111 protein-coding genes, 1 tRNA gene, 1 riboswitch and 3 other annotated features (2 of these 116 running past the window's edge) are annotated in these 115,343 nt (G+C 51.9%); of the genes, 87 read left to right on the forward strand and 25 right to left on the reverse strand.

What is annotated here, in order from left to right; translation table 11 throughout:
* The 7 genes from nifJ to C7E00_RS06905 all read left to right on the forward strand — a co-directional run.
* Positions 1 to 2,930, forward strand: partial view of a pyruvate:ferredoxin (flavodoxin) oxidoreductase gene (gene nifJ, locus C7E00_RS06875; protein WP_105303591.1) — the 3' portion only. 622 nt of this gene lie to the left of the window's left edge; the window shows 2,930 of its 3,552 coding nt (coding positions 623–3,552); its start codon lies off the left edge, out of view; it ends in the stop codon at positions 2,928 to 2,930.
* A 174-nt stretch (positions 2,931 to 3,104) separates the two neighbouring features.
* Positions 3,105 to 4,142: an LTA glycolipid anchor biosynthesis glycosyltransferase, IagA/BgsA family gene (locus C7E00_RS06880; RefSeq protein ID WP_105303592.1), complete on the forward strand. Its 1,038-nt coding sequence runs from the start codon at positions 3,105 to 3,107 to the stop codon at positions 4,140 to 4,142.
* A gap of 16 nt (positions 4,143 to 4,158) precedes the next feature.
* The gene (locus C7E00_RS06885) at positions 4,159 to 5,214 is read left to right on the forward strand and encodes a lysylphosphatidylglycerol synthase transmembrane domain-containing protein (RefSeq protein WP_135358183.1); all 1,056 of its coding nucleotides are present in this window, start codon (positions 4,159 to 4,161) and stop codon (positions 5,212 to 5,214) included.
* A gap of 11 nt (positions 5,215 to 5,225) precedes the next feature.
* Positions 5,226 to 7,214, forward strand: coding sequence for a glycosyltransferase (locus C7E00_RS06890; RefSeq protein WP_105303594.1), 1,989 nt, complete (start codon positions 5,226 to 5,228; stop codon positions 7,212 to 7,214).
* Between the two features lie 3 nt (positions 7,215 to 7,217).
* Positions 7,218 to 8,159 (forward strand): 3'-5' exoribonuclease YhaM family protein, encoded by a 942-nt coding sequence (locus tag C7E00_RS06895; RefSeq protein ID WP_105303595.1) that lies wholly within the window; start codon positions 7,218 to 7,220, stop codon positions 8,157 to 8,159.
* Positions 8,160 to 8,162: 3 nt separating this feature from the next.
* Positions 8,163 to 9,488 (forward strand): Mur ligase family protein, encoded by a 1,326-nt coding sequence (locus C7E00_RS06900; protein ID WP_105303596.1) that lies wholly within the window; start codon positions 8,163 to 8,165, stop codon positions 9,486 to 9,488.
* Complete coding sequence (locus tag C7E00_RS06905) at positions 9,478 to 10,224, forward strand: type 1 glutamine amidotransferase (RefSeq protein WP_105303597.1); 747 nt, start codon at positions 9,478 to 9,480, stop codon at positions 10,222 to 10,224. The genes C7E00_RS06900 and C7E00_RS06905 overlap by 11 nt, the downstream gene beginning before the upstream one ends.
* A 13-nt stretch (positions 10,225 to 10,237) precedes the next feature.
* On the opposite strand, the gene C7E00_RS06910 is transcribed toward C7E00_RS06905, so the two are convergent.
* From C7E00_RS06910 to C7E00_RS06935, 6 genes are all read right to left on the reverse strand, one after another.
* Positions 10,238 to 10,633 (reverse strand): HIT family protein, encoded by a 396-nt coding sequence (locus tag C7E00_RS06910; RefSeq protein WP_105303598.1) that lies wholly within the window; start codon positions 10,631 to 10,633, stop codon positions 10,238 to 10,240.
* Between the two features lie 287 nt (positions 10,634 to 10,920).
* Entirely contained in the window at positions 10,921 to 12,222 is a 1,302-nt protein-coding gene (locus C7E00_RS06915; protein ID WP_105302472.1) for an IS3 family transposase, read from the reverse strand.
* Positions 12,223 to 12,242: 20 nt separating this feature from the next.
* Positions 12,243 to 12,683: a hypothetical protein gene (locus tag C7E00_RS06920; protein WP_105302473.1), complete on the reverse strand. Its 441-nt coding sequence runs from the start codon at positions 12,681 to 12,683 to the stop codon at positions 12,243 to 12,245.
* A gap of 13 nt (positions 12,684 to 12,696) precedes the next feature.
* Entirely contained in the window at positions 12,697 to 14,631 is a 1,935-nt protein-coding gene (locus tag C7E00_RS06925; RefSeq protein WP_105302474.1) for an IS3 family transposase, read from the reverse strand.
* Positions 14,632 to 14,721: 90 nt separating this feature from the next.
* Complete coding sequence (locus C7E00_RS06930) at positions 14,722 to 15,699, reverse strand: peptidylprolyl isomerase (RefSeq protein ID WP_105303599.1); 978 nt, start codon at positions 15,697 to 15,699, stop codon at positions 14,722 to 14,724.
* A 15-nt stretch (positions 15,700 to 15,714) separates the two neighbouring features.
* Positions 15,715 to 16,986, reverse strand: coding sequence for a peptidylprolyl isomerase (locus C7E00_RS06935; RefSeq protein ID WP_167836507.1), 1,272 nt, complete (start codon positions 16,984 to 16,986; stop codon positions 15,715 to 15,717).
* 172 nt (positions 16,987 to 17,158) lie between these two features.
* On the opposite strand from C7E00_RS06935, the gene sufC reads away from it, so the two are divergent.
* The 10 genes from sufC (at position 17,159) to C7E00_RS16185 (ending at position 23,936) form a co-directional block, all read left to right on the forward strand.
* Positions 17,159 to 18,007: a Fe-S cluster assembly ATPase SufC gene (gene sufC / locus C7E00_RS06940; RefSeq protein ID WP_105303601.1), complete on the forward strand. Its 849-nt coding sequence runs from the start codon at positions 17,159 to 17,161 to the stop codon at positions 18,005 to 18,007.
* On the forward strand, positions 18,004 to 18,804 hold the full coding sequence (locus C7E00_RS06945) for a SufD family Fe-S cluster assembly protein (RefSeq protein ID WP_105303602.1): 801 nt from the start codon (positions 18,004 to 18,006) through the stop codon (positions 18,802 to 18,804). Before sufC ends, C7E00_RS06945 begins: the two co-directional genes overlap by 4 nt.
* Complete coding sequence (locus C7E00_RS06950; RefSeq protein WP_105303603.1) at positions 18,798 to 20,018, forward strand: aminotransferase class V-fold PLP-dependent enzyme; 1,221 nt, start codon at positions 18,798 to 18,800, stop codon at positions 20,016 to 20,018. Before C7E00_RS06945 ends, C7E00_RS06950 begins: the two co-directional genes overlap by 7 nt.
* Before the next feature lie 10 nt (positions 20,019 to 20,028).
* Positions 20,029 to 20,493, forward strand: a complete 465-nt coding sequence (sufU, locus tag C7E00_RS06955; RefSeq protein ID WP_420808596.1) for a Fe-S cluster assembly sulfur transfer protein SufU — start codon at positions 20,029 to 20,031, stop codon at positions 20,491 to 20,493.
* Positions 20,490 to 21,914 carry a Fe-S cluster assembly protein SufB gene (gene sufB, locus C7E00_RS06960; RefSeq protein WP_105303604.1) on the forward strand — a complete coding sequence of 475 codons (1,425 nt, stop codon included), beginning with the start codon at positions 20,490 to 20,492 and terminating at the stop codon, positions 21,912 to 21,914. Before sufU ends, sufB begins: the two co-directional genes overlap by 4 nt.
* Positions 21,907 to 22,443, forward strand: a complete 537-nt coding sequence (locus C7E00_RS06965; protein WP_154502001.1) for a 5-formyltetrahydrofolate cyclo-ligase — start codon at positions 21,907 to 21,909, stop codon at positions 22,441 to 22,443. Before sufB ends, C7E00_RS06965 begins: the two co-directional genes overlap by 8 nt.
* A gap of 46 nt (positions 22,444 to 22,489) precedes the next feature.
* Positions 22,490 to 22,564 (forward strand) — tRNA-Val (locus C7E00_RS06970).
* 100 nt (positions 22,565 to 22,664) lie between these two features.
* Complete coding sequence (locus C7E00_RS06975; RefSeq protein ID WP_105303606.1) at positions 22,665 to 22,913, forward strand: hypothetical protein; 249 nt, start codon at positions 22,665 to 22,667, stop codon at positions 22,911 to 22,913.
* Positions 22,910 to 23,683, forward strand: coding sequence for an HpcH/HpaI aldolase family protein (locus C7E00_RS06980; protein ID WP_239928541.1), 774 nt, complete (start codon positions 22,910 to 22,912; stop codon positions 23,681 to 23,683). The genes C7E00_RS06975 and C7E00_RS06980 overlap by 4 nt, the downstream gene beginning before the upstream one ends.
* Positions 23,684 to 23,777: 94 nt before the next feature.
* On the forward strand, positions 23,778 to 23,936 hold the full coding sequence (locus tag C7E00_RS16185; RefSeq protein ID WP_167836508.1) for a hypothetical protein: 159 nt from the start codon (positions 23,778 to 23,780) through the stop codon (positions 23,934 to 23,936).
* An 80-nt stretch (positions 23,937 to 24,016) separates the two neighbouring features.
* Here the strand turns inward: C7E00_RS16185 and asnB are convergent, their stop codons facing one another.
* Together asnB and proC are read right to left on the reverse strand one after the other, a co-directional pair.
* On the reverse strand, positions 24,017 to 25,603 hold the full coding sequence (gene asnB, locus C7E00_RS06985) for an asparagine synthase B (protein WP_105303607.1): 1,587 nt from the start codon (positions 25,601 to 25,603) through the stop codon (positions 24,017 to 24,019).
* Between the two features lie 41 nt (positions 25,604 to 25,644).
* Positions 25,645 to 25,890: a binding site (T-box leader), on the reverse strand.
* Positions 25,891 to 25,945: 55 nt separating this feature from the next.
* Positions 25,946 to 26,758, reverse strand: a complete 813-nt coding sequence (gene proC, locus C7E00_RS06990) for a pyrroline-5-carboxylate reductase (protein WP_105303608.1) — start codon at positions 26,756 to 26,758, stop codon at positions 25,946 to 25,948.
* An 84-nt stretch (positions 26,759 to 26,842) separates the two neighbouring features.
* On the opposite strand from proC, the gene priA reads away from it, so the two are divergent.
* From priA to C7E00_RS07035, 9 genes are read left to right on the forward strand one after another with little or no spacing between them, the layout of a single operon-like run.
* Positions 26,843 to 29,008 carry a replication restart helicase PriA gene (gene priA / locus C7E00_RS06995; protein ID WP_105303609.1) on the forward strand — a complete coding sequence of 722 codons (2,166 nt, stop codon included), beginning with the start codon at positions 26,843 to 26,845 and terminating at the stop codon, positions 29,006 to 29,008.
* A gap of 1 nt (position 29,009) precedes the next feature.
* Entirely contained in the window at positions 29,010 to 30,254 is a 1,245-nt protein-coding gene (gene rsmB, locus C7E00_RS07000) for a 16S rRNA (cytosine(967)-C(5))-methyltransferase RsmB (protein ID WP_105303610.1), read from the forward strand.
* A gap of 9 nt (positions 30,255 to 30,263) precedes the next feature.
* Positions 30,264 to 31,307 (forward strand): dual-specificity RNA methyltransferase RlmN, encoded by a 1,044-nt coding sequence (rlmN, locus tag C7E00_RS07005; protein ID WP_105303611.1) that lies wholly within the window; start codon positions 30,264 to 30,266, stop codon positions 31,305 to 31,307.
* The gene (locus C7E00_RS07010; RefSeq protein ID WP_105303612.1) at positions 31,304 to 32,062 is read left to right on the forward strand and encodes a Stp1/IreP family PP2C-type Ser/Thr phosphatase; all 759 of its coding nucleotides are present in this window, start codon (positions 31,304 to 31,306) and stop codon (positions 32,060 to 32,062) included. Before rlmN ends, C7E00_RS07010 begins: the two co-directional genes overlap by 4 nt.
* Positions 32,049 to 33,797 carry a Stk1 family PASTA domain-containing Ser/Thr kinase gene (gene pknB, locus C7E00_RS07015; RefSeq protein ID WP_105303613.1) on the forward strand — a complete coding sequence of 583 codons (1,749 nt, stop codon included), beginning with the start codon at positions 32,049 to 32,051 and terminating at the stop codon, positions 33,795 to 33,797. The genes C7E00_RS07010 and pknB overlap by 14 nt, the downstream gene beginning before the upstream one ends.
* A gap of 15 nt (positions 33,798 to 33,812) precedes the next feature.
* Positions 33,813 to 34,673: a ribosome small subunit-dependent GTPase A gene (gene rsgA / locus C7E00_RS07020; RefSeq protein ID WP_105303614.1), complete on the forward strand. Its 861-nt coding sequence runs from the start codon at positions 33,813 to 33,815 to the stop codon at positions 34,671 to 34,673.
* A complete protein-coding gene (gene rpe / locus C7E00_RS07025; protein ID WP_105303615.1) occupies positions 34,673 to 35,326 on the forward strand; it encodes a ribulose-phosphate 3-epimerase in 654 nt (217 codons plus the stop codon). The genes rsgA and rpe overlap by 1 nt, the downstream gene beginning before the upstream one ends.
* Positions 35,319 to 35,930 carry a thiamine diphosphokinase gene (locus C7E00_RS07030; RefSeq protein ID WP_105303616.1) on the forward strand — a complete coding sequence of 204 codons (612 nt, stop codon included), beginning with the start codon at positions 35,319 to 35,321 and terminating at the stop codon, positions 35,928 to 35,930. Before rpe ends, C7E00_RS07030 begins: the two co-directional genes overlap by 8 nt.
* Before the next feature lie 13 nt (positions 35,931 to 35,943).
* Entirely contained in the window at positions 35,944 to 36,246 is a 303-nt protein-coding gene (locus tag C7E00_RS07035) for a hypothetical protein (protein ID WP_105303617.1), read from the forward strand.
* Positions 36,247 to 36,275: 29 nt separating this feature from the next.
* On the opposite strand, the gene rpmB is transcribed toward C7E00_RS07035, so the two are convergent.
* Positions 36,276 to 36,503 (reverse strand): 50S ribosomal protein L28, encoded by a 228-nt coding sequence (gene rpmB / locus C7E00_RS07040; RefSeq protein ID WP_105303618.1) that lies wholly within the window; start codon positions 36,501 to 36,503, stop codon positions 36,276 to 36,278.
* 187 nt (positions 36,504 to 36,690) lie between these two features.
* On the opposite strand from rpmB, the gene C7E00_RS07045 reads away from it, so the two are divergent.
* Positions 36,691 to 37,953, forward strand: coding sequence for a cell division protein FtsA (locus C7E00_RS07045; RefSeq protein ID WP_105303619.1), 1,263 nt, complete (start codon positions 36,691 to 36,693; stop codon positions 37,951 to 37,953).
* A 13-nt stretch (positions 37,954 to 37,966) separates the two neighbouring features.
* Positions 37,967 to 39,070 (forward strand): cell division protein FtsZ, encoded by a 1,104-nt coding sequence (ftsZ, locus tag C7E00_RS07050; protein WP_105303620.1) that lies wholly within the window; start codon positions 37,967 to 37,969, stop codon positions 39,068 to 39,070.
* 617 nt (positions 39,071 to 39,687) lie between these two features.
* Here the strand turns inward: ftsZ and C7E00_RS07055 are convergent.
* Complete coding sequence (locus C7E00_RS07055; protein WP_135358184.1) at positions 39,688 to 41,535, reverse strand: IS1634 family transposase; 1,848 nt, start codon at positions 41,533 to 41,535, stop codon at positions 39,688 to 39,690.
* A gap of 134 nt (positions 41,536 to 41,669) precedes the next feature.
* Positions 41,670 to 41,906, forward strand: a binding site (T-box leader).
* Positions 41,907 to 41,947: 41 nt separating this feature from the next.
* Here C7E00_RS07055 and C7E00_RS07060 point away from each other — a divergent pair.
* From C7E00_RS07060 to C7E00_RS07110, 11 genes are all read left to right on the forward strand, one after another.
* Entirely contained in the window at positions 41,948 to 43,057 is a 1,110-nt protein-coding gene (locus C7E00_RS07060) for a methionine ABC transporter ATP-binding protein (RefSeq protein ID WP_105303622.1), read from the forward strand.
* A complete protein-coding gene (locus tag C7E00_RS07065) occupies positions 43,041 to 43,748 on the forward strand; it encodes a methionine ABC transporter permease (protein ID WP_105303623.1) in 708 nt (235 codons plus the stop codon). Before C7E00_RS07060 ends, C7E00_RS07065 begins: the two co-directional genes overlap by 17 nt.
* 19 nt (positions 43,749 to 43,767) lie before the next feature.
* On the forward strand, positions 43,768 to 44,754 hold the full coding sequence (locus C7E00_RS07070) for a MetQ/NlpA family ABC transporter substrate-binding protein (protein WP_105303624.1): 987 nt from the start codon (positions 43,768 to 43,770) through the stop codon (positions 44,752 to 44,754).
* 48 nt (positions 44,755 to 44,802) lie between these two features.
* Positions 44,803 to 45,999: a M20 metallopeptidase family protein gene (locus tag C7E00_RS07075; RefSeq protein ID WP_105303625.1), complete on the forward strand. Its 1,197-nt coding sequence runs from the start codon at positions 44,803 to 44,805 to the stop codon at positions 45,997 to 45,999.
* 138 nt (positions 46,000 to 46,137) lie between these two features.
* Positions 46,138 to 46,551 (forward strand): C-GCAxxG-C-C family protein, encoded by a 414-nt coding sequence (locus C7E00_RS07080; protein WP_105303626.1) that lies wholly within the window; start codon positions 46,138 to 46,140, stop codon positions 46,549 to 46,551.
* A 2-nt stretch (positions 46,552 to 46,553) separates the two neighbouring features.
* On the forward strand, positions 46,554 to 46,973 hold the full coding sequence (locus C7E00_RS07085; RefSeq protein WP_167836509.1) for a flavodoxin domain-containing protein: 420 nt from the start codon (positions 46,554 to 46,556) through the stop codon (positions 46,971 to 46,973).
* Positions 46,974 to 47,029: 56 nt separating this feature from the next.
* Positions 47,030 to 47,470 carry a bis(5'-nucleosyl)-tetraphosphatase gene (locus C7E00_RS07090; RefSeq protein ID WP_105303628.1) on the forward strand — a complete coding sequence of 147 codons (441 nt, stop codon included), beginning with the start codon at positions 47,030 to 47,032 and terminating at the stop codon, positions 47,468 to 47,470.
* A gap of 77 nt (positions 47,471 to 47,547) precedes the next feature.
* Entirely contained in the window at positions 47,548 to 48,348 is an 801-nt protein-coding gene (locus tag C7E00_RS07095) for a hypothetical protein (RefSeq protein WP_135358185.1), read from the forward strand.
* A 42-nt stretch (positions 48,349 to 48,390) separates the two neighbouring features.
* On the forward strand, positions 48,391 to 51,384 hold the full coding sequence (locus C7E00_RS07100; RefSeq protein WP_167836510.1) for a bacterial Ig-like domain-containing protein: 2,994 nt from the start codon (positions 48,391 to 48,393) through the stop codon (positions 51,382 to 51,384).
* Positions 51,381 to 51,659 carry a ParB/RepB/Spo0J family partition protein gene (locus C7E00_RS07105; protein WP_105303631.1) on the forward strand — a complete coding sequence of 93 codons (279 nt, stop codon included), beginning with the start codon at positions 51,381 to 51,383 and terminating at the stop codon, positions 51,657 to 51,659. The genes C7E00_RS07100 and C7E00_RS07105 overlap by 4 nt, the downstream gene beginning before the upstream one ends.
* A 2-nt stretch (positions 51,660 to 51,661) precedes the next feature.
* A complete protein-coding gene (locus tag C7E00_RS07110; protein WP_105303632.1) occupies positions 51,662 to 52,429 on the forward strand; it encodes a pseudouridine synthase in 768 nt (255 codons plus the stop codon).
* Here C7E00_RS07110 and C7E00_RS07115 read toward each other — a convergent pair.
* The gene (locus tag C7E00_RS07115) at positions 52,375 to 54,024 is read right to left on the reverse strand and encodes an Rqc2 family fibronectin-binding protein (protein WP_105303633.1); all 1,650 of its coding nucleotides are present in this window, start codon (positions 54,022 to 54,024) and stop codon (positions 52,375 to 52,377) included. The two genes, C7E00_RS07110 and C7E00_RS07115, sit on opposite strands and share 55 nt — an antisense overlap.
* Positions 54,025 to 54,114: 90 nt before the next feature.
* Between C7E00_RS07115 and gmk the strand changes: the two genes are divergently transcribed.
* Positions 54,115 to 54,690: a guanylate kinase gene (gene gmk, locus C7E00_RS07120; protein WP_105303634.1), complete on the forward strand. Its 576-nt coding sequence runs from the start codon at positions 54,115 to 54,117 to the stop codon at positions 54,688 to 54,690.
* 537 nt (positions 54,691 to 55,227) lie between these two features.
* Here the strand turns inward: gmk and rpsD are convergent.
* A complete protein-coding gene (rpsD, locus tag C7E00_RS07130) occupies positions 55,228 to 55,830 on the reverse strand; it encodes a 30S ribosomal protein S4 (protein WP_105303636.1) in 603 nt (200 codons plus the stop codon).
* A 263-nt stretch (positions 55,831 to 56,093) separates the two neighbouring features.
* Here rpsD and C7E00_RS07135 point away from each other — a divergent pair, with 263 nt between their 5' ends.
* From C7E00_RS07135 to C7E00_RS07150, 4 genes are read left to right on the forward strand one after another with little or no spacing between them, the layout of a single operon-like run.
* The gene (locus C7E00_RS07135; protein ID WP_105303637.1) at positions 56,094 to 57,824 is read left to right on the forward strand and encodes a septation ring formation regulator EzrA; all 1,731 of its coding nucleotides are present in this window, start codon (positions 56,094 to 56,096) and stop codon (positions 57,822 to 57,824) included.
* Positions 57,805 to 58,950, forward strand: coding sequence for a cysteine desulfurase family protein (locus C7E00_RS07140; RefSeq protein WP_105303638.1), 1,146 nt, complete (start codon positions 57,805 to 57,807; stop codon positions 58,948 to 58,950). Before C7E00_RS07135 ends, C7E00_RS07140 begins: the two co-directional genes overlap by 20 nt.
* Positions 58,937 to 60,124 carry a tRNA uracil 4-sulfurtransferase ThiI gene (gene thiI, locus C7E00_RS07145; RefSeq protein WP_105303639.1) on the forward strand — a complete coding sequence of 396 codons (1,188 nt, stop codon included), beginning with the start codon at positions 58,937 to 58,939 and terminating at the stop codon, positions 60,122 to 60,124. Before C7E00_RS07140 ends, thiI begins: the two co-directional genes overlap by 14 nt.
* 14 nt (positions 60,125 to 60,138) lie before the next feature.
* On the forward strand, positions 60,139 to 60,390 hold the full coding sequence (locus C7E00_RS07150) for a hypothetical protein (RefSeq protein ID WP_105303640.1): 252 nt from the start codon (positions 60,139 to 60,141) through the stop codon (positions 60,388 to 60,390).
* A gap of 27 nt (positions 60,391 to 60,417) precedes the next feature.
* On the opposite strand, the gene C7E00_RS07155 is transcribed toward C7E00_RS07150, so the two are convergent.
* Together C7E00_RS07155 and C7E00_RS07160 are read right to left on the reverse strand one after the other, a co-directional pair.
* Positions 60,418 to 61,005, reverse strand: coding sequence for a TetR/AcrR family transcriptional regulator (locus C7E00_RS07155; protein WP_167836511.1), 588 nt, complete (start codon positions 61,003 to 61,005; stop codon positions 60,418 to 60,420).
* A 237-nt stretch (positions 61,006 to 61,242) separates the two neighbouring features.
* Complete coding sequence (locus C7E00_RS07160) at positions 61,243 to 62,112, reverse strand: metallophosphoesterase (protein WP_105303642.1); 870 nt, start codon at positions 62,110 to 62,112, stop codon at positions 61,243 to 61,245.
* Positions 62,113 to 62,184: 72 nt separating this feature from the next.
* On the opposite strand from C7E00_RS07160, the gene C7E00_RS07165 reads away from it, so the two are divergent.
* From C7E00_RS07165 to C7E00_RS07200, 8 genes are all read left to right on the forward strand, one after another.
* Positions 62,185 to 62,943: an HAD hydrolase-like protein gene (locus tag C7E00_RS07165; RefSeq protein ID WP_135358186.1), complete on the forward strand. Its 759-nt coding sequence runs from the start codon at positions 62,185 to 62,187 to the stop codon at positions 62,941 to 62,943.
* Between the two features lie 122 nt (positions 62,944 to 63,065).
* Complete coding sequence (locus C7E00_RS07170) at positions 63,066 to 64,388, forward strand: HlyC/CorC family transporter (RefSeq protein WP_105303644.1); 1,323 nt, start codon at positions 63,066 to 63,068, stop codon at positions 64,386 to 64,388.
* 20 nt (positions 64,389 to 64,408) lie between these two features.
* Entirely contained in the window at positions 64,409 to 65,140 is a 732-nt protein-coding gene (locus C7E00_RS07175) for an RsmE family RNA methyltransferase (protein ID WP_105303645.1), read from the forward strand.
* A 19-nt stretch (positions 65,141 to 65,159) separates the two neighbouring features.
* Positions 65,160 to 66,446 (forward strand): tRNA (N(6)-L-threonylcarbamoyladenosine(37)-C(2))-methylthiotransferase MtaB, encoded by a 1,287-nt coding sequence (gene mtaB, locus C7E00_RS07180; protein ID WP_135358187.1) that lies wholly within the window; start codon positions 65,160 to 65,162, stop codon positions 66,444 to 66,446.
* Positions 66,443 to 67,897 carry a UDP-N-acetylmuramoyl-L-alanyl-D-glutamate--2,6-diaminopimelate ligase gene (locus C7E00_RS07185; protein ID WP_105303647.1) on the forward strand — a complete coding sequence of 485 codons (1,455 nt, stop codon included), beginning with the start codon at positions 66,443 to 66,445 and terminating at the stop codon, positions 67,895 to 67,897. The genes mtaB and C7E00_RS07185 overlap by 4 nt, the downstream gene beginning before the upstream one ends.
* Before the next feature lie 7 nt (positions 67,898 to 67,904).
* Positions 67,905 to 68,546 (forward strand): deoxyribose-phosphate aldolase, encoded by a 642-nt coding sequence (gene deoC / locus C7E00_RS07190; protein WP_105303648.1) that lies wholly within the window; start codon positions 67,905 to 67,907, stop codon positions 68,544 to 68,546.
* 73 nt (positions 68,547 to 68,619) lie between these two features.
* Positions 68,620 to 68,802: a 30S ribosomal protein S21 gene (gene rpsU, locus C7E00_RS07195; protein WP_105303649.1), complete on the forward strand. Its 183-nt coding sequence runs from the start codon at positions 68,620 to 68,622 to the stop codon at positions 68,800 to 68,802.
* Between the two features lie 76 nt (positions 68,803 to 68,878).
* On the forward strand, positions 68,879 to 69,847 hold the full coding sequence (locus C7E00_RS07200; RefSeq protein ID WP_328597255.1) for a PhoH family protein: 969 nt from the start codon (positions 68,879 to 68,881) through the stop codon (positions 69,845 to 69,847).
* Positions 69,848 to 69,944: 97 nt separating this feature from the next.
* Here C7E00_RS07200 and C7E00_RS07205 read toward each other — a convergent pair whose 3' ends face one another.
* A complete protein-coding gene (locus C7E00_RS07205; RefSeq protein ID WP_105303650.1) occupies positions 69,945 to 71,603 on the reverse strand; it encodes a Na/Pi cotransporter family protein in 1,659 nt (552 codons plus the stop codon).
* Between the two features lie 141 nt (positions 71,604 to 71,744).
* On the opposite strand from C7E00_RS07205, the gene ybeY reads away from it, so the two are divergent.
* The 9 genes from ybeY (at position 71,745) to C7E00_RS07250 (ending at position 79,970) form a co-directional block, all read left to right on the forward strand.
* Positions 71,745 to 72,209 carry an rRNA maturation RNase YbeY gene (ybeY, locus tag C7E00_RS07210; protein WP_105303651.1) on the forward strand — a complete coding sequence of 155 codons (465 nt, stop codon included), beginning with the start codon at positions 71,745 to 71,747 and terminating at the stop codon, positions 72,207 to 72,209.
* Positions 72,203 to 72,541, forward strand: a complete 339-nt coding sequence (locus C7E00_RS07215; protein ID WP_105303652.1) for a diacylglycerol kinase family protein — start codon at positions 72,203 to 72,205, stop codon at positions 72,539 to 72,541. The genes ybeY and C7E00_RS07215 overlap by 7 nt, the downstream gene beginning before the upstream one ends.
* Before the next feature lie 11 nt (positions 72,542 to 72,552).
* Positions 72,553 to 72,957 (forward strand): cytidine deaminase, encoded by a 405-nt coding sequence (gene cdd, locus C7E00_RS07220; RefSeq protein WP_105303653.1) that lies wholly within the window; start codon positions 72,553 to 72,555, stop codon positions 72,955 to 72,957.
* Entirely contained in the window at positions 72,954 to 73,841 is an 888-nt protein-coding gene (era, locus tag C7E00_RS07225) for a GTPase Era (protein WP_105303654.1), read from the forward strand. Before cdd ends, era begins: the two co-directional genes overlap by 4 nt.
* Positions 73,834 to 74,595, forward strand: a complete 762-nt coding sequence (recO, locus tag C7E00_RS07230) for a DNA repair protein RecO (protein ID WP_105303655.1) — start codon at positions 73,834 to 73,836, stop codon at positions 74,593 to 74,595. The genes era and recO overlap by 8 nt, the downstream gene beginning before the upstream one ends.
* Before the next feature lie 54 nt (positions 74,596 to 74,649).
* Positions 74,650 to 76,026 carry a glycine--tRNA ligase gene (locus C7E00_RS07235; RefSeq protein ID WP_105303656.1) on the forward strand — a complete coding sequence of 459 codons (1,377 nt, stop codon included), beginning with the start codon at positions 74,650 to 74,652 and terminating at the stop codon, positions 76,024 to 76,026.
* 11 nt (positions 76,027 to 76,037) lie between these two features.
* Complete coding sequence (gene dnaG / locus C7E00_RS07240; RefSeq protein WP_105303657.1) at positions 76,038 to 77,795, forward strand: DNA primase; 1,758 nt, start codon at positions 76,038 to 76,040, stop codon at positions 77,793 to 77,795.
* 370 nt (positions 77,796 to 78,165) lie between these two features.
* On the forward strand, positions 78,166 to 79,317 hold the full coding sequence (rpoD, locus tag C7E00_RS07245) for an RNA polymerase sigma factor RpoD (protein WP_105304893.1): 1,152 nt from the start codon (positions 78,166 to 78,168) through the stop codon (positions 79,315 to 79,317).
* Positions 79,314 to 79,970 (forward strand): tRNA (adenine(22)-N(1))-methyltransferase, encoded by a 657-nt coding sequence (locus C7E00_RS07250; RefSeq protein ID WP_105303658.1) that lies wholly within the window; start codon positions 79,314 to 79,316, stop codon positions 79,968 to 79,970. Before rpoD ends, C7E00_RS07250 begins: the two co-directional genes overlap by 4 nt.
* A 52-nt stretch (positions 79,971 to 80,022) precedes the next feature.
* On the opposite strand, the gene rpsT is transcribed toward C7E00_RS07250, so the two are convergent.
* Positions 80,023 to 80,289 (reverse strand): 30S ribosomal protein S20, encoded by a 267-nt coding sequence (gene rpsT / locus C7E00_RS07255; RefSeq protein WP_105303659.1) that lies wholly within the window; start codon positions 80,287 to 80,289, stop codon positions 80,023 to 80,025.
* Between the two features lie 121 nt (positions 80,290 to 80,410).
* On the opposite strand from rpsT, the gene fmt reads away from it, so the two are divergent.
* From fmt to C7E00_RS07355, 19 genes are all read left to right on the forward strand, one after another.
* Positions 80,411 to 81,349 (forward strand): methionyl-tRNA formyltransferase, encoded by a 939-nt coding sequence (gene fmt / locus C7E00_RS07260; RefSeq protein WP_105303660.1) that lies wholly within the window; start codon positions 80,411 to 80,413, stop codon positions 81,347 to 81,349.
* An 11-nt stretch (positions 81,350 to 81,360) separates the two neighbouring features.
* The gene (gene lepA, locus C7E00_RS07265; RefSeq protein WP_105304894.1) at positions 81,361 to 83,169 is read left to right on the forward strand and encodes a translation elongation factor 4; all 1,809 of its coding nucleotides are present in this window, start codon (positions 81,361 to 81,363) and stop codon (positions 83,167 to 83,169) included.
* Positions 83,156 to 84,265: a radical SAM family heme chaperone HemW gene (gene hemW / locus C7E00_RS07270; protein ID WP_105303661.1), complete on the forward strand. Its 1,110-nt coding sequence runs from the start codon at positions 83,156 to 83,158 to the stop codon at positions 84,263 to 84,265. The genes lepA and hemW overlap by 14 nt, the downstream gene beginning before the upstream one ends.
* 121 nt (positions 84,266 to 84,386) lie before the next feature.
* Complete coding sequence (rpsO, locus tag C7E00_RS07275) at positions 84,387 to 84,653, forward strand: 30S ribosomal protein S15 (RefSeq protein WP_105303662.1); 267 nt, start codon at positions 84,387 to 84,389, stop codon at positions 84,651 to 84,653.
* Between the two features lie 81 nt (positions 84,654 to 84,734).
* Positions 84,735 to 85,436 (forward strand): ABC transporter ATP-binding protein, encoded by a 702-nt coding sequence (locus tag C7E00_RS07280; protein ID WP_105303663.1) that lies wholly within the window; start codon positions 84,735 to 84,737, stop codon positions 85,434 to 85,436.
* A 2-nt stretch (positions 85,437 to 85,438) separates the two neighbouring features.
* Positions 85,439 to 89,095, forward strand: coding sequence for an FtsX-like permease family protein (locus C7E00_RS07285; RefSeq protein WP_105303664.1), 3,657 nt, complete (start codon positions 85,439 to 85,441; stop codon positions 89,093 to 89,095).
* A 58-nt stretch (positions 89,096 to 89,153) separates the two neighbouring features.
* Complete coding sequence (locus C7E00_RS07290; protein WP_105303665.1) at positions 89,154 to 89,531, forward strand: desulfoferrodoxin family protein; 378 nt, start codon at positions 89,154 to 89,156, stop codon at positions 89,529 to 89,531.
* A gap of 617 nt (positions 89,532 to 90,148) precedes the next feature.
* Positions 90,149 to 92,380, forward strand: a complete 2,232-nt coding sequence (gene pnp / locus C7E00_RS07300) for a polyribonucleotide nucleotidyltransferase (protein WP_105303667.1) — start codon at positions 90,149 to 90,151, stop codon at positions 92,378 to 92,380.
* Positions 92,381 to 92,458: 78 nt separating this feature from the next.
* Positions 92,459 to 93,118 carry a tRNA (guanosine(46)-N7)-methyltransferase TrmB gene (trmB, locus tag C7E00_RS07305; protein WP_338022634.1) on the forward strand — a complete coding sequence of 220 codons (660 nt, stop codon included), beginning with the start codon at positions 92,459 to 92,461 and terminating at the stop codon, positions 93,116 to 93,118.
* The gene (locus tag C7E00_RS07310; protein WP_105303669.1) at positions 93,111 to 93,947 is read left to right on the forward strand and encodes a hypothetical protein; all 837 of its coding nucleotides are present in this window, start codon (positions 93,111 to 93,113) and stop codon (positions 93,945 to 93,947) included. The genes trmB and C7E00_RS07310 overlap by 8 nt, the downstream gene beginning before the upstream one ends.
* A 67-nt stretch (positions 93,948 to 94,014) precedes the next feature.
* Complete coding sequence (locus tag C7E00_RS07315) at positions 94,015 to 94,914, forward strand: hypothetical protein (RefSeq protein ID WP_105303670.1); 900 nt, start codon at positions 94,015 to 94,017, stop codon at positions 94,912 to 94,914.
* Positions 94,911 to 96,224: a UDP-N-acetylmuramate--L-alanine ligase gene (murC, locus tag C7E00_RS07320; protein ID WP_105303671.1), complete on the forward strand. Its 1,314-nt coding sequence runs from the start codon at positions 94,911 to 94,913 to the stop codon at positions 96,222 to 96,224. The genes C7E00_RS07315 and murC overlap by 4 nt, the downstream gene beginning before the upstream one ends.
* A 90-nt stretch (positions 96,225 to 96,314) precedes the next feature.
* Positions 96,315 to 96,722 carry a hypothetical protein gene (locus C7E00_RS07325; RefSeq protein WP_105303672.1) on the forward strand — a complete coding sequence of 136 codons (408 nt, stop codon included), beginning with the start codon at positions 96,315 to 96,317 and terminating at the stop codon, positions 96,720 to 96,722.
* The gene (locus tag C7E00_RS07330) at positions 96,715 to 97,413 is read left to right on the forward strand and encodes a hypothetical protein (protein WP_105303673.1); all 699 of its coding nucleotides are present in this window, start codon (positions 96,715 to 96,717) and stop codon (positions 97,411 to 97,413) included. Before C7E00_RS07325 ends, C7E00_RS07330 begins: the two co-directional genes overlap by 8 nt.
* A 12-nt stretch (positions 97,414 to 97,425) precedes the next feature.
* Positions 97,426 to 98,418, forward strand: coding sequence for a LacI family DNA-binding transcriptional regulator (locus C7E00_RS07335; protein ID WP_105303674.1), 993 nt, complete (start codon positions 97,426 to 97,428; stop codon positions 98,416 to 98,418).
* A 25-nt stretch (positions 98,419 to 98,443) separates the two neighbouring features.
* Positions 98,444 to 98,651, forward strand: a binding site (T-box leader).
* A 46-nt stretch (positions 98,652 to 98,697) separates the two neighbouring features.
* On the forward strand, positions 98,698 to 99,945 hold the full coding sequence (tyrS, locus tag C7E00_RS07340; protein WP_105303675.1) for a tyrosine--tRNA ligase: 1,248 nt from the start codon (positions 98,698 to 98,700) through the stop codon (positions 99,943 to 99,945).
* Positions 99,946 to 100,038: 93 nt separating this feature from the next.
* A complete protein-coding gene (locus tag C7E00_RS07345) occupies positions 100,039 to 100,590 on the forward strand; it encodes a hypothetical protein (RefSeq protein WP_105303676.1) in 552 nt (183 codons plus the stop codon).
* A gap of 3 nt (positions 100,591 to 100,593) precedes the next feature.
* Positions 100,594 to 102,243 carry an MATE family efflux transporter gene (locus C7E00_RS07350; RefSeq protein ID WP_105303677.1) on the forward strand — a complete coding sequence of 550 codons (1,650 nt, stop codon included), beginning with the start codon at positions 100,594 to 100,596 and terminating at the stop codon, positions 102,241 to 102,243.
* Positions 102,240 to 102,968: a pseudouridine synthase gene (locus C7E00_RS07355; RefSeq protein ID WP_328597257.1), complete on the forward strand. Its 729-nt coding sequence runs from the start codon at positions 102,240 to 102,242 to the stop codon at positions 102,966 to 102,968. Before C7E00_RS07350 ends, C7E00_RS07355 begins: the two co-directional genes overlap by 4 nt.
* Here the strand turns inward: C7E00_RS07355 and ispH are convergent.
* The gene (ispH, locus tag C7E00_RS07360) at positions 102,914 to 103,822 is read right to left on the reverse strand and encodes a 4-hydroxy-3-methylbut-2-enyl diphosphate reductase (RefSeq protein ID WP_105303679.1); all 909 of its coding nucleotides are present in this window, start codon (positions 103,820 to 103,822) and stop codon (positions 102,914 to 102,916) included. The two genes, C7E00_RS07355 and ispH, sit on opposite strands and share 55 nt — an antisense overlap.
* 58 nt (positions 103,823 to 103,880) lie before the next feature.
* Here ispH and C7E00_RS07365 point away from each other — a divergent pair, with 58 nt between their 5' ends.
* Both C7E00_RS07365 and C7E00_RS07370 read left to right on the forward strand, forming a co-directional pair.
* Positions 103,881 to 105,251, forward strand: a complete 1,371-nt coding sequence (locus tag C7E00_RS07365; protein WP_105303680.1) for a DEAD/DEAH box helicase — start codon at positions 103,881 to 103,883, stop codon at positions 105,249 to 105,251.
* Positions 105,223 to 106,149 carry a deoxyribonuclease IV gene (locus tag C7E00_RS07370; RefSeq protein ID WP_408022615.1) on the forward strand — a complete coding sequence of 309 codons (927 nt, stop codon included), beginning with the start codon at positions 105,223 to 105,225 and terminating at the stop codon, positions 106,147 to 106,149. The genes C7E00_RS07365 and C7E00_RS07370 overlap by 29 nt, the downstream gene beginning before the upstream one ends.
* 273 nt (positions 106,150 to 106,422) lie before the next feature.
* Here C7E00_RS07370 and ispG read toward each other — a convergent pair whose 3' ends face one another.
* Positions 106,423 to 107,493, reverse strand: a complete 1,071-nt coding sequence (ispG, locus tag C7E00_RS07380; protein ID WP_105303682.1) for a flavodoxin-dependent (E)-4-hydroxy-3-methylbut-2-enyl-diphosphate synthase — start codon at positions 107,491 to 107,493, stop codon at positions 106,423 to 106,425.
* Between the two features lie 188 nt (positions 107,494 to 107,681).
* On the opposite strand from ispG, the gene rpmG reads away from it, so the two are divergent.
* From rpmG to C7E00_RS07400, 4 genes are all read left to right on the forward strand, one after another.
* Positions 107,682 to 107,834 (forward strand): 50S ribosomal protein L33, encoded by a 153-nt coding sequence (gene rpmG / locus C7E00_RS07385; RefSeq protein ID WP_105303683.1) that lies wholly within the window; start codon positions 107,682 to 107,684, stop codon positions 107,832 to 107,834.
* 28 nt (positions 107,835 to 107,862) lie between these two features.
* Positions 107,863 to 108,462 carry an MBL fold metallo-hydrolase gene (locus C7E00_RS07390; RefSeq protein ID WP_105303684.1) on the forward strand — a complete coding sequence of 200 codons (600 nt, stop codon included), beginning with the start codon at positions 107,863 to 107,865 and terminating at the stop codon, positions 108,460 to 108,462.
* A gap of 177 nt (positions 108,463 to 108,639) precedes the next feature.
* Positions 108,640 to 110,451, forward strand: coding sequence for an FAD-dependent oxidoreductase (locus tag C7E00_RS07395; protein ID WP_105303685.1), 1,812 nt, complete (start codon positions 108,640 to 108,642; stop codon positions 110,449 to 110,451).
* A gap of 96 nt (positions 110,452 to 110,547) precedes the next feature.
* Positions 110,548 to 110,994, forward strand: a complete 447-nt coding sequence (locus C7E00_RS07400) for a winged helix-turn-helix transcriptional regulator (protein WP_105303686.1) — start codon at positions 110,548 to 110,550, stop codon at positions 110,992 to 110,994.
* An 18-nt stretch (positions 110,995 to 111,012) separates the two neighbouring features.
* Here C7E00_RS07400 and C7E00_RS07405 read toward each other — a convergent pair whose 3' ends face one another.
* The 7 genes from C7E00_RS07405 to C7E00_RS07430 are packed head-to-tail and all read right to left on the reverse strand — an operon-like array spanning position 111,013 to position 114,527.
* Complete coding sequence (locus tag C7E00_RS07405; protein ID WP_105303687.1) at positions 111,013 to 111,381, reverse strand: hypothetical protein; 369 nt, start codon at positions 111,379 to 111,381, stop codon at positions 111,013 to 111,015.
* Positions 111,374 to 111,781, reverse strand: coding sequence for a ComGF family competence protein (locus tag C7E00_RS07410; RefSeq protein WP_105303688.1), 408 nt, complete (start codon positions 111,779 to 111,781; stop codon positions 111,374 to 111,376). Before C7E00_RS07410 ends, C7E00_RS07405 begins: the two co-directional genes overlap by 8 nt.
* Positions 111,727 to 112,008 (reverse strand): hypothetical protein, encoded by a 282-nt coding sequence (locus C7E00_RS16190; protein ID WP_167836512.1) that lies wholly within the window; start codon positions 112,006 to 112,008, stop codon positions 111,727 to 111,729. Before C7E00_RS16190 ends, C7E00_RS07410 begins: the two co-directional genes overlap by 55 nt.
* Positions 111,947 to 112,303, reverse strand: a complete 357-nt coding sequence (locus C7E00_RS07415) for a pilus assembly FimT family protein (protein ID WP_167836513.1) — start codon at positions 112,301 to 112,303, stop codon at positions 111,947 to 111,949. Before C7E00_RS07415 ends, C7E00_RS16190 begins: the two co-directional genes overlap by 62 nt.
* Positions 112,254 to 112,562 carry a competence type IV pilus major pilin ComGC gene (comGC, locus tag C7E00_RS07420; protein WP_105303690.1) on the reverse strand — a complete coding sequence of 103 codons (309 nt, stop codon included), beginning with the start codon at positions 112,560 to 112,562 and terminating at the stop codon, positions 112,254 to 112,256. The genes C7E00_RS07415 and comGC overlap by 50 nt, the downstream gene beginning before the upstream one ends.
* A 20-nt stretch (positions 112,563 to 112,582) precedes the next feature.
* A complete protein-coding gene (locus C7E00_RS07425; RefSeq protein ID WP_167836514.1) occupies positions 112,583 to 113,557 on the reverse strand; it encodes a type II secretion system F family protein in 975 nt (324 codons plus the stop codon).
* The gene (locus C7E00_RS07430) at positions 113,550 to 114,527 is read right to left on the reverse strand and encodes an ATPase, T2SS/T4P/T4SS family (protein WP_167836515.1); all 978 of its coding nucleotides are present in this window, start codon (positions 114,525 to 114,527) and stop codon (positions 113,550 to 113,552) included. The genes C7E00_RS07425 and C7E00_RS07430 overlap by 8 nt, the downstream gene beginning before the upstream one ends.
* A gap of 118 nt (positions 114,528 to 114,645) precedes the next feature.
* Between C7E00_RS07430 and efp the strand changes: the two genes are divergently transcribed.
* Positions 114,646 to 115,203: an elongation factor P gene (gene efp, locus C7E00_RS07435; RefSeq protein ID WP_105303693.1), complete on the forward strand. Its 558-nt coding sequence runs from the start codon at positions 114,646 to 114,648 to the stop codon at positions 115,201 to 115,203.
* A gap of 44 nt (positions 115,204 to 115,247) precedes the next feature.
* Positions 115,248 to 115,343: riboswitch (FMN riboswitch) on the forward strand (it continues 23 nt past the right edge of the window).

Genomic DNA, 115,343 nt, shown 5'->3' on the forward strand with positions numbered 1-115,343 from the left:
CGCATGCGATGAACCCGCATACCAACCCGATTGTCCGCGGCGGCAACGAGAACGATGACGTCTTCTTCCAGGCTCGTGAAGCTCAGAATGAGCACTATGCAGCAGTTGCTGATATCGCTGCTAAGTACATGAAGGCTGTTTCCGAGCACACTGGCCGCAACTATGCACCGTTCACCTATGTCGGTGCTCCGGATGCTGAGCGTGTCATCGTCGCTATGGGCTCCGTTACGGATACCATCACCGAGACGATCAATACGCTGACTGCAGAAGGCGAGAAGGTAGGTCTGATCAAGGTTTATCTGTATCGTCCGTTCTCCGTCAAGTATCTCGAAGCAGTTCTCCCGAAGACGGTCAAGAAGATTGCTGTTCTGGATCGTTCCAAGGAAATCGGCTCCAGAGAGCCGCTGTATCTGGATGTCTGCGATGCCCTCAAGCATCATGAAGGCCTGACCATCATCGGCGGCCGCTACGGACTGTCCTCCAAGGATACCAACCCGTCTGACATCAATGCAGTTTATGAAGAACTCAAGAAGGATAATCCGAAGGAAGAGTTCACGCTGTCCATCAACGATGATGTGACGCATCTGTCTCTGGATCCGGTTCCGCTGAAGGTGAAGTCCGATTATACTTCCTGCCTGTTCTTCGGTCTTGGTTCTGATGGAACTGTCGGCGCGAACAAGTCCACCGTCAAGATCATCGGCAACAACACGGATCTGTATTCCCAGGCTTATTTCCAGTACGACTCCAAGAAGGCCGGCGGCGTTACCCGTTCGCATCTGCGTTTCGGCAAGTCCCCGATCCATTCTCCGTACTACATCGATCAGGCAGACTTCATCTCCTGCTCGCTGGACAGCTACTGCTACAAGTTCGACATGGTCCGTCAGCTGAAGGAAGGCGGCACGTTCCTTCTGAACACAACCTTCTCTGCAGACGAGATTGCTTCCAAGATGCCGAACCGCATGCTCGCAGGTCTTGCTAAGAAGCATGCAAACTTCTACATCATCAACGCTACCCGTCTGGCGATCGAGTGCCATATGGGCCGTCATACCAATACGATCCTGCAGTCCGCATTCTTCAAGCTCAATGAGCAGATCATGCCGTACAGCAAGTCCCTCGAGCTCATGAAGGACAGTGCTAGACATACCTATGCTCGCAAGGGTGAGGATGTCGTCAATGCCAACATCTCCGCAATTGAGATGGGCGGCTCCGGACTGGTCAAGGTCGATGTGAAGCCGGAATGGGCTGATCTCGACTGCAGCGCTCCGCTGTACACGACCACAGGCGATCGCCACTATGATGATTTCGTCCAGCGCATCAACGCCCTCGAAGGCGAAGATATGCCGGTATCCGAATTCATGAAGGAAGATGTCATCGATGGATCGATTCCTGAGAACATCGCATTCCGTGAGAAGAGAGACATTGCTGCTCTGGTTCCGGCATGGGATTCTGCTAAGTGCATCGAGTGCGGCAAGTGCGGATTTGCATGCCCGCATGCTACGATCCGTTCCTTCCTGCTGACTCCGGAAGAAGAGGCTAAGGCTGCTGAGATCGCTAAGGAAAATGGTGCTGAGTGGTCCGTCAAGGATGCTTCCCCGATGTACAAGGGAGCTAAGGATGCCGGCTTGAAGTTCCGTATCCAGATCAGCCCGATGAACTGCGTAGGCTGCGGCGTCTGCATTACCGTCTGCCCGACCAAGGCACTCTCTGCTATGGATGTCAACACCCAGCGCAACGAAGAGCCGGTTGCTGATTACCTCTACAAGAAGACTTCTTACAAGTCTCAGTATGGCAACCCTGCTACCGAAGCTGGCATATCTCTGATGCGTCCGTACTTCGAAGTCTCCGGCTGCTGCCCAGGCTGCGGCGAAGCTCCGTACTATCGTCTTGCTACCCAGCTGTTCGGCAAGGACATGATGGTTGCTAACGCTACCGGATGCTCGATGATCTACTGCTCCGCAATTCCTTCTACTCCGTTTGCTACGGATGAGAATGGCGAGGGTGTCACCTGGGCAAACTCCCTGTTCGAAGACAACGCTGAATACGGCTTCGGTATGGCTGTTGCACAGACTTACAAGGAAGCTCGTATCCTGAAGATCATGGAAGAGAACCTCGATAAGGTTGAACCGGAACTTAAGGCAGACTTCCAGACTTATATCGATGCGAACGATGACCGTGAGAAGCAGAGAGCTGTCAAGGACAAGCTCGTTGCTGACCTCAAGGCAAGCTCCAACGAAGCAGTCAAGGAACTGCTCAATATGGAACGCGATCTCGTCGGCAAGTCCGTTTGGATCATCGGCGGCGATGGCTGGTCCTATGATATCGGCTACGGCGGACTCGATCACGTCATGGCTAACAACCTGAACGTCAACGTTCTCGTTCTCGATACCGAGACCTATTCCAACACTGGCGGACAGGCTTCCAAGTCCTCCCAGGCTTCTGCAATCGCGAAGTTCGCTGCTGGCGGCAAGCCGACTGCTAAGAAGGACATGGGCCAGATCTTCATGGAATATGGTACCTGCTATGTTGCTTCCGTATCCATGGGTGCAAACCAGACTCAGACCATCCGTGCATTCAAGGAAGCTGAGAGCTACAATGGTCCGTCCATCATCATCGCTTACAGCCCTTGCGCAGAGCATGGTATCAAGGGCGGCCTGATCAAGGCTCCGCTTGTCCAGAAGGCAGCAGTAGAGTGCGGCTACACGGTTCTGTACCGTTATGATCCGCGTCTCGAGAAGCCGCTGACCATCGACTCCAAGGAGCCTGACTGGACGAAGTTCAATGCCTTCCTGATGAATGAGGCTCGTTACTTCAATCTGCCGAAAGTCAGAGGCGAGGAAGTTGCAGAGAAGATGTTCGCAAAGACACTCTCCGATGCACAGGTCCGTTACAACAAGCTTGTCAGCAAGGTCAAGCTGCAGAACGAACAGTAATTCCTGAATCACGAAGAGACATCTCTCAGAAATGGGAGGTGTCTTTTTTTATGCCTGAAAAGCAGGAATTCAGCAATTCTTAAGAAAGATTACAGATTCCGGGGATGATCCTTGACTATCTTTTTGCAGATACTACGGAGTACAATAGACATGTTCACGAGGAAAGAATGTTTTATGAAAATTCTCCTGTATTTTGAAAGTGAAAGTCTGATTCAGACTTCCGGAATCGGAAGGGCTTTTGAGCATCAGAAAGAAGCTCTGACTTCGGCTGGAATCGAATATACGACAGATCCGTGGGATGAGGATTACGACATTCTTCATATCAATACCTACGGAGTCAATTCCAATGCGATCATCAGCCATGCAAGAAAGCTTGGCAAGAAGGTGATCTACCATGCGCATTCCACGGAGGAAGACTTCCGCAACAGTTTCGTGCTGTCGAATCTGATGGCACCGGTGTTTAAGAATCGTCTTGTCTCTCTGTATACGCAGGCGGATGCGATCATCACACCGACTCCGTATTCCAGAAAGCTATTGATGAACTATGGCATCAAGCTTCCCATCTATCCGGTCAGCAACGGCATTGAGCTGGATCAGTTCCAGCCGGATGAAGAGAAGGTCAAGGCTTATCGCCAGTACTTCAGCCTGAAGGAAGGGGATAAAGTGATCCTCTCGGTTGGCCTGCCATTTGAACGCAAAGGCATTCTGGACTTCGTCGAGATTGCCAAGCGGATGCCGGAATATAAGTTCATCTGGTTCGGTGAAATCAATCCGCTGGCTGTCCCTGCAAAAATCAATGAAGTCGTGGAGAATCATCCGATCAACTGCCTGTTCCCGGGCTATGTCAAAGGACCTATCATCCAGGGAGCCTATCTTGCGGCGGATTGTTTCTTCTTCCCGTCTTACGAAGAAACGGAAGGAATTGTGGTTCTAGAAGCACTTGCCAGCCGCCAGCAGGTCATCGTGCGTGATATCGGCGCATTTGATCCATGGCTCAAGAGCGGCGTGAACTGCTATAAGGGAACCTCCAACAGCGAATTCATCCATCTGATCCGCCAGTGCGTGGAACATCAGATTCCGGATACATGCGATGCCGGCTATGAAGTAGCGAAGACCCGTTCGATTGACCGCATCGGCCAGCAGCTGAAACATGTCTATGAAACCGTGCTGAGCGGTCAGTTCGATCCGGAAGATCCTGCTCTGCTTGGCTGAGCAGCGGATTCTTTCTATGAAGCGTCTCAAGAAATTATTTTCGAGCTACTGGTTCAATTCCCTCCTGATTGTGGGCCTTGCCGTCCTGGTGCTGTATCTGACCCTGCAGAACAATTCTGCAGAAGTGCTTCAGATGCTGAAGAATGCGGACCGCGGATGGCTGATTCTGGTTGCCGCAATGGTGATCGGAATCCGTCTTCTGAACGGGCTTGCCATCAAATGGGAATGCAACCTGAGCTTTCCGCAGTATACCTGGCTGCAGGGCGTGGTCAATGCCTTTACCGGAGGCTTCTTCAATGAGATCACTCCGAGTGCTACGGGCGGACAGTTTGCCCAGGTATATATCTTCCGCAAGCAGGGAATTCCGGCCAGCAGCGCTGCGGGAGTACTGTGGATGAATTTCATCCTGTACCAGAGCACGATGGTCGGATCGGTGTTTCTATTGATCCTGCTGCGGTTCCATCACTTCTATACGACTTATTCCCAGTTCTTCCTGATTGTCATTCTCGGCTTCATCGTGAATTCGGCAGTCATCGTTGGACTATGGGCTATGGGCAGATTTCCGAAGTTCTATACCTGGGTATGCACGACTGGCGTCATGATCGGCAGCAAGCTTCATCTGATCAAGGACAAGGACAAGGCAATCGACAGCCTGAACAAGCAGCTGGACCGGTTCGGCAGGGAAGTTGATATTCTGCGCCATCATAAGGAAAAGATTCCGCAGGTTGTCAGCACGCATCTGCTGCGGCTGATGCTGTACTATGCGATTCCGTATTTCTGTGCCAAAGCGCTGCACATGCCGGTGGACATCTCCGCGCTTCTCGATGTCCTGGCATTGTCTTCGTTTGTTTCGATGGTCACTTCGTTTGTGCCGCTGCCTGGGGCAAGCGGGGGAAGCGAAGCCGTATTCGTGCTGATGTTCTCAACGATTTTCGGAAGAAATCATGTCAGTGCGGTGATGCTGATCTGGCGTTTCATGACGTATTATTTTGATATGGCTCTCGGGGGCATTGTCTTCCTGATCGCCAGGAATCAGAAAGACGTTCCGACGATGCAGGAACGGATAGAGTAAAGGAGAATCAAATGAGAATCGGATTATTTTCAGACACTTTCCCGCCTGATATCAATGGTGTTGCTAACAGCACCTCCATCCTGCGCAATGAACTGAAGAAACATGGCCATGAGGTCTATGTCGTTGCGCCAAGAGCCGGAAGAGGCTGGGCAGAATGGAATGAAGACCATACGGTTCTTCGTTTAGCAGGCATTGAGCTCAAGCAGCTCTATGGCTATGTGATGACGAGTCCGTTCCATATCAATGCCCTCAATGAGATCCGCAAGCTGAATCTTGATGTGATCCATGCTCAGACCGAATTCGGAGTCGGCATCTTTGCCCGGATCTGCGCAAAGAATCTTTCGATTCCGCTGGTCAGCACGTACCATACGACGTACGAAGACTATACGCACTATGCCAACCTGTTCAATTCTGAGCGGTTTGATCAGGAAGCCAAGAAAGCGGTTGCCTATCTGTCCCGTCTTTACGGAGACAGCTCGGTCGAGGTCATTGCGCCTTCGATGAAGACGAAGGAGCTGCTGGAAAAGTATCATGTCCGTTCTGACATTCACATTGTTCCTACCGGTCTGGAACTGGATCAGTTTGCGCCAGGAAAGAATCCGGAAAAGCGGACGGAAATCCGCACGAAGTTCGGAATTCCGCTGGATGCGAAGCTGGTTGTATATGTCGGCCGCATTGCCGAAGAGAAATCGCTGGATATGGTCATCGACGGATTTGCCGAGGCAGATCAGCGCGGGGATCATATCTATTTCCTGATTGTCGGAAGCGGCCCGGATGCCGAGAAGGAAAAGCAGAAAGTCGAATCGCTCGGTCTGTCTGACCGCATCATCTTTGCCGGTGCAGTTCCTTCCTCAGAGGTTGCGGATTACTATCGGTCTGCCGATGCGTTTGTGTCCGCCTCTCTGTCCGAGACACAGGGCATGACGTTCATTGAAGCGATGGCCAGCGGTCTGCCGCTCTTTGCAAGAAAAGATGTCGTACTTGAAGAGCTGCTGCTCGATGGGAAGACCGGCTGGTATTTCAGCGATGCGCATAGTCTTGCTGATCATCTCGAGATCTTCCTCAATACCTCTGATGAGGCTCTGAAGGAGATGAGTGCAGCGGCACTGAATCAGGTGAAGCCATACAGCAGCGAAACGTTCTATGAGAAGGTGCTGCAGGTCTACCATGATGCGATTGATTCCTATGAGCATATGCTCATTGTCGAAGACGTCAGAGTCAAGGATGATATCGTTCAGCTGTTCCTTTCGGATATGCAGGGCGGCAGCGAGGATATCCGTCTTTCCATGACTCTGGATGACTATTACAATGAAGGCATCCGCAAAGGCGGAAAGCTTTCCAGCCACAAGATTGAAGAGATCCGGAACAATGAGTCGGCAGTCCTGGCCTATGAAGGCTGCCTGAAGCGGATCCTTGCCAAAGATCGCACCCGCAAGGAAATCTATGACTGGCTGACCCAGAATACGGATTGCAGCATTGAGGCAATCAACCGCATCGTCGACCGCCTGGAGCAGAAGGGCTACCTGAACGATGAGCGGTACTGCGAAGAGAACATCAGCCGCATGAAGGTAGCGCTTCTAGGCGAAGAGCGCATTCTGCGCGAACTGCGCAAGCGCGGCATACCGGCAGAGATGATTCAGCAGAAGCTTGCGGAACGACCTGCCGATGAACTGGAACATGCGAGAGAGTATGCGGAGAAGGCTTCGAATTCGATTCATGATGACAGTGTGCTGATGAAGCAGAAGAAGCTGAAGTCGAAGATGATGCAGAGGGGTTTCAGTTCAGAGATTTCAGATTCCGTGATCCGGGAGATGGATTTCACGGAGGATGAGCATAATGAGCTGGAAAATCTGCGCCGCTGTGCCCAGAAGGCCAGAAAGCGTTATGAGAAGAAGTATGACTCCACGCAGTTAAGGAATCATGTGTTCCGCTATTGTGCGGCCCAGGGTTATCAGGCGGAAGATATCTACGCAATACTGGATGAAATGGAGTGGAAATAAGAGATGACGAAAGTCAGAGAGTTTCGGGAAAAGGACCGGCTGACGCAGCCTCTTCTGATCAAGAGCTGCGTGAAGGGAGTCACGCAGAAAGGGGCTCCTTATCTGAATCTGGCCCTTCAGGACAATACCGGCATCATAGACGGAAAGCTCTGGGATGCCAAGCCGGAAGACATGCAGAATGCGGTTGCCGGCCATGTGGCAGAGCTGAGCTTTGAGGTGCTGGAGTACAATAACAACCTGCAGTTACGGGTCAACCGGATCAGGGATCTCGATCAGGATGCAGTGGATCTCAGCGAGTATGTGATGTCTTCGCGCATGAGCAGAGAAGAGCAGAAACAGAAGATCAATGGCTATATCTGCTCGATTTCCAATGCGAATCTGAAAACGCTGGTGCAGGGCATGTATGACAAGGTCGGAAAGAAGTTCTATGATTATCCGGCGGCTTCGAGAATTCATCATAACTATCTCGGGGGGCTGGCAGAGCATACACTTGGCATGGCGGCGCTGGCCGAGGATGTGGCCGGGCTGTATCCGTTTCTGAACCGGGATCTTCTGATTTCCGGAGTTCTCGTGCATGATCTTGGCAAGACGGCAGAGCTTGGCGGCGTGATTTCTTCAGAGTATACCGAAGAAGGAAGACTGATCGGACATATCTCGATCGGCCATGGCTGGCTGATGGAGGTTGCCGAGCAGAAAGGACTTGAGCACACGGAAGAAGCATTGCTGTTAAGGCATATGATCCTGAGCCATCATGGCAAGCAGGAATTCGGTTCGCCTGTGCTTCCGGAGGTTCCGGAGGCGGAGGCACTTTCGTTAATTGATAATATGGATGCCCGGATGAATACGCTGAACCAGACGCTTTCCACGGTGAAGCCCGGGCAGTGGAGCCAGCGGCTGTTTGCGCTGGAGAACCGGCAGTTCTATCGTTCGAAACTGGAGAAGTAGCGTATGGATATCCGTTTAGGCATCGTTCAGGCAATGCATGCGGTTCTCTCGAAGACAGGAAGGGGAGGATCGCTTCCCGGCTCGCTTGCGCTGAAACTGGATCCGCACTTCCTGGAAAAATTCCGCATGCCGCCGATCGTTGTCCTGGTCACGGGAACCAATGGCAAGACAACGACTTCAAATCTCATTGCGGAAAGCTTGAGGGCTTCGGGATTGAAGGTCGTGAACAACCATCGCGGCGACAATCTGAATGTCGGAATCGCCACGCTTTTAGCTAGCAGCAGCGATTCGCATTTTCATGTGCAGGCAGATGCAGCGGTCATCGAAGTTGATGAACTGACCCTGTACCGCCAGTTTGCAAACCTGCATCCGACGGCTCTTGTCGTGACGAACTTCTTCCGCGATCAGCTTGATCGGGCTGGTGAGATGGAGACCATCATACGCAAGATCATGAAAGTCACCGAGAACTTTGAGGGCGATCTGATTCTGAACGGGGATGATCCCAATGTTCTCAGGATCGGGGAGAACGCGAAGAAAGCCAGGATTCATTACTTCTCGGTCGGCGAGAATATGATCAGCCGCAATGTCAGCGATGAAGCAAGTGAGGGCAAGTTCTGCCCGCGATGCGGCAGACCGCTGATCTATGACTATTATCAGTATTCTCATATTGGACGGTTCCATTGTCCGTATGATGGCTTCGGCAATATCCGACCGGATCTTCAGGTAACAGAAGTAGATTATGATCATGGCACATTCACGGCCGATGGAACGGTTTATCATTCGTTCCTGAATACGATCTATGCCGTATATAACTGTGCTTCAGTGCTCTGTCTCATGAAGACGCTGAAGCTGGATCCTTCTGCGGCGAATCAGGTATTTGCGACCTATCAGCTCAAAGAAGGCCGCAATGAGGTATTCGAGCTCAGCCAGCCATGCACGATCAACCTGGTCAAGAATCCGACGGGGGCCAATGAAGTTATGAAATTCATCTGCGCCCAGCCTGGAGAAAAGAATCTCTGTATTTTCCTGAATGACAATGATCAGGATGGACATGACATCTCCTGGATCTGGGATGCCCATTTCGAGCGGCTCGGGGATCCGCTGATCAGAACCATCGTCTGCTCGGGATTGAGGGCCTATGATATGGCACTGAGATTGAAGTATGAGGATATTCCGATGTCGCGCATCCGCGTCATCGAGGACAGCACAGAGGCAATCCGCTGGCTGGATGAGCAGAATCTTCAGAGCTATGTGATCTCCACGTATACAGCTCTGCATCCGACCAGGGCAATCTTGAAACGGGAGGCTGCGAAACATCATGGATCTTAAGATACTGTGGATGTATCATGACCTGATGGATCTCTATGGCGACAAGGGAAATATCCAGGTCCTGAAGACTAGATGCGCCGAACGGAAGATTCCGTGTATCGTCGATACCTGCGGCATCGGCGAGGAACGGGATCCGAGGAATTATGATCTGTTCTTCTTAGGCGGAGGAGCAGACCGGGAGCAGGAGATGATCTACCAGGATCTTCTGACCCGGAAGCCTCTGATTGAAGAAGCGATGGCCCAGGGAACTGCGTTCTTACTGATCTGCGGCGGCTATCAGCTGTTCGGAAAGTATTACCGCGATCAGGATGGGAATCAGGTCCCTGGTCTGAATCTGTTTGATTATTATACGGAAGCTTCAGATCGCGATCATCGCTGCATCGGCAATATTGCGGTAGAAGCACATATGGATGGCGATACGTTTGAGGCAGTCGGCTTCGAGAACCATGGCGGCCAGACGATGAATGTCGCAACGCCATTTGCCAAAGTGCTGAGCGGTCATGGCAATACGTTTGACGGCCGCAGTGAGGGTTTTGTGAATGACCAGGTTCTGGCTACTTACATGCATGGACCGCTTCTGCCGAAGAATCCGAAGATCGCTGATCTTGTGACGAGGCGTGCATTGAAAAAGCGGTTCGGCGAAGTCACGCTGGAACCGCTTGATGATACGCTGGAAAATAAGGCAAGAGAAGTCATACTGAAACGTCTGCATGTACATGACGAAACAAAAGGCTGATTCGTTCAGCCTTTTATTTTGCCGTGACTTTTGCCAGCACTTCGTCCAGATCCTGCTTGGTCGGAGTTTCCCTGAAACCGAAGCCGTCATCTTTGCCATAGCGGGGGATGATGTGGAAGTGCAGATGATCGACACTCTGACCGGCTGCGGCGCCGCAGTTCGTGATGACGTTGACTCCTCCCGCACCGGTGTTCTTCATGATCTGACCTGCCAGCATGTGCACGACATGCATGACCTGTTCGATGGTTTCTTCGTCTGCTTCGACGAAGTTGCGGACATGTTTCTTCGGCATGACAATCGTATGGCCGTAGGTCAGCTGGGAGATATCCAGGATAGCCAGAACATTCTCATCTTCATAGACTACCTTGGATGGAATTTTGTGATCGATGATATCGCAGAATACGCACATAGATAGATTTGCCTCCTCCACTGTATTATAGAAGAAAGAAGCCCTTCCGGCCAGCCGGATAAAGTGGCCCCGTTGTCAAGGACAGTTTTCTGACAGTTCGGGTTTCTGAGGGTCACATGCATTGATCAAGACGGAAGACAGCTGAATCATAGCTGTCTTCTTTCTGTATTCAGCAGGTTTCAGAGAGATGTTTCCGGATCATCAGTGCTCGGATGATTCATTCTGCGCATGACGAAAACATCTTCTGGCCAGGGGAAGTAAGCTGCTCTATTCTTTCTGTGCCTGTATCAGTAAAGAGCGTCCATTTCTGTGACGTAGTCAAATGGCGGTGTGTTCTTCCATTCCTGCGGATTCTCAAGCTTCTTCTTCAGTTCTTCATCTGCTGTTTCGTAAGCTTTTCCTGCTGCTCTCACTCGCTCCAGAAGTGCTTCCAGTTCTCTGATTTCCTCATTGGAGTCTTCAATGAGCGTATTCAGTTTCTGAATTTCTTTCTTCAGCTTCTTCTGATCTGTCGCAATGATGTGCATCGGAAGGAGCTTCTTTTCTGCTTCCTTCTTCTTCTGAACGTTTTCTTCCCGCTTCTTCTTCAGATAGTTCAGATGATCCTCTACCAGGCTTTCAACCGGCCTCATCCGATCTCCTGCGATACCGTAGTAGTTATCTAATGGATAGACTCCTGTAGTCTTGTACTGATAGAACTCCGCAGGAGTAAGACCGGCAAGATCATACTGATAAGCTTTCTCATTGTAGTGGTGCATATAGCCTGCAATCAGATCTCTGACTGTCTGATAGTCCGGACACATCTCGATCAGCTTCAGAAGCTGGCACTTCATTCTTCCGAAGAAGGATTCCATCGGTGCGTTGTCCTGGCTGTTCCCTCGCCTGGACATGGACTGCACGAAGCCGTCATCTTCGAGCAGCTTCTGAAAGGTAACGGACAGGTACTGACTCCCCTGATCGGAATGAATCAGAGCGTCCGGATGATTCAGTTCGCTGCGATGCTGGTCCATCATACGGTGATAGGCTTCTGTAACCAGAGAGACATCCATATGCCTGCTTACTGCTGATCCCAGGATTTCCCTCGTGAATCCATCCTTGAACGCACACAGATAGCAGAGCTCGCGATTACTTCCATAGTAGAGATAGGTAATGTCTGTCAGGATCACTTTCCGCGGGCTGTCACCGAAGTCACGATCGACATAGTTCTGCTTGGCATCACATGGATGGAAATGAGTTGCCTGTCCCTTATAGGCATCTTTATGAGGGACATATGCGGTAATGCGCATTTCTTTCATCAGTCTGGTGATCCGTTTTCTGCTCACCCTGAGATCGTAATCACGCCACAGGTAAGTACGGAAGGTCCGCGCTCCGGGAATTCCGCAGTGCTTATGGATGATTGAGATCATCTTCTCCTTGATCTCCCGGTCTTCTTTCTGCGTTTTCGTTTCCACAGGATTCTCAAATCGTTTCTTCCAGCTGTAATAGCCGCTGGAACTGCAGCCGAAGATCCGGAACAGATCTGATGCCGAGAACTGATGAACATGTCCTGCTGGCTGAGTCTCCTGCTTCTGAAGAGTGTAATACACCATTCTGAACTTCTGATGGTTCTTCAGTTCGGATTCGATGATGTATTCGTCTCCGCCAATAGTTCGTGTACTTTTTTTTCCAGTTCGAGCAGTGCTTCCAGATAAGCTGTCCGTGCTTTGTAATAAGCGGCTTCTTCCTCCGGCGTCAGATCTCCCATCTCATCACGGGGAATACTCCCGTCAAATCTGGAAGGATCAACGAACGATCCGTCTTTCTCCATCTCTCTGGCACGCTTGGCAGCACTGTTTGCACGATCAGTACCCAGTTCCTTTACCGGGAAGCCGAGTGATTCATAAGCTTCCACTCCCGTCATTCCTTTGTTCATCTGCTGACACATCCTGATATAGAACTCCGTCTTGTAGATCAGATTCGTTCCGTGAATGTCCTTCACGTATTCGTTCTTCTCTGCAATTTCCTGAATGGCACTGCGTTTCTCGTAATACTTCGTTTTCTTCTTACCCATCTCTATTACCTCTCTATGATTCCGATGGTATCACAGCACCAAGATCTGCAGCGTGCTTCCGTGCCTTTTCTGCAGACCTGGCCATCATGCGGTCATACTTTGCCTGTTCCCTGGAAAGGTATTCCTGGTATTCCTGCTCAGAAAGATTGTTCAGATAGACGGCAAAGTCCATCGGTGTCTTTCTGCCGCGGTTCCATTGCGGCCGTTCAAAGTTGTAATAGTCAATGTAGTCATTGATTTTCTGCCGGATCTCAGACGTATCATGGGCATCGGAGAAGTCAGCTTCATCTTTCATATGCCCGAAGAAGGATTCCATGGATGCGTTATCCCAGCAGTTTCCACGCCGTGACATGGACTGAACGAATCCCATCTTCTTCAGCTTCTTCTGAAACGCATCGGAAAGATACAGTGCCCCCTGATCGGAATGAAATACCATTCCTGTCGAACAGACGGTATTCTGATCCTGATCTTTCATGATTCCGCTCAGCATCTCATCAGTAAGGTTCAGATCCTGTGTATCGCTTACTGCAGAAGACAGAATCAGGCCGGAAACACTGTCTTTGATCGGAGAGTAATAGGAAGTATTTCCCCGGCAGTCTTTGATATAGGTGACATCTGTCATGACCTGTTCATAAGGTTTCCCAAGACGAAATCTGCGCTTCAGCACATTCTCTTTCCGGTTCCTCTGAAGCAGTTCTCTGGCTGCCTGCCTGGATTTCTTCGGTGCTCTGACCGTACACAGCAGTCCGGCCTTTCTCATCAGCCTCTGAACTTTCTTGCGGTTCATGACCGTCTTCTGCAGCTTCGGCATCATCATGGTCACCATGCGGGTTCCTTTCGGATATCCGCGGTATTCAATCACTTTCCTGATCCGTTCAATGTCTTTCTCATCCTGACGCTGTTTTCCGTTGGAAACATAGTATCTCAGACGATAGAAGCGAGAGTGGCTGAAGCCGAGGATTCTGCACGCACCGCTGATCGAGAATCCTCTGACGTAAGGGAAGGCTTTCACCTGATCATGAATGAGATCACACACTTTCCGGAGAGTCTCAGGAGAAGTAATACGAAGGCTTTCTCTTAGCTCACTCATTTTTCTCTCTTCCATCTTCTCCATCAGCTCGCACAGTTTCTTCGCGGTGCTGAGATCCAGAGCGGCAAGATGAACCTTTCTGTTAACACGATCCGGCTTCCAGTGCAGAAGCTTATATCGAATCCGCATCAGTTCTCCCGCGCTGAGCAAGTCTGCAGGAATCTCAAATACCTGCATTACATCCAGAATCGGAAGGTCTCTGATCAGATAAGCACATTCATAGAATTCTGATCGGAGGGACAGTTTTTTCCGGGTGACTGTTCTGACCCAGGAACAGCTCTTCAGTTCAGAAATCACTTCATCGGAACGGAAAAATTTACCCGTAACAGGTAATTTTCCTTCCAGAAGGAGTTTAAGCCTATGGATTCTCTGATAACCGATCCGGTTCGGATCAATGCCGTGCTCCTTCAGAAGCGTTCTAAGGTCAGTGCCAGGATATCTCCTTATCGCTTCTTTAACGAACGCATCTGAAAAAGAGATGCCGCCACGAGCTCTGACGAATACTCCGGTGTCAATGAGCAGCTGGATTTCTTCTTCTGAAAGCTTCGGCGCAGAAACAGAAATCGAAGGCCCATTTCCATTGGTGGGGTGACCATGTTTTCTGAAATTCTCAGTCAGTTTCTTAATCACTTGGTTCCCTATCATTTTCGTGGAGATTCCATTGTTCTCCAGGAACTTGCGGATCTCGTGATGAGAGACATACCAGTCATACATCCGGCATCTGAACTCATAGGTGAATGCGATGTGATTCGTCCGGATGAATTTCACATTCGGATTAGCCTGGAGAATCTGGATTTCCTCTGGAGAGAAGAATACATAATCAGTTTTAGGATTGCGTTTTCTGGATTTTCTGCCCATAAAAATGGCCCCTGCAGGAGGACCTCAGCACTGTCAGAGTGCTGTCCTTTCTACAGGGACCACTTTAGGAAGGGCGTTTGCTGAATTAAATTAGTTAGCTTCAGCGCTTGCAGAAGCAGATGCTTCAGCAGTAGCCTCAGCGGTTGCTTCAGCAGATGCAGCTGCATTTTCAGAAGCTGCTGGGGTAGGAGTCGGATCAGCCATTGCCTGAACCAGATACTTGCTGTCAGCGGATTCAATCGCATTGTACAGATCGATGTCATAGACATGGAAGTTGTACTTGCGGAACCAGTAGGTATTCGAGTCATCCTGGACAGCAGTGATGCCAGACAGGGTGCTGATCACATCATCCTTGTAGTTTTCCGGGGTATTGGATTCAACGCGGACAACGTAGTAGGTGTCTTCACTGCTTCCCGGCAGCATCGTCCAGCCGTCATCCGGAGAAGCACTGCGCAGAACTGAGAGGACAGTGGAATCATAGGAAGTGGTGTTAATCGTGATGATTTCCGGTTTTCCGGAAGAAGAGCTGTTGTTGCTGGAAGCTGCTTCAGCAGCAGTGGAGGTGCCATCCTTCAGTTCAGACAGTGCCGCATTGGCATCATCTTCCGTAGTGAAGGAGAGGACCGTAGCCTGAATCGGATTGTAGTAATCGCAGAGGCTGTCGAAGTTCTCCTCGATGTACTTGTTCACAAGCTCATCAGCCTGCTGTGCAGGAATCAGAACATCGTTGACATAATCATCTTCCGTCATGCCGGAGCTTTCCAGGTAGGAAGTGAAGGTGGAGCCATACATTGAGGTGTAATAGGAGAGCGTGCTCTTGGCCGAGGAACGCATGTCATCCGTAATCTCGATTTCCTGTGCGGCAATGGCATTCTTGGCATCATTGATCGCAGTGGATTCAGCAGCGGAATTGAACATTGTCTCATAGATCTGACCCTTAGTGACTTTGGTATTGCCGATGGTCATGACGACATCACTGCTGTCCTTGAGCTTTGCTTTTGCATCAGAGCATCCGGTGAGCGATACCAGCATGAATCCGGACGCGAGAATTGCTGTAAGTTTCTTCATATTCGTTCCGCCTCCTCAGTTCGACTCTGCCGATGCGCTGGCAGAAGGTTCTGCGGAAGCGCTTGCCTCAGCAGAAGCAGTGGCATCTGCACCTGCAGAAGCCTCAGGTGAAGCACTCGCATCAGCCGATGCGGAAGCCTCCGGGGAAGCAGTTTCTTCAGTCGCTTCCGGAGAAGCAGAAGCTTCGGTATCCGAAGAATCAGTGCTGTCAGAGAGACCGAGGTAGGACTTCAGACGGCTTTCAGTCTCGCTGTCCGTGAAGGTCATGCCAAGCTCCTGTGCCTTAGCCCAGAGAGCTGTCGGCATCAGTTTGGTATCATAATTGGAAACCAGATCGTTATACGGAGCATCTTCATCAATCACAGCCGGTTCTGAAGATGCAGAAGCAGACGGTGTCGGAGAAGCAGTCGCTTCCGGGGAAGCAGTTGCTTCTGCGGAAGAGGTGTAGGTGGCATTCTGCTCTGCAGCATACACCGCCGCTATCGTATCAGCACTTGCGGAGTTGCACTTGATCTTGAACCAGCCGAAGTTCTCACTGTAGACCCAGTCGCTGACTTCGCCTTCATTCAGTTCGAGCGCAGCCGCCAGGAAGTCGGCATCGAGGCTCGTGACATTCTTGTCGATGACGCCGAGCACGCCGCCCTTGGAAGCAGTGGAAGAATCTTCCGAATAATCTGCAGCGACCTGAGCGAAATCCGTTCCGGATGCCAGGGAATTATCGACTGCGGTCATGCGGCTGTTCTCATCTTCAGTCGGAACCGGATTTGCTTTCGAGGAATCTTCGAACTTGATCAGGATATACGAGATGTCGCGGATCTTCAGATCATCGAAGTTGGCCTTTGCGTAGTCAGCGGTGATCTGCTGTTCCTTGAGATAGTCGATCAGGTAGTTCTGAAGATCATCATATCCGCTGTAGCCGATGTTCTTCAGCTGGCTGTCCAGCGTGCTCTGATAGCTGGAACCATACTGTGAATAGTAGTTCGAGATGATCTGTGAAGCCTGGCTCTGTGCTTCGCTCTTCATCTCATCCGTCGTATCCACGGACTTGGTGACCGCAGAAGCGAATGCGCGGTACAGGGCAGATCCGCCATTGTTCTTGTAAAGTGAATCGTAGAACTCGGAAGCGGTGATATCATCGCCATTGACTTCATAGACGACGTCTTCGCCGTCTGCAGTCTTTCCTTTCAGCTTGCCTTTGTTGGTGTCGTAGATGTAGTAGACGCTGATCACTGCGAATACGACAATCAAGAGGGAGACAAACCAGTTCTTTTTCAGAAAATTTCCCATACTTCCTCCTTGAAAAAACGCTTTCCTATTATATTCCAGGGAATACGCATTTGCAATTTGAGAAAACCGCATGAAATCTGAACTTTCTGTGAACCATGGCATGATCATCTGACAACCGCAGAAAATCATTACATGATATAATCCTCAAGGAAAAATGGAAGGTGATTAGAACATGAAGAACCTTGTAGTGGAAGATCTCCACGTTTCCGTGGAGGGAAAAGAAATACTGAAGGGACTCAACCTCACGGTAAAAGACAGAGAAGTTCATGCATTGATGGGACCGAACGGGAATGGCAAATCCACTCTGCTTGCTGCAATCATGGGACACCCGAAGTATCAGGTGACCAGCGGATCGATTACCTATGATGGCCAGAATATTCTCGAGATGAGCGTCGATGAGCGCAGCCGGGCTGGCATTTTCCTGGGCATGCAGTATCCGCAGGAAATCCCGGGCGTCACCAACAGCGACTTCTTACGGGCTGCGATGAATGTGCGCCGAGACAAACCGGTACCGTTGTTCACGTTCATCAAGGCCATGGAGAAGACGATCAATGACCTGCAGATGAAAGAAGACCTTGCTCACCGCTTCCTGAATGAAGGATTCTCCGGCGGCGAGAAGAAGCGCAATGAGATCGTGCAGATGGAAATGCTGAAGCCGACTCTCGGCATGCTGGATGAAATTGACTCCGGCCTCGATGTCGATGCTCTGCATATCGTCGCAGATGCGATCAATCACATGCATGATGAAACGGATCTTGCGCTGATTGTCGTTTCTCATTATGAACGGTTCTATCAGCTGATCCGTCCGCAGTTCACGCATGTGCTCGTCAATGGCCGCATCGTGCTGGAAGGCGGTCCGGAACTCGCGGATAAGATCGATAAGGAAGGCTATGACTGGATCTACAAGGAATACAATGTAGCACCGGCCGCAGAAGCAGAAGAGAAGAACAAGCGTCCGGTTCTCAGCAGTATCGGCACGTGTGCCGTCAAGGAAGCAGTCCAGGGTCCGAAGAACGCATGACGCCGATTCGTGTGAACCAGGATATCCAGCTGTCTGACGGATATCATGAATATGAGATCGATACGGACCGCAGCCTGGAACTGACCTTCTCTGCTTCAGGAAATGTCCAGGTATTTGTCCGGATCATCCATTGCGGACCATTGAGAATCCGCACCTTCAATGCCAGAGACTCCAAAGTTTCCTATCTGTTCTGGAATGATATGAAAGAACCGCTGAACTGCGATGAGTCGCACGAAGTCATGGGCGATGCTGAGGTGACCGTTGCCTATGGCGAATGCAATGAAGCAGCTTCGAAGCGCAAGACTTATATGACCCTCCGGGAAAACGGCGCCCATGGCAAAGTATCCAGCGCATCGCTGGTCAGAGCTGATAAGAACTACTCGATGGAAGTCGTGAACTTCGCACCGCATACGCTCGGCAATATCGAGAACTACGCAGTCGTCCTGAAGGGCGGCAAGCTGATGATCGATGCCATCGGCAAGATCGTCAAAGGCGCCAAGGCCAGCGAGTCTCATCAGACTTCCCGTGCCCTTGCCTTTGAGGAAGGACAGAATGCGGAGATCCTGCCGGAACTGCTCATCGATGAGAATGATGTGCAGGCATCTCATGCCATGTCCATGGGCAGAGTTGATGATGATCAGCTCTACTACCTGATGTCCAGAGGCCTTACCATGCAGCAGTGCACGAGTCTGATCTCCACGGGCTACCTGATGCCGATCGCAGATGTCATCGATCAGGAGGAGCTGCGGAATACGCTGCGCAAGGAACTGGAAGGGAAGATCAGCAGCCTATGCTAGATGTCGAGAAAATCCGGGCTGATTTCCCGATGTTCCGGAACAATCCGGATCTAGTCTATTTTGACAGCGCCGCGACTTCTCTGAAGCCGCAGTGCGTGATTGATGCCGTCACGGATTTCTATACGCATCATACGTCCAACGTCCATCGCGGCGACTATGCCATTGCCGCAGAAAACGACCGTCTCTATGACGGGACACGTTCCATCATCGCCAAGTTCATCAACTGCGATCCGAAGGAGGTCGTGTTCACGCATAATGTCTCTGCTTCTCTGAATCAGGTTGCCTATGGCCTGGCCAGGAATTTTCTGAAGCCGGGCGATGTGCTGCTGACAAGTGAAGCAGAACATGCCTCGAACCTGCTGCCGTTCTTCCGGCTGCAGGAAGACTACGGTATTCACATTGAGTATGTTCCTCTCGACAAGGAAGCTAATCTGACCGTTGAGAACTTCAGAAAGGCAATGCACCCGGGCGTCAAGGCAGTCGCGCTTGCCCAGGTGACGAATGTCCTCGGCTCTGTTCAGCCGATCAAAGAGATTGCCGAGATCGCCCATGAAAACGGTGCGTTAGTCGCTGTCGACGGTGCGCAGTCCATTCCGCACATGAAAGTGGATGTGAAGGAACTCGGTATCGACTTCCTCGGCTTCAGCGCGCATAAGATGTGCGGCCCGGATGGGGTCGGCGTCCTGTGGGGCAGATATGATCTTCTGCAGCAGATGGATCCGATCTTCCTGGGCGGGGATATGAATGCCCGCTTTCAGTCCTGCGGAACGATGCAGCTGAAAGAAGCTCCGACGAAGTTCGAGGCAGGCACTCCGAATATCGAAGGCGTGATCGGACTGGGTGCAGCGGCAAAGTATCTGATGTCCATCGGCATGGACAATATCCATGCATACGAGAAAGAGCTTCGTGCATATTTCCTTTCGGAAATGCAGAAGCTCGATAATGTCGAAGTCTACAACCCGGATAATGAATACGGCCCGATTGATTTCAATGTGAAGGGCGTATTCAGCCAGGATGCGGCAGGTTATCTGGCCAGCCGCAATATCGCGGTCCGTTCCGGGAATCATTGTGCCAAGATTCTGCATGATGTGATCGGCACCGATTCCACAATCCGGGCATCGCTGTACTTCTACAACACGAAAGAAGAAGTTGATCGCTGCGTCGCTGCCGTGAAGGACACGAATCTTGAGAACGCAGTCGGTATCTTCTTCTAGGAGGTTTGATATGAGCAGTGAAATGGAAACAATGCTGAATGATCCCTCGGTGCTCCGGGAGCTCATCATGGATCATTATCAGTACCCGCATAACCACGGACTGAAGAAAGATGCAGAAGGCTATCAGTCCGTGCATATGGCAAGCGATTCCTGCATCGATGACATTACGGTGCAGTCGCTCATCAAGGACGGCAAGATCGAAGACGTCCGCTTTGACGGCATTGCCTGCACGATCAGCACAGCCAGCACTTCGATGATGACCGATCTGGTCAAAGGCAAGAGCGTCGAAGATGCCAAGAAGATCATCGCCGATTACTTCGCAATGATTGATGAGAAGGAATATGATCCGGAGCTTCTGGAAGAAGCAGTGGCCATGAAGAATGTCTACAAGCAGGCAAACCGGATCAAGTGTGCGACCATCGGCTGGAAAGCCATGCAGCAGATGATCGATGAAAGTGAGAAGAAAGCATCATGAGCCAGGAAACGATCGCAAATGAGCAGAACGATGTCATCACTTCCCAGGATGATTACAAATACGGATTCCGGGAAAAGGATGTCTCTATCGTCGATACCGGAAAAGGTCTGAATGAAGATGTCGTCCGCGAAATCTCCAAGCTGAAGAATGAACCGGAATGGATGACTGAATTCCGCCTGAATGCCCTGAAGACCTTCGAGTCCATGCCGATGCCCTCCTGGGGACCGGATCTGTCTGAGATCGACTTCCAGGACTTCACGTACTTCAAGCGTGTTTCCCAGGAAGCAGAGAAGAGCTGGGATGAAGTTCCGAAGGAAGTCAAGAATACATTCGAACGTCTCGGCATTCCGGAAGCAGAACGCAAGTATCTGGCCGGCGTCACGACGCAGTATGAATCCGAAGCTGTCTATCACAACATGCTTGATGAAGTACGCCAGAAGGGCGTCGTCTTCCTTGACATCGATAGTGCATTGAAAGAATATCCGGATCTGTTCCGGAAGTACTTCGCAACGATTGTTCCGCCTTCTGATAACAAGCTCGCAGCGCTCAACAGTGCGGTGTGGTCCGGCGGCAGCTTCATCTATGTTCCGAAGGGTGTCAAGCTTGAGAAGCCGCTGCAGTCCTACTTCCGCATCAATTCGGAATCCATGGGCCAGTTCGAGCGTTCCATCATCATCGTCGATGACGGTGCGGAATGCTCTTATGTTGAAGGATGCACGGCCCCGCAGTATTCCAAAGACTCCATGCACGCAGCCGTTGTCGAAGTGTTTGTCGGCAAAGGTGCAAAGTGCCGCTACAGCTCTGTGCAGAACTGGTCCGGCAATATTCTGAACCTTGTCACCAAGCGGGCTAAGGTAGATGCGCGTGGCACGATGGAATGGGTAGACGGAAATATCGGTGCCCGGATCTCCATGAAATATCCTGCCTGCATTCTGGCAGGGGAATATGCCCATGGTCTCTGCATCTCGATTGCCGTAGGTTCCAGAGGACAGTTCCAGGATACCGGTGCCAAGATGATTCATCTGGCTCCGCATACCAGTTCTTCGATTGTCTCGAAGTCCGTTTCCAGAGGCGGCGGTGTCACGAACTTCCGCGACTGGATCCGTTTCTCGAAGAAAGCCGCTAATTCCAAGGCGAAGATCGAATGCGATACGCTGATTCTCGATGATCTCAGCCGCAGCGATACGATTCCGCTGAATATCAATGAAAGCGATACTTCGACGATCGAACATGAAGCGAAGGTCTCCAAGATCAGCGAAGAGGAACTCTTCTATCTGATGAGCAGAGGCCTCACGGAAGCCCAGGCAACGGAGATGATTGTCATGGGATTCCTGGAGCCGTTTACCAGGGAGCTGCCGATGGAGTATGCAGTGGAGCTGAACCAGCTGCTGAAACTCGACATGACCAATTCTATTGGATAAGCAGAGTGCAAGAAGCACGGGACTGAGAAACCGTGCTTCTCTTTCTATTGAGGATCGTGCAGAATTCAGCCATCAGATCTTTCTGCATGTACTGCCGGAACTTGAACAGGCAGACATCATCTCCTGCTTTGTCTCGATGCGCGATGAAGTATCAACCGCAGAGATTCTGGACTGGTGCTTCTCTCATCAGAAAACGGTGGCGGTTCCGAAAACGCTGAAACATACCCTGGAATTCCATGTCATTCACTCCAGGGACGATTTGAAGCCGGGCGTATTCGGAGTTCTCGAACCGGAAGGCGGAGAGATTCTTTCTCCGGATCAGTTCGATCTGATCCTGGTTCCGCTTTCTGCTTTTGATGCACAAGGACATCGCACCGGATACGGGAAAGGGTATTATGACAGCATTCTTTCTCATTGCCAGAAGAAGATCGGCCTGGCCTTCTCCTGTCAGTGCATGTCTTCCATCGAGCCTGATCCATGGGATGTGACCCTGGATCATGTCGTGACCGAAAAGGGAAAACTGAAGTGAAAAAGTCCTGCAAAACCATCCTGTCTATGGTAAACTATCTAGGCATGGTTGGTTAGCTCAGCGGGAGAGCATACCCTTCACAGGGGTGGGGTCATGGGTTCGAATCCCATACCGACCACCATCACGAAACCGCAGAAATGCGGTTTTTGCATATTCCGGGCATTCGATGAAGGAAAATTGTTTTCTTGTAATATAATGAATCAATCAGAAAGGAGACCATAATGAAAAAGAAAGTCAGCTTTGATCTGCGCCTGCAGATCAACATGATGTATCTCCTGAGTTCTATTCTGTTCGTGATCTTCTCGGCAGTTACCTTCCGTGATTTCCGTACGTATAATCCGCTGACTGCAAGTCAGTCCTTATCTTCAATCGTTCTGACGAATGCGGTCACCATGCTGGTGCCGGGAATTCTTCTGATGCTTTATGCAATGATGAAAAACGATGACCTGGAGGATTCTGAGAAAAAATGACTGAGATCAATCTGAAGCAGCGGATGATGGAAAAGCCGCTCGGAGGGGTTCTGATTCAGTTCTCTGACAGCCCCGCAGTGCTCTATGTCGCGAAACAGTCCGGTCTGGACTTCGTCCTGTATGATTGCGAGCATGGCATCATTCCGTATGAGAAACTGCATGATCTGATGCTCTGCGGAAATGCCCTGGATCTTCCCTCAATTGTAAGAGTCCCGGAACTGAGCAGGGCATGGGTATCCAGAATCCTGGACTTCGGGGCATCGGGCGTTATGGTGCCGATGATGGAAAGTGCAGAACAGGCAAGGAAACTGGCCGATTGGGCGAAGTATCCGCCGCTTGGAAGAAGAAGCTATTCCGGCGGTGCACATACCGGCTATGCCAGTTCCGGAAACCACTCTTTCCATATGCAGGAAGACAACCAGCGGACCATTGCAATTGCGCAGATTGAGACGGTGGAAGGGATCCGGAATGCAGAAGCTATTCTGAAAACGGAAGGAATTGATGCGGCCATCATCGGTCCGGCAGATCTTGCGATTTCATCTGGACATCCGGATGTGATTCAGAGTGAAGATGAGATTGAGGGGATCCGGAAGGTTGCGGATCTCTGCCGGAAATACGGGAAAGGATTCGGCATCATCGGCAGCACTTCACTGCTTGCACAATTTGCCGGCAGTCTGAATCTGATGGTCTCTGCAATCGAGACGCATCTCTGGCAGGAAAGCTTTGCAGGCTGCAGAAGAAGCTATGACACGATTCTTGAGAAGCATTAGCTTTGGCTGTCATGGGCAGAATTAATGAAAGCTGATCTTTTGTATGGATCAGCTTTTTTAAATGAGCAGCTGATCATTCCGCTTTTTGGCGGCTATGAAGCCTGATCTGCCTGCGGGGACGATGATCCGGATTGCCAGGCATCATTGCGTCAGAATGGGCGATCAGCTGATGACAATCGGCTTAGAATACCTGCGGAACCTTTCAGAAGCTCAGAACCTGCTGGATGAATATGAGGCATCGATCCGGAAATAGGGATTGATTTTTCAGGAACAGAATCAGAAAAAAGGCTCCGGATCATTTCTCCGGAGTCTTTTCGAGGGAAGGCGGACTGATCAGATTCCGGAAGCACCGTAGTTAGAAAGATAGCGGGCACTCGGATCGGTAACCTGGCATCCTTTCCAGGTCTGGTTCGGAAGCCAGTAAGCAGGAATCATATCATCCATGCCTGGATAGAATGATTCGAAGATATCACGGTACATCAGGGATTCCTTGGTATAAGGAGGGCACCACGAGTATTTCCGGCATCCTTCTTCAAAGGCCTGATCGCTGTATTTCTGTTCCGCGAACTCTTTGAGATCATCTGCGAGGGAATGACCGACTGCATCACTGAAGGCAGCTTTGTCGCGGAAGAGGATATCTTTCGGAAGAATCTCATCTTTTTCGAATGCATGTCTCAGCAGATACTTGCCCATATGGTAATGGTTGCGCTTCAGCTCCGGATCGATGCTCATGACATAGCGGACAAACGCCAGATCTCCGAAGGGGACACGTCCTTCCATGGAATTGCTGGAAATGCAGCGGTCTGCACGAAGCACATCATAGTAATGCAGCTCCCGGATGCGCTTTTCCGCTTCCAGCTGGAATGATTCTGCATCTGGTGCAAAATCCGTATATTTGTATCCGAAGAGCTCATCGCTGATCTCTCCGGTATAGAGCACATGCACATCCGTGGTTTCATGAATCTTCTTGCAGAGCAGGTACATGCCCATGCTGGCCCGGATCGTCGTGATATCCCAGGTTCCCAGAACCCTGATCACTTCCGGCAGGGCGTCCAGAACTTCCTGTTTCGTCATCGTGATCTCGGTATGATCGCTGCCGATGTATTCGGCGACTTCTCTTGCATACTTCAGGTCGATCGCATCAACATCCATGCCGATCGCAAAGGTTCTGATCGGCTTGCTGCAGGCTTTCTGCGCAATTGCGCAGACCAGCGAGCTGTCAAGACCGCCGGAGAGCAGGAACCCGATCGGGGCATCCGCATCCAGACGCTTCAGAACCCCATCCGTGAGCTTGTCATGAATCTTCTTGCATGCGGGCTCCAGATCATCGGAAGAAGTCTCTTCCGCATGCCAGATGGTCGTATAAGGAATGAATCTGCCATCTTCATAATACGTTCCCGGAGGGAATGCATGAATGTCATGCGCAATCGGCATCAGACTTGCCGGCGTGCTGCCGAAGCAGATCTTTCCGTTCTCGGTATAGCCGTAGAACATCGGCCGGATTCCGATCGGATCGCGACTCGCGATGAAGGAGTCCTTCTTCGCGTCATAGATGACCATGGCATATTCGCTGTCCAGATGATTGAACATGCCAGTTCCGTATTTCTCATAAAGAGGAAGAATGATCTCACAGTCGCTGTCCGAACGGAAGGCGTATCCTTCCGCTTCCAGTTCTTTCCTGACTGGTCTGAATCCGTACAGCTCGCCATTGCATACGACATACGAACCATCTTTCTCAAATGGCTGCATTCCGGTTTCATCCAGTCCCATGATGGAAAGCCGCTGGAATCCGAGAATGCCTTTTCCTTTCAGAACTATGATCCTGCCCATATCCGGGCCGCGGTCCTTCAGTTCTGCCAATCCTTTTTCAAATGCGTTCTGATCCGTTTTCGGATCGGTTGTTACCAGTATTCCGCACATATCTGACCTCCGGAAAAAACAAACAGTCCTTCATCCCTGATACTTGGGACGAAGGACTGTACTCCGCGGTGCCACCCAGATTACCGGCAATGCCGATCACTTTTTGCCTACTACCATAGCCAAGCAGTTTGCTAACGGGCTGCCTCCGTCGGGTTCTACTAGAGCATGCACTCGTTCGAGCCGAAGCTCCGAGGGGTTCTTTCACCAGGTCAGCAGGCAGGGTTCTCACTGTTCCGCTGCTCACTTTGCTGCTTCAGCTGGATACTTTTCCTCATCATTGCTGTTGCGTTTGTTATAATTATTTTTCAGAAACATGTCAAGCATTTTCTGAAAAATTTTCGCTCAGTGATTTCCAAGTTCTTCTGCCCGATGAATGCACTTCTCATCCGCTTCATGGAATACGTTCTTCAGGTTCTGGTCTTTCAGAGACTGAATTGCCTCAATCGTCGTGCCGCCTTTCGTGCATACTTCATCGATCATATCTGCCAGCGGCTTTGTTCTGTTCTCCTGCAGCAGCTTTCCGGAACCGATCATCGTCTGCACGATCAGCGCCCGGGCAGCTTCTTCATCAATGCCGCGTTCTACCGCATCTTCCATCAGACACTGCACCACATAGTAGAAATAAGCAGGGGTGCTGCCATTGAGCGCTACTGCTTCGGTCAGCTGCGATTCCTTCAGCGTGCGGGCAAGCCCCATGCTGGAAAACAGCTTGAATACGAAGTCATAATCATCTGCCGGGCAGTTCTCTGACATGCAGAGAGCGGTAGCCCCTTCCCCGATCTGCAGCGGCGTATTCGGCATTGCCCGGATCACCGGAACCTTGCCGAGCTTCTCCTGCAGATGGCCGATGGATACGCCGGTCACGATGGAAAGCAGGCACTGGATGTCTGCACCTTTCAGATGATCCAGCACTTCTTCAATATGCTGAGGAGTGACTGCCAGCAGTACGATATGGCAGCTCTCTGCCACTTCTTTCTCGCTGTTCAGCTGCGTGAAGCTTTCTTCCTGACAGAGCTTCGCCGTGCGGACAGAGGGGTCATAGACCGCAATCTCATAGCGTTCCACGTACTCTTTGGTTGCAGCTCCTCTGGCAATGGCAAGCCCCATATGTCCAAGACCGATAAACCCGATCGTGAATCTGCGTTTCTGTTCCATAAGAGAATACCTCCGATAATGCCTAAGTATAAAACGGAATGCAGGCGTGATGCAATTACGCTAGAATAGTTCCGGAGGACGCCTATGTATCTCATTTCCTGCTGGATTGAACATCCTGTCCGGCAGATCGATCAGCCATTTACATATACTTCAGACGAACCTGCAGAATGCGGTATGCGCGTTCGCGTGAACTTTGCTCACCGCGAAGTGACAGGATTTGTGGAATCGTGCGAAGAAACCGATGAAACTCTTGAGCAGGCCGAGGCCAGGCTGCACTGCCGTCTGAAACCGGTGCTGTCTGTTCTCGATCAGGAAAGCCTGATCACTCCGGAACTCCATGACCTTGCTTTATGGATGAAGAACACGACGCTTTCGACGACGATATCTTGCTTCCAGGCAATGCTGCCGGGAAAGATCAAGCCCATCACCAGCAATGCCAGGGTCGTCATGGAACACTGGGCAGTGCTTTCCGAGGGAGAGTTCAGTCTGACTCCGAAGCAGCTGGAGGCTTTTCAGTATGTGAAAAACCATCAGCCGCTTCGCTACAGCGATCTCAGAAAGCAGTATCCGAACCAGGCCAGAGCGCTGATCGAAAAGGGTGCCATTCATCTCGAGACAAAAGAAAAAGAAGCAGCAGAAACTGTTTCGGAACATCCTTCAGAGCCGCTGCCTCTGACGAAAGACCAGCAAAGTGTCTATGATGAGATCAGAACGAGTCCGGATATGGTTTTCCTGCTGCGCGGAGTTACTGGCAGCGGCAAGACCGAGGTCTATCTGCACCTGGCGGAAGACGCGCTTTCAGAAGGCAGGCAGGTGCTGATTCTCGTGCCGGAGATCAGCCTGACCCCGCAGATGATTGAACGCGTCAGCAGCCGCTTCGGGACAGAGCTTGCCATCTACCACAGCGGCCTCAACCCCCAGGAGAAATATGAGCAGTACCGCATGGTCCGCTCCGGCCGCGCCAGAGTCGTGGTCGGCACGAGATCTTCGGTATTTCTGCCATTTCAGAATCTCGGACTCATTGTGATGGACGAAGAGCAGGATACGTCTTACAAACAGGAAAATCAGCCGGCTTATCATTGCCGCGATATCGCCATTCACCGCGGTGCCTATCATCATTGCAAAGTCGTCCTCGGCTCAGCGACACCGGCTCTGGAAAGCTATGCCAGAGCCCTGAAGCATGTCTATCATCTGGTCACGCTGGATCATCGGATCAACGATACCCTGCCGGAAGTCACGATTATCCCTCTGAAAGAAGCTATGAAAAGAGGGGAGTCGTATATCCTCAGCAATGAACTGAAGCAGAAGATCCAGGAACGGCTTGCCCGCCATCAGCAGGTGATTCTCCTATTGAACCGCAGAGGCTACAGCACTTCGCTGCGCTGCTGCGCATGTCAGGAAGTTCTGATGTGCCCGCATTGCGATCTTGCATTGTCTTATCATCGTCAGGAGCATCTGCTCAAATGCCATACCTGCGGCTATCAGATGCGGGTTCCCGCTGTCTGCCCATCCTGCGGAGCCCGGGAAGGCTATTCTGCCTACGGCTTCGGCACGGAGAAACTCGAGCAGGAAGTGCAGGCTGCTTTTCCTGAAGCTTCGATTCTGCGCATGGATGCAGATACGACCGGCAGGAAGAATGCCCATGCGAAGATCCTGAATGCCTTCGGCCGGCATGAGGCAGATATTCTGCTCGGAACCCAGATGATTGCCAAAGGACTGGACTATCCGGATGTGACGCTGGTCGGCATCCTGAATGGAGACGAAGGCCTCAGCCATACGGACTATCGCAGCTGTGAGCTGACGTTTGATCTCCTGATGCAGGCATCCGGCCGCAGCGGCAGAAGCGAAGAACCGGGCGAAGTGGTCCTGCAGGTGTTCGACCCCGATCACTATGCCGTGCAGTGTGCTGCTCATCAGGACTATGACACCTTCTTTGCCAAAGAGATGCAGTTCCGCCATGCGGGCATGTATCCGCCGTATACGTATCTGATCGCAATCACGGTATCTGATGCAGATGAGGCTGCCGGAAACCGCACCGCGCTCTGGCTGAAGAATTCTCTGCACGGGACTTACAAGACGATCGGCGTGATCACGCTTCTGAAAATCCAGGATCGCTTCCGGTTCCGGATTCTTCTGAAGGGCAGAGATCTTGAAGAGATGAGAAAAGACGTACGGGCATTATTCCGTACGGAGGAATACAGAAAGGCAAAGGACATCCGGATCGATGTGAATCCGATGACCCTGGACTGATATGGAAAGTGCAAGAGCTTATGCCTGGAAGGCATTGAACCGCATCGTTCTGGAACATGGCTATGCAAGTCTGATCCTGAGAGGAATGGAAGGCTATTCCAGAGAAGACCGTTCGCTGATCAGCGAGATCGTCTACGGAACGCTGCGCAATTACACAAGACTCATCTATCAATGGGAAGACCTTGCTTCGCATGTGAAGCAGAAGACGGCAGTACTTCTGAATATGAGTGTGTACCAGCTGTTCTTTCTCGACCGCATTCCGGATTATGCTGTGATCAATGAGGCGTGTTCTCTGGTTTCAGAAAAAGAGAAGGGATTCGTCAATGCCGTACTTCATAAGGTGCAGAAGCGGGGCATGATCGCCCCGGAGTTTCATGATGAACTGGAACGGATGGCATTTGAGACTTCTCATCCGCTCTGGTTATTGAAGCTGTGGAGCGCGCATTACGGGATGGAGAATGCAGTGAAGATTGCCGAAGCAGATCAGCAGAGGCCAATTGTCTACGGCCGCCGCAATCCGCTGAAGATCAGCAGGGAAGAACTGTTCTCAGACCGGAAGGTTCATTTCCTGGAAGCAGACTGCTTTACGTATGACGGCATCCTGACGGAAACTTCGTGGTTTGATGAAGGGAAGGTGCTCATCCAGGATCGGGCCTCGCAGGCAGTCGGACGGCTGCTGGAAGCGGAACCAGGCATGTGCGTGCTGGATGCCTGTGCAGCCCCTGGCACCAAGACCCAGGAGATTGCCTCTGAGATGAAGAACCAGGGAATGATCACAGCCCTGGATCTCCATGAAGAGCGGGTGAAGCTGATTGAACAGCTTATGGTGAAGACCGGAGTCTCGATCGTTTCCTGCCGAGCAGCGGATGCCTCGAAGCCGATTATGGGAATGGAGCCGGAATCCATGGACCGGATTCTCGTCGATGCGCCATGTTCGGGGCTTGGCGATCTTTCGCATAAGCCGGAGATCCGCATGCATGTCACGCCGGAGAGCCTGGATGAGCTGACGAAGCTGCAGGCTTCGATTCTCGAGAATGCGGCTGCGTATCTGAAGAAGGGCGGCAGAATGGTGTACAGCACGTGCACGCTGAATCGCAAGGAGAATGAGAACCAGGTGAATACGTTTCTGAAACGGCATCCGGAATTCGAGAGGATCTCAGAAAAAACCTGGTTTCCGTATGAACTGGAAAGTGATGGCTTCTATGCGGCAGTCCTCACCAAAACGGGGAGTGCTATGGTAAAATAAATAACACTTATGCAGACTATCTATGATTTGACACTGGACCAGATGACGGTAATGCTGAAGGAACTGGGCCAGAAACCATATCGGGCAAAACAGCTGTATACCTGGCTTTACCGCAAGCGGGCAGAAGATTTTTCCGAGATGACGGATCTGCCGGCATCTCTGATTGAGACGCTGAAAGAGCGCTACTGCATCATGCCGGTGAAGCTGCTGGAGAAGCAGACTGCCAAGGACGGCACAGCGAAATATCTGTTTGAACTTCAGGATGGCTCGACGATCGAGACCGTCCTGATGCATTTCGTGTTCGGTGAAAGCGTATGCGTGAGCACGGAAGTCGGCTGCAGCATGGGCTGTGCATTCTGCGCATCTGGTCTTCTGAAGAAGCAGCGCAATCTGACCGCTGGCGAAATCACCGGGGAGATCATGTATATCCAGAAAGAACTGGATGCCGAAGAAAAGCGGGTTGACAATGTCGTGCTGATGGGAACCGGCGAGCCGTTTGACAACTATGACAATATCATGGATTTCTGCAGCATCATCAACAGCGACCATGGCCTTGCCATCGGCGCCAGACATATCACGATCAGCACCTGCGGCGTCGTGCCGAAGATCCGCGAATTTGCGGCTGGTCATTATCAGTACAACCTGGCGATTTCCCTGCATGCGCCGAATGATGAGCTGCGCCGGCAGCTGATGCCGATCGATCAGGCTTATCCGCTGCCTGAACTGATGGCGGCACTGAAGGAATACAGCAGCCAGAACAACCGGCGGCTGACGTTTGAATATATTCTGCTGAAGGGCGTCAATGACAGCGATGCCATGGCCATTCAGCTGGCAGATCTGATCCGGGGCATGAATGCCTATGTGAATCTGATCCCTTATAACGAAGTCGATGAGAATGGCTTCCGCACGACGGACGCGAAGACGTCTCTGCATTTCTATGACGTGCTGATGAAGCATGGCGTGAAGGCAACGCTCCGCACCCGGCATGGGGAAGACATCGATGCGGCTTGCGGACAGCTGCGTGCGAAGCATGAAGGGAAGCTTCCACAGTGAAATACTACGGGATCACTGACCGCGGCAAGCTCCGCCGTTCCAATCAGGATAGCTATGTGATCGCCACAAACCAGACCGGCGATGTTTTTGCGATGGTCTGCGATGGCATCGGCGGCGGCAAGGGCGGCGATGTGGCCAGCCGGATCGCCGTATCGTATTTCTCGATGGCATTCTCGGAAAACGAAGGCTTCAGCTCGGCAGAAGAAACCGAAGCCTGGGTGAGAGAACAGGTGGATTCCGCCAATGCCAGGATCTTCGAGACCGGCAGGAATATGCCGGAACTGCATGGCATGGGCACGACCCTCAGCGGCGTGCTGATCACGAAACATGGCCGATATGTTGTCAACATCGGTGATTCCCGGACGTACAGCTATACCTCCGCAGGATATTTCCGGCTTCTGACCGAAGACCATACGCTGGTCAACGATATGCTGAAACAAGGAGAGCTCACGCCGGAGCAGGCAGAGAAGTTTCCCCGCAAGAATGTGCTGACCAATGCGCTGGGAGTCTGGGAGAAAGTTCATGCGGACATTTTCGTGCATAACGAAGAACTCAGCGGATTTCTGATCTGCAGCGATGGGCTGCATGGCTATGTGGAAGAATCCGTGATCCGCACGATCGTGCTCGACCGTGAAACCGATCCTGCACTGCGGGTGCGCCGGCTGTATCAGGCAGCGATGGATGCCGGCGGCTATGACAATATCACTGCCATCCTGATTGACCTGGAAGGAGACGAAGCCCATGAGCAATTCTAAGAATCTGATTGCCAACCGCTATGAAGTCTTCCAGCATATCGGCCAGGGCGGCATGGCCGATGTATTTCTAGCCGTCGATACGATTCTGAATCGTCAGGTTGCGATCAAGATCCTGCGTTCGGAACTTTGCACGGATGCGGTTTCCGTGCTGCGCTTTGAACGCGAAGCCCAGGCGGCGACCGCGCTTTCGCATCCGAATATTGTCGAGATCTATGATGTCGGCGAGTATAAAGGCCACCATTACATCGTGATGGAATACGTCCCCGGAAAGACGCTGAAGAAAGTCATCCAGCAGAGGGGCGCACTGCTCAAGGAAGAAGCAGTTGACATCATGAAGCAGCTGCTCTCGGCTACTGCGGAAGCTCATCGCAGAGGGATCATCCACCGCGATATCAAGCCGCAGAACGTCATCGTGAAATCAGACGGATCCGTGAAGATCCTTGACTTCGGCATCGCGCTGGCTAAAGGATCGATACAGCTGACCCAGGCAAATAATGTCATGGGCTCGGTCCACTACCTTGCCCCGGAGCTGGCAAGAGGCGAAAGCGCAACGGCTCAGTCCGATATCTATGCCCTTGGCATCGTTCTCTTTGAGATGCTGACGGGAGATGTTCCATTCAAGGCAGACAGTGCCGTTCAGGTTGCGCTGATGCAGATGAAGAATGAAATGCCATCTGCCCGCGCCATCAATCCTTCGATTCCGCAGTCTCTGGAAAATGTGATCATCCGGGCAACTGCCAAGGATCCGGCTCAGCGCTATCGTTCCTGCAATGAGATGCTGGAAGACATCCGCACTTGTCTCAGACCGGAGCGGCTGAATGAACCGAAGCTCTATCTGCCGAAGGTGTCTCATAAAAGTCTCGAAGACCTCGAGGAAGAGAAAGAACCAGTCCGAACTCCTTCCAGAAAGAACCGTCCTGTCAGGGAAGAAACCGAAGAACCATCCCGGGTATCTCATCCTGCCGTCGGGAAGAAACCGAAGGGCAACAAGCCGCTGTTCATCATTCTGATCGTGCTGCTCTGCCTGCTTGGCGTTTCGGGAATCTATCTGGCACTGAATGCCAGCGGCATCCTGAACCCTGCCAGTAAGGAGCGGGAAGTTCCGCAGCTGATCGGATTGACTCTGGCGGATGCCAGAACGCTCTGCGAAGAACAGGATCTTGTCCTGAATACCGATAATGTCACTTATACGCTGACAGAAAATACCGAGAAGGGACAGATCATTTCCAGTTCTCCGGATGGCGGCACTACCGTCGAAGAAGGAACGGAAATCACCGTGACCGTCTCCAGCGGCATCGGCGTGACGATGAAGGACTATTCCGGCTGGAATATCAATGATGCGATGAATGACATCGCACAGAATTATCCGAGCATGCAGGTGAAAACGGAAGAAGCACAGGATGACTCGAAGACTCCCGGAACCGTGATCTCGCAGGACGGCATGGCCGCCGGAACGATGTTCAACCCGGAAGCAGCGAGCGAAGTGACGCTGGTCTATGCAAGCTATCCGACGATCACGATCCCGGATGACCTGAATGGCAAGACCATTGAGGAAGCCACCGCAGAGCTCGAGGCCCTCGGGGTCAAGGTGCTGACTTCGAACCTGGACACGTCCAGCCTGACTGAAGAAGAGATCGGCAACCTGCAGACTGGTGTTGTGATCAGTTCCGATCCGCAGGCCGGCAGCGAATTCACGCAGAAAGAAGATAACTATGTCATTCTGTATTATTATTGAGAAACAGGGGAACGAATGAGAGCAAGGATTGTCCGCATCCTTTCCAAGGACTATACGCTGCAGATGGAAGATGGCACCCGCATTCTCGCGGTTGCTATGGGCAAAGTACGGCTGCAGGATAAGCCGGTCATCGGCGATCTGGTCGACGCAGTCTGCCGGGATGGCGTCTGGGGCATTGAATCGATCGAACCTCGGAAGAACCATCTGATCCGGCCGCGCTGTGCCAACATCGATCAGGCGCTCATCGTCATGAGCGTGAAGGATCCTGATTTCTCATGCGTGCTGATTGACCGCCTCTCGTTTCTGATCGTGAATGCCGGCATTGAACCGCTGCTGTGCGTAACGAAATGCGACCTCGGAATCACGGAAGAAACCGAAGCCCGCATCCGCGAATATGAAGCTGGGCCGATGCGCGTCATCCGGACGCAGAAAGATTCGCTTGATCCGGAACTCGGATCGATTCTGAAAGACAAGGTCACCGTGCTGACCGGCCAGAGCGGTGCCGGGAAATCCACGCTGCTCAATACGCTGGATCCGACGTTTCATCTTGCAACCCAGGAAATCTCGAAAGCCCTCGGCAGAGGCAAGCACACGACCCGCCACAGCGAGCTTCATCCGGTGGCAGGGGGACTGGTTGCAGATACGCCGGGCTTCAGCTCCCTGGATTTCTCGAAGATGGATGAAACGGATCTGGCTGAGTCGGTGCTGGAATTCCGCCCGTATCTCTCGAAGTGCCGCTTCAATGACTGCGTGCATCAGAATGAGCCGGGCTGTGCCGTGAAAGAAGCAGTGGCTGCGGGGAAGATCCCGCAGGTACGATATGAAGATTATCTTGGTGTCCTGGAACTGATCCAGGATCGGAAGGAGACTTACTGATGAAACAGACGCTGATTGCACCATCTGTGCTTTCCATGGACTACAGCCGCATGGAACAAGAGACAAGGGAACTCAATGAATCCGGGGCGAAATGGCTCCACTTCGATGTCATGGACGGAAGCTTCGTGCCGAACCTGACCTTCGGACCGGATATCCTGAAAGGATTCCGCAAAGCAAGTGATCTGTTCATGGATGTTCACGTCATGATCAATGATCCGGAGTTCTTCATGGACCGCTTCTATGAAGCCGGGGCAGACAACTATACGTTCCATGAAGAAGCAGTGAAAGACAAGGCGAAGATCGTCACGATGGCAGAACATGCTCATGAACTCGGAAAGTCCGTCGGCATTTCAATCAAGCCGGCAACCCCGATTGAATATCTGAAGCCGTATCTGTCTCTGTTCGATGTATTCCTGATCATGTCGGTGGAACCTGGCTTCGGCGGCCAGAAGTTCAAGCCTGAGAGTGCCGACCGCATCCGCACGCTGCGCGGCTGGCTGGATGAAGCGGGACTCTCTTCCCATATCGAAGTCGACGGCGGCATCAATGCCGAAACCGCGAAGATCGTCAAGGAAGCCGGTGCGGATGTGCTCGTGGCTGGTTCCTATGTGTTCCGCAGCAATATCAGAGAGGCAGTGAAGTCGCTTGAATAAGGCGGCAGTCCTCGTTCTGAAAAACGGCACTTCCTATACGCCGGAAGAGCCTGCTGATTTCATCGGCGTCGATCGCGGTGCGCTGACGCTGGCTGATGCCGGCATCCGCATGAGCCTTGCGGTCGGCGACTTTGATTCGGTTCAGGAAAGCGATGTCAGCAGAATCGAAGCATATGCTGAGGAAGTGATCCGTCTCAATCCGATCAAGGATGACAGCGACAGCGAGCATGCGGTGCGCACTGCATTGGCAAGAGGCTATGAGCATCTTTACATCACTGGTGCACTGGGCGGCCGCATCGACCATGAATTAGTGAATCTGAGGCTGGCATATCTGTTTCCAGGCAAAGTGATCCTGGTATCCGGCAGAAACCGCATCCGGGCATTGCTGCCTGGCACTTATGAACTGAGCGCAAAGAACCATGGCTTCATCTCGTTCTTTGCGGTCTATCCGGCAGTGATCAGCCTGAATGGATTTGTCTGGGATCTGGATCACCGTACCATCCGGTTTGAAGATCTCTACGGATTATCGAACCGGATCTCAGAGGAAAAAGGAATTGTCACGGTTCATGAGGGCACTGTGCTCATGATCCGTTCAGAAGACTGAAAGGAGAAACAGATTGGTAATCACAGAAGAAGCACAGCAGATGCTCAGAGAAGCTCTGAGCCAGCATCCGGGCACGCTTCTGTCCATTGAGCAGACGGAAACCTGCCATGGCAGATCGATTGCGCTGATGCTGAGAGGAGAAGACGAAGAACTGAACCGGATGAAAGTGAGCGGGATGACCGTGTTCATGGACCCGGAAACCGACGCGCTTTCTCAGAACTTCCGCCTGTTTGTGACGGATGGCCAGCTGATGCTGGAGAATCCGGATGCCTGCGGGTGCTGCGGCGACTGCGGCGGAGATTGCGGCTGCGCATAAAAAAAGCTTCCTTGCGGAAGTTTTTTTAATTACTCAGCTGCTGCAGTTTCTTTCGGAGCAGATGCCTTCTTTCTGGCACCGCCCTTGAGCGTCTTCAGAGCACGAGCAGAAATGCGAACTGTCTGCGGCTTTCCATCGACTACCATATGAACCTTCTGCAGGTTAACGTTCCACTTGCGGCGTGTAGCGCGCAGAGAATGAGAACGAGCGTTTCCAGACATCGCCTTTTTTCCAGTTACAGCACAAACCTTGGACATGACCAGCACCTCCTTACTTTTCTCACAATGCTAGATAAGATTATCATGAATGAAAGTGAAATGCAACATGAAATCCAGCACCGCAATCCCGCTGGAATGCAGTGCTGATGCGATTTTTCCGTTTATAAGACCGATGAGTCATCAGCTGTGTTAAAATAACGCATATAGACGGAAGGAGTTTTCATCAGTGAGCGATAAGCAGATATTTGCGTCATTGGAAATCAGTGACCATGAAGTTCGTCTGATCGTCGGGGAGTTCTTCAACACCCGTTTTAATATTATCAAAGTAGAACGCATTCCGTGCGGAGGCATGTCGTATGATCAGGTAGCTGATCCAGGTGCAGTCATCGATGCGATTCATAAGGCTGCCGACGATGCCCGGAAGATGATCGGGGCAAAGGTGGAACGAGTCATACTCGGCATTCCTTCTTACAACATGCGCCGCTATTCTCTGAAGTCCACCGTGCAGATCGACGGCATCGACGGCGAGATCACCGTGAATGATATCCGCCGGGCAATCGATAAAGCTCAGTCGGTGGAGATCGGCAAGTCCTATGCGCTGATTCAGACCGTATGCGTCAAGTATACCGTCAACGGCATCACAAGCCGCCGGATTCCGATCGGCGAGAAGGCTTCCGAGCTGACTGTCGAGATCGATCTGCTCTGTGCAGACCGCAAGCTTGCATTTGATCTGGTCGGCTGCGTCGAACAGTCCGGTCTTCAGGTCATGGACATCTTCCTGGATGTCTATGGTGCGGCGAAGGAAGCAGCGCTGTTTGAACAGGCTGTGGATCAGAACGTGATCATTCTGAAGATGGAACGGGAAAGCACGACGCTCGGACTGCTTTCCAGAGGACGTCTGACGTCCTGCATCATCGATCCGGAAGGGGTCGGAACGATTGCCGGAGCCCTGGTGGATCAGTACGGGCTGAACAGTGCCGATGCGGCAGAGCTCGTGAAGTACAGTGCGCGTCTCGGTGAGAAGGTATATTCTGCCAATCCAGTTTATATCTGGCAGGCAGAAGGCGAAGCCCGCAAGATCACGGAGCAGCAGCTCGTCGAATGCATTCAGCCTAAGGTTGATGCATGGACTGACTCCATGTCCAAATTATGCGCTCCAATCTTGCAAGCCGGAAAAACTGCTGTTATTATTACCGGTGAAGGTGGCGAGATGCAGGGTTTAAATGACCTTCTGAAGCGCCAGCTGAAGTGCGAGGTACGCAATTATATTCCGGAAACACTTGGCGGCAGAAATGCCGGCCTGACTGCCTGCCTCGGACTGTTTTATGCATACAAGGACAAGCTCCCGATTACCGGTTATACCGATAACAGTCTTGACATGGATGCGTTTATCAAATCGGTTTCGTACCGTGAGGCTCGTGCGGCCGGCAATCCGGAAGACACGATCACCAAGAAACTGAAGGGGATTCTCTTCGATACAAAGAAATAAGAGAGGAAGAAATATGTCAGACTTAACTTACAACCAGGTTGCCAGAATCAAGGTGTTCGGCATCGGGGGAGCAGGCAGCAACGCTGTGAACCGCATGGTTCAGGAAGGCGTCCAGGGCGTTGAGTTCTATGTCGCTAATACCGACCTGCAGGCACTTGATGTCTCGCCGGTTCAGAATAAGATTCAGCTCGGAAAGGCTGGCCTCGGTGCAGGCGGAAATCCTGATAATGGCCGCAAGGCAGCAGTAGAAAGCGAAGAAGATATCCGCAAGGCAATGGAAGGAGCTGACATGGTCTTCCTTACCGCAGGTCTTGGCGGAGGTACTGGTACCGGTGCTTCTCCTCTCTTTGCAAAGATCGCCAAGGAACTCGGCTGCCTCACCGTCGGCATCGTCACAAAGCCGTTCTCTTTTGAAGGCAAGAAGCGCATGGTTCAGGCAGAACAGGGTCTGGAGCAGCTGAAAGAATACGTAGACTCCCTGATCATCATCTCCAACAACAAAGTTCTGGAAGTCATCGGGCATATCCCGTTTGAAGATGCATTCAAGGAAGCTGACAACATTCTCCGTCAGGGTGTTCAGACCATCACTGATCTGATTGCAGTCCCGGCAATGATCAACCTCGACTTCGCAGATATCAAGTCTGTCATGGAAGGCCAGGGAAGCGCCCTGATCGGAATCGGTATGGCATCTGGCGAGAACAAGGCAGAAGAAGCTGCTCAGAAAGCAATCCAGTGCCCGCTGCTTGAAGCATCCATCACCGGTGCAAAGTCGGCAATCGTCAATGTGACCGGCGGCGCAAGCATGAGTGCTTACGATGCGCAGGAAGCAGTGGATTATATCCGTTCCGCAGCCGGCAATGATATCGATATCATCTTCGGTGTTGCGATCAACGACAAGATCGGCGAATCCATCATCGTCACCGTCATCGCAACGGGCTTCGATCTTCCGAAACCGGAAGCGATCCCGAGTGCTGCTCCGGCTGCCGTGACTTCTCCCGTCAGCAATCAGAAGGGGCTGGAAGTGGAGAGCAGCAGCGGATTATCCTTCGGAACTTCCGGAGCACGTGTCGAAGAAGAGGAAGACGATACCATTCCGAACTTCTTCTCCCGCAACTGAGTGATCTGAGGCAGATTGAAATGTCTGCCTTTTTTCTGCCTTCATGACACCTGCATGCATGATTTCTTTCTCATTTTCTGCATGTTGGAAAAACAACATAAATAAGATCTCTAAAATCCTATGAATTCCTGATCTTGGATCCTGGTTCTGGGTCCGGAAGGACGGATATTTCTGAATGATTTTCTGAAGAATGGATCAGAGCCCTGCAGGCATTTGATTCCAGGCTTCTGTGCCTGCCTCTTTTTGAAAATATTTACATTTCTGAAAACGATTCTGAATCTCTGATGAAAACTTTCTGAAATTCCTGATTGACAATTGTCCGGTGGTGACTAAACTAAGGGCATACAAGCGAAGAAGGGAAGAGTAACCTGCTGGAAACCTCCATAGAGAGTTCCTGTACGCTGAAAGGGAACAGGCGGAAGGCAGGTGAACATGGTCCTGGAGCTGCATCTCCGACTGAATTAGGAGATGACGGATTTCCCCGCTCAAGTTTTATAGCAAAAGTGGACAGAATGCGATTGTTATGCGGTTCTGTCCACTTTGTCTGTTTTCCCAGTTAAGGTTTATCTGAGGAATTCCAGAAATAATTATCGATTTTCCGGGGATGGGTGATCAGGTCAGTATCTGAGGAGTCTGCGCAGCTGCTGCCTGGTTCTGTGCCTCGTCCTGAGATCAATGCCGAATAGCTTCTCAATCCGTGCAAGGACTTCATCATAATAGGTGAACTGCCAGTAGGTATTGTCTTCTTCCGTTACATTGCATTTCCGTAAAGAGTCAAGAATTCGCGATGCCGTGTATTCATTGTCCATCCGGTACATCAGAAACTTCAGCATGCACAGTGCAGCGTAGCACGTTGAGAAATGAGCCTTGATGTGTTCGGTCGTCCATACATATGCTGGTCTGGTTTCCATTTCTGATTTTGTGATCCGGAATGTATGCTCAATCCTGATCAGGCCTCGATACACATCTCTTATCTTTGCCGGAGCCATCTCCATCTCGCTTGTCACGATTGCGTAGTAGCCATCGTATTTTTCTTCTTCGGCAATCTTGTCATAATCAAGCGACAGGTTTCTTCCGGTAACCTCACCGGTATCTTTATTGAAATTGATATTCCTGATATAGGACGCAGAACCAGCTGAAGTAACCCGATCGTATTTCTTCGGATTGGCAATCAGATCTTTCGCCCGTTCGATCATCAGTTCTCTCTCAAGCCGCTGCTTTCTGGCATACTTTTCGGAATAGTACACCATCTGCCGCTGAGAAGTTTTAGGCTTCTTGATCTTCACAGACCCGTCTGGCATTTCCACATGAATATTCAGCCTCACTACTTCATTTCTGATCTTGTAGGTGAATTTTACTTTACCATTACTGCTGTCAACGTCTTCGTCATCTGAGTACAGCCTGTCCGGATCAAGATAAACCGTCTCGTATCCTTTCGGATCCAGAACCCATTCTTTGAATTGCTTATCTGCTGCTCTTACAGATTTTCCGAATACATATCCGTCCATTCTTCCAGGCTTATCGCTGTCATTTGCGCCGGACAGATGCCAGATGTTCTCACTGGTATTCAGACCGCGGTCTGCTACATTGATGATTCTTCCGATCATCTGTCCTCTCCTGGCCCGTTCAATTGCAGGAATCATGTGAACCTTTTCAGATTCATTGCCGGGGTAGAGCGTATAGGTAACCGGCAGAGCATTCTTATCCAGCAGAAGCCCCATACTGACAATCGGATCAGGCCGGTGATTCTTTTCCAGTCCTCTTTTTCTCAGCTTTTTCTCAGCGATATTTCCTTCATCATCAACTTCATCAATATCAGGATGAGAGATATCAAAGTAATAGTTGGTCCCGTCATAATAACAGACTTCGGTATCACGCTGGATGAAAGACTTGGACTGATGATAAATCCACTGCTGCATAGGCTGATCATTCGCAGCAATGAGATCCATCGCTTTGTAAATCTGTTCCAGTTCAATTCCTTCCAATGGCTCAAAGTACTGATCCTTATTGGCAAAAGTATATCTTTTTGAACCGGGATCCATCAGCCTTGAAATCACGAGCAGATAGAAAATCTTCTCCATGTCATACTCGATCTTCAATCCCCTGGTCTGTCTCCTCCAGAATTCATCAAGTCTTAACTCTTTATAGATCCGTTTGAACGCAACATAACCGATATTCCGAACTGCAGATTCTCCAAGGCCGAGCTGCTCATTCAGATTGAGCATGATCGATACCGAAGAAGAATCGCTTTTCAGAGCATCCAGCTTTTCCTGTGCTTTCTGCTTCTTCGTTTCTTCTTTATAGAACTGCCTGAAATAGGCAACAGGATCCTCATACTGAGGAAAGTCACTGACAAGGCCGAGAAACTGTGCAGGCATATTGACCCATCTGCCGTCCTTATACTGTTTACCACGAAGGAAAATAGCGACCTCTCCGTTGGCGTAGGTAGTGGTTTCTACGTTCATAATGGGACCTCCAGAGAAATTATATCATAACTGGGAATAACTGGGAACACAGAATATATAAACTGCTGACAATATAAAAGGCGATATCATCGCCAAAATCCGAATCCTATTGATTATCTGGTATTAAACTCAGGATACAAGCGAAGAAGGGAAGAGTAACCTGCTGGAAACCTCCATAGAGAGTTCCTGTACGCTGAAAGGGAACAGGCGGAAGGCAGGTGAACATGGTCCTGGAGCTGCATCTCCGAACTGAATTAGGAGATGACGGATTTCCCCGTTAACGGAATAGAGTATGTCTGTACTCGATGAGGTCTGCACAGTGATGTGCCGATGAAGCAAGGTGGTAACACGGAATGATTCCCGTCCTTGGCAGTTTATGCCAGGGACGGTTTTTTGTTAAAGGAGGAAACGCATGATTGAAATCAGAAATATCTCCAAGACATTCTATATGAAGGACAACGAGATTCATGCGGTAGATGATGTCAGTCTGAAAATCGCAGATGGAGAAATCTACGGTGTTATCGGATATTCCGGTGCCGGCAAATCCACGCTCGTGCGATGTATCAATTTCCTGGAGACTCCGGATTCCGGAGAGATCATGATCGGCGGATTCGGAACGATCAGCGCCAGGAAAGGGAAGATGTATTACATTCCGGAAGGAGCTTCCAGCAAGCCTGAGAATGCAAAGCCGGTCAGCGAAAAAGATCTGAACCGAATGCGCCGATCCATCGGCATGATCTTCCAGCACTTCAATCTGCTTGACCGCAGCACGGTGTATGAGAACGTCGCGTTTCCGCTGCGATACAGCGGAAAATCCAAGGCAGAGATCGATGCGAAGGTCAAGGAGCTGCTGAATCTCGTGGATCTCGGCGATCGGCTGAACTCCTATCCGAGCGAACTGTCCGGCGGCCAGAAACAGCGGGTCGCAATTGCCAGAGCGCTTGCGAATGATCCGAAGATCCTGCTCAGCGATGAAGCAACTTCCGCACTCGATCCGGATGTCACCGAATCAATCCTGAAGCTGCTCAAGGATCTCAATCAGAAGCTCGGCGTCACGATCGTAATGATCACCCATGAGATGGCGGTCATCAAGGAAATCTGCCAGCGGGTTGCCGTCATGGAAAACGGCAAAGTCGTGGAAGAAGGTCCGGTCTATGACATCTTCTCCCATCCGGTTGAGCCGATCACGAAACGCTTCGTCTCGAAATCCAGCGGACTTGGCAATGTGAACCGTCTGCTGAGCGAAGACAGCACATTAGTCAGAACGGACAAGGACAGCCGGCTGCTGAAGCTGCAGTTTGATGAGAACAGCGTCGGCGATGCGATGATCTCGATGGTATCCAGAAAGTTCGAAGTCGACCTGAACATCGTCATCGCAAACGTTGAGATGCTGCAGGGAAAGCCGCTTGGCGGCATGATCGTCCTCATCCGCGGCGACCGCAGCAAGATCGGTGAAGCAATCGAATTCATGAAGAGCTGTCAGGTACAGGTGGAGGCAATTGAAAATGAACGGATTTCTTGAAAACTTGTTCCCGAACCTCTTCGATTACATGAAGGAGTTCCAGAAGGCAGTTGCTGCTACCTGGCAGATGTTCTGGCTGGCCGGAATCCTGTCATTCCTGATCGGGCTATGCCTTGGCGTGATTCTCGAAGCTGCGAAACCTTCCGGCATCCGCCCGAATAAAGGCCTGTATCACATCACGGATGTGGTTGTGAACGTGTTCCGTTCGATCCCGTTCGTGATCCTGCTGATCTTCCTGATCCCGCTGACCCGCGCCATTACCGGTACGGCCATCGGCGTCAAAGGTGCCATCATCCCGCTCGTCTTCGGCTGCGTGCCATTCTATACGAGACAAGTGGAAACCGCATTGGCCAACGTCGATCCGGGCAAGATCGAAGCAGCCCGCTCGATGGGCTGCACCACGAAAGACATCATCTTCCGGGTATACCTGCATGAAGCAGTTCCGGAACTGATCCGCGTCACCACCACAACCGCCATCAGCCTGATCGGTCTGACCACGATGGCAGGCGCCGTCGGCGCAGGCGGAATCGGAAGCTTCGCAATCAACTACGGCCAGAGTCTGCACCACCAGGACATCGTCAACGTATGCGTGATTCTGCTGCTGATCCTCGTATCCCTGCTTCAGACCTTAGGAAATGCACTTGCAAAAAAGACTACGAACCGGGCACTGTTCCGGAAATATGTGAAATAGAAAATAGGAGAAAAAGAATATGAACAACATCAGAAAAGTATTTGCTTCCATTCTCGCAGTAAGCACGCTGACCGCCTGCGGCTCCAGCTCCTCCAGCACTGCTGCAGCAGCTTCTGCGGCCGCATCCGCATCTGCAACCAGCACCGCAGTCGCTGCTGCATCCGGCGATCCGATTCAGATTGCGATTCCGGATGATCCGACCAACGGCGGCCGTGCCATCAAGCTGCTTGAATCCGCAGGTCTGATCGAAGTAGATCCGGCTGCCGGCTATGCTCCGGAAACTAAGGACATCACGAAGTATCTGTACAACATCGAGATCGTTCCGCAGTCTGCTGATACGCTGCCGCAGACCCTCGATGACCTCGGCGCTGCTACGATCAACGGAACCTATGCAATTCCGGCTGGCCTGAATCCTGAAAAAGACGGCCTGATCATTGAAGACCAGGGCGAAGGCGGAGACAACCCTTATGTCAATGTCATCGTTGCCCGCACTGCTGACAAGGACAATGAAACCTACAAGACCATCGTCGCAGCATTCCAGACTCAGTATGTCGCTGACTACATCCTCGGCAAATACGAGAATGCATTCTATCCGGTCTTCGATTATGAATCTGATGAAGCAGAACAGAACAAGGCTTCTGTAGTCGAAGAAGTCGATTCCTATGAATCCTCTGAAGATGGCAAGACTGTCGTCACCGTCGGTGTCTGCGGCGCCAACAACGATCAGTGGAAAGCAGTTCAGAAAGTTCTCGATGATGAGAATGCAGGCATCTACATCGAACTTGTTTCCTTTGATTCCTATGATCTTCCGAACGATGCTCTGAACGCAGGTGACATCGATCTGAACTCCTTCCAGCACAAGGCATACCTCGCTAACGAAGTCGAAGCACAGGGGTATGAGATCGAAGCAATCGGCGACACGCTCATCGCTCCGCTGACTCTCTATTCCAAGAAGTATTCTTCTCTGGATGATCTGAAGGCAGCTGCCGGAACCGCTGCAGAATAACCAAGCAGGAACAGCCGCGAGGCTGTTCCTTTCAGGGAGGCATATCATATGAACGAACTGGAACAGAAAATCATGGATCAGACCTTTGCAGACCATGACTATGTGGTCGGTCTGCGCCGCTATTTCCACGAACACCCGGAAATCGCAAAAGAAGAATTCAACACGCAGAAGCGCATCGAGGAAGAACTCGACAAGCTCGGCATCCCGCATAAGCGCATTGCCGGAACCGGCGTCTATGCCGAAATCAGAGGCAATCTCCCCGGAAAGAGAACCATTGTTCTCAGGGCCGACATTGATGCTCTGCCGGAGCAGGAAGAACATGACTGCCCTTACAAGAGCCAGATTCCGAACCGCATGCACGCATGCGGACATGATGCCCATGACGCTGCCCTGATCGGAGCAGCCAGAATCCTGAATGCCAACAAGGATCTCTTCAGCGGAACGATCCGCTTCACCTGGCAGCCAGGCGAAGAGATCGGCTATGGCGCCAGAGTCATCGTCGATGAAGGAGACCTCGATGGCGCAGATCGCACGTTCGGCGAACATCTCGCCAGCGATGTGACGGCAGGGGATATCGCCATCACCCCGGGCCCGAACAACGCCAGCGTCGACTGGTTCCGCATCACGGTCCACGGCAAAGCAGCCCACGTCTCCGTTCCGCACAGAGGCATCGATGCACTGTATATCGCCAGCCAGATCGTCGTTGCGATCCAGGCTCTGATCACCCGCCGCACTTCGCCGATGGACAATGTCCTCGTCGGCATCGGAAAGTTCACTTCCGGCGATGCCTACAACATCGTCGCCGCAGAAGCCAAACTCGAAGGCACGATCCGGGTCTTCAAGCCAGAGATCCGCAAGCAGGTCAAAGCAGACATCGAACGCCTGTCGACGAATATCGCAGAATCCTATGGCGGAACGGTAAGCTTCGAATGGAATGACAATACGTCGCCGCTGATCAATGATGAGAAGGCAGCTGCTGAAGCGCAGAAGACTGCCATCGGTCTCTTCGGCAGCGAGCATGTCGTCACGAATCGTGCACCTGCCTTAGGCGGCGATGACTTCGCAGAGTTTATTCTGAAGGTTCCTGGCGTCTATGCCTATGTAGGCTCCGGCAACGACAGCCGTCCGGAAACGAGAGTCGCGCACCACGACACGCACTTCGATATCGATGAGGACTGCCTCAGAGTCGGGGTTGCGATGTATGCGGCTTATGCGATCGAATACCTGAACGGCACCCTGGACTGAATCATGCTGGCAGACGGAAATGAGCTTCCGCCTGTCTTTGTTCTGGTTTGTCATTTTCCGCAATCTGTATGAATCAGAAAGTCTCATGCTTTGTTCTGAACCGGAAATTCTTATAATTGGTAGAGGAAAGGGAGAACGATGGAACCAAGAAGAGAACAGGCAGTAAAACGGAGAATGTCCGGATACAATTGTGCCCAGGCAGTGCTCTGCACCTATTCGGATCAGTGCGATCTGTCTGAAAAAGAACTGTATCAGATCTCGGAAGGACTGGGCGGAGGCCTCGGATGTTCGCTCGGTACGTGCGGAGCGCTGAATGCAGCAGTGATGCTGGCCGGGCTGAAATACAGCAGCGGCGATCCTGGCAATCTGACCAGAGGAACCACGATGGCAATCGCTTCCGCGATGACGAAGAAGTTCAAGGAACAGGCAGGAGCGCTTCGCTGCCGTGATCTGAAAGGAATTGATACCGGAAAGATGCTCTGTTCGTGTCCGGACTGCGTGCGGATCGCATGCGATCTGGCCGAAGCATATCTGTACAAGGAGGAAGACTGACGATGAAACTTGCAATTGCTTACTGGACGAATACCGGCAATACCCAGGAGATGGCAGAAGCCATCGAGCAGGGAGCGAAAGAAGCTGGAGCAGAGACGGAACTCTGCATGATTGATGAACTGGAAGATCCGGAAACCTGCGATGTGATCGCCATGGGCTGCCCGGCCATGGGAAATGAGGAACTCGATGGCATCTTCCGGGGTTATTACAGCCAGCTGAAACCGGAGCTGAAGGGAAAGAAAGTGGCTCTGTTCGGTTCGTGGGGCTGGGGCAATGGCGCCTACATGGACGCATGGAAGAAGGACTGCCAGGATGCAGGCATGGTGCTGATTGCAGAACCGATGCTCTGTCAGAAGAAACCGGATGAAGCGGGGCTGAATGCGTGCAGACAGTTCGGCCGGAAGCTTGCTGAAGCGAAGTAATCCGGAAAGTCTGATTGTGATATACTGAACGATGTCAGCGTAAGGGAGGTTGCGAGATGACAGCAGAAGCGAAAGAGAAATCATGCGGAGCAATTGTCTGCAAGATCCAGGACGGAGATATCTACACCCTGGTCATCCGGCAGAATGACGGCCACTGGGGATTCCCGAAGGGACATGTTGAAGATCAGGAAACGGAACAGGAAACAGCCAGACGGGAAGTCCGAGAAGAGACTGGCGTGAAGATCCGGTTCATCGACGGGTTCCGGGAAGAAACACATTATAGTCCGAGACCTGGTGTTCAGAAGGATGTGGTCTATTTCATGGCCAACCCGGATGGAGGAAAGCTTTGTGCACAGGAAGAAGAAATCTCGGAGCTTCACTGGGTGCGCCTGGTGGATGCGGCAGCACTTCTGACTTACGATAACGATGCAAATCTTCTGAGAAAAGCAGTCCGCTTTCTGAAGGAAACCGAGTCAGAGCAGACGGAGGCGGAATGATTCACCTGGCTCTGATTCCATGTGAACAGGCTGAAGAGCTCTTTCCGCCAGAACAATGGCCAGAAGAGCTTTTTCGTTTGCAGAGAGAGATTCCTCTTCAGGCATGGCAGATCTATCGCAATGGCAGGAAACTTGCCATTGCTGATATCAGAATCCATTCCGGCGGAACTGCGATTCTGATGATTATTCCGGAAAAGGACCGGAAGAAAGAAGAATATGCCGAAGGCATCAATGTCCTGACGGAGAAGATCCTGAAGCTGTTTCATCCGCAGGAGGTTCTGACCTTCACGAAAGCGCCGGTTTTCCGTAATGCCTGCATTGTCTGCCGGTATTATCCGAAGGGCAGGCTGATGCGCTATGTGCCGGATTCATGGAGATACCGGATCCCGGATTCCTGCTTCGATGAAGAAGGATATCTCATCTACCAGGGCAGGATGAAGGACATTCCATTCGGCTTCCGGGATACTTCCGAAACGGGCTGCGGATGGATTGCCTGCTGGAATCTCATGAAGATGCTTCACCAGGATGTCTCGATGGAAGAAGCCAGCAAAGGGCTCAGCCGCCATAACCTGACCGGCGGACTGTTCGGACAGGATTTTGCCGGCATCGTCTTCTGGCTGAAGAAACATGGCGTGCATGGTTCGCTTGTGATCGGAACCCAGGAGAAAGTCGCTGCTGCAATGCAGAAAAGCAATTTCGGCATCCTGCTCTACCGGCATCAGACCGCGGCGCATTATACGGCTTTCCGCAGAAGATCTCCATTCCGCTTTCAGTTCTACAATGCGGTATACGGGCAGCGGATTGTCGAGAAGCCTGAGGAGTTTCTGAAGAAACGGTCAATCTGGCCGGTCGCGATTGCGGTGGTCGTTCAGGACTAAAAGGCAGTGAACACTTTCCTTATTTATAGTAAAATGATACGCATGAACAGAAAAAAGACGAACCGGATCCCGCATGGGAAGAAGATTCTGAGCCTGCTGTTCAGCGCATCTTTTCTTTTCGCGGCGCTGACGCCTGTGCAGGCCATAGAGCCGGGAGATACGCCATCCGATGGCCGCTACCATCTGGTGGACTTTGAAACCGGCAATTCCGTCATCGAAGCATTTGACACTTATGAAGAAGCAGCTGCCCGCTTCAGCGAGCTGGAAGGAGATTATGTCAACCTCGGCATCGTCAAGGATGCCGTGACCCTGAAAGCAGAATATGCCATGGCCTATCTGAAAACCACGGAAGCCTGCGATTACAATGTCACCTATACGAATGCCATTGACGGTGCTTCGAGGGAGATCAACGGATGCGCTGGCAAGGATGCGGCTTATCTCACGACGAACGACGACGGGACAGAAGCGGAGTTCATGATTTCCGGGGCAAAAGCCTGGGCAAGCATCGATAATGTCACGATCGTGCCGCTGCAGAATGTGACGACGCGTCTGACGATGTATCTGGTTGAGGGCGGCAAGCTCTACCATGAGATCAAGAGCCAGATGGATGATGACAACTATGCGGTCATCATCGATCAGGGAACTGCGCCTGACTTCCTGGAAGAAGGCGAGGCATATTACAGCTTCGACGGACATTATTTCTATTCCGATGACAGTCTGTATGCGATGCTGGATGATCTGCGGAACAATGTCCATGAAGCCGCCGTCAATGCCGGCAATCCATGGTATGACTACTACCAGTATGTCAGCCACCGGACACTGACTAATGCCTCGTATCAGGACATGGAATCGTATCTGACCGGAACGATGGACGTACAGGGGCAGATCGATTTCTATTCGGATAACGAGAAAGACGGCATCAATGATACGCTGACCCGCTCCCAGTACTACGGCAATATCGTGAGCTTCTGGCAGTATCAGTATGAATACGGGGCTAATGCGCTCATGATGCTTGCCATCAGCCAGGATGAATCCGGCAGCGGCCGCAGTGCGCTGAGCTATACGCGCAACAACCTGTTCTCGCATGCAGCATACGACAACGATGCAGAAGCCAATGCATCGCGGTTCACGACGCTGGCAAACAGCGTGTATTCGCATGCCCGCTATTATATTTCCGGGGCTTACTGCAGTCCGCTGAAAGATCAGTTCCATGGCAGTTTCTTCGGCAATCTTTCTTCAGGCATGAACGTCAGCTATTCCTCGGATCCGTACTTGGGCGAGAAGACGGCAGCCTACTACCGGAGACTCGATGAAGCACTCGGTGCCAATGACAAGAATACGTATACCCTCGGCATCCGGACCGAAGAAGGAGAGACGAAAGTCTACCAGTATCCGGACGGCATCGGCGTGCTGTACAGCACCGGAACCTCTCCGGACTTCGCCTTTGTCATTCTCGGTGAAATCTCCAATGACAGCGGCGACTGGTATGTCGTGCAGTCTGAAGCAACCATGGATCAGGATTCCAAGGTGGATCTTTCCTATAACTATGACTATGCCAATGATGTCGGATACATCCGCCAGGATGCGATTCAGATCATCCTGCAGGGAACCAAGGAAGGACAGGATTCCTATTCAACTGTGACCTTCAATGCGGATGGCGGAACGTTTGCCGGCAATGAGACAGAAGTCCGCTATCAGATCGCCAATGGCATGAACGCTGCCTGCGCTGCTCCGACCAAGGATCATGCACTGTTTATCGGATGGGACAGCAGCACGGATTCCATTACCGAAGACAAGACCTTCACTGCCCAGTACAAGGAAGTCTCTTCGATTGAGCTTTCCTCGATGCCGCAGACCGAATATGAGCTCAATGACCGGATCTGCCTGCAGAAGGGAACTGTCACGGTTCACTTCCAGGATGGAACGGAGGAAGTGACGCCGCTGACGACTTCGATGATCAGCGGATTTGATATGACCGCAGCTGGTGATCAGGAGGTCACTGTTACGTATGCCGGCTGCTCTATCTCCTATTCGATTTCCGTCAGTGCGGAGAAAGACGAGAAGCGGGCAGAGATCAAGCAGGAAATCCTCGATGCCATCAGCACGTATTCCAGCTATGAGATCATCACCGATGAAGATGCCGACCGGATCATCGCCCTCAAGGAAGAAATCGACCGGAACATGCAGCCATATCTGACCCAGAACGAGCTGCGGGCCTTTGATTCGATTGCGTATAAAGCATTCCAGGGTCATGTGCGCTATGTCGTCGATGCCAATGAATTCGGACTTGGTGTGTCTGGTCTCTGCATTTCGGTACCGCTCGGCGATTCCTTGACGAAGAAACGGTTCTGGAAAGATACGTACCGGGTCAGAATCAGCAAAGGCATCAGCGAAGAAGCAGAAGCCTCGATGGTCCGGGCAGCGGTATCCCTGGGAAACGATGAGAATGATTCCTTCACGATTACGCTGCTGAAGAACCTGAAGGATTATGATACCGACGGTCCGCTGATCTTCTCGATTGATAAGCCATCTGATGCGGAAGACGGCGATGTGTATACGGTGCTCTACTACAATCCTGAAGACGACGATGTCGAGGAATGCTATACCCGCCAGAGTGCCAACAAGATCACGTTCATGGCGAATGCCGATGGAGAATTCCTGCTGACTTCCCGCCGCACCAGCAACAATTATCTCAGCGAGGATGCGTCTGAAACGGTAACGCATGAGACCAGTTCCTATGACATGGAATGGACGTTGATCCGGGCAAGCCTTGCCTTCGGCGCAGCCCTGATCTTCCTGCTGATCCTCTGGAGAATTCTCAAGGCATTGAGAAAGAGTAAGCTGAAGAAGGAACAGATGCACCGCGAAGAAGAGAAGAAGAGTGAGAAGCCGCTCGAGGTAACTCAGGCCATCGAGATCCTGAACACCGAAATGATGAATCTCGAGGAAATCCGCAAAGCCGAAGAAGAGCAGAAGAAAAAAGAAGAGGAAGAAGAACAGAAGAAAAAGAGGTTCACTTCCCGGAGGCGGCTATGATCAACACGAAAGCGGATCTTTCAGAAATCTCTTGGGAACCGGAAGATCCCGGTGAAGTCCTGCTGGACTCCATCCGCAAGCGCGGCGTGGCAATTCCGGTCCATGTCAATCGCACCGAGGATGGCTATGTGTGCGTCGATGGCAGAAAGCGTCTGACTGCCTGTCAGATGCTGGCTGCTGAAGATCCTTCGTTTCAGAAGATTGAAGTCATGCTGATGAATGATTACAGCAAAGCCGGTAGTGCCTACTGGGGCAATACACTGAATCATCACTGATCATGAAAGAACGGATTTCCAAGAAGATCGCTGCCGCCGGCATTGCTAGCCGCCGCAAGGCAGAAGAGCTGATCCGGGCAGGGAAGGTATCCGTCAATGGCCATATTGCTGAACTTGGCGAGCAGGCCGATGACGATGACGTGATCACCGTGAACGGCAGACCGATCAGTTTTGAAGAGAAAGTCTATTACCTTCTGAACAAACCGGCAAAGGTGCTCTGCACGGTATCAGATGACCGCGGCAGAAAGACGATCCTTTCCTATCTTCCTGACGGGAAACGCATCTTTCCGGTCGGACGTCTTGATTTTGATACGACCGGCTTCCTGCTGGTGACCAATGACGGAGCGTTCAGCAATCTGCTGATTCATCCCCGCCATCATCTTCCGAAGACTTATCTCTGCAGAGTCGGAGGCCAGTTCACGAAGAAGCAGATCCGTCAGCTGGAACATGGCATTCTGCTCGAGGACGGCATGACGCTTCCGGCAGAGACAGAGATTGTGTCCTATACGGAACACCCGAAGGAGACGCTGATCTCGATCACGCTGCAGGAAGGCAGAAATCGGGAGATCCGCAGGATGATGAATTACTTCCATCACCCGGTTCTTTCCCTGCAGCGGATATCAATGGGTTCATTAACGCTTGGAGAACTGAAAGAAGGGGAGTACCGTCCCCTTCAGAAACATGAAATTGAATTGCTGAAACAGGAAGCCATGGCTCAGTCTGTTTCGATTCCGGCAGCTTCCAGGTCTTCACGGGAAGGATCGATGTAGATCGTCTTGTAGGAGCCAAGCTGTACCATACCCGGTTTTGCGCCGGGTATTTTCTTTAACTGCGAGATTGGGCAGTAATTCACCGGCACGCTGGAGCTGTTTCTTCCGGCAGAGAAGTACGCAGCGATCTCTGCCGCAAGCCTGAGCGTATATTCATCCGGATCGCTCTCATGAATCACGACATGGCTGCCATGATAATCCTTGGCATGAAGCCAGATCTCATTCCTGCGTGCATGGTGCCAGGTCAGCGCATCATTCTGCAGATTGTTCTTCCCGTAGGAAATCTTCACTCCGTTACCCAGCGTGATCGAAGAGATATGCGGACCTTCCTGGGCATGTTTCTTCTGCCGTTTCCTGGTCTGCTTTGCGGCAATATATCCGCCTTTGATCAGCTCCTGCTTGATCTCTTCTGCGGTATCGAAATCGGCCTGATCCAGCTGTTCGAGCAGGCCGGTGAAGTAGCTGATCTCATTCTCCGTGATCCCGATCTGCTCCTGAAGATATTTCTGGCCTTTCTTCAGCTTCGAATACTTCGCGTAGCATCTGCGGGCATTTCCTTTTCCGTCCAGCCTTGCATCAAGAGGGATCTTCACCGGTTCATTCGTCTCATAGTCATTCAGCGTAATGGAAGTCTGTCCCTTCGTATCATTGACCTGATGCATATACAGCAGCTCTCCATACCGGTTCCACCGGTCGCAGTCCATCGCTTCATCCATCTCTTTCAATAGCCGCGGCAGCTTCTGCTTCTGATGCTTGAGTTCCCGCCGGCATACTTTATAGATATCACCGGTGATTTCCCGGATCCGGTCTTTTTCTTCCTTATGGTAATACAGGATATCGAAACCTTCATACAGCGGGTAATGCCGGCATGCTCCGATGGACTTCAGCTCAATGCAGTGAAAGGCAGGCTTATTGCCATCATTGGCAATATAAAGCTGATCGGAATCCTGAATCTCCTGCATGATGGACGCAAATGACTGGCCGGATGCCATGCGGTATTCTGCTTCTGCAGAAAGCAGAGGCGAAAATCCTGAGAACTGCTTCAGGAGGGAAATGCCATCTTCCGGATGAGGATCCGCAAACGGATTGCGCTTGTTCTGTGCCGGGGCAGGCGTGAACTTCACCCCTGGCTGAATGATACGCTGCATGTTCTCAAACGGAGGAATCCGCTTCAGGGCATCGACGATGATCCCTTCGGCATTGACCAGGATCACGTTGGCATACTTGCCCATCAGTTCTGCGATCAGGCTCCACGTCTCAAGATCACCCATCTCATTGCGCTTGCGCACGGAAAGCGTGCACCAGCGGTCTAAGCCGGCCTGAGCGATCTCGGTGATCATGCCGCCTTCAAGGTACTTTCTCAGGACCATGATGAAATTGCCTGGCTCATCCGGTGTCGGATAGCTGCGTTCTGTGATCAGCAGGCGGTTGTATTCGGTATGGCAGGAGATCAGAAGCTGCTTTTTCCCGAGCGGTCCGTGAATCTGAAAAAGAATCTCCGAAGGGGAGATTTGATAGATCTTCTGGATGCGGGCAGGCAGACATTCCTGGATTCCCGGCATGATTTTATAAAGCAGAATTCCGTCTAGTGCCATAGCTGTTCTCCTGTTACCGGAGCATTATACCATCATTGACTCTGCCTGGCTGTCTGTGTAAATTATTACCAAGGGAAAAGGAGATCAAGCATGACAAAGAAGGGGCTGCTTATCGTGGTCAGCGGACCGTCAGGGGTTGGCAAAGGAACTGTTCTGAAAGAGTTCATGAATGATCCGGACCTGAAACTGTCATATTCCGTTTCCATGACTACCCGTGAGAAACGCCCGGGCGAAGTGGACGGAATCAATTACTATTTCGTAACTAAAGAAGAATTCGAGAAAGTCAGAGATGAAGGAGGACTGCTCGAGTGGACCGAATTCGTCGGCAACTACTACGGAACTCCGCTTGCCGGAGTAGAGAAGCTCCGCAATGAAGGCAGAAATGTGCTCCTCGAGATTGAAGTCAACGGCTGCCGGCAGGTCAAGGAGAAAGTGCCTGATGCACTGACAATCTTCATTGTACCGCCTTCCATGAAAGAGCTCGAAAAGCGCATCCGTGGCCGCAAGACTGAACCGGAAGAGATTGTCCAGCAGCGGCTTGCAAAAGCCGAGAAGGAGCTGGAAAGCACTGGCAATTACCGCTATGTCGTCTGCAACGATGACGTGAAACTCGCTGCCGATATCATACGGGTAATCATCCGCCATCATATGGAACGCGACTTCTGAGGACTGCAATGCAGTTCTCTTTTTTCTGCACCGATCATCAGATTCATGAATAGATAAAACAATCTGCGGAAATGAAAAGGAAGTCCGTACGAGCAGTGTATCGTTTTCGAACCGCTCTGCTTTCGGACTTCTGCATTTTCAGGATGTTCAGAAAAGCAATTAACAGAAAAAAAGAAAACAGAACTGGCGAAAATCCAGCGGGGGTTCCTGACCTGTCCGCCTCTATCACCAGTTCCAGAAAAAAAATATGATCAAGTCTGGAAAACTTCAATTTTTTGTTTATACCCCGGGGCGGTATAATTACTGCAGGCATATATGCCCTCCGCATGTTGCTCCCCGCGGACAAAACCGTGGGGGCTTTTTTATTGGCTCATGCTTGCATGTATAGAATTTCCGCCACATTTCCGCCACAAATAGGTGCTAACTCGTTTCAGATGGCATCGTTTGGCATCACTGACGAATACTAAAAAAGTGCGATAACTACGCAGCTTTCTGCAAAAAACCGCATAATCATCACACTTCTCAGATCCTTGCTTTTTACCTGTTGTAGTATTCAACGATCAGGGACTCGTTAATTTCCTGGTTCAGCTCAGAACGCTCCGGCAGGCGGACGAAGGTGCCCTTGCGAGCTTCCTTGTCAACATTGACGAAGGCAGGAGCTGTATAGTTGGAATCCAGGGATTCAGCAATCGGCTTCATGCTGCGGGACTTCTCGCGTACAGCGATGACGGAACCCGGCTTGATCTGTGCAGACGGGATATCAACTTTCTTGCCGTTGACTTCGATGTGTCCGTGGTTGACCAGCTGACGGGCAGCCTTTCTCGTACGAGCGAAACCCATGCGGTAGACAAGATTGTCCAGACGGGATTCGAGCAGGAGCAGGAAGTTCAGACCTGCCATGCCATCCATGTTGGATGCCTTGACGAAGGTGTTGTAGAACTGACGCTCGTTGATGCCGTACATGTTGCGGACTCTCTGCTTCTCACGGAGCTGAGTGCCGTAGCCGCTGAGCTTGATGCGCTTGGTTGGGCCATGCTGACCAGGAGCGTAAGTTCTCTTCTTGAGTTCTTCACCGGTTTCAAGGATGGAGAAGCTCAGACGTCTTGACTTCTTCCATACCGGTCCTGTATAACGTGCCATGTGTTAGTTCCTCCTTATGACAACTGGCGAAACAACAACAGGTGCAGATCACCGATGCGTTGTGTTGCTGTAATTCCGTTTCGCTTTTTGCAGCAAGTTACTCCGGCTGGAGAACCTCGTTCTCTCAGCAACGCGCTGCGCATGACTCTGCATGCTGCCATTATTTGACGCCCCATCATTATAGAGACGGGCAGTGGCAAAGTCAACGAAAACCGACCACATGATTGTGTTAGAATAAACGGGTAATCTAGAGGTGCTTGAGAATGGATACTGTCTTGAAATATCTATCAGATATCCGTATCGTCATTGCCATTGCGGCAGTGGTGGTACTGATTATTATATGGTTCATCGTCCAGAAGATCCGCAGCAACAAGTTCCGTCATCAGCTGGAGGAGCTGGAAGTCCGCTACAACACGATCAAATCCGTTCCGCTTTCGTTCAAGCTCAATAAGGCAGTGGCCATCAGCCGGGTAGAACCGGATACGATGCAGAAAGTCACGCAGACCAAGGATGACTTCGACAAAGCAGAAGCGAATCTGAAGCAGATTTCCCAGCAGCTTGCTGATACGGAAGATGAGATTCTTGCCGGAAAGCTCAAGAAGGTGAAGCCGGATCTGGCAGATCTCGAAGCTTCGATCTCGCTCGGAGAGCAGCAGGTTAGTTCGCTCGACAAGTTCCTGGACTCCATTCTGGAAAAGGAAACTGCCCAGCGCCAGGAAGTCACGGAGCTCAAGAATCATTTCCGCGATCTGCGCAATACGGCTGCCGAGAACCAGAGCCAGCTTTCCTATATCTGGCCGACGATCGAGCAGAATATCTCCGATACCGAGAAGATGTTCTCGGCATTTGAAGAATGGATGTACGCATCCGACTTCGAGAAGGCAAATGCGGAGCTGGACAATATCAGAGAGTCGATCTCCCGCCTGGAAAGCATGATCCAGTCTCTGCCGGATCTGCTCAGCGATGCCAGAGGCGTCGTTCCGAAGATGGCAGAAGTGCTGCATCAGGACTATACGACCGCCAGAGATGGTGGCGTCTATCTGGATCATCTGCAGATCGATAAGAACCTCAAGGTCATCATGGCCGGTCTCAAGGAAGACCTTGCCGGCATCAAGGATGGCAATCTGAACGGGGTCCGCGAACATCTTGATGACTACAAAGTCCGTCTCACGCAGATGGATCAGGCCGTCAAGAAGGAATCCGAATCGTTCATGGAACTCAAGAAGTTTGCCGGCGAAACCGAAACGCTGTTCCATGAGACGGAGCGCAATGCCAAGTATATCGATGATCTGTATGCACGTCTGAAGCCGCGGCTCGGACTTTCTGATATGGAAGAGCGGATCGGCAGACAGAAAGACCGTCTGGCGACCGTCTCTGCGAAGATGCCGAAAGTGTTTCAGATGTATCAGGAGAACCAGTCTCCGGCCAGCTCCGTGATGGCATCGATGAAGGAGCTGAATCAGGAAATCACCGTCTGCAACTCCGGGTTCAAGGAACTGCGGGCAGAGATCGACAATACTGCCGGAGGCGAGGATCGGGCTCGCAAGCAGCTGGTCAAGCTGCAGGTCATCATGAACCAGATGCAGGTCAAGATCCGCAAGTACAAGCTGCCTTCCATCTCGCAGCAGTATGAAGAGGATATGGCCAAGGCGAATGAGTACATTCATTCGATCGACCGTCTGATCAATGCGCCGACGCTGAACGTACAGCTGCTCAGCAGCACGCTCAAGGAAGCCATCGACTTCATCTACAAGCTTTACAACAACGTGAATAACGTCGTCGCCACAGTGATCATGGTCGAGAATACGATCGTATTCGGCAACCGCTACCGCTCTACCTATGCAGATATCGATTCCGAGCTGACCCGTTCCGAACTCTGCTTCCGGAATGGCGAATATACGCAGGCGCTGTCGATTGCCATTGCGACGATCGAGAAGATTCATCCGGGGAACTATGAGAATATGATCAAGGAGAATGCCAAGAGTGCCGCGTAGAGTTTATCTGGACAGCGGCAGCACGACTGCTGTCCATCCGGATGTTCTGAAAACTTATAAGGATCTGCTGGACCGGTACTTCGTCAACAGCGAAAGCCTGTATGACGAAGGCAGTGAAGTCCATCGCATGATGGAGAAAGCCCGCAGCGCTGCTGCCGGGCTTTTAGGCGTAAAGGCAGATGAGATCCTGTTTACTTCCGGAAGCAGCGAGTCCAACAGCCTGGCCATCAAAGGCAGCGCACTTGCCGATCCTTCCCGGAAACACCTGATCACCACGAGCATTGAGCATAGTTCTGTCATGAACTCCATGAGGCAGCTCCAGCGTCTGTTCGGCTATGAAGTCACGTATCTTCCCGTCAGTGAACAGGGTACCGTCACTGCTGACCAGGTCCGGAAAGCCCTGCGTCCGGATACGGTATTAGTCAGCATCATGCAGGCAAACAACGAGACCGGGGCAATCAATCCGATCTCTGATATTGCGGAAGTCGTGCAGAAAGAAAGCCATGCATTATTCCATGTCGATATGACGCAGGCCATCGGCAAGATCCCTTGTCCCATGGATGGCATCGATCTGGCCAGCATCAGCGCGCATAAGATTGAAGGCCTCAAAGGCAGCGGCATTCTGATGCGTCGGGAATATGTGAAGCTTGAGCCGATCATTTCCGGCGGCGAGCAGGAATTCGGTCTGCGCGGAGGAACTGCCAATGCGCCAGCGGACATCGTCTTTGCCAAGACGCTGAGACTTGCCCTTGAAAATGAGACGAAGTACGAAACCGAAGTCAGAGCGCTGCAGCAGCGGCTGATCCGCGGACTGAAAGAAATCCCCGGCATCGAGCTCAACAGCCCGGAGCACAATCTGCCATGTACCGTCAATTTCTCTTATGAGAAGATTCCGAGCGAAGTCATGCAGAATGCGCTCAACCGGCAAGGCTTCCTGGTCAGCGCCCGCTCTACCTGCGAAAGCAATTCCAATAACCCAAGCTATGTGCTGACGGCCATGGGATACAGCGACCGCAGAGCTTCCTGCTCGATCAGAATCGTACTTTCCTATCACAATACCGAAGAAGACGTTGATCGTTTTCTCTCAGCCCTGAAGGAGATTATCAGACATTATGGTGAACTATGATACTGTGCTGATCCGCTATGGAGAACTCAGCACGAAAGGAAAAAACCGGAAAGACTTCATCCGCAAGCTGGATCAGAATATCCGGCATATGCTGAAGGACTTTCCAGCCCTGACCTACCAGCGGACTTTTGACCGCATCTACATCCGTCTGAATGGCGAAGATCCTGAGAAGATCCGGGAACTGCTCTCCAAGGTTTCAGGCATCAGCTCATTCTCTTTCACGGAGAAGGTTCCATCCGATCTCAATGCGATTGAAGAAGCCTGCCTGCGCATTGCGTCCGAATCCGGCAAGCATACGTTCAAGATCATCACGAAGCGCCATGACAAGACCTTTCCGCTGAATTCCGATGGCATCAACCGAGCCGTGGCAGGGGAGATCCTGAAAGCGACCGATCTGAAAGTCGATGTCCATGAACCCGAACTGGAAATCCGGATTGAAGTCCATTCTGATTTCACGTATCTGACCAGTGAGAAGATTCCGGGAGCCGGCGGATATCCGGCCGGGATCAACGGCAAAGTGCTGCTGATGCTGTCGGGAGGAATCGATTCGCCAGTCGCTGCCTATGAACTCATGAAGCGGGGCCTGGATGTCGAAGCCGTTCACTTTGCATCTCCGCCGTATACGAGTGAGAATGCCCGTCAGAAAGTTCTTGATCTTGCGGGCATGGTATCGGTTTACAACCAGCTTCGCATGCGGGTTCATATCGTGGAATTCACCGACCTGCAGCTCGAAATCTACAAAGCCGCCGGTGATCCGTATGCAGTCACGCTGATGCGCCGCATGATGTTCCGCATCGCGGAGCAGATCGCCAGGGAAGAAGGATGCCTTGCCTTAGCAACCGGCGAGAGCGTCGGCCAGGTTGCTTCGCAGACGCTGGAATCCATTGCCTGCATCAATGAAGTGATCTCGATGCCGGTTCTGCGACCGCTCATCTGCGTGGATAAGGTAGACATTATCGACCTGGCAAGGAAGATCGGAACGTATGAGACATCGATTCTTCCGTATGAAGACTGCTGCACGATCTTCGATCCGAAGAATCCGGTGACGAAGCCCACTTCGAAGAAAGCATCATTCTATGAATCCCGCTTTGACTATGCATCCATGGTGGAGGAATGCGTGAAGAACCGCACGGAGATCACCGTTCATCCTGCCGAAGCAGAAGATTATCTCTGAACCAGGAGGTCCGTATGGGATTGTTTCATAAAGCACATAAAAACGGAATTGCCGAAGCATTTGACAAAGTATATGCGCATGGCGCCCATGAGACGGAAAGCCAGTTTCTGGACAGCCTGAACCTGATCGTCAAAGCCGTGGAACTGGATCAGACCTATTCCACCGACGAGAAACTGAAAATCTATGAACTTCTTTCGCAGCTCTCGAACTGCGGTCCCGATCAGCGCGACCGCTATGCAAAGAAGCTGCGGAAAGTCCTGAAATAAAAAAACTCCATATGGAGTTTTTTTATTTCAGAATGCTTTCCGGATCATCTCTTCGAGGATCGGCTTCATCTCATCCATCGTGCCGGGAATCTGATAGAGAATCGCAAAGTAGGCGGTATCTGCTACCATTGAGAAAGTCACGCACAGCTTCTTCAGGAACTCATCCTGATCAACGCCATTCAGAGCGGGATCTTCATCCAGAAATTTCTTGGCTTTCAGAAAATCAGGATTTTCTCCCGTCCCTTCTTTAGGATGCAGAGAAAAATCCCAGGTGAATCCTCTGCGCAGCACTTTCAGAAGATCATTGTCTGCTTCAAACCGGTCAATCAGATAATCCATCAGACCGACGACATTCTCGGACACTGATTCGGTATGATGCTCAATCGCGTATTCCAGTCCATCGGAATACAGAAAGTGGGAGATCCTGGAATTCAGATTCTGCTCCAGGTCCTGCTTATCTTCAAAATAAAGGTAGAATGTTCCTTTGGCAATCCCGCTCTTCTCACAGATCTCAGCAATGCTTGTACTTGCTGCACCTTTTTCCGCAAAAAGAGAGTACGCACTTTCCAGAAGTCTTCTTCGTTTATCAGCTTTTTTCTGTTCAATCAATCCCATATCTTCAACCTCGTGTTTTTCCATCATAACGCAAAAGACATGCACTTTGAATAAAAAACAGTAAAAAATATTTTGAAAAATCATGGATAAATGTAATTTTTCTGAAAACTATTAACCTTAAGAAGCCCTAATATATGTGATTCATAGGACCATATATGAAAAAAATCAGCAGAAACCCTACGAATCTGCTGAAAGGAGAAAAAAACAGAAAATCTCTGACATTCTCAGAAAAGAATCTCACTGGGCGGAATCGGTTACGGCTTTATGCTTCAGCTCATATCTCACGACTTCGGCATTCGCCAGGAATCTGACATCCTGAATCGTGGTGCCGACTCCGTTCGTGATGTCGAGGGTGAAACCAGAGACCGTATGCTTGCCCCGGAAGTATTCCTGGGCATACTCTGGCATATACAGGGCACCGAATCCCCAGTACGCCTGACCGCCATGGCTGTGGCCGGCCAGGAAGTAATCCGTCAGCTCCGAAGAAACCAGGGCAGCCGTATCCGGCGTATGGCAGAGGGCGATCGTATAGGCCGTCCGCGAGACACTCGAATAGGCTGCTGTGAGATCCTGATGATCGGAAGACTGTGGCTCGATGCCGACCAGTGTGATCGAGTCGCTGCCTCCTCTTCGCAGGAGCACGCTCTGATTCTGGAGCACCTCAAAATCAGCATCATACAGAATCTGCTTCACATACGACTCCATGCTGTCATCGGTTTCATCGAAATCACCGAGCACGGTGAATTTGCCCAGCGGAGCATCCAGCTCTTTCAGAAGCTCCGTGAGCCTTGCACCGACGGTATCATCGATATAGTCCGGATCCTGATCAAATAGATCGCCGCCGAACAGGATGATATCCGGAGAAAGACTGTTGATCGTATTGACGAGCTTGGTCATCCGTTCCTCGTCCATGAAATGGTTGTAGTCCAGATCCGAGAAGAACACAATCGAGACGCCATCCATGCTCGCAGGAATGAAGACGGACTCCAGCGTTTCATAACGCACCTGGAAGCGGGAAGGAGCCGTATGGAATGCATCATAATACATCGCTCCTCCAAGACAAATCAGAAGAGAAAGAATCACTGCGATTTTCTGTCCGACCTTCATGCACACCTCCGGATGAAGACTATCATAGCACCGAATGTAATATAATGACCCTGCATCAGGAGGATAGCGAACGTGGAAAACTGGCTGATTTCAGAAAGATGTCTGAGCGATGGAAAGCATGCACTGCCTGGTGCAGTCCGCTTTCTGAAGGAGAAGAAAGCAGAAGGAGCACTCATCTGCGTCCTGTCAGATCGCTCCGTGAGGACCAACCAGCAGATGGCCGAAGCATTTCAGAAACAGAAGCTTCCGATTGAGGAAGCAGATCTCTATACCACGGTCATGGCTGCGATCGATGAGATTGCCAGGACCGATGGATCAAAGCGCCAGGCCAGCATGATCGGCGGCCGGGGCATGCGGGATCTATTGGAAAGGGGAGGCTTCTTTCTGGACCATGATCCATGTGACTGGATCTTTCTCGGGAGTGATCATAATGCGGCATATTCTGATTACTGCTATGCGGCAAAGCTATTGAAGCAGGGAGCACGGCTGATTCTGACGGAAGAACAGTTCCGGGAGCCTTCCCAGGATGACAGTTTTCTGATCGGTCCGGCGGCGGTAGCGAAGATGCTGGAGGCAGCTTCCGGAACTGAAGCACTTCATGCGGACTTTCCGAGTCCGATGCTGCTGTATCATGCGATGCGCTATCTTAATGCGACGGCTGAGATTACAGTCTTTGCGGCTGCCGATGCACACCGCGAAATCCCGGCTGCGGAAGCCGCCGGCATCCGCTCGGTGCTCGTGACCTCGGCTGGTGATGAGAACACCGATCTGTTTGATCTGTCCAGCAAGCCGGATTATGTCGTTGAGACGCTGGCGGGACTGCTGCGCTGAATTTGCGCAGAATCATGCGGAATGATACAATGTTTGCTGTTTATAAAACAGGAAAGGATGAGATACAGGAACCGTGGATCCTATACCCGATCGAAAACGCATCACCCTGATGAGGAGCATTTATGAGTAACCAGTCGACTGAAAGCTTAGTGATCAGCCTGGTGATTCTCGTGATCTTCTCAGGCATATTCTCTGCAACTGAAACGGCGTACTCCGTTGCCAGCAAGATCAAGCTCAAGAGCATGGATAATGATGGCAAGCCGGGTGCCAAGGGAGCTCTGGACATTCTGGATCATTACGATAAGTTTCTTTCTACCGTGCTGATCGGAAACAACATCGTCAATATTCTTTCTGCTACCCTGGCGACCATTCTGTTCACCCGCATTTACGGGGAAGGGGGCGCCACCATCTCGACCATCGTCATGACGCTGCTCGTGCTGATGTTCGGCGAGATCGCTCCAAAAAGCATTGCCAAGCAGGCACCGGAAGCCTTTGCCTGCCGGCTGGTCGGTCTCGTGAAGTTCTTCATGACCATTCTGACGCCGCTGAGCCTCGTGTTCCGGGGCTGGCAGAATCTCGTGCAGCATTTGATTCATGTCGAGAATGATGACAGCGATATCCAGGATGAGCTGATCACGATGGTAGATGAAGCAGAGCGGGAAGGAGATCTGGAAGAACATGAATCCGATCTCATCTCTGCAGCCATTGAATTCAATGATCTTGATGTCCGCGATGTCCTGACTCCGAGAGTCGATGTCGTCGCCGTGGAAATCGGCACGCCGGTGGAAGAGATCGAACGCACGTTCCGCATGAACAGCTTCTCGCGTCTGCCGGTGTATGAGCGCTCGATTGATAATATCGTCGGCCTGATTCATGAGAAGGACTTCTATAACCTGCTGTATCAGGACAAAGAGAAAGCCATCATCCGCAAGATCATCAAGCCGGTCGTCTACACAAGCGAGAACGTCAAGATCTCGACGCTGCTCAAGCAGCTGCAGAAAGCGAAGGTTCACTTAGCAGTCGTGCTGGATGAATACGGCGGAACTGCCGGCATCATCACGATGGAAGACATCATCGAAGAGCTCGTCGGAGAAATCTGGGACGAGCATGATACGGTCAAGGAATATTATCAGAAGATCGATGATCAGACGTATCTCGTCCAGTGCGACGCGGATATCGATGATATGCTCGACCGATTCGGCGAGAAGCCGGAAGAAGATGAATATGACTTCATCACCGTCTCCGGCTGGGTCATCCATGAACTGGATCACATTCCGCAGGTAGGCGAAGAGTTTGATTTCGGCCATCTGCATATCACGATCACGAAGGCAGATCAGCGCAAGGTCATCCAGATCCGCGTTGAGATCCGCCCGAAGAAAGAAGAAAAGGAGAATCGCCGCGATCATCGCAGCGACAAGAAGGAGGAAGAGGAAGACGACCGCTGAGGCCGTCTTTCTGATCATGCATGCAGCAGTATTTCACGGAAGTGCCGCTGGAACCCGGCATGGAATATGTGTTTCCGAAAGCCCAGGCGCATCATGCAGGTACCGTGCTGAGGATGAATCATGAGACGATCCGGCTGGTCCATGATGGCATCGGCTATTTTGCCGATGCTTATCCGAAAGGAAAGGAATTCGCTGCGAGAGTTCTTTCCATCGATCCGAGAATCAATGAACTGCCATTCCAGGTCACGCTTGCCCAGGCTCTGATCCGCCGGGAGAAGATGGAACTCATTCTGCAGAAGGCAGCAGAACTCGGGGTTACCCGCATCGTCCCGTTTGAATCCAGCCGCTGCGTCGTCCATGCCAGAAGCGAGAAAGCAGACCGCCAGAAAGAGCGCTGGAACAGCATCCTGCAGGAAGCATCAGAACAATGCAAGCGCAACCGCATTCCTGAACTGGAGAACATCTGTTCCTTCGGACAGCTTTCCGGATACTCTTCAGAGCTCAATCTGGCTGCTTATGAGAATGCCTACGGGACCTCTCCGTTTCTATTGGAGGTTCTGAAGCCTGCTTCGATCACGATCGTGATCGGACCGGAAGGAGGCTTCTCCGAAGAAGAAAACGCTGCTCTGAATCAGATGGGCTTTTCTTCAATCAGCCTCGGTCCCAGAATTCTGAGGGCAGAGACTGCGGCCATTTCGGCATGTGCTCTGATCAGCGGATATCTGGAAACGGCAGAAAAAGATTGTGAATGAGGAGGACAGCAGCAGGAGAATGAAATTTTCAGTCAAGAACCTTGGCTGCAAAGTCAATGACTATGAAGCAGAAAGCATTGCCAGACAGCTGGAAGAACGCGGATATGAGCGCGTTCCTTTTGAAGAGCCTGCTGATGCTTCGCTGATCTTCACGTGTGCGGTCACGAATACCGCTGCTGCCAAAAGCAGGCAGATGGCCCATCGGGCAAGGAAGCTGAACCCGGACTGCGTGATCGTAGCAGCCGGCTGCTATGCGCAGATTGCTGGGGACAAGCTGCCGGATGCAGAACTTGTGATCGGCAGTGCCCATAAGAAAGAAATCCCGGATGCCCTGGATGAGTATTTCCGCGATGGCATGCGCATCGTGCGCGTGGATAATCTGGAACATGCATCTTTCGATGAGATGCCGATTGACCGTTTCGAACACCAGACCAGAGCGTATCTGAAGGTCCAGGATGGCTGCAATCAGTTCTGCAGCTACTGCGTGATTCCGTATGCCCGAGGCAGAGAACGCTCCATGGATCCGGATCGCGTGATCCTTGAAGCAAAGCGCATCGCAAAGAGCCATCACGAAATCGTGCTGGCTGGCATCCATACCGGCAGATACGGCAGAGAGTATCACATGACGCTTGCGGATCTGATCCGGAGGATTCTCAGGGAAGTGCCGGAACTGTCCAGATTGCGTATTTCCTCGATCGAAGTGACGGAACTTGATGATCCGTTCCTGGATCTTCTGGAAGAGAATCCGCGCATTGCCCGCCATCTCCATATCCCGCTGCAGTCTGGTTCAGACACGGTGCTGAAGCGCATGAACCGCCCGTATGATACGGCATTCTATTATGCTAAAATAGAAGAGATCCGCAGAAGGATTCCGGATATCTCGATTTCATGCGACCTGATGACGGGGTTTCCTGGCGAAACGGATGAAGAAGCAGAAGAAACCATGCAGTTTCTGAAGAAGTGCCGCTTTTCATTTCTGCATGTATTCCCGTTCTCAGCAAGAGAAGGAACGAAAGCTGCCGCAATGAAGGACCAGGTTCCGATGGAAGTCCGCAGAAAGAGAGCTGCCGCATGCATTGCGCTGTCCGAGCAGCTGTATGACTCGTATAAAGCATCCTGGATCGGAAAGGATGCAGAAATCCTGTTCGAGGAACATACGGAAACAGAAACCCAGGGCCACACAAGCGAATATCTGCCGGTGAGTGTCGAAGGGCTGCATCCGCGCGGCGAACTTTGCACCATCACGATTGCTGAGCTTCGGGATCATCAGCTCTGCGGAGTGCTGAAAGGCAGAGAAATAAGATGAAACTGAGTGAATTATTTGAAAACGTACCGGATATTGAAATCCGCAGTCTGATGGTGGACAGCCGCAAGAAGCGGCCGGATTCCATCTTCTTCTGCGAGAAGGGCATGATGTTTGACGGCCACCGCTTCGTGGAGCAGGCAATCCAGAATGGTGCCAAGGTCATCGTGCATTCCGAGCCTCTGGAAAACAAGCATCCGGATATCACCTATATCAAAGTCAAAGACGTCAATGCAGTGCTGAACAAGGTTGCAGATGCTTTCTACGGCTATCCGAGCCACAATCTCCTGATGTTCGGCGTCACCGGTACCAACGGCAAATCCAGCATCGCCTGCATCATCCGCGATGTCATGAACCAGTTCATGCCGACCGGCTATATCGGCACGATTGCGATTGAATACGGCAATGTCAAGCTGCCGCCGCTGCTGACGACACCGGACATTGATGACCTGCATGGCATCCTTGCGGATATGGTCTCGGCCGGCATCCGCTGCTGTGCACTGGAAGCTTCCAGCATCGGCATCGAGCAAGGCAGAGTCGATGCGATTGATTTCGATGCGGCAATCTTCACGAATCTGACGCATGATCATCTGGACTATCACGGCACGATGGAGAATTACTTCCAGGCCAAGAAGAAGCTGTTTGATCATCTGAAGGAATCCTGCGTGGCAATCACGAATGTGGATGATCCGTATGGCATGAAAATCGTGGCCGACTGCAAGTGCCCGGTCGTCACGTACGGCATCGATCATCCTGCAGATTACCAGGTCACCCGCTATCAGCTGCTGAAAGACCGCACGATTTTCACGCTTCGCTGCAATAACATGGAATACGAGCTTGAGACGAATCTCGTTGCCCGCTTCAATATCTACAACCTCGTCGCTGCGATCGCGGCGATGAACCAGAAGGGCGTCTCGATCACGCAGATGCTGCCGCTGCTCAAGCATATTCCGCAGATTGCCGGCCGCATGGAGCGGATTGATGAAGGTCAGCCGTTCAATATCCTCGTCGATTTCGCGCATACGCCGGACGGCATTGAGAAGCTATGCCAGTATGCCAGTGCGATCACGCCGAAAGGAAACCGCATCATCGCGATCACCGGCTCTGCCGGCAAGCGTGATACGGCCAAGCGTCCGATCTTCGGCCAGCTGCTTGATAAGTATGCCGACATGATCATCCTGACGGAAGATGATCCGCGCAATGAGAAACCTCTCGATATCTGCAAGGAGATCGCTTCCGGCATTCATGAGAAGCCATATGTCATCATCGAAGACCGCTATGATGCGATACGCCAGGCCGTCGAGATCGCTGATAAAGGCGATACGATCATCATCATGGGCAAAGGCGATGAGAAGTTCATCTACCGCGAATTCGGCAGAGAACCGTATGAAGGCGATGATGCGATCGCCCGGGAAGCGGTCCGCAAATACTATTTCGGAAACAGGGAGGACTAATTGTTTCATGAAACCATCCAAGTATATCGATCACACTCTGCTCAAGCCGGAAGCACAGAAGGCTGCCATTGAAAAACTCTGCCGGGAAGCGAAGGAATATGACTTCGCAAGCGTGTGCGTCAATCCATGCTGGATTGATGTCGCAAAGAAAGAACTGGCCGGCTCTGATGTCAATGTCTGCGTTGTCATCGGTTTCCCGCTTGGCGCCATGACCACGGAAGCCAAGGTGTTCGAAGCATCAGATGCTGTGAAGAAAGGCGCTGATGAAGTCGACATGGTTCTGAACGTCGGCAAGCTCAAAGACGGGGATGATGCCTATGTGACAGATGAGATCAGGAAGATCAAGGAAGCTGTCGGAACGCATGTGCTGAAAGTCATCATTGAAGCATGCCTGCTTACAGATGAAGAGAAAGTCCGGGCATGCCGTGATGCGATGGCTGCCGGAGCAGATTTCGTCAAGACTTCGACTGGCTTCTCAGCTGGCGGAGCTACTGTTCATGATGTGAAGCTCATGAAAGAAACCGTCGGAGACAAGCTGAAGGTCAAGGCTGCCGGCGGCGTCAGGACTCCGGAAGAATTCCAGGCGATGATTGATGCAGGTGCAGAGCGCATCGGCACCAGCCATGGCTGCGAACTTGTTTCAAAGTGAAAAATCCATTGATTTCAGAGCCATGCTCTGGTATGATATCCGTGCTGTCTAAACCAGGAAGGGGGGATACAGAATGCCGAGAGTTGTAGTGAAAGAGAACGAAAGTCTTGATGATGCACTGCGCCGTTTCAAGCGTCAGGTATCTCGCAACGGAACCCTTGCTGAGGCTCGTAAGAGAGAATATTACGTGAAGCCGGGTGTCAAGCGGAAGCTGAAGAGCGAAGCTGCCCGCAAAGCAAGAAGACGTGGCAAGTAAGAGAGGCAGAGATGCTTCTCTTTTTCTTGCCGGTGGTTTGCGATAAAATGACACCGTATACAAAGGGGGATATTCCTTGGAGAAAACCAGAACAATCAGACTGGAAGATCTGAGCACCAGCCAGGAAATGGACCTGGTAGGTTCCGGCGACCGCAATCTGACGATCCTATCAGAATGCCTTCAGACGGAACTTTCCTTCCGGGACGGCGTCTTCACTATGCATGAAGATTCCGATCAGAAAGAAGAACAGCTCAGAGAAGTGCTGCAGGCACTGGTAGCTGCCGTGAAGAAAGGACATGCCATCAGCGAGCAGGATGTCATCTATGCCTGCCGGCTGGCAGTCAGCGGGCAGCCGATCGATTTTGAAGACTGGAATCGGGTGCTGGTCGGAAGAACCTATTCCGGCAAGCCCATCGTTCCCAAGACGAAAGGCCAGAATGCATTCGTCAAAGCGATGGAACGCTATGACATCGTCTTTGCGATCGGACCGGCAGGGACTGGCAAGACCTTCCTGGCGGTGACTGAAGCGGTGACTGCCCTGAAGAAAGGCGATGTGCATCGTATCATCCTGACCCGTCCGGCCGTGGAAGCAGGCGAATCGCTCGGCTTTCTGCCAGGCGATCTGAAGGAAAAAGTCGATCCGTATCTGACGCCGCTCTATGATGCTTTGCATGAGATGCTCGGAAACGAGAAGACGGAAACGCTGATGGAGAAAGGGATCATCGAGATTGCGCCATTAGCCTACATGCGCGGCAGAACGCTGGATGATGCGTTTGTCATCCTGGATGAAGCACAGAATACGACGCCTTCCCAGCTCAAGATGTTCCTGACCAGACTCGGCTTCCATTCGAAGATGGTCATCACCGGCGATATCACGCAGATTGACCTGAAGCCGGGAATGACATCCGGGCTCATTGATGCTTCGCTGGTTCTGAAAGACATGGATGAGATCGCAATCATGCATCTGACGAGCGACGATGTCGTGCGCCATCCGCTCGTTCAGAAGATCCTGGAACGCTACGAGAAGTACGAAAAGAAGAACTGAATCATTTTCCGACCAGCTTCCTTATGGGAGGCTGATCTTTTTATGCATGCATGAAAAAGGGCGATGAGCATGAACTCCATCACCCTGAGAATCCTGATTATGCCTCTGCGGCAGCTTCCGCTGTCACCGACAGGGAAATCCTTGCGATATTGCAGCAGTGATCGCCCATACGCTCGAGGTTTCCGAGAATGTCGCAATAGACGGAAGCAGCAACTGCAGACGAGCATTCATTGCGGCTCATGCGGTCGAAGTGAGCCTGGCGGGAACGGTATTCCATCGCATCCATCGCGTTCTCATCTTCTTCCAGAGAAGCGAACAGGCTTCTGTCTTTCGTGCGGTAGATTTCAATTGCCCGGCTGTACATATGAAGCAGGATATCAAACATCGTATTGATGTCTTCAATCGCATCCGGAGTGAACATGCCGTCGTCATCGAATACCATCTGGAAGAATTCCGTCAGATTCATGGCCAGGTCGCCGATGCGTTCCAGGTTCTTGATGACTTCCAGATCCATGCGCATATTCTCTTTATCCTGCGGCGGGAATGAAGCTTTGACGCTGGCACTGACGAGGAACTCCGTGATCTTCTTGTCGCATCGGTTGATCAGCGCTTCATTCTGATCCAGCAGCTCGCGGTCATCCGCAGTACCGGGCTTATTCAGGAAGTCGCGGGTTTCCGCGATATCCTGGCGGACGACATCAGCCATCTTGCCGATTGCCTGCTCTGCTTCTTCAATGACGGCTGCCGGAAGGAGCGTACCGATATTCGCATCGAGATTATCGATGCTGACTTCAGGTCTTGTCGGTTCGGAACCAGGAATGATCTTTGAGATCATTCCGACAATCTGTTTGAGGAACGGCATGAAGATGATGGTCGTCGTGATGTTGAAGATCATGTTTGCAATGGCGATCTGCATCATCGGATTCAGATGCCATAGATTCGCTAACGACGTGATCAGGTTCGTATACGCCGTTAACAGCAGCATTCCCAGCAGCGTTCCGAAGATATTGAATACGGTATGCAGGCATGCAGTTCTCCTGGCTCCCAGACTCCCTCCCATCGCCGCCAGGATACCAGTGATCGTCGTGCCGATATTGGCACCGAACATAAACGGCAGGGAAGCCTGCAGGGTCAGGGCATTTGCCTGATAGAGTTTCTGCACCATGCCGATCGTTGCGGCAGAGGCCTGGACGACAGCAGTCATGATGGCACCGGTGATCATCGACAGCCAGGAGTTATTGCTCATCTGCAGGGCAAAATCGCTGAACTCCGGAAGATCCTTGAGGGCAGAAAGCGAATCGCCCATGCAGCGCAGACCATAGAAGATCAAGCCGAATCCCAGGATCACATCGCCGTAGTACTGCGTCTTTCTTTTCTTGCCGAAGACAATCAGCATGCAGCCGGCGAAGACGATGTACATGGCGTATTCATCGATATTCATCGAGATCAGGAAGCTGGTGACCGTCGTGCCGATGTTGGCACCCATGACGATGCCAGCTGCCTGTTCGAGGTTCATGAGACCTGCCCGCACGAAACCGATCGTGATGGCGGTGCAGGCGGAAGATGACTGCATCAGAATGGTCATGGCAATTCCGATCAGCATGGCGCTGAAGGGACTGGCGGTGTACTTATTGATATAATCGCGCATCTGATCTCCCGCCACGGATTTCAGGCCGCTGCCCATGAAGCTGATACCGAACATGAACAGGCCGAAGCCGCCCAGTATCATATCCCAGCTGATGGATGACAATGTCATATCTTCCCTCTAGACTTTCCTTGTGAGTTTGTAAGATTTGTTATTCAGAAGTTATTGTAAAGTGATCAGAGTCTGCGGTCAACCGCATGAAAACAATACCCGCGTGCTATAATACCGGAAGAAGAAGGCAGGATTCTGTTCATGGAAATAACGCTCATCAACCGCACGAACCAGCCTGCGGAAGCCTATCTTCCGCTTTTCAGGAAGATCAGCAGTGCTGCAGAGAAAAAGCTCGGCCTTTCGGACGATCTGGAAATTTCAGTCACCTTCGTGCGTTCCCGCACGATTCATGTCATCAACCGGGAATACCGGAATATCGACCGGCCTACGGATATCATCAGCTTCGCTGCCAATGATTTCTCGTATCCCGGCGAGACGCCGGAAGAACATGCCGATCTCGGCGACTTGTTTCTGAACATCGACTATGCCGCCAGGCAGGCGAAGGAATACGGACATTCCCTGAAGCGGGAAGTCGGCTTTCTGTTCTGCCATGGCCTTCTGCATTGTCTTGGCTACGATCATATGAAACCCGAAGACGAGAAGGTCATGTTTGCTTTGCAGGATGAGATTCTGGACCCGATTCTGCCGCGGAACTCGTCATGCTGAAAAAGAAATTCCTGCCTGCCTTTCATGGCCTGAGAGACGCCTGGAGGCATCCGGCCGTACGGATTCAGATCATCCTCGGCATCCTTGCCGTCATCGCCGGTTTCGTTCTGAAGCTTACGATCCTGGAATGGGCTTTTGTGGTCTTGGCGATCGGCCTTGTCATTGGCGCTGAAGTATTCAATACGTGCATTGAGAAGCTGTGCGATCTGCACAGCACGGAATATGATCACCGGATTGAAGTGATCAAGGATATGTCGGCAGGAGGCGTGCTGATTGCTGCGCTGACCGCGCTGGTGATTGCGGTCATGATCCTGCTGGAGCATCTGAACTAGGAGGAAGAAACATGCTTACGAAAGAAGAACTGATTGCCGAAGCATTCAAGGCAATGAAGAACAGCTACGCACCATATTCGAAATACCATGTCGGGGCCGCTGTCCTGTGCAAGGACGGAACGGTATTCTGGGGAACCAACATCGAGAACGCCAGCTTCGGCGCTACCAACTGCGCGGAGCGTTCCGCGGTCTTTGCGGCATACAGCAGAGGCTACCGCAAAGATTCAATTGCAGCGCTTGCCATCGTCTCCGACGGCGACCGGATCGCCGGACCATGCGGCATCTGCCGCCAGGTGCTTTCAGAGCTGCTGGATCACCATACCCCGATCTATCTCTCCAATGGCAGAGAATCCCAGGATACGGACATCGATGAACTTCTGCCGCTGCAGTTTACGACGGAGGACGTCATTCGATGAGGTCCGGATTCGTTGCAATTGCCGGACGGCCGAATGCAGGCAAATCTACGCTGATCAATGCCCTGGTGAAAGAGAAGATCGCGATCGTCTCGGCTAAGCCGCAGACCACTCGCTCGGAAATCCGCGGCATCGTCAATACCGAAGATGCCCAGATCGTCTTCACGGATACGCCGGGCATTCATAAAGCAAGACACCGCCTGGAAACCAGAATGAACAAAGAGGCTGCCAATGTGATCCAGGGGGTGGACCTGATCTACCTGGTTATCGATGGCAGCGTTCCGTACGGGCCAGGTGATAAATACGTGCTGGAGATGGTGAAGAATACCGGTCTTCCGGTCTTCCTGCTTCTGAACAAGATCGACCGGATGAAGAAAGATGATATCCTGAACACGCTGCTGAGCTATCAGAAGCAGTTCTCCTTTGCAGAATACTTTCCGATCTCCGCACTGAAGCAGGAAAACTTCCGGGAACTGCTGGATACGACCATCAGGTATCTGCCCCAAGGAGATCCGATGTTTCCGAGAGATATCGTAAGCGATGAACCGGAGAACTTCCGGATTGCCGAAATCATCCGGGAGAAGATCCTTCTCTGCACGGAACAGGAAGTCCCGCACGCTTCCGCTGTAGTCGTCGAGTCGAAGACTTTTGAGGAAGGAACGTGCTATGTGCAGGCCATGATCTTAGTCGAGAAGGAAGGGCAGAAAGCCATCCTGATCGGCAAGGGAGGATCGATGCTGCAGCGCATCCGCACGGCTGCGATTCCGGATATCTCAGAACTTGTCGGATGTCCAGTGAAACTGGAATTGTTCGTCCGGGTCGAGGAAGAATGGCGCGACCGGGATTCCCGCATCTCCCAGTACGGCTACGGAAATATCGATGAATGAGCAGATCACCGGACTGATTCTGAAACAGACAGACTACCGGGAAAATGCTGTGATCCTGACGGTGCTGACAGAAGACTATGGAAAGCTTTCTCTGGTCGCTGCCGGAGTCAGAAAGATGAATTCGAAGAATGCCGGTTCCGTGCTTCCGTATACGAAGGCAGAGTTCTCGCTGGACTACCGTCCGGATCGGACGATGTTCCGCATGAAGACAGCCCGCACCGTTTCTCTGTACCGCTTTCTGCACGAAGATCTGCTGGCTGGCTGTGCTGCTTCCCTGATGGCCGAATGTGCGGATGCGATGACGCTGGAAGGGCCGGATGAGGAGTCGGCTGCAGAAACGTACCGGCTGCTCGATCTTTCCTTTCAGCATCTGAATGAGAAGAAACCTGCGGATCTCACTGCCGCGCTGTTTCTTTCTTCCATGCTGAGAACTCATGGGATCAGCCCGGAAGTCGATGCATGCGTACTCTGCAGAAAACCGGAAGCTTCTGCATTCTCTCTGAAAGAAGGCGGATTTCTCTGCACAGAGGATGCAGCCGCGAGAAATCTGAAGCCCTGGACGATTGAACAGCTGCGGGCATTCCGGGTGCTTGCCAAGGCAGGTCCGGAGCAGATAGACCTGGTTTCTCCGTATTTCCGTGACTGGAGCTCCATGACCGGGATTCTCGTTTCTTTCCTGGAACTTCACGCAGGTATTCATCTGCGCTCTTTTGGCCTGTTTCAGCGGTTTTTCGGCATTGAAGCAGTTATGTGAAAGTGCTATACTCCTAATGTTTTCTATATAGTAAGGAGAGACTGCGTGCCATTTATGGAAAAGACATTCGATACTATTGTTCAGCATGCCAAGAACACCGGATTCGTGTTCCAGGGTTCTGAAATTTACGGCGGACTTAGCAATACCTGGGACTTCGGACCTTACGGAGTCCTTTTAAAGGATCATATCAAGAAAGCATGGCAGAAGAAGTTCATTCAGGAAGATCCGAATAATGTGGAGATCCAGGCAGCGATTCTGATGAATCCGAAAGTCTGGGAAGCTTCCGGACACCTGAAGGGATTCAGCGATCCGCTGATGGACTGCAAGCAGTGCAAGACCCGTCATCGCGCAGACCAGCTGATCGAGAACTGGTCGGGCGGAAAAGTCAGCTGCGAAGGCTGGACGAACGAGCAGATGGAGCAGTACATCAAGGACAACAACATCCCGTGCCCGGATTGCGGCAGCCATGACTTTACGCCGATCCGTCAGTTCAACCTGATGTTCAAGACGTTCCAGGGAACGCTGGAAGATGCCAAGAGTACGATCTATCTCCGTCCGGAGACTGCCCAGGGCATGTTCGTCGATTTCAAGAATGTGCAGCGTGCTTACCGCAAGAAGCTTCCGTTCGGCATCGGCCAGATCGGCAAGAGCTTCCGCAATGAGATCACGCCGGGCAACTTCATCTTCCGCACGCGTGAATTCGAGCAGATGGAAATGGAATTCTTCTGCAAGCCGGGAACCGATGATGACTGGTTCCCTTACTGGCGCCAGTTCTGCATGGACTGGATCCTGAGTCTCGGCGGAAACAAGGAGAATCTCCGCTTCCGTGATCACGCCAAGGAAGAACTGAGCTTTTATTCCAAGGCTACCACGGATATCGAATACAAGTTCCCGTGGGGCTGGGGCGAACTCTGGGGCATTGCAGATCGTACCGATTATGACCTGACCCAGCACCAGAATCATTCCGGCAAGGATCTGACGTATCTGGATCCGGTCACCAATGAGAAGTATCTTCCGTATGTTGTCGAACCGGCTGTCGGTGTCGAACGTCTGTTCTTCATGTTTTTCACGGATGCGTATGATGAGGAGCAGCTGGAGAACGGCGATACCCGCATCGTCATGCATTTCAGCCCGGTGCTCGCACCGGTCAAAGCAGCTGTGCTCCCGCTGAAGAAGAAGGCACACAGTGAGACCGCTCTGAAGATCCGCAAGGAACTGAGCTATGATTTCGAGACGGAATACGATGAAGCCGGCTCCATCGGCAAGCGCTACCGCCGTCAGGATGAGATCGGCACGCCATACTGCATCACGGTCGATGATCAGACCCTGGCAGATGGAACCGTAACCATCCGCAGCCGCGATACGATGCAGCAGGAGAGACTGAGCGTCGAAGAAGTCCGCAGCCGCATCTGCAAGGAGATCCGTTTCTAGAAAGGACCTGAATGGCGAGAATACCAGAAGAAGAAATCGATGCGATCCGGAAGAAGGCCGATATTGTCCAGGTCATCGGAAAATATCTGCAGGTAACCCGGAAGGGAAGCGGCTATGTCGCACTATGCCCGTTTCATGATGATCATTCTCCTTCCATGACGATCTCGCCGGACCGGCAGATCTACAAATGCTTCGTATGCGGAGCCGGAGGCAATGTCTTCACCTTCGTCCAGAACTACGAGAACATCTCGTTTCCGGAAGCGGTGGAGCATGTGGCAGACCTGGTCGGCTATCCGCTTTCCGTGCATGTCAGTGCACCGAAGAAGCAGGAAGACCCGCATATCGAAGTCCTGCACCGGATTCTCAATGAGACGATCCGCTGGACGATGTATCAGATGAATACCGCCCAGGCAGAAGCCGAGAAAGCATATCTTGAGAAACGCGGTCTCGATGAGGCCGTCCGAGAGAAATTCTCAATCGGCTACAATCCGCCTGGCGATGCGCTGCATGCATTCCTCGAAGCCAAAGGCTTTGAAGACAGCGACATGACCGCATGCAATGTGGTCCGTACATCTGCCTCTGGTCTTCATGACGTCTTCAGCGGCCGCATCACATTTCCGATTCATGACGCCGAAGGAAATCCGATCGGCTTCTCCGCGAGAACGATCGATCCGGAGAATCCTTCCAAATACATCAATACCACAGACACCGAACTGTTCCATAAGAGCGATCTGGTCTACAATGCCCACCGGGCAAGAACCGCCTCCCGCAGAGAAGGAAAGATCTACGTCTGCGAAGGCGTGACCGATGTCATCGCCTTTGCCAGAGCCGGCATGGACAATGCTGTCTGCACTCTGGGCACGAGCTGCACTGAGCATCAGATCGGCATCCTGAAGAACCTTGCCGCAAAGATCGTATTCTGCTATGACGGCGACGATCCGGGCCAGGCCGCAACCTGGCGGGCTGCCCGCATGGCCAGAGCTCAGGGCTGCGTCGTCTCCGTGATCGACAACAAGACCGGTCTTGATCCGGATGAAATCATCCGCCAGCGCGGTGCGGAAGCACTGCAGCAGCTGGCCAAGTCCGAGATCACCTGGATGGAATTTGTCCTGAACTATCTCTCGAAGCATACGAACTTCGACAGCTATCAGGAAAAGAAAGACTTTGTCCGCAAAGCCCAGGCCGAGATCGATCAGCTTGATGATGAATTTGACCGCCGCCATTTTACGGAAGAACTTTCCAGGCTTTCCGGATTCCGGCTGGATTACACGCCGAAGAACCGGACGGCAGCCTATGTGCCGAAGCAGAGTATTCCCACAAAGACGCCGGATGGCACGAGCGAAGCAGAAGAGCAGATCCTGGCGATGATGCTGGCAAGCAGAAGTGCATCGGCAAGATTTGAAGAGAAGCTCGGATATCTGACTGATCCGGATCGGAATGCGGTTGCCATGATGATCGTGGATGCCTACCGCACGCATGATCAGATTGAACCCGCTTCTCTGATTGATGAAGCGGACAGCCAGGAACAGAAGAACCTGATCTCCAAGCTTGCAGATTCCTGGGCGTATTCGGCAGAGTATGACGAAAGCATCCTCGATGGGGCGATCCGCAAAGTGCTGATCAGCGTGCGTTCCCTGCAGGCTGATGCCTTCCGGGAACAGCTATCCGCACCGATGAACAGTGAAACACGTGAAGTCATCCTGAATGAATATCAGGAATGCCTGAAAGAATTACGGAGGTACCTAGATGAAGAAAACAGAAACAGCTGAAACAAAGCCGGCAGGATCTGCATTGAAGAAGCCTGCATACTCCGGAAATGCCCGCAGCCACCAGGCTGCAATCCGGAAACAGCGTGCCTCCATGATGGAAGCTGCTGCAATCCGCAGAGAGATCTTTCAGGATGAGGAAATCCTGAAAGAGAATACTGCTGCTTTTGAAGCAGGAAAGCTTCCTGCTTATATTCCTGGTCCGCTGCCGGAAGCAGACAACGAGACCGCCTGGACTTACCAGGTACCGGTTCCTTCTGAAAAGCCGGTAAGAGAAGATGCTCATACCCAGATCGAGATCTACCGGACGGCTGACAAGCACAAGGAACTAAAGACCCTGGATGAGCTGAAGGAAGAATTCCGCAGAGTCTATATGAAAGACGGGGAGATCTATCAGAAGGATATTCTGGCCTCTCTGTCCCGTCTTGATATGACCGATGACGATATGGAAGCTCTCTGGAACTGGTTCAGCGAAGAGGGCATGACCGTCTCGGAAGAAGAAGACATCGAAGCGCTGAGCTCGGAAGAAGACATGGACCTCGAGGACGAAGAAGAAGAGGAAGAAGACGATCGTCCCGAAGATACCGGCGATGAGGAAGAAGATGAGAAAGACAGCTCCGTCGAAACCGTCGCCAGCATGTCCCGGGCGATCAGCAGTGCGTATTCCAGCGCCAGCCGGGGAACGAGCGTCTCGCTGAATGATCCGGTCAAGATGTATCTGAAAGAGATCGGCCGGGTTCCGCTGCTGAAGCCGGAAGATGAACCGGAGATTGCCAAGCGCATCGAAGCAGGGGATGAGGAAGCCAAGAACATCCTGATCTCCTCGAACCTCCGCCTCGTCGTTTCGATTGCCAAGAAATACGTCGGCAGAGGCATGCTGTTTCTGGATCTGATCCAGGAAGGAAACATGGGCCTCGTCAAGGCGGTCGAGAAATTCGACTACCGCAAAGGCTTCAAGTTCAGCACGTATGCGACCTGGTGGATCCGTCAGGCCATCACGAGAGCCATTGCCGACCAGGCAAGAACCATCCGCATTCCGGTCCACATGGTTGAGACCATCAACAAGCTGACGAGAGTTCAGCGCCAGCTCGTGCAGGAACTCGGCAGAGATCCGACGGCTGAGGAAATCAGTGCACGCATGGACGGCATCTCTCCGGAAAAAGTCCGGGAGATCCAGAAGATCGCGCTGGAACCGGTGTCTCTGGAAACCCCGATCGGCGAGGAAGATGATTCGCATCTCGGCGACTTCATCGAAGATAAAGATGCGATGTCCCCGGATGAGTATGCCAACAATCAGCTGCTCAAGGATGAGATCAACACCGTCCTGTCCGGGCTGACCGACCGCGAGGAGAAGGTTCTCCGCCTGCGGTTCGGATTATATGACGGCAGAACCAGAACCCTGGAAGAAGTCGGCAAGGAATTCAATGTGACCCGCGAGCGCATCCGTCAGATTGAGGCGAAGGCACTGCGCAAGCTGAAGCATCCGACCCGCTCCAAGCGCCTCAAGGATTTCTTCGATAAATGAACCAGCGTCTGAAAGCAATCTCTGCCCTTGTTCCCTCAGGAACGATCCTGGCAGATATCGGCACCGACCATGGCTATCTGCCGATTGATCTTGTGAAGAGGGGAATCTGCCCGAAAGCTTATGCCTGCGACGTTGCAGAAGGGCCGTTATCCGCGGCAAAAACCAACATCGCTTCAGAGCATCTGGAAGGAAAAGTCTTCGCGATTTTATCCGATGGATTCATTCAGGTCCCCGAAGATGCAGATTGCGCAGTGATTGCCGGCATGGGCTGGTATACCGCGCAGGCAATTCTCGAACGGGCAGAGGAACGGCTTCCTTCGTTTCGCCGCATCATCGTCCAGGTAAACGGTGATACGGATCTATTGAGAAAGTGGATCAGCGATCGCAGGAAGACCATTCATGAGGAATGCATGGTCAATGACCGGGGCAAGGTCTATACCGCTGTCTCGTTCAGCATGCAGGAACATGCGCCTTATGCAGACCGTGAGATTCTGCTCGGACCATGTCTTCTGAACGAAAGAAGTCCGCTGTTTCTCGAAGACTGTCAGAAGCAGGCAGAACTTCTGAGCATGATTCTCTCGAAGCGTCCGGAAGATGAGACAGCTGCCAGACTGTCCCGGCGGCTTGCAATTTACGAATCTGTCAATCCATAAAAAAAACACCCTGTCAGCCGACAGGGTATATTTTTCAACGCTTCTGATCGTCTCAGCCGTTAATGGAATTAACAGCCTTGGCAAGACGGGACTTCTGGCGTGCAGCATAGTTGCCCTTCTTGATATGAGCAGCAACTGCCTTATCCAGAACCGAGTTTGCATGATCATATGCCTTCTTGGCAGCGTCTGCATCTTTTGCTTCAACCGCAGTCAGAACACCCTTGATCGCATTCTTGACTTCAGTCCGCTTAGCAGTATTGGCAGCCTGGCGCTTAGCATTGGTGATTGCACGCTTCTTCTGGGACTTGATATTTGCCATGGAACACACCTCCTTCGTTTCAAACGAAAGAATTATAACCTACGGCCTTTCAAATTGCAACGTCCGGAACGAGCAGGAATACGGTATAATGACGGAGAATTTTCCAAGGAGGTACCCGCTCATGGATTCCATCCGTATCGTTTTCTTCGGAACCGCAGAATTTGCGGCAGCAATTCTGAATCGTCTCTATGAAGACGGCCATCAGGTCGTCGGTGTCGTTTCGCAGCCGGACCGTCCCATCGGCCGGAAACATCTCATTGAACCGACTCCGGTTCATGCGCTGGCAGAAGCACATGGGACGTCATGCATCGCCCCGAGAAATCTGAAAGAGGAACCGGAAGGGGTCCTTGCAATGAAGCCGGATCTCATCATCACCTGTGCTTACGGGCAGTTTGTTCCGGATGTGATTCTCGAAGCACCGCGCTTCGGCTGTCTGAACATCCATCCTAGTGCCCTGCCGAAATACCGGGGCGGTGCTCCGATCCAGCGGACGATCTGGAATGGGGATTCCTCGATTGATATCTGCCTGATGGAGATGGTTCATGCGATGGATGCCGGCCGGATCTTTGCCCGCACTTCTGTGCCGGTTGATCCGGATGAGACCTCCGGACACCTGTTCCGGAAACTTGCTCCGTTAGCGGCAGATCTATTGTCAGAGAATCTTCCGAAGTATCTGAATGGCGAACTGGCTGGCGAACCGCAGGACGAAAGGCAGAAGACGATCGCTCGCAACATCAGCCGGGAAGAGGAGCAGATCTTCTTTGAAAAAGAACAGATGCCGGAGCTTTACAACCACTGCCGGGCATTGCTGGAAGAACCAGGTCCTTACGGAATGATTGACAATAAGCGCATCAAGTTCCTGGAAGTGCGCATGGAGCAGACCGAAGAACCGGCTGTCCCGGGAACAATTCTTGATATCCAGAACCATGCGATGCGCATCGCCTGCAGGGGCGGTATCCTGAAGGTATTCCGCCTGCAGATGCAGGGCAAGAATGCCATGGATGCGGACGCATTTATGAATGGCGCCGGCCGGAATCTGATCGGCAGGCAGTTTGAATGAGGTAATCCATGATTGACCAGAACCATATCCGCAATTTCTGCATCATCGCTCATATCGACCATGGCAAGAGCACCCTGGCAGACCGCATCCTCGAGATGACGGATACCGTCAAGGAACGCGATATGAAAGCTCAGATCCTCGATGACATGGATCTGGAACGGGAACGCGGCATCACGATCAAGCTGAATGCCGTGCAGCTTTCCTATCATGCAAAGGATGGACAGGAATATCTGTTCAACCTGATCGATACGCCAGGGCATGTTGACTTTTCCTATGAAGTATCCAGGTCGCTTGCGGCCTGCGAAGGAGCGATCCTCGTCGTCGATGCGACCCAGGGCGTCCAGGCGCAGACGCTTGCCAACACGTATCTTGCCCTGGATAACAATCTCGAGATCCTGCCAGTCATCAATAAGGTGGACATGAACAATGCCCAGCCGGAACGGGTCCGCCATGAGATCGAGAACATCATCGGATTAGACTGCTCAGAAGCTCCTAAGATCAGCGCCCGCACCGGTCTCAATGTCGATCAGGTGCTCGAGCAGATTGTGCACAAGATCCCGGCTCCGTCCGGAGATCCGAAAGCACCGCTGCAGGCGCTTGTCTTCGACAGCATCTATGACAGCTACCGCGGTGTCATTGCGCTTGTCCGCATCCGGCAGGGCGAGATCCATGTCGGCGATCATATCCGCTTCATGGCAACCGGTGCTGAATATGAAGTGCTTGAAGCCGGCATCCGCAACCCGAAAGAAGTCCCGGTCCATACGCTGGTATGCGGGGATGTCGGGTGGTTTGCGGCTTCGATCAAGGACATCCATGATGTCCGGGTCGGCGATACCGTCACTTCCGCAGACAATCCTGCAGACAAGCCTCTTCCCGGCTACAAGAAACTGAATCCGATGGTCTACTGCGGCCTGTATCCGAGCGATGCGGCCAAGTTCCAGGACCTTCATGATGCGCTCGACAAGCTTCAGCTCAACGATGCCAGCCTGCAGTATGAACCGGAAACCTCGCAAGCCCTCGGCTTCGGATTCCGCTGCGGCTTCCTGGGCTTGCTGCATATGGATGTCGTCCAGGAACGGCTTGAGCGGGAATACAATCTCGATCTGATCGCGACAGCTCCTTCGGTGATCTATCATGTCTTTCTTTCTGATGGCACGATGCTGGAGATCGACAACCCGGCCAAGATGCCGGATGCGTCCAAAGTCGACCGTGTCGAAGAACCGTATGTCAAAGCAGAGATCATGGTGCCTGATACCTTCATCGGCCCGGTCATGGAGCTCTGCCAGAAAAAGCGCGGCATCTACAAAGGCATGGAAGTCATCGATACCGGCAGAAATACGCTGACGTATGAGATGCCGCTTTCTGAGATCATCTTTGACTTCTTTGACAAGCTGAAAAGCTGCACCAAGGGCTATGCAAGCCTTGAGTATGAACCGATTGGCTATCGCACGGATGACCTGGTCCGCATGGATATCCTGCTCAATGGAGAGGTGGTCGATGCGCTTTCGGTCATCATCCATCGCTCGGAAGCGTATGCCAGAGGATCGGCGATCACCGTGAAGCTGAAGGAGCTGATCCCGAAGCAGCAGTTTGAGATTCCGGTTCAGGCTGCGATCGGCGGCAAGGTGATTGCCCGCACGAATATCAAGGCGGTGCGCAAGAACGTGCTTGCCAAGTGCTATGGCGGAGATATCAGCCGGAAGAAGAAGCTGCTCGAGAAGCAGAAAGAAGGCAAGAAGCGCATGAAGGCAGTCGGTTCCGTCGTGATTCCGCAGGAAGCCTTTATGTCGGTTCTGTCCATGGACGATGATTCGCACTGATCATCCGGAAGCACTCTATGTGCATGTCCCGTTCTGCCGCTCAATCTGTGCCTACTGCGATTTCACGCACGAGCCATATCGCATAGAGCGGGCAGATGCCTGGCTGAAAGCCCTGAAACAGGAGCTGTCGGCAAGGGTCCGGTCCGCTTCTCTGAAGACGATCTATCTGGGCGGCGGCACGCCGACTGCGCTTTCTCTCACCCAGCTGGAAGTGCTGCTTTCCATGCTGGATCCGTATGCGGAAGAAGCAGAAGAATACACGATTGAAGTCAACCCGGAAACCCTCGATGAAGCCAAGGCAGAATGCCTGGCACGACATCGCATCAATCGGGCATCGATCGGCTATCAGAGTGATAATCCGAAGCTGCTTGCGCTGATGAACCGCCATCATTCTTATGAAGATACGGCTGCCTGCATGGAATTATTGAGGAGGCATGGGATCGCGAATCTCTCGCTGGACCTCATGTATTCGCTGCCTGGTCAGACCATGGCCCAGCTGCAGCAGGCGGTATATCATGCCATGGATCTGAAGCCTGCGCATCTCTCGCTGTATTCGCTGACGATCGAACAAGGAACTGCATTTGCTGCCAGGAAGCTGAATCATCTCGATGATGATGCGGAGGCAGACATGTATGAATGGATCTGCAGGACGCTTCCGGAACATGGCTATCAGCAGTATGAGATCTCCAATTTCGCACTTCGCGGCTATGAATCGCGCCATAATCTGATGTACTGGAATTACCGGGACTTTTATGGCATTTCAGCAGGAGCGTCCGGCAAGGAAGGGCTGCTGCGCTATGATCATGGCACGCTGAAGGAATACCTGGAAGATCCGCTGGCGGTGAAGAAGATTCTGCTTTCCGAAGCAGATGCCCGCTTTGAAATGGTCATGATGTCGCTGCGCTTAGTGAGAGGTCTTGACCGGAAGCTGTTTCAGGAGACCTTCGGCATCGATGTCAATGAAGTCTACGGCAGCGTCATCAGCCGCCTTCTTCAGAAGGGCTGGCTGAAAGAAGAGGAACGGTATCTGGCATGCACGAAGAAGAGCTATGAGATTCTGAATACGGTTCTGGAGGAATTCCTGCCTGAGGAATGAAATAATCTTGCAGGAAGCAGTCAGTTCTGATAAATTAGTTAGTGCTTTCAGCCTGGGATGCACGTACCTCTGAACGTCAGCTCGGACTAGAAGGACTTAGAAGAAAGAAGAGGAAAAACACATGTTAGAGAAAGAAAAGAAAGCTGAAATCATCCGCGAATACGGCCGCAAGGAAGGCGATACCGGTTCTGTCGAAGTACAGGTCGCAATGCTGACAGAGCAGATCAACCGTCTGACGGTCCACATGCAGAATAACCACAAGGATTATTCTTCCAACCGCGGACTTGCTACAATGGTAGGACGCCGCAAGAACCTGCTGGAATACCTGAAGCGCACGGATGTCAACCGCTACCGTGATCTGGTTTCCAAGCTCGGTCTCCGCAAGTAATCGTACCTCATGAGATTTCATGGAAAAGCAGACAGAAATGTCTGTTTTTCTTTATAATGATTTACACATCAGGAGGCCTCCATGAGTTTTATCCGGTTTGAAGATGTCACGAAGATCTATCAGCAGGGCGAAGTCGAAATCCATGCCCTGGACGGCATTTCGTTTTCCATCGTCAAGGGCTCGATCACGATCATTGCCGGTGCTTCCGGAGCCGGAAAGTCCACGGTTCTGAATATTCTCGGCGGCATGGATACGGCAACCTCCGGCATCGTCGAAGCAGACGGTGTCCGCGTTGATCAGATGAATGAGCGACAGCTGACCGACTACCGCCGCTATGATATCGGCTTCGTATTCCAGTTCTATAATCTCGTGCAGAATCTGACCGCTCTGGAGAATGTGGAGCTTGCTTCGGAAATCTGCCGCAACCCGCTCGACCCGGCCAGGACGCTGGAGCAGGTCGGCCTGAAAGACCGCATGAACAATTTTCCGAGCCAGCTTTCCGGCGGCGAACAGCAGCGGGTTGCCATCGCAAGAGCCCTTGCCAAGAATCCGAAGCTGCTCTTATGCGATGAGCCGACCGGTGCTCTCGATTATGTGACCGGCAAGCAGATTCTGAAGCTATTGCAGAATACTGCCAGAATGACTGGCATGACGGTGGTGATCATCACGCATAATCTTGCGATCTGCCCGATGGGCGATCGGGTGATTTCACTGCGCTCCGGCAGGGTGGTTTCGGATGAGGTAAATCCGCATCCGGAAGACATTTCGGAGATTGAGTGGTAAGGATGAACAAAACCAGGAAGAAAAATCTGAAGCGCATGATCCATACGACGCGAAGCCGTTTTTTTTCGCTGACCGCGATTGTGGCAATCGGCGTTGCGTTTTTCCTGGGCCTTGTTTCTTCGGGGACGGTGATGTCGTATTCGGTGCAGGTCTATAATGATGAACTGAATCTGAAGGACATCACGGTCTATTCCAATTACGGCTTTGATGAAGATGATATTGACGCAGTGAAAGTGCTCGATGAAGTCGCGGATGCCGAGGGAACGAAGTTTGCAGATGTTTATGCAGCTTCCGGTTCTTCGATCCGGGTCACCCGCGTCCATGCCTATAACCCTGATGATACGATCAATCAGTTTCAGCTGAGAGAGGGAAGACTTCCGGAAAATGAACATGAAGCTCTGGCCGAAGCAGGAACTGATGGGACGTCTGGCTTTGCGATCGGCAGTACCGTAACGCTGTCCAGACCATCTGATGATCTTTCCGATTATCTGAATATCGATGAGGTCACGATCGTCGGCACGATCGATACGCCGCTGTATCTCAATGAGACCAAGGAGAGCAGCACCCTCAGCAACCAGGCGATCAGCACGTATCTGTATGTGATGGAATCCTGTTTTTCCATGGACTATGACACGGAGCTTAATGTCGTGACCGTGCATGGGAAAAACTATGATGAATTCTCAGATGCGTATTACGCCTATACGGAAAGCGTTCAGAAAGAGATCGAAGACCTCGGCGTCACCCAGGCGGAACACCACCGGGATGCAGTCGTCGCTGAAGCGGAAAAGAAACTAAATGATGCGAAGCAGGAATACGAAGACGGAAAGAATGAATATGATACTTCGATTGCAGATGCAGAGCAGCAGCTGGAAGATTCCAGAAAGCAGATCCAGGACGCAGAACGGCAGATCGCAGATGGCAAAACGCAGATTTCCGACGGAGAAGCGAAACTGAAGCAGTCTCAGGAAGAACTGCTGAGTCAGAAGTATACGAACGAGAATAAGATCCTTGATGCCCGGGCTGAGATTTCTGCCGGCCAGACAAAACTTGATCAGGGCAAGCAGGAATTCGCAGAACAGAAGAGTCAGGCCGAAGCAGGCATCCAGCAGATCGATACAGGTATTGAACAGCTCAATACCCTGCAGGAACAGCTGACGCATCTCAATGAATCCATCCAGCTTACGATGCTGTATCAGTCTCTCTCAGAAGAACAGAGCCAGCCGATTTCTGCCGCGGCAGAGTCGCTTGGCCTTTCAGAGACAAATACAGTGCAGGATCTGATCAATGCATGCAAGACTGCTTCCTCAGGACTTTCAGCTCTCCTGGAACCTCTGGCAGACTTGCCGGATGAGACTCCAGTGAGCACGATCATTGCCCAGGTGCAGGCAGCAGGGGATGAAGAAAGCGCTGCTGCCTTGTCCCCTTATGAAGATCAGACGCTGGGGGATCTTCGCACGAGAAAGAACAATCTTGATCAGCTTGCCGCGCAGCTGGAAGCGATCCCGGATCAGCTGCCGATCTCAATTCTTCTTGCAGGCCAGCCGGATCTGAAGGCGCTGACGGATCAGATGGGACTCACGGAGACCTCAACGGCTGCCGAACTGAAAGCTGCGATTCCGGTTCAGATCCAGGCGCTTCAGGATCAGAAGACGTCGATTCAGAATCAGCTGGCAGACGGCCAGAAGCAGATTGATGATGCCCAGGCTCAGCTGGATCGTGCGTATGCGGAAACGGTCAATGCGGCGACGGAGCTGTATGCGGCAATAGATGAAGGCCAGCAGAAGATTGATGATGGCTGGGCGGAGCTTGAAGCAAACAGGCAGAAGATTGCGGATGCCGAAGCAGAACTTGCTGAAGGCAAGCAGAAACTGCAGGATGGCGAAGCTGAACTGGAAACACAGAAAGCAGATGGCGCGCAGAAGCTGGAAGATGCCAGAGCAGAGATCGATGCCGGAGAACAGAAAATCCAGGATCTGGAAGCGGGCAGCTGGACCGTGCTGACGCGCTTGAGTCATTATGCTTCGGAAAGCTATAGGCAGTCGGTGAATCAGATGAAGGCCATTGCCGGCATCTTTCCGGTCTTCTTCTTAGCGGTGGCAGCTCTGGTTTGCATGACGACGATGACCCGGCTCATCGAAGAGCAGCGCGGCCAGATCGGCATCATGCGGGCACTGGGCTATACTCCGAAAGAATGTGCATCGAGCTATCTGATCTATGCAGGCATGGCGGCGCTGATCGGTGAAGCGGCCGGGACGGTTCTCGGTCTCGCTATTTTCCCGCCGATCATCTATTACCTTTGGAAAATAGAATATGTGCTCCCGCCGATGAAGCTGAAGATTTCGTGGAGCGTGATGGCAATTGCGGATCTTCTGTTCCTTGCGGTCATGGAGCTGACGTCATGGAAGGTGCTGCGAGCGGATATGAAGGAAGTGCCTGCTCAGCTCATGCGGCCGAAGGCACCGAGACTCGGAAAGAATACGTTCCTTGAGAAGATTCCTACAGTATGGAATTCGCTGAGCTTCACGTGGAAGGTGACCATTCGAAATCTGTTCCGCTACAAGAAGCGGTTCTTCATGACCGTGATCGGCGTAGCCGGATGCTGTGCATTGCTGATCACAGGCTTCGGAGTCCAGGACAGCATCGATAACATGGTCAGCATCCAGTATGAGGAGATCTATCAAATTGATGCAGTCATCACGCTGAAAGATGATCTGTCTGCTTCTGAGCTTTCAAAGGCAGCTGAGAAAATCGCGGACCGGGAGGATGTGTCAGGTACTGTGCGTGGCGCGTTCTACAATGCCAAGGCAGATACGGAGGACCGTTCGTTCGAAGAGACGGTGAATGCGATGATTTTCCGGAATGAGGAAGATCTGAGCCAGGCATATGATCTGCGCACCCGGGTCGGCCATGACCCGATTTCACTGAGTGATGACGGCGTTATCATCAGCGAGAAGATGAGCGAGAACATGCATCTTGCGATCGGCGATACGTTCCTGCTGGAAGGAAAGGCAGGCCTGGTGAAGGAAGTGAAAGTAGCCGGGATTGCCGAGATGTATATGTCTCATTTCGTCTGGATGAGCGAAGCCTGTTATCAGAGCGTATTCGGAACGGTTCCTGCACAGAACAGCGTATTCCTGAAGCTGAAAGATGGAACGGATCCGGCATCCTGCGAACAGGCCATTTCCGCATATTCAGAAGTCTCAAGCCTCGACTTCTGCTACAGCACTCTGAATACATGGAAGAATACCGTGCATTCGCTGAATCTGGTGGTGTATGTCCTGATCATCAGCTCGATGGCGCTTGCGTTTGTCGTGCTCGGCAATCTGACCAACGTGAATATCAGCGAGCGCACGCGCGAAATTGCCACGCTGAAAGTGCTGGGCTTCAGGAAGAGAGAAGTGGAGAGCTATATCTACAAGGAGAATATGGTGCTGACGGTGATCGGAGCATTGTGCGGCATTCCGCTTGGCGTTCTGCTTCATCATACAATCATGCGGCAAGTGGAGATGGATGCGATGATGTTCGGCAGGACAGTGGACCCTGACAGCATCCTATGGTCAGTGCTTCTGACGATCGGCTTCAGCATTCTCGTGAACCGCTTCATGCGGAAACGTCTCCATGACATCAGCATGGTCGAATCCCTCAAGAGCGTCGAGTGAGCAGATGACTGTACAGAAAATCTGAATCCGGTTATATTGAGCACAGGAGGACATCATCATGAAATCATTGAAATTCGTTCGCTGCGAGAAATGCGGCAAGATTGCTGTTCTGCTTCAGGACAGCCCGTGCCCGACCATGTGCTGCGGCCAGGAAATGAAGGTGCTGGAACCGAATACCGTCGATGCTGCTCAGGAGAAACATGTACCGGTCGTGACCAGAGAAGGCAATGTCATCACCGTCACTGTCGGTTCCGTGGAACACCCGATGCTGCCGGAGCATTATATCCAGTGGATCGTGCTCGAGACGGAAAACGGCTTCCGCGTTGCGGAGCTTAAACCGGGCGACAAGCCGGAAGTGAAGTTCTTCGAGAACGAGAAAGTGATTGCAGTCTATGAATACTGCAACCTGCACGGACTCTGGAAAACCTCCGTCTGAATCCAGCAAGCTTCCTTCGGGAAGCTTTTTTCGTGTGCCGGGCATGGCATGTATCTTGGCGATGAAAGTCCACTGTGGGTGCGAAGTCTGCCAACGCCAGCCACCAGCCGGACGCCAAGGGTGTCCATCGTGAGGTGGAATCTGAAAGAAAGTGCAGGCAAACGTCTGGCCTGAGGCATACGAATCGCATGAAGCAGCCTGAAGCAGGGCAAGTGTGCTGAACAGCACAAACCCAATAGCTTGGCGGGAAGAAACTGAGGAATGCAAATACGGCAGATCTATGGAGGGAAGGATGCGGATCTGCCCCGGGAGGTCTCATGAGCGCACACGTGAGTCGGAGAACGCCGCGCAGCGGAAGCGTAGTAACAGCGAATCATGAGAAGTCAGCAGAAGCCATAGTGCAGATCGTCGCGTAAGTTTCCGTTTATTCTTCATGTTCCAATCAAAATCTCTTCGGATATCACCGCATAAAGGAAAATACGAACAATAAAAGCCAGAACCAGCACCGCTGAAGGTGACCTTTCTTATGCAGAGATTGGCCGTTCCGGTTGCTGTTCTGCTGTGGTACAATGGACCCGTTATAAATAGATGAAAAGGAAATATTGGTAACTGAAAAGATGGAGAAGTACAAGAAGAGTTGGGATTTTCATGGCCGCACCATCACTGTTGAAAATGGTGAGATGGCAAAGCAGGCCGGCGGATCGGTTCTGGTCCGCTACAACGATACGGTGGTTCTTTCCGCCGCAACAGCCAGCACGGAAGTCAAAGCAGAAGATTTCTTCCCGCTGACGGTGCTCTATAATGAGAAGTTCTATGCCGAAGGACAGATCCCGCAGAGCTTTCTGCGCCGGGAAGGCCGTCCGACGGAACATGCAACGCTGACCGCACGTCTGATCGACCGCCCGATCCGTCCGCTGTTTGCGGAAGGGTTCCGCAACGAAGTTCAGGTCGTCAATACGGTGCTTTCCGTTGAGCCTGACTGCAGCCCGGAAATGACCGCAATGTTCGGCTCTTCGCTGGCTCTCTGCGTCTCTGATATTCCGTTCAACGGACCGATTGCCGGGGTCATCGTCGGCAAGGTAGATGGCGAATATGTCATCAACCCGACGGTTGAGCAGGCGGAACGTGCGACGCTGAGCCTGACCGTTGCCGGCACGAAAGAAGCCATCAACATGGTTGAGGCGGGGGCGAAGGAAGTCTCTGAAGACGAGATGCTCGAAGCCCTGCAGATCGGCCATGATGCGATCCGCGAGCTGTGCGAGATTGAAGAAGAAGTCATCGCTGCCTGCGCAAAGCCGAAGATGGAAGTCGTGCTCTACACGATCAATCCGGACATCCGTGCTTATATTGATGAGCATGGCAAAGAGCGCATCGAGAAAGCAGTTTCCATCAAAGGAAAGCTGGAACGCTATCACACCATCGATGAAATCACCGATGAGATGGTAAAAGAAGTATCCGAGAATCTGAACTGGGAAAATGATGCTGCCAAGGCGAAAGCAGAAAAGCAGGCTCATGAATACTGCGTCGAGATTGAAGCAGGCGAAGTCCGCAGACTCATCTCGGAAGAGAAGATCCGTCCGGATGGACGCAAGCTCGATGAGCTGCGCCCGCTGAACTCTCAGGTCGATCTGCTTCCGCGTGTGCATGGTTCTGCTATGTTCACCCGCGGCGAGACGCAGGTGCTCTCAGTGACGACGCTCGGTCCGCTGGATGATGCGCAGATCGTCGATGATCTGACGCCAGTGAAGTCCAAACGGTTCATGCATCAGTACAACTTCCCGCCGTTCTCGGTCGGCGAAGTCGGCCGCATGGGTTCTCCGGGCAGACGTGAAGTCGGTCATGGCGCCCTTGGTGAACGTGCTCTGAGCCAGGTGCTTCCGTCCGTGGAGGAATTCCCGTACACGATCCGCACGGTTGCAGAAGTTCTCGAATCCAATGGTTCTTCTTCCCAGGCTTCGATCTGTGCCGGCACGATGTCGCTGATGGCAGCCGGTGTTCCGATCAAGGCGATGGTAGCGGGTGTTGCCATGGGCCTGATCACGGTCGGAAATACGTATTCCATCCTGACGGATATTCAAGGTATGGAAGATCATTACGGCGATATGGACTTCAAGGTTGCCGGCACCCGCAAGGGCATCACGGCTCTGCAGATGGACATCAAGGTTTCCGGTATCTCCCAGGAGATTCTGAAGGAAGCACTTGCCCAGGCTCATAAAGGACGCATGGAAATCCTCGACAACATGGAAGCGACGATTTCCGCACCGCGCGATCATGTTTCGAAGTATGCACCGAAGTTCGCAATCATGCATATTCCGACGGACAAGATCCGCGATGTGATCGGCACCGGCGGAAAGACGATCAACCAGATCATTGAAGACTGCAACCAGGTCAAGATCAATGTCGAAGAAGATGGCACGATCGCCATCTACCATATGGATCAGGAAATGATCGATAAGGCAAAGGGCATCATCGAAGACATCACCCGTGAAGCAAAGGTCGGCGATGTCTATGATGCGACGGTATCCGAAGTACGCGACAGCTTCGCATTCGTGAATCTGTTCGGTCAGACCGATGCGCTGCTGCATGTCTCTGAGATTGCCTGGGAGCGCACCGAGGATATCCATAAGGCGCTGCATACCGGCGACAAGATCAGAGTCCAGGTCATCTCGGTCGATGATGCCGGAAAGGTCAAGGTCAGCGCGAAAGCCTGCCAGCCCAAGCCGGAGGGATATGTCGAGCCGAAGAAGCCGCTGCGGCCGCAGAAGTTCAGCCGCACTGAGCACCGCGGCAATGACCGCCATGAAGGCGAAGGCGTGGAACGCAGAGTCTTCCGCAAGAAAGAAGACTGAAGAAAAGCGGTAACAGAGAGGACCGGATAGCATCCGGCCTTCTTTTTTCCGGAAACGAAAGAGGTATGCACGATGCGAATGAGAAAGAAGAAATGGGCGGATCCTTATCTGGAAGCCCATCCGGAATATGCGGTGGCAGATCCTTCTGCCTGCCGGGGAACCTGGAAGCAGATGCTCTCCTGCACGAAGCTCCATGTCGAGATCGGCATGGGCAAGGGCGACTATCTGAATGCCATGGCATCCATGTATCCCGAAGAAGGCTGGGTAGGCATTGAAAAAGACCACAGCTGTGCAGGAGTCGCCTGCCGCAAAGCTCTGGAAATGGAATCGCCTGATCTGCATAACAAGCGGATGATTGTCGGCGATGCGGAACATCTGGCTGAATGGTTTGCGGACGGGGAGATCGATGTGATTCATCTGAACTACAGCGATCCCTGGCCGAAGACCTATACCCATAAGCGCCGGCTTTCAAGTCAGAAGTTCCTGAACGTCTACCGGCAGTTACTTTCGGAAGAGGGCATCATCCGGATGAAGACTGACAACAAGGGTCTCTTTGAGGATTCAGTGCTGTACTTTCTGCAGAATGGCTTTACGCTGACGGAACTGTCCGTCGACTTCCGCCGCAACCCGCATCCCGAAGATGCGGTCACGGAATATGAAAGCCGCTTCATGAGCCTCAATCAACCCATCTACCAGCTGGCTGCGATCCCGATTTTGCCGGATGGAAATCATGTATAATAAACACGTGAACGTTAGAAAGATTCTCGTGCCTGTTCTGACGGCATTTCTTCTGGCAGGGTGTTCGACCTATCAGGGCGACCTGCAGAGTGAACTGAATCACAGGCTTGCTTCTGCGGAAGAAAAGCCGATTCTCGGTGCGGAGTACAACCACCGCTTTTATTCGTACTATCTCGAGCCGGATGTCGGCCGCATGGGCACCAGCCTCACCAGCAATACATTCTGCTTTGAAGGCACGAAGTTCGTCATGAATCTCAATGTGCCTTCCGTGATCAATGCGGCTTATTATACGTCGGAGTCAGATCCTTCCGGAGCAATCACTGGCGGAACTGAACTTGCCAAGAGCGAAGGGACTTATCTGGACCGGGATGGCAATGAACACAGCTTCTCCGTCGGGATCTATCTCCTGAAGTCGGAGGTGTTCACGTATCTCGTCAGCGATACTGCCGAATTCTTCGCAGTCTCCGCAAGCGAGCTTGCAGCTGCGCAGATTGCCGGCAAGATGCTGACGCTGGCCAGAGGACTCGAAGTGAATAACAGCGTGGTGCTGAGCACGTTTTCCATGCGGCAGACCATTTCCTATTCCCGCAAGAAGCTCGAGCTGTTCCAGAATATCGCACCGGAAAGCGGAACGATCACCGAACTGTTTGAAGACAGCGGCTATGACAGCAGCGTCGACTATGCCGGCGACAACTTCGATGCGGAAGAAGACGAGAATATCCAGCAGGGCGATGCGGATGATCAGGTCAATGGCGAAGAAGTGACCGGGGCAAATGAGGAGCAGGATGCGGAAGCGTCACCTTCTGCCTCAGCGGAAAGTGCATCTTAACAACCTAGCTGAAATCACTTAAAATACTAATGATATTGCGTTTATCAGAACAAAAGGAGAAACAAGTATGCTCAAGAAACTGCAGAACCTGTTATTTGAAGAAGAAGACGATGACCTCGAAGAAGACGAGGAAGAAGAAGCTGTAGAAGAAGCTCCTGTCCGCCGCAAGCATCGCAAAGCTGCTCCGGAACCAGAAGAGGAAGAACCGATCAGCGAACCGGCAAGACCTCAGGTCAAGCCGCTGCAGACCGCTACAACGATGAACCGCATCGATGTGACGCAGCCGCTGCCGAAGCAGAGCGAACCGGAAAAGAACCAGGAAGTATTCCGCCGTCCGGCGGCTGTTCAGCATGCCTCTCCGCGTCCGCTGGAAGCAGACCCTGAGATTCTGCATGAAACCGCAAAGCCGAAGACTACGCTCGGCATCACGGTAGATGATGAACCGAAGAAGCCGGAACCGGCTCCGGTCCGTCCAAGCCGTCCGCAGCCGGCGGTGAAGCCTTCCAAGCCCGCAAAGCCTGCCAAGGCTGCTCCGGTCTATGAATTCCAGCCGGTCATCTCCCCGATGTTCGGCGTGGATGAGAAAGACATGGATGCCATGCAGACAACGGCCAAGGAATTCCGCACTGGTCTGGATGATGACAACAACGTGTCGAAGATCATCAGCCCGATCTACGGCATTTCGAAGGAAGCTGAACCGACGACGATCCAGAAGACTGTCGAGAAGTCCAATGAGATGGAGAATCTCACTTATACCAAGGAAGCCAGAAAAGCAGAAGATTCCATTCCGGAATTCTCTCTGGATGATATCCTGAATGGCCATGATGAAGAGTTTGCGCGTCAGAGTGCAGCCGCTGCTGCCGATGACAGCTATGAAGATGTCGATGAGACCGTCGTCATGGATACGAAGAACATCACGCCGTTCGGCAAGGTGAATGCACCGAAGAAGGATGCAGGAACCAGATGAACTACTGGTTCATCGGCATCAAGGGCACCGGCATGGCTGCTCTTGCATGCATGCTGAAGGACCTCGGCAATGAGGTAGCCGGAAGCGATCTTCCGAAGCATTTCTTCACCGAAGATCCGCTCGATGCCCGCGGCATTCGGATTTCTGATTTCAGCCCGGCCAACATCAGGGATGGCATGCATGTCATCATCGGCAATGCGTTCCTCGATGATTTTCCGGAAGTCGCTGCCGCCAGGTCCAATCCAACCTGCACGTGCATGCGCTACCATGAATTCGTCGGCGAGTTCACGAAGCAGTATCATACGATCGCGGCGGCCGGCAGCCATGGCAAGACGACCACGACCGGCATGCTGTCATGCATGCTGCAGGAAAAAGGAAGCACCGGCTGGCTGATCGGCGATGGCGATGGCCATGTCAGCGCGGATACCGAATACTTTGCTCTGGAAGCAGATGAATTCCGCCGCCATTTCCTGGCGTATCATCCGGATTATGCGATCATCACGAATGTCGATATCGATCATGTCGACTACTTCAGGGATGAAGCGGATTACCGCAGTGCCTATGAGCAGTTCTCGATGCAGGTGGGCAAGGGCATCATTCTCTGGGGAGAAGATGCTCAGGCAAGAATGCTGAAGCTGAATCCTGAGGTTCCGCATTACTGGTATGGGGAAACGGATCAGGATGACGTGCAGGCAGTGAATATCCGGGAAAGCAGTGAAGACATGGAATATGATGTGCTGTTCCATGGCGCGAAGTTCGGCCACTTCCATTTCACGTTTGTCGGGCATCATCTGCTGCTGAACAGTCTTGCCTGCATCACTGTCGGCATGCTGGAAGGCATGAGCCCGGAGGTGATCGAGAAGGGTCTTTCTAACTTCCATGGCGTCAAGCGGCGGTTTGTCGTTGAGAAACACGGCGGCAATATCTATATCGATGACTATGCACATCATCCGACGGAAGTGCGGGTGACGGTCGAAACTGCCAGAAAGCGGTTCCCGGATAGAAAGCTGGTTGCGATCTTCAAGCCGCATCGGGCCAGCCGGGTGCTGTACTTCGCAGATGACTTTGCCTCAGCGCTTGAGAAAGCAGATAAGGTCTATCTCTGCGATTTCACCAGCATCGATGATAAGCAGGATGGCACGGATATCGATATTACGTATCTGCAGAAGCGGATTCCTGGTTCCGTCGTTCTTCCGGAAGATGAGAACGGGGCAAAGCTTCTGGCCAAAGAGAAACCGGCAGTATTCCTGTTTATGTCAAGCAAGGATATCTACTGGCTGGCGGATCTTGTGAAAAAGCAGGATGAGTGATGGAATGGGAGAGTGGGAGCGCTCCCATTTTTCTTGAAAAGTCTTTCACAGAAGCCTATAATCAGACATGACAACAAGAGGAGAATAATTATGCTGGATGCACTGCTGGTAGACCTGAAAACCGTATGTGAGCAGCTGCTGCCGATTCTCGGAGCAGCTGCACTGATTTATCTCTGTATTTTGCTGAAGCATGCCTGGAAACTGATTGATACTGCAAACGATACCGTCAAGGGTCTTGATCCGACGGTCAAGCTTGCCAATGAGAGTCTTGAGAAAGTCCAGGCACCGTTAGATACGGTTGTCCGTCTGAGCCATTCTGTTGATGATGTTCAGGCAAAGACAGCAGCGGCATTTGCTAATGCGGGCGAATGGGCAACTCAGAATGTCGATAAGCTGAAGGATTTTGTCAGCTCGAAGACTTCTGCTTATGAAGCACCATCTGAACCTGCTTCTGAAGAGCAGCAGCCAGCGAAAGAGGAGGAAACAGCGCATGAGTGAAGAAGAAAAGAAGACGGAAGAAACTGCTTCTGCAGAAGAAACAGGAACGAAGGGAGAACGTCAGTCCATTGAATCCATCGAGCAGACCGTGGAAGATCTGAAGAAGAAGATCCAGGAACTGAGCGAGGAAAACGAGAAGAAAGCAGATCAGGAATCTGATGCCAAGCTGAATATTCCTGATTTCAAGCTGAACAAGGAGCAGAAGGAAAAGATCGAGGAAGTGAAAGAAGATACTGTGAAAAGCGTAAATCAGACGATTGATGAGATGAAGAAGCGGGCCAGCGATCTGACTTCTTCAGAAGATCTGCGCAAGACCCTCGATTACCTGAAGCAGAATGCATTCAAGGCAGTGGAAACCGCCAAGGGCAAGATCGAAGATATCAAAGAGAATCCGGATGTGAAGAAGACGCTGGATGATGCCGGCAGCAGGACGAAGGAATTCAACGAAACGCTGAAGCAGAAGACGGATCAGCTATTCCCGGAAGAGAATCGGGCTGAAGTCCGGAAGAACCTTCAGGAAGCCGGACAGAAGATGGCAGAAGGAGCAAAGACAGCCGGAAAGAAAGTGAATGAATTCATGGCAAAGCCGGAAGTCCAGGATGCGCTGCAGGAAGCAGGCAGGAAGTCAAAGGAGCTTGCAGACAAGGCCGGGGAAATGCTGAAAGATCTGTTCGGAAAGACCGGCGAGTAAAGGAGGCTTTCAATGAAGCGTGTAACAATCTATGACGTAGCAAAAGAAGCTGGCGTTTCCCTGGCTACGGTTTCCCGTGTGATCAACGGATCTAATGTAGTCAAGGAGCCTACGAAAGAACGCGTGCAGGCTGCAATTGAGAAGCTTGGCTACAAACCGAATGCGATCGCGCAGGGATTAGCCCTTCAGAAAACGACCACGATCGGCCTGGTGGTTCCAGAAGCGAGTTTCACTTATACCGGACAGATCATCAATGGTCTGATTGACGTGGCAAAGATCTACAACTACAACATCATGCTGCATACGATCACAGCCGGCATCACGGATATCAATGATGTCATCGAAGACATCATCAAATCCCGGGTTGATGGGGTTGTCATCTACAATGACAAGCTGAATACGGCTGAGATGCAGGAGCTCAACAACTACAACATTCCGATCGTCATCATCGGCAACCGGGTCAAGAGCGAGAACGTCAGCTGTGTCTATGTCGATATCGAGAAGGCAATCTTCGAGCTGACCATGAAATATCTGGAAGAAGGCAAGAAAGATATTGCGATTCTCGAAGACCGCAAGAATCCTTGCGCAACCAAGCAGATGATCCGCGGAGCGGAAGAAGCATTCCGCAGAAAGGATCTTCACTTCGGAGGCTTCCTGCGCATTCCGCCGGAAACTCGTACGAGCTATGCCTTCCTGAGCACGCATCTGAAGGATCACAAGTATGATGTGATGATCGGCAACCGGGACAGCCAGGCAATGGCAATTCTGAATGCGGCAAGAGAAAATGGCATTGAAGTGCCGAAAGATATGGAAGTCGTCTGCGTCATCGATACGAAGTACAATTCCATGATGCGGCCGACGATCTCGAGCTTCTCGATTCCTTCGTATGATCTCGGCGCCGTTTCGATGCGGGTTATGACGAAGATGCTGCAGAACCAGGCAGATATCGACCGCGAGATTGAACTGAGCTATCTGTTCACGCCGCGGCAGACAACGAAGAATTGACAGACAGACGCAGTTGAATTATGATTGCGTGGCAATGAACGGAACAAGTAGCTGCAGAGGAAGGCCATAGAGAATTCCCGGCTGGTGGAAGGGAATCCGGAGCTTGCAGCGAATACATCCGGGAGCTTCCGGTCTCAAAAGGCCGGACGTGATGTTCCTGCGTTAAAGGATTCAAGGTGCATGGCTCTGGCCATGAACTAAGGTGGTACCGCGCTGAATCAGGCGTCCTTAGATTGATAAGGGCGCCTTTATTTATGGCTGCCCGGAAGGAGAAAAGAAATGGAATTCATCGAAGAACTGAAATGGAGAGGACTCGTCAAGGACGTGACCGACTATGAAGGACTGAAGGAGAAGCTGAAGACTCCGACCGTTATCTACTGCGGCTTTGACCCGACTGCAGACAGCCTGCATGTCGGCCATCTGCAGCAGATCATCCTGCTGCGCCGGTATCAGAACCAGGGACATACGCCGATCGCATTATGCGGCGGCTTCACCGGTATGATAGGTGATCCGCGTCCGACCACGGAGCGCAAGCTGCTCACTCATGAAGAAGTGCTGCACAATGCTGAATGCATCAGGACTCAGCTTGCCAAGTTCCTTTCCTTTGACGGCGATAACGCTGCGATCATGGAGAATAACAACAACTGGCTCGGCAGCATGAATCTGCTGGACTTCTTACGTGATTACGGCAAGCTGTTCAATGTTTCCTACATGATCAGCAAGGACATCATCAAAAAGCGTCTGGATTCCGGCATTTCCTACACGGAATTCTCCTACACGATCCTGCAGTCCATCGACTGGCTGAGCCTGTACCGGAAATACCATTGTGAGATCCAGATCGGCGGTTCTGATCAGTGGGGCAATCTGACCAGCGGCATGGAGCTGATCCGCAAGGTCGAGAATGCGACGGTCTACGGCATCACATCGCCGCTGATCACGAAGTCGGATGGCTCGAAGTTCGGCAAGTCCGAAGGAAAGAACATCTGGCTTGATCCGGCCAAGACCAACTCCTATGAGTTCTACCAGTTCTGGCTGAACACACCGGATTCCGATATCATCGACTACCTGAAGCGTCTGTCCCTCCGTACGCCGGAAGAGATCATTGCCCTGGAAGCATCCATGAAGGAAGCACCGGAAAAGCGCGAAGCCCAGAAAGCCCTGGCCGAAGAACTGACGAAGATTGTCCATGGCGAAGAAGGACTGAAGACGGCTCAGAAGATCACGGAAACGCTGTTCCATGGTTCCATTCTCGATCTGACTCCGGCCGAGCTGAAGGCTGGCCTTGCGGATGCAGAGAAGGCGGAAGTCGAAGAGAACATGCCGCTGGTCGATGCTCTGATCAGTGCCGGCATCTCGAAGTCGAAGCGCGATGCGAGAACGCTGATCCAGCAGGGATCCATCCAGCTCAATGGCGTGAAAATCACTGATACTGCTGCTGTCCTTCATGCGGAAGAAGCCTTCGATCATGAATTCAGCATTCTGAAGAAGGGCAAGAAGAATTACTTCGTTCTGAATTTCAGAAAGTAAGCTGCCAGGCCGGAATTTCCGGCCTTTCTTTTCGCCTTGCGCCGGGTTTCTGAATAGAAGCTCGCATGATATAATGCTTACCGAGGTAATCGGATGCAGAAATATGAAATTCTGATCCTGTGCGGAATTCTGCTGCTCGGAGGGTGTTCTTCTCCGGATACGAGCGAATCTGCTGCACAGGCGGCATATGAAGGGTATTACGCCAGCATTGAAACAAATAGCAGCTTCGCACAGTCCTCTCTCTATTATTCCGTCAGTGCGGAAATGACGGAGATGAGCGATAAGACATACCGCTATTACATCATCATCGATAATCCGCAGATTGCGATGTATGACATCGTCGTGATGGCAGTGGAGAATGATATCCCGCTGGCATCTGCAGATAAGATGATGCCGAACATCGGTATTTTCGACAGCACGGAATACTGCATGATTCCATTTCAGTCCAACCCGGATGACGGCTATGTGAAAGGCCTTGTCATCAGCGGCGAGTGCACGAGCAATCCGGTCAGCCTGAAGATCCTCGTGGAATGGGATGACCGCAATGGCGAGAATACGCAGCGGGAATTCCTGCAGATGGAACTGACTCCCGATGGCATCACCAGCTCACCTGATCCTTCAGCATCCCCGGAGGCGGAGAACTGATCCATGACATCTGACGAAAAAAAGAAAGTAAAGTCTTCCTTCATAGCCGGCTCTCTGACAAGTTCTGCCGGCGTTTTCCTTTCCAAGCTGGTTGGTCTTCTGTATGTTTCTCCGCTGCATTCTCTGGCAACGCTGAACAACATGGACTACTATTCGGCAGCCTACAACTACTATTCCGTACTGCTGCAGATCTGTTCGGCTGGTCTTCCATATGCCGTCGCAGCGATCATCGCCAAGTATGCAAGCAAGGATGACTGGAAGACTGTCATGTTAGTCCGCCGGCTCAGCATCGGCATTCTGAATGCCTTCGGCTTTGCGATGGCAGTCATCTTCGCAGCTGTATCCGGACCGCTTTCCTCAAGCGTGCTCGGACCGGAAGCCACTGCTGCGGATCTTCAGAAGCAGAAGATCACGTTCATCATTCTTTCTCTGGCATTGTTCCTCGTTCCGATTCTGTACAGCTACCGCAGCTTCTATCAGGGACTCAAAGACCTCAAGAGCTATGCCGATTCCCAGGTCATCGAGCAGTTTGTCAGAGTCGGTTTCTTGCTTGGGATGGGCTGGGTATGTATCTACATCTTCGGACTGGATCGGGTCTGGGCCGTCTATATGGCAGCCCTTGGCACCAGCATCGGTGCACTTGGAGCGCTGTTCTATTATCTTCGCTATGACCGCAGGCACATCGGACCGATCCGCCGGGCCGCAAGAAACCAGACCACCCGTCCGGTGGATCATAAAGTGCTGATGAAGGAGCTGTTTGCGTTTGGCGTCCCGTATCTGATCACGGCAATCTTCGGCAACTCCCAGGTGCTCGTCAATACGCAGTTCTTCGTCTCGACGATGACCAGCATGGGCATGGACTATCAGCTGGCCAGAAACCTGTATACGATCATCCAGCTCAACTGCGATAAGCTGACCAGCATCCCGCAGGTGCTTGGCATCGGCTTCTCTTCCGGCATTGTTCCGTATATGACGATCTCGCTCGAGCAGCGCAATTTCAAGGAACTGAGAAAGAATATCCGGGCCTGCCTGGATACGGTGCTGTACATCGGCATTCCGGTCTGCTGGGCACTCTTCACGCTGGCCAGACCGATCTATTTCGTGCTTTATGGCGCCGATCGTCTGGACTATGCGGAAGTATGCATGCAATGGGAAGCGCTGCTGGCGCTCTGCACGACGATCACGCCGATCTGCACATCGATGATGCTGACGCTGCATCTGAGAAAAGAAAGCATCTTCTATCTTGGGGTCGGCTTTGCTGTCAAGTGCGTGACCTTCTATCCGCTGATGCGTGCTACCGGCTATACCGGGGCAATTACTTCTTCCATTCTCTGTTCGGTAGCGATCATCTATCTGTCGCTTGCCAAGATTCATAACCGCTATCAGGTTTCCTATCGGGCAACGGTATTCCGGGCAGTGAAGATGCTGCTGGCATGCTTTGCTGTCAGCGGTGCCTTTGCGCTGATGCGTCTAGCCGGCTTTGATATTTCGCTTTCTTCCAGACCGATGGCCTTGCTCGGACTTGCAGTCTATGCTGCCGTCGGCGGACTGCTCTATCTCTATCTCACGATGCAGATGAAGATTCCGCAGGCCATCTTCCATGTGTCCGGAAAAGGCGTTCTGCGCAGAATCTTCCGTCAGGGGAGGGCATGATGCGGCTCGATAAAGCACTGGCGGATCTTGGCCTCGGAACCCGGAAGGAACTGAAGCAGCTGATCCGCTCCGGCCGGGTTTCGGTCAATGGAAGTCCTGCCTTGGATCCTGGCATGCATGTAGATCCGGAAAGAGATGAACTCATGCTCGATGATCAGAGACTTGCCTATGAGAAGTATGTCTACTTCATGCTCAACAAGCCCAAAGGCATCGTCAGCGCAACCAGAGATGATTCCGAGACGGTCCTGGATCTTCTGGACGAACCATATAAAGATCTCTTTCCATGCGGGAGACTGGATAAGGATACCGAAGGACTGCTGCTGATCACGAATGACGGTCCGCTTGCCCATACTCTGCTTTCTCCGAAACATCACGTCGAGAAAGAATATCTTGTAACGATCCGGGACATCCTTTCTGAGGAAGACCGCAAAAGGATCGAAGCGGGAATGATTCTGCAGTCAGGAGAGGTATTCCAGCCGGCACAAGTCATCCCGGTTTCCGATCATCAGATCCGTCTGATCCTGAAAGAAGGAAAATACCATGAGATCAAGCGGATGCTGCTGGCAGTCGGCAATGAAGTGACTGCCCTGAAACGTCTGCGCATGAAAAACCTGGTCCTGGATGAAACCTTAGGACCAGGCGAATACCGGCGTCTTACGGAAGAAGAACTTCAGAGCCTCAGAGCTCCGGAAGACTTCACTTCCAGCACACCTGTCTCACAGTAATTCCGGATTGCTTCAATGACCTGATCGGTCAGGGAAGCAGGCGTAGAGCTGCCGCTGGTCACTGCGGCAGTTTCTGCATCTTCAAACATTTCCTTCCGGAGGTCTGAAGCCTGCTCAATCAGATAGGCATGAGGAATTCCGGACTTCAGACCGATCTCTCTGAGCTGATTGGAATTGTTGGAATGCGGATCTCCGACCACGATCAGCACATCGGTGTCTTTCAGATTCATGACGGCTTTCTGACGGATTGTCGTCGCGTTGCAGATTTCCGGTGCAGTCACTGCCTCCGGATATTTTCTTCTGCAGGCCTGCATCAGTGCTTCCGTATCCAGAAGACTCAGCGTTGTCTGGTTCGTTATCAGCACATCGGAAAGGGGACCGAGCTCATTTAAGTCCTGCTCGCTGGAAATCAGATGCACCCGATCAGAGATGCCGATCACGCCCTCTGCTTCCGGATGATGTTTCTTGCCGATATACAGCACATCGCCATGCTTCACATGTTCGCGGACCAGGTCATGCGTCTTCATGACATCCGGACATGTCGCATCGACAATCTCCAGATGTCGTTCTGCTGCTTTCTGATAGACCGCATCGCTGACTCCATGAGCGGTGAATAAGACGATGCCTCCGTTTTCCGGAATCTCATCGAGCAGTTCAAGTCTGGTTTTGCCAGGATCCTCGAGACACCGGATTCCGAGCCGCTTGCATTCCGCGACGACAAACCGGTTATGCACGATCATGCCGAGCATGTAGATCGGAGTATCCGGGTGTTCTTTCACGGTCTTCTCGGCCGTCATGATGGCGCGTACGACCCCCTGGCAGTAGCCGCGGGGCACGACACTGATCAGCTTCATAGCAAAAGTTCCTTTCAAACTGGTATAATGCGTCCGTAAAGCTATTATAGAGGTTTGTATGAAGAAATTTGAAGACTTTGCTCTGAGCAGCAGAACGATGAAATTCATCGCATTGAATCACTTTACCCAGCCGACGCCGATCCAGGAACAGGTTATTCCTGCAGCCGTCAGCGGGCGGGATGTCATAGGTCTTTCCCGTACTGGAACCGGCAAGAGCCATGCGTTTCTGATTCCGGTCATGGAGCGCACGGATTCTTCCATTGACCATGTGCAGGCAGTCATCACGGCCCCGACCAGAGAACTGGCCGCCCAGCTGTATGAAAAAGCAAAGCTGATGAACAAGGCAGATCCTTCTCTCCGGATCCGTCTTTATGTCGGCGGCAAAGACCGTGAGAAAGATCTGAGACAGCTCAAGGCTTCCCAGCCGCATATTGCGATCGGCACACCTGGACGAATCAGAGACCTTTTTCTGAATGAAGGAGCTCTGCGCATCGATCAGGCTGAGATGCTGGTCATCGATGAAGCAGATATGACGCTGGAATATGGATTCCTGAACGAGATTGATGCATTTGCCGGAAGAATGGGAGAACACCTGCAGATGCTGTCATTCTCCGCCACGATGCCGGATCAGCTTAAGCCGTTCATACGCAAATACATGCATGAACCGGTCACGGTCAGAATCGGCGAAGAAGCCCGTCTGAATCCGAAGATCCGCCATATCCTGGTACCTTGCTATCACCATACGTATCTTGAGACCATCCGTTCCATTCTCCCGGGAATCCAGCCTTATGTCTGCCTGATCTTTGCCAATACGAGAGATGAAGCACATGAGATCGCAGAAGGACTCCGGGAACAGAAACTCGATGTCACGGAACTCCATGGCGATATGGAAAGCAGAAAACGCAAGCAGGCGATGCGCAGCATCGAGCAGTCGCTGAATACGTTTGTGGTCGCCACGGATCTTGCCGCAAGAGGCATTGATCTGGATACGGTAACGCATGTCATTTCCTGCGGCTTCCCGGAGGATCTGGACTACTATATCCACCGCGCAGGCAGAACCGGAAGAAACGGCTCTGACGGCATCTGCTATGCCCTTTACCATGAAAAGGATGATGCAGCAATCAAATCCCTTCAGAAGCGCGGCATCCGCTTTGAACACATCCGCTTCCGCAGAGGCCAGGGAGAAACGCTTCGTCCTTATGGACAGAAACATCTGAAACCGGATGATGAGATGGAAAAGCAGATCGCGATGATCATGACCAAGAAGAACAGCAAGGTCAAGCCGGGATACAAGAAGAAGCGGGCTGCTGCCATCGATCAGATCCACCGGAAGAAGAAGCGTGAATTCATCCGTGCAAAGATCCGCGAAGAAAAGAAAGCAATGTACCGGAAGAAGGCGTATGAAGAAAAATACGGATCAGAAAACTGAGATGATTCTCGGCTGCCATGTGAAGATGACAGCTCCGGATTTCCTGGAAGGATCCGTGAAAGAAGCCCTTGGCTATGGAGCCAATGCGCTGATGCTGTATACCGGCGCTCCGCAGAACACCGTACGAAGAGAGATCAGCACCATGCATGTGAAGGAAGCCCAGGCTCTGATGGCTGAAAACCATCTGCCCATGGACCGCATGATTATCCATGCCCCGTATATCATCAATCCTGCAAATTCCGTCAAGCCGGAAGTCATGGACTTAGCAAGAACGTTCCTGATCCAGGAAGTGAAACGCACTGCCGAAATCGGTGCCAGTTATCTGGTCCTTCATCCGGGCAGCTATACGACCACGGATCCGGAAACCGGGATTTCCACCGTCATCAGCCAGCTCAATGAGATTGATTCAGAACTGACAGATGGGGTGACCATCTGTCTGGAAACGATGGCAGGAAAGGGCAGTGAGATCGGTTCTTCTTTTGAACAGCTTGCCGAGATTCTATCCGGTCTTTCCCATCCGGAACGCTATGGCATCTGCCTGGATACGTGTCATATCAGCGATGCCGGCTATGACCTGACTGACTTCGATGCCATCCTTGATTCGTTTGATCACATTCTCGGCCTTTCCCGCCTGCATGTGATTCATCTGAATGATTCGAAGAATCCCCGCGGTGCTCATAAAGACCGCCACGCCAATCTCGGCCAGGGCATGATCGGCTTTGATCTTCTGCATTCCGTCGCAGAGAATCCGCGTACTGCTTCTATTGCGAAGATTCTCGAAACTCCGTATATCAATTCCAGGCCTCCGTATGCCATTGAGATCGACATGCTGAGAAAGGGAGTCTATGAACCGGAACGCCTGGAAGCACTGAATCAGAAAGAAACGGAAACCAAATAACCGGCAATGAAAAAAGCAGCTGGCTATCTGTCTTCTGCTTTTCTGATGGTCTCTTCCATCGCTGCTCTGATCACTTCAGATTGAGATACGCCGAGCTTCTTGCATGAAGCTTTGAACTCTTCTACAAAATCCTTTTTGTATCGTGGACTTACCTGATCAAAGTTTCCAGATGCTCGGCAATCCGGCAAGGGGATGGATTTGGAAACTCTGAATAAGAGAAAAATCTGCGGTAAAAGAAAGGAAGCCATCTATTCGGATGACTTCCTGCTGGTTTCAGATCTGTCCGCGTTCTTTCAGGATGGTCTGGATTTCTTTCTTCAGCTCTGATGCCAGATGATCCTGGGGAACGGTTCTGATGACTTTGCCATTGCGGAACAGGATTCCGGAATCATGACTGCCGGCAATGCCGATATCTGCTCTGGCTGCTTCCTGCATGCCATTGACCGGACAGCCCATGACCGCAACCGTGATATCGCTGTGAATGGACTGGAGATATTCTTCCATTTCCTTCACGATCGGTAACATATCATACTGAATTCTTCCGCAGGTAGGGCAGGCGATGAGATCCGGCTGATTCTCAATCAGATTGAAGCACTTCAGGAGCTGTCTGCCGATGATGAGCTCTTCTTCCGGCGGCCCGGATACGGAAACCCGGATCGTATCGCCGATGCCTTCATGGAGGAGAGTGCCTAATGCGGCGGAAGACTTGACGGCCGATTCCGTGAATCCGCCGGCTTCTGTGACACCGAGATGCAGCGGATAGGGGTAATGGGCAGCAGCGGCTTCATAAGTTGCGATGGTCAGTTCCACATTGGAGCTCTTGAAGGACAGGCAGATATCATGGAAATCCATATCTTCCAGGATCTTCACATGTCTGTCTGCACTGGCAATCATCGCTTCTGCGCATGGCTTGCCATACTGTTCGAGAAACTGCTTTTCCAGAGAACCGCCATTGATGCCGATCCGGATCGGAATATGACGTTCTTTTGCCATCTCGACGACGGCTCTGGTATGTTCTTCGCTGCCGATATTGCCTGGATTGATGCGGATTGCATCGACACCGCCCTCCATTGCCTTCAGAGCAAGCAGGTAGTTGAAATGGATATCTGCGACCATCGGAATCGAGATCTGTTTTCTGATCGCAGGAATTGCTTCGGCATCCGCCTCATCAAGCACTGCGATGCGGGCAATCTCGCATCCGCCTGCTTCCAGTCTTCTGATCTGCTCCACTGTGGCCTGCACATCTTTTGCCGGAACATTCGTCATGGACTGCAGCACACAGCGGTTCTGGCCGCCGATCTGCACATTGCCGACCATGATCGGTCGGGTTTCGGTACGCTTCATATATTCAAAAAGCCTCCTGCTTCCTATTATAATGGGCTGTCCTTCATTCCGGATGGAAAATCATCTTTCCGGTTTCTGCCCATGGGTATCCGGGAGGGTATCCGGGAGGGTTTGAAAAAATGCTTTCCAGAGTGAATTGATTATGCTATACTCTCTTTGCGTAATTTTGTAGTCAGGAGGGATCACAGGTGGCTAGAGAGAATATTACCTTCAAGTGCTCTGTCTGCGGTGAAGAAAACTATATCGGCACCCGCAACAAGCGCAAGCATACCGAGAAGATGGAAATCAAGAAGTACTGCCCGGTCTGCCGCAAGAAGACTGTCCATAAGGAGAAAAAATAAGCCGTCCGGCTTATTTTTTTGAACACGCATGAAACTGGATGTTCTGCCGATCGGTCTGTTCGGCGAAAACAGCTATGTGCTTCAGGATCATGATCATGTGCTTCTGGTGGATCCAGGCCGTTTTCCTGATGAGATTGCAACGCATATTCCGAAGGTAATGCAGGTCGATGCGATCGTGCTGACGCATGGTCATGAAGACCACACCGGAGCTGCTGATGATCTCTCTGAGAAGTATTCATGTCCGATCTATATTCACCCGGATGATCTTCCGTTAGTGACTGCGGATCCGAAAGGACATGCAGCGCCTTACTGCGCAGTCGTTTATTCGGAAAAGAAACTGCTGGAAGAAGGGGAGATGACGATCGGAACGTTTCCGGTGACCATCTATCATACGCCAGGCCATACATCTGGCTCCGTATGCATCCGCTACCGCAATCTGCTGTTTACCGGCGATACGCTGTTTGCCGGTGATATCGGAAGGACAGATCTCTTCTCGGGCAGTGATAATGATATGCTGCAGTCGCTGATCCTTCTCAGAACACTGCCGAATGATCTGAAGGTGCTGCCAGGGCATGGACCGGATTCCACCCTCGGTGCAGAGAAACAGACAAATCCATATCTTCGCTGACACGGTTCCTGAATGGAGCTGTGTCTTTCTTTTTAACTGAAATGTGTTGATTCTGAAGGTGTCCGATTCTCAGATATTGAGGCAGTTACTCTGAGGTAACAGAGTGAAGAAAAAGTACCTTCTTCCTTCTTGTTCGAGAATGAACTAACATAGCGGATAAGAGATAGGGGGAAAGTTATGAAGAAATTAGTATCGTGTCTTTTAGCTTCCATGGTTGCGGTATCTCTGGCAGGGTGTTCTTCGTCGGGTACTGCATCCGCAGCTGCGACTTCTGCTCCATCAGAAAGTGCAGCTGCATCTGCAGCATCTTATAAAGCTGGCACCTATACCGGCAGTGCGGAAGGCCACAACGGTACCGTCAGTGTCGATGTGACATTCACGGATGATGCAATTTCCAGTATTGAGATCAAGGAAAACTCCGAGACTCCGACCCTCAGCGACAAAGCGCTGAAAGATCTGCCGGACGAAATCGTCGCGCAGCAGACTCTGAATGTCGATAATGTCTCCGGTGCGACCTTCACCTCCATGGCTGTCAAGAATGCGGTGGCGGATGCTGTGACGCAGGCCGGAGGAGATGCCGATGCACTGCGGAAAGCTCCGTATGAGAAAGCAGCCGAAGCGACCGATGATATCAGCACGGATGTGCTTGTGATCGGCGGCGGCACGGCTGGGCTCATGGCAGCTTATGAGGCAGGCAAAGCCGGCGTCAGCACCACGCTCATCGAAAAGCTCGATGTGCTCGGCGGCACGCTCAATGAAGCAGCCGGATTGCTGCTGACCGTAGACAGCGAAAAGAATGACAGCTCTCTTGATGATTCGCTGGATCGGGTCCTGGACTTCTATAAGACTGTCAATGCGGATTCTTCCATTCAGCCGGACTATGACTTCACGAAGAATCTGATGTCCCAGACCGGGGCTACCGTGGATGAGCTGATCGATATGGGTCTTGCTCATAATGATCTGGATCTCGGAACTTATGTCGGAACGCAGTTCACGATCGGCTATCAGCTTTCCGCAGATCTGATTGCTGCAATTGAAAAAGAAGGTGTCAAGATTCTGACCGGAACCGCAGCAGATGAACTGGTGACGGACAGCGATGGCGCAGTGACCGGTGCGAAGGTGCACAATGATACGGGCAGCTTCACGATCAGTGCAAAGAAGATCATCGTTGCCTGCGGCGGTGCTTCCTGGAATACTTCGATGGTTCCGGAAAAGAGCACCGGCATCGATGTCCATGAGAAGACGCAGATCGGTTCCACGGGCGACGGCATGAACATGCTGCAGCAGATCGGTGCCCAGATGTCTTCTGAAGATATCTACATCAAGTCTTCGCAGCCGGACTATGCGGATGAGTTCCATAATGACTGGTCCAATACCCCGTCCAACGGCATGGCTCTTCTGATCGATTCCGAAGGAAAGCGGTTTACGAATGAAGCACCTGCAACTGCAACGATTCTGAACAAGAAAATGATCGATCACGCATCCAGCTCCTACTGGTTCCTGATTGATGATGACAACACGATCGGCTACGATGATGACTACTTTGCCAAGGTCAAGGAGTTTGCGGCAGACGATGATGTCAAGGCAGTCGTTCATGCGGATTCTCTGGAAGAACTTGCCGGCAAGCTCGGGGTCGATGCTGGTACGCTGAAGCAGACCGTTGAGGATTACAACAGCGCATGCGCAGCCGGGAAAGATGATGAGTTCGGCAAGGATGCTCAGTATCTGAAAGCTTATCCGGAAGACGGCGGCTTCTATGCAGTCTATCAGCGGATCGGCTCCTGGGGAACGATCGGCGGTGCGATTGTCGATGAGCAGCAGCACGTCCTGGATGCGGACGGAAACGTCATCCCGAATGTGTTTGCAGCAGGAGAGACCGCAACCGCACAGCTGTTCGGCGACTACTACTTCGGCGGCTTCTCGCTGGGTCTTTATACCACAGCCGGAAGAATCGCAGCGGAACAGGCAGTTGCTGAGATTCAGCAGTAATCGATTCTATAAAAGCACAAAGGAAGTTCAGAACAGATCTGCACTTCCTTTTGCTATATCTGGTATGATGCTGTGAGAGCGGTGAGGGGGCCTGATATGAACCAGAATGATGTTGAGCAGATGAATTGTCCTCTGCAGGTGACGCAGGAACTGATCGGCGGAAAATACAAAGTCAGCATCCTGTTCCATCTGATGGAAGGCAGAAAACGATTCAGCAAGCTGAAGAAAGACATTCCGCAGGCTTCCGGAAAGATGCTTTCCCAGCAGCTGAAGGAGATGATTTCCGATGGGCTCATCTCGAAGACTGTCTATCCGACGGTTCCGGTCACGACGGAATATGAGCTGACTCCCTATGGGAAGACCTTATGTCCGATCGTCGTAGCCATGTACCGCTGGGGTGAAGTATTCTTCAATGCGCAGAAGCGCACCTGGACGTGCTCGGATGCCGATGTGGATGCCTGGGCAGAGAAGAATGCGGTTTCCGAAGAAGAAGCAGCTTCCATCATCAGCGCCCAGGCAGAAGCTATGAAGGAAAACCATTGAAATAGCAGAGGAGACTCTTCACGGAGCCTCCTTTTCATTTCGCAGCACTTCATAGTCGTATACCGTCAGATTCTCAGGAGAGAAGCTGATCCTCAGCACCTCCGTATCCGGCGACAGCATCTCTGCTTCCAGAGAGTCTCTGCCCCAGGAGAGACGGAACGTGACTCCTGCGGAGGATTCCGTTTCATCGATCATGCGGTGATTCTTCAGACAGCATTTCACGTAAGCAATCATCGGCGCTTCTTCTGACACAAGCACATTGGCCCGCTCGGCATTGATCATGACTCTCGTCCGGTTCTGCTCATTCTGGATCAGCACGGACATCAGCGAAGTCAGAAACAGGAAGATCACCAGAAAGTAGACCGTGATGAATCCTTTTCTAGACATGACCGATGGTCCTTTCCGTGATCTCTTCCTGTTCCCGTTTCCAGGAAAGGATGACGCATCCATCTGACAGAGAGAATGATACGTCTTCCAGATCTGTGAGCAGGATCATCGTTCCCGGCTTCATGACCAGATTTCCGTTGATCAGGCTGATGGAGCTTACCCGGTCATGATAGTTCAGGAAGAGCGTATCTCCTTCGATGCGGATCTCGTCTGAGACATTCAGAATATGGCGGATCTGAGCAAGGGCAATCTCATCCTGGAAGGTATCCGGGCGCTCTGACGCTCTGACCAGGACTCCGCAGCAGCTGACCAGAACCGGTACGAGCAATGCACAGAGATACAGAGTCAGAAGGGACTGCTCGAGGATGTAGCCTCCGGTTCTATGGTGCAGATCACGCATGGCGGGACTCCTTTCAGAATTTCGTGGCATACTTCTTCGGAATGCATGGATTCCGACCGGATCAGATCATGGTTTACAGCTCCGGCATTCATGCATGCATAGAGCAGGATCGTCAGCAGGGCAGTGACCGCAAGCGAGACGAGCGCATCCGTCAGGAGGAATCCGCTAGTGTTCCAGCAGCCTGCCGGGACCGAGCTCGATGACCAGCTCTTCGCTGTTGTCTTCAAAGGTGATGGCCCTTGCCCGGTTGATGTTGCCCTGGCCGTTGAAACGGATCTCCGGCCGTGTGTTTCCTTGTTCATCGGCATAGGTGACATAGGCTCCTCTCAGAAGTGCTTCGCTCTGACAACGCAGATACTGATCCGCAAAGGAGAGGCGCTGTTCGCTGTGAAACGCATGCAGCGAACCCGCCATGCGCATCAGAACTGCCATGATCAGAATCGACACTAACAGCTCTGCCAGCGCAAAGCCGCTAGTTGCTGATAGCCCGGCCGTTCTGGATCGAGATCGTCCTGCCGCCATCGCACGTTACCTGATCTTCACTCAATAGATCTGCCGCAATCAGATCATTGACGCTGCCGGGATTTTCTCCCGTTTCGAGACGATACTGCAGAATTGCGCTGTCCACGGTCTTCGTCAGCGCCTGGCAGCCTTTGTCATCAACGACTGTCAGCGTTTTCTGGATGTTGGGAACGGTGAGCAGGAACAGGATGGAGATGATGGTCACGACGATGACCATTTCCAGCAGGGTAAAGCCTTCATGGTTTCTGAGTTTCTTCATATTCTTCCTTTCTGTGATCGTCAGATCTGCGTCAGAATCTGCAGGGGCATCATCAGGATCTGATAGATCAGGATCAGCACGATGCCGATGCAGGCATAGCTCGCCGCCTGGATCGTCCGCGTGATCCGGGCGATTCTGAGCCTTCCTTTTTCTTCGGACATCTCGAGATATCCTTTCAGCATCTCTTCCGCATTTCCGGAATACACGGCAAGTTTCATGAATCTTGCCAAAGCAGGATCCAGGCAGGGGAGATCAACTGCCTGTTCCAGGGGATTTCCTTCCAGCAGTCCTTTCTCGATCTCTTCTGCTAAGAAGCGGATGACTGGCTTATGAGAGATGGTTTCCAGGAGGTGCAGGGATCTTCTCGTCGGAATGTTTCTGGAAAGACACTGATGGAAGAAGCGGATGAAGTCCATGCTCACATACTGGACGAGCAGCGAATCCGGAAGGAGCTTCTGCAGGAGCTGATATCCCTGTCTCTGACGAGCTTCAGGCAGAAACGAGAGGACCATTGCCGCAAGAACTGCAAGGATGATCGCAAGAATCATGCAGGCATTCTTCAGAACCTTCTGAATAAGCACGTACTGTTCCGTATCGCCATGGAAGCTCTTCACCATCGATAAGAGCGGCGGAAAGCAGAATTCGGTGAACAGGAAGATGCCGGCAATGACCGCCACCAGCATCGCGCAGGGATAGAACAGCTTCCTTTGGATCGCTTCTTTCTCTTTCCGGTCTCCTTCGGCAATGGCGATCGAAAGACTGAGGCATTCCCGGAAAGAAAGCGTCTGCAGGAAGCCGCTGAAATAGCCGCGGTAGTCTTTCGGACAGTAGTCCTGGAAGAAGCTGGCTGCTTCTTCGCCATCTTCAAGTCTTTTCCGGATGGCAGCGAATGCTTCGGAACTTTTCCTCGAGGAGAGCAGCTCCATGCTTTCCTGGAGCGTGAAGCCTCTCTCCATGAGTTTCTGAATGCCCTGGCAGTCTTCGCGGTCAATCAAGATCCTGCGACGCTTCTGCCAGGGAAACTGCACCTCGTTCTGCAGCCAGGAGAATCTGTTCCTGGAGGGTGCGGAACGACGGGCTGGTGTGCTGATGAGTGAAATAGTAATCCACCTCCTTCCGGTCCATGAGTTCATAGACGCCGATCTTCTTCCCATGATCTGAAGCATAAAGCCGCTGGCACGAGATGCCGCGGAGCACATCCTGCAGCTGCAGCTTCGCCACGCCGAGATCCAGCAATCGGTCAATCGCGCTGATGCAGGAACCTGCATGCAGGCTGGTGACGACCAGGTGCCCGGTCAGAGCGCATCTCACTGCCATCTGGGCAGCCGGCTCATCGCGGATCTCTCCGATCATGACGATATCGGGATCATGGCGCATCAGCTGACGGATGCCGTCCGCATACGACAGATGTGCCTTGTCATTTACTGACAGCTGCACATATTTCTCCGAGTAGATCTCAACCGGATCTTCGAGGGAGAAGATCTTCTTGCCCGTGACTTCATTGAGAATCGTATACAGCGTCGTCGTCTTGCCTGATCCAGTCGGACCGCTGAATACGAAGAGGCCGCTGCGATGGGTGCAGATGGATCTGAAATAGGCATTCTGCTCCGGATCCGAACTCAGCATGTCCGTGGTGATTGCTCCATGGCTGTTCAGGATGCGGATGACTCCGCACGTCACGTGGTAGCTGCTGACCAGTGCAAATCTCAGAGCAAGCTTCTTTCCGTCTACTTCGGTTTCAAAGCGTCCGGTCTGCGGTATCATCGAATTGCTCAGGTCCAGATTCGCCCGGTACATCAGATAGCGGAAGAATCTTCCATCTTCTTCCGCGCTTCGGACTTTGCGGATCACGCCATCCACTCTCATCTCGATGCGGAGCCGGTCATCTTCCATCAGGTTGAGATGAATGTCAGTCACGTGATGCTTCAGAGCAATGGCCAGGATCCGCTTCAGCTCTTCTTCCATTTCCTGCCTCCTGCTATCCCTGTATCCATGAAGCAGGGCGATTCCCCGGTTTCGTTGACAAACGGGGGTCATCCGATAAAATGAAACTGTTCATTGAGAAAGGAAGCAGCACGAAAATATGATTCAGTCAACAGAAATCAAACCCGGAACCTGCTTTATCTGGGAAGGGGAACTTTATCAGGCAATCACCGTGGACCGCAACAAGACGGCCATGGCCAAGATGAAGGTTGCAGTCAAAGTACGCAGCCCGCGCACCGGCGTCGTCAAGGAACTCGGACTCATCGGTTCCGACCGTGTTGAAGAAGCACACATTGACCGCAGAGAGATGCAGTATCTCTATAATGACGGAACGTCTCTTGTATTCATGGATACGGAGAACTATGAACAGATCGAAATTCCGGAAGAGCGCCTGCACTGGGAGAAGCAGTTTCTGAAGGAGTCCCAGATGGTCAACATCCAGGTCTATGACGGAGAGATCCTCGGCGTCGACCTGCCGGATAAGGTCGAACTGCTCGTGACAGATTGCGAAGAAGCAGTCAAGGGCAACACCGCTACGTCCGCATCGAAGAATGCAACGCTGGAGACCGGACTTGAGATCAAGGTTCCGCTCTTTGTCACCAAGGGTGATACGGTGATCGTCTCCACGGCAGACGGAAAATATTCCGGGCGCGCCTGATCACACTTCTTGCATTATTCAGAGGATTGCATAATATTGTAATTGATAAAACTCAGGGCAGGGTGAAATTCCTGACCGGCGGTAAACCCCGCGAAACTGCATGGCAGTCAGAGCTGGTGAAATTCCAGCGGCGACAGTAA

Origin of the sequence: Anaerolactibacter massiliensis (genome assembly GCF_900290205.1) — a bacterium.
Classification (GTDB): Bacteria; Bacillota_I; Bacilli_A; order Erysipelotrichales; family Erysipelotrichaceae; genus Bulleidia; species Bulleidia intestinalis.

Coding starts and splice junctions, on each gene's coding strand:
- C7E00_RS07070 (WP_105303624.1), top strand. CDS start 43,768: ATGAACAACATCAGAAAAGTATTTGCTTCCATTCTCGCAGTAAGCACG.
- C7E00_RS07075 (WP_105303625.1), top strand. CDS start 44,803: ATGAACGAACTGGAACAGAAAATCATGGATCAGACCTTTGCAGACCAT.
- C7E00_RS06910 (WP_105303598.1), bottom strand. CDS start 10,633: ATGTGCGTATTCTGCGATATCATCGATCACAAAATTCCATCCAAGGTA.
- C7E00_RS07285 (WP_105303664.1), top strand. CDS start 85,439: ATGAACAAAACCAGGAAGAAAAATCTGAAGCGCATGATCCATACGACG.
- C7E00_RS07105 (WP_105303631.1), top strand. CDS start 51,381: ATGATCAACACGAAAGCGGATCTTTCAGAAATCTCTTGGGAACCGGAA.
- deoC (WP_105303648.1), top strand. CDS start 67,905: ATGAAACCATCCAAGTATATCGATCACACTCTGCTCAAGCCGGAAGCA.
- C7E00_RS07370 (WP_408022615.1), top strand. CDS start 105,223: ATGAAGAAAAATACGGATCAGAAAACTGAGATGATTCTCGGCTGCCAT.
- C7E00_RS07155 (WP_167836511.1), bottom strand. CDS start 61,005: ATGGGATTGATTGAACAGAAAAAAGCTGATAAACGAAGAAGACTTCTG.
- fmt (WP_105303660.1), top strand. CDS start 80,411: ATGGATTCCATCCGTATCGTTTTCTTCGGAACCGCAGAATTTGCGGCA.
- trmB (WP_338022634.1), top strand. CDS start 92,459: ATGAGAAAGAAGAAATGGGCGGATCCTTATCTGGAAGCCCATCCGGAA.
- C7E00_RS06925 (WP_105302474.1), bottom strand. CDS start 14,631: ATGGGCAGAAAATCCAGAAAACGCAATCCTAAAACTGATTATGTATTC.
- rpmB (WP_105303618.1), bottom strand. CDS start 36,503: ATGTCCAAGGTTTGTGCTGTAACTGGAAAAAAGGCGATGTCTGGAAAC.
- rsmB (WP_105303610.1), top strand. CDS start 29,010: ATGGAAAGTGCAAGAGCTTATGCCTGGAAGGCATTGAACCGCATCGTT.
- priA (WP_105303609.1), top strand. CDS start 26,843: ATGTATCTCATTTCCTGCTGGATTGAACATCCTGTCCGGCAGATCGAT.
- C7E00_RS07315 (WP_105303670.1), top strand. CDS start 94,015: ATGCTCAAGAAACTGCAGAACCTGTTATTTGAAGAAGAAGACGATGAC.
- proC (WP_105303608.1), bottom strand. CDS start 26,758: ATGGAACAGAAACGCAGATTCACGATCGGGTTTATCGGTCTTGGACAT.
- C7E00_RS07140 (WP_105303638.1), top strand. CDS start 57,805: ATGCCAAGAGTGCCGCGTAGAGTTTATCTGGACAGCGGCAGCACGACT.
- C7E00_RS06950 (WP_105303603.1), top strand. CDS start 18,798: ATGCTAGATGTCGAGAAAATCCGGGCTGATTTCCCGATGTTCCGGAAC.
- C7E00_RS07170 (WP_105303644.1), top strand. CDS start 63,066: ATGAGTAACCAGTCGACTGAAAGCTTAGTGATCAGCCTGGTGATTCTC.
- rpsO (WP_105303662.1), top strand. CDS start 84,387: ATGTTAGAGAAAGAAAAGAAAGCTGAAATCATCCGCGAATACGGCCGC.
- tyrS (WP_105303675.1), top strand. CDS start 98,698: ATGGAATTCATCGAAGAACTGAAATGGAGAGGACTCGTCAAGGACGTG.
- ftsZ (WP_105303620.1), top strand. CDS start 37,967: ATGTCAGACTTAACTTACAACCAGGTTGCCAGAATCAAGGTGTTCGGC.
- C7E00_RS07390 (WP_105303684.1), top strand. CDS start 107,863: ATGAAACTGGATGTTCTGCCGATCGGTCTGTTCGGCGAAAACAGCTAT.
- C7E00_RS07185 (WP_105303647.1), top strand. CDS start 66,443: ATGAAACTGAGTGAATTATTTGAAAACGTACCGGATATTGAAATCCGC.
- rpoD (WP_105304893.1), top strand. CDS start 78,166: ATGAAAGACGGGGAGATCTATCAGAAGGATATTCTGGCCTCTCTGTCC.
- C7E00_RS07175 (WP_105303645.1), top strand. CDS start 64,409: ATGCAGCAGTATTTCACGGAAGTGCCGCTGGAACCCGGCATGGAATAT.
- murC (WP_105303671.1), top strand. CDS start 94,911: ATGAACTACTGGTTCATCGGCATCAAGGGCACCGGCATGGCTGCTCTT.
- rsgA (WP_105303614.1), top strand. CDS start 33,813: ATGAGAGCAAGGATTGTCCGCATCCTTTCCAAGGACTATACGCTGCAG.
- era (WP_105303654.1), top strand. CDS start 72,954: ATGAGGTCCGGATTCGTTGCAATTGCCGGACGGCCGAATGCAGGCAAA.
- C7E00_RS06980 (WP_239928541.1), top strand. CDS start 22,910: ATGACTGAGATCAATCTGAAGCAGCGGATGATGGAAAAGCCGCTCGGA.
- C7E00_RS16185 (WP_167836508.1), top strand. CDS start 23,778: ATGAAGCCTGATCTGCCTGCGGGGACGATGATCCGGATTGCCAGGCAT.
- sufB (WP_105303604.1), top strand. CDS start 20,490: ATGAGCCAGGAAACGATCGCAAATGAGCAGAACGATGTCATCACTTCC.
- C7E00_RS07330 (WP_105303673.1), top strand. CDS start 96,715: ATGAGTGAAGAAGAAAAGAAGACGGAAGAAACTGCTTCTGCAGAAGAA.
- C7E00_RS07110 (WP_105303632.1), top strand. CDS start 51,662: ATGAAAGAACGGATTTCCAAGAAGATCGCTGCCGCCGGCATTGCTAGC.
- C7E00_RS06945 (WP_105303602.1), top strand. CDS start 18,004: ATGACGCCGATTCGTGTGAACCAGGATATCCAGCTGTCTGACGGATAT.
- C7E00_RS07205 (WP_105303650.1), bottom strand. CDS start 71,603: ATGACATTGTCATCCATCAGCTGGGATATGATACTGGGCGGCTTCGGC.
- C7E00_RS07085 (WP_167836509.1), top strand. CDS start 46,554: ATGAAACTTGCAATTGCTTACTGGACGAATACCGGCAATACCCAGGAG.
- recO (WP_105303655.1), top strand. CDS start 73,834: ATGAATGAGCAGATCACCGGACTGATTCTGAAACAGACAGACTACCGG.
- ybeY (WP_105303651.1), top strand. CDS start 71,745: ATGGAAATAACGCTCATCAACCGCACGAACCAGCCTGCGGAAGCCTAT.
- ispG (WP_105303682.1), bottom strand. CDS start 107,493: ATGAAGCGTACCGAAACCCGACCGATCATGGTCGGCAATGTGCAGATC.
- hemW (WP_105303661.1), top strand. CDS start 83,156: ATGATTCGCACTGATCATCCGGAAGCACTCTATGTGCATGTCCCGTTC.
- rlmN (WP_105303611.1), top strand. CDS start 30,264: ATGCAGACTATCTATGATTTGACACTGGACCAGATGACGGTAATGCTG.
- C7E00_RS07345 (WP_105303676.1), top strand. CDS start 100,039: ATGCAGAAATATGAAATTCTGATCCTGTGCGGAATTCTGCTGCTCGGA.
- C7E00_RS07235 (WP_105303656.1), top strand. CDS start 74,650: ATGGAAAAGACATTCGATACTATTGTTCAGCATGCCAAGAACACCGGA.
- C7E00_RS07115 (WP_105303633.1), bottom strand. CDS start 54,024: ATGGCACTAGACGGAATTCTGCTTTATAAAATCATGCCGGGAATCCAG.
- rpsD (WP_105303636.1), bottom strand. CDS start 55,830: ATGGCACGTTATACAGGACCGGTATGGAAGAAGTCAAGACGTCTGAGC.
- C7E00_RS07405 (WP_105303687.1), bottom strand. CDS start 111,381: ATGTCTAGAAAAGGATTCATCACGGTCTACTTTCTGGTGATCTTCCTG.
- C7E00_RS06905 (WP_105303597.1), top strand. CDS start 9,478: ATGGATCTTAAGATACTGTGGATGTATCATGACCTGATGGATCTCTAT.
- C7E00_RS07065 (WP_105303623.1), top strand. CDS start 43,041: ATGAACGGATTTCTTGAAAACTTGTTCCCGAACCTCTTCGATTACATG.
- C7E00_RS07055 (WP_135358184.1), bottom strand. CDS start 41,535: ATGAACGTAGAAACCACTACCTACGCCAACGGAGAGGTCGCTATTTTC.
- C7E00_RS06895 (WP_105303595.1), top strand. CDS start 7,218: ATGACGAAAGTCAGAGAGTTTCGGGAAAAGGACCGGCTGACGCAGCCT.
- C7E00_RS06900 (WP_105303596.1), top strand. CDS start 8,163: ATGGATATCCGTTTAGGCATCGTTCAGGCAATGCATGCGGTTCTCTCG.
- efp (WP_105303693.1), top strand. CDS start 114,646: ATGATTCAGTCAACAGAAATCAAACCCGGAACCTGCTTTATCTGGGAA.
- pnp (WP_105303667.1), top strand. CDS start 90,149: ATGGAGAAGTACAAGAAGAGTTGGGATTTTCATGGCCGCACCATCACT.
- C7E00_RS07100 (WP_167836510.1), top strand. CDS start 48,391: ATGAACAGAAAAAAGACGAACCGGATCCCGCATGGGAAGAAGATTCTG.
- C7E00_RS07395 (WP_105303685.1), top strand. CDS start 108,640: ATGAAGAAATTAGTATCGTGTCTTTTAGCTTCCATGGTTGCGGTATCT.
- C7E00_RS07430 (WP_167836515.1), bottom strand. CDS start 114,527: ATGGAAGAAGAGCTGAAGCGGATCCTGGCCATTGCTCTGAAGCATCAC.
- C7E00_RS07135 (WP_105303637.1), top strand. CDS start 56,094: ATGGATACTGTCTTGAAATATCTATCAGATATCCGTATCGTCATTGCC.
- C7E00_RS06930 (WP_105303599.1), bottom strand. CDS start 15,699: ATGAAGAAACTTACAGCAATTCTCGCGTCCGGATTCATGCTGGTATCG.
- asnB (WP_105303607.1), bottom strand. CDS start 25,603: ATGTGCGGAATACTGGTAACAACCGATCCGAAAACGGATCAGAACGCA.
- C7E00_RS06890 (WP_105303594.1), top strand. CDS start 5,226: ATGAGAATCGGATTATTTTCAGACACTTTCCCGCCTGATATCAATGGT.
- gmk (WP_105303634.1), top strand. CDS start 54,115: ATGACAAAGAAGGGGCTGCTTATCGTGGTCAGCGGACCGTCAGGGGTT.
- C7E00_RS07400 (WP_105303686.1), top strand. CDS start 110,548: ATGAACCAGAATGATGTTGAGCAGATGAATTGTCCTCTGCAGGTGACG.
- C7E00_RS07290 (WP_105303665.1), top strand. CDS start 89,154: ATGAAATCATTGAAATTCGTTCGCTGCGAGAAATGCGGCAAGATTGCT.
- C7E00_RS07215 (WP_105303652.1), top strand. CDS start 72,203: ATGCTGAAAAAGAAATTCCTGCCTGCCTTTCATGGCCTGAGAGACGCC.
- C7E00_RS07355 (WP_328597257.1), top strand. CDS start 102,240: ATGATGCGGCTCGATAAAGCACTGGCGGATCTTGGCCTCGGAACCCGG.
- C7E00_RS07160 (WP_105303642.1), bottom strand. CDS start 62,112: ATGAAGGTCGGACAGAAAATCGCAGTGATTCTTTCTCTTCTGATTTGT.
- C7E00_RS07250 (WP_105303658.1), top strand. CDS start 79,314: ATGAACCAGCGTCTGAAAGCAATCTCTGCCCTTGTTCCCTCAGGAACG.
- pknB (WP_105303613.1), top strand. CDS start 32,049: ATGAGCAATTCTAAGAATCTGATTGCCAACCGCTATGAAGTCTTCCAG.
- C7E00_RS06915 (WP_105302472.1), bottom strand. CDS start 12,222: ATGGTGTATTACACTCTTCAGAAGCAGGAGACTCAGCCAGCAGGACAT.
- mtaB (WP_135358187.1), top strand. CDS start 65,160: ATGAAATTTTCAGTCAAGAACCTTGGCTGCAAAGTCAATGACTATGAA.
- sufU (WP_420808596.1), top strand. CDS start 20,029: ATGAGCAGTGAAATGGAAACAATGCTGAATGATCCCTCGGTGCTCCGG.
- rpsT (WP_105303659.1), bottom strand. CDS start 80,289: ATGGCAAATATCAAGTCCCAGAAGAAGCGTGCAATCACCAATGCTAAG.
- C7E00_RS06920 (WP_105302473.1), bottom strand. CDS start 12,683: ATGGGTAAGAAGAAAACGAAGTATTACGAGAAACGCAGTGCCATTCAG.
- C7E00_RS07280 (WP_105303663.1), top strand. CDS start 84,735: ATGAGTTTTATCCGGTTTGAAGATGTCACGAAGATCTATCAGCAGGGC.
- C7E00_RS07090 (WP_105303628.1), top strand. CDS start 47,030: ATGACAGCAGAAGCGAAAGAGAAATCATGCGGAGCAATTGTCTGCAAG.
- C7E00_RS06880 (WP_105303592.1), top strand. CDS start 3,105: ATGAAAATTCTCCTGTATTTTGAAAGTGAAAGTCTGATTCAGACTTCC.
- C7E00_RS07415 (WP_167836513.1), bottom strand. CDS start 112,303: ATGGCGGCAGGACGATCTCGATCCAGAACGGCCGGGCTATCAGCAACT.
- C7E00_RS06975 (WP_105303606.1), top strand. CDS start 22,665: ATGAAAAAGAAAGTCAGCTTTGATCTGCGCCTGCAGATCAACATGATG.
- C7E00_RS07365 (WP_105303680.1), top strand. CDS start 103,881: ATGAAGAAATTTGAAGACTTTGCTCTGAGCAGCAGAACGATGAAATTC.
- C7E00_RS07335 (WP_105303674.1), top strand. CDS start 97,426: ATGAAGCGTGTAACAATCTATGACGTAGCAAAAGAAGCTGGCGTTTCC.
- C7E00_RS07410 (WP_105303688.1), bottom strand. CDS start 111,781: ATGCGTGATCTGCACCATAGAACCGGAGGCTACATCCTCGAGCAGTCC.
- thiI (WP_105303639.1), top strand. CDS start 58,937: ATGGTGAACTATGATACTGTGCTGATCCGCTATGGAGAACTCAGCACG.
- comGC (WP_105303690.1), bottom strand. CDS start 112,562: ATGAAGAAACTCAGAAACCATGAAGGCTTTACCCTGCTGGAAATGGTC.
- ispH (WP_105303679.1), bottom strand. CDS start 103,822: ATGAAGCTGATCAGTGTCGTGCCCCGCGGCTACTGCCAGGGGGTCGTA.
- C7E00_RS07310 (WP_105303669.1), top strand. CDS start 93,111: ATGTATAATAAACACGTGAACGTTAGAAAGATTCTCGTGCCTGTTCTG.
- C7E00_RS06885 (WP_135358183.1), top strand. CDS start 4,159: ATGAAGCGTCTCAAGAAATTATTTTCGAGCTACTGGTTCAATTCCCTC.
- cdd (WP_105303653.1), top strand. CDS start 72,553: ATGCTTACGAAAGAAGAACTGATTGCCGAAGCATTCAAGGCAATGAAG.
- C7E00_RS07325 (WP_105303672.1), top strand. CDS start 96,315: ATGCTGGATGCACTGCTGGTAGACCTGAAAACCGTATGTGAGCAGCTG.
- rpe (WP_105303615.1), top strand. CDS start 34,673: ATGAAACAGACGCTGATTGCACCATCTGTGCTTTCCATGGACTACAGC.
- rpsU (WP_105303649.1), top strand. CDS start 68,620: ATGCCGAGAGTTGTAGTGAAAGAGAACGAAAGTCTTGATGATGCACTG.
- dnaG (WP_105303657.1), top strand. CDS start 76,038: ATGGCGAGAATACCAGAAGAAGAAATCGATGCGATCCGGAAGAAGGCC.
- C7E00_RS06935 (WP_167836507.1), bottom strand. CDS start 16,986: ATGGGAAATTTTCTGAAAAAGAACTGGTTTGTCTCCCTCTTGATTGTC.
- sufC (WP_105303601.1), top strand. CDS start 17,159: ATGAAGAACCTTGTAGTGGAAGATCTCCACGTTTCCGTGGAGGGAAAA.
- C7E00_RS07060 (WP_105303622.1), top strand. CDS start 41,948: ATGATTGAAATCAGAAATATCTCCAAGACATTCTATATGAAGGACAAC.
- C7E00_RS07350 (WP_105303677.1), top strand. CDS start 100,594: ATGACATCTGACGAAAAAAAGAAAGTAAAGTCTTCCTTCATAGCCGGC.
- C7E00_RS07080 (WP_105303626.1), top strand. CDS start 46,138: ATGGAACCAAGAAGAGAACAGGCAGTAAAACGGAGAATGTCCGGATAC.
- C7E00_RS07150 (WP_105303640.1), top strand. CDS start 60,139: ATGGGATTGTTTCATAAAGCACATAAAAACGGAATTGCCGAAGCATTT.